Here is a 115,343-nt window from a genome sequence, read left to right as displayed (position 1 = left end):
TTCCAGTCGTCCCAACAGCGGTTACTAACGTATGCTCCGGTGATGAATACAATGGTTTTTGATTTGATCTTTTCCATAGCGGTTGATAATTTAAGGTCTACCAAAGCTACCTTAGCGCCGGAGCTGTATCAATGTAAAATCAGGTGATTCATCTGTATATTTTACCCGGGCATCCGCAGTTCATCCTTGTTGATCCCCAGCTTTCTGATCCGGTAATTCAGGGTGGAAACATTCATGGAAAGCAATTCTGCCGCTCCTCCTTTGCCAAAGATCTTCCCCCTGCAACGTCTCAGTACGTCGATGATATGTTCTCTTTCATTTTCCTGCATGGTTTTGACCCGTTCTTCCTGCGCAACAGGTACATATTCTATTTTTTCCGGCAAGGTAATCTGGGTGATCACCGGTCCCTCACACAATAATACCGACCGTTCGATCAGGTGTTCCAGTTCCCGGATATTCCCCGGCCAGGAATACAATATCAGGGAATCCATGACCCTCCGCGTCACCGTCACCAGGGGACGTCCTATATTCCGGCAGTGCATTTCCAGGAAATAATCTACCAAGGCCGGAATATCTTCCCGTCTTTCTCTCAGGGGCGGCAGGTGCAGGGGAAATACATTCAGCCGGTAATAGAAATCCATACGGAACCGGCCATCAGCTACCTCTTTTTCCAGGTTCCTGCTGGTAGCAGAGATAATCCGGACGTCCACTTTCTGTGAGTGCATCGCGCCGATACGTTCAATTTCCTTTTCCTGGAGCACCCGCAGCAGCTTGACCTGCATATCCACCGGCATCTCTCCTATTTCATCCAGGAAGATGGAACCACCACTGGCTTGTTCAAATTTACCAATGTGCCGTTCCAATGCACCGGAGAAGGCCCCTTTCTCATGCCCGAATAAGAGGGACTCAATCAGTTCTGCGGGCATGGCCGCACAGTTCACCTTAATCAGGGGTTTTGATGCTCTGCCGGATAAACGGTGTATCAGATCGGCTATCTTCTCTTTCCCGGTACCGCTTTCCCCTGTAATAAGTACCGACGTATCAGAAGGCGCTACTACTGACAAGTGTTGCATCGTCTGCTGTAAACGCTGACTTTCTCCTATAATACCATAACGGCGGAGCATGGGTTGTATTTCTCTTTCTTTTGTATCCCGGTTCCTCATTACTGCTTCCAGACTATTGGCGTGCAGGTAACGCGCTATTTCCAACGTGATCAGCACTTCCCTTTCCCGGAAGGGTTTTACCAGGAAACCATAGGGAAAAGTCGCTTTTGCTTCATCCAGGATCTGCTTGGTAGAATAGGCAGAGAGATAGATAAAAGCGATGTGTTGTTGCCGCAACTGCTTCGCCAGATCTATGCCCGTCAGTTTCCCTTTCAGATAGATATCTATTAGTACAAAATCAGGTCTGTTCTGTCCGATCATCTGCAACGCCATCTCCGCAGAAGCAGCAATGCCGCTTACCGTGTAGCCCGCGCGCTCCATGATCATCTGGAGGTTATTTGCTTCAATAAAAATATCTTCGACGATCAGTATTTTTTCTTTCATGCGTTGTTTCCTTCGTAGTGATGCTAATACAGTCTTTTGAGCCAATGCCTGTTCGTCTGTTGCGTGGCGTCGTCTTTTATGGTTTCTTCAGAAAATAGGTATGTTCTTTCTGTATGCCCAGCTTTCTGATCCGGTGATTCAGGGTAGATACATGAAGCCCCAATATTTCGGCTGCACCGCCGGGACCGAATATTTTCCCTTTACACTTGTTCAGTACACCCAGTATGTAATCACGTTCCATTTCATCCAGGGTTCGGCTGAAATCTTCTTCCTGGCGCACTTTCGCCTCTGACTTTGGTTGAGACGAAAGGTGGATCTCCCGGATGATATTACCCTGTGTCAGTAGAATACTTCTTTCCAGTACGTGTTCCAGTTCCCGTACATTTCCCGGCCAGTTGTAAGCTGTCAGCTGTTTCATGGCGGTGCTGGACAGTTTGATATTCTTGCGACCCGTGCTTCTGGCAAAGCGTTCAATAAAGTGTGCTGCCAGCAGCGATATATCTTCCTTACGGTCCCGTAAAGGCGGAAGTACGATCGGGAATACATTCAGGCGATAATACAGGTCGCTGCGGAAACGGCCTTCAGCCACTTCTTTTTGTAGATTACGATTAGTAGCAGCTATGATCCTGACGTCTGTTTTGATGGTACTTTTCCCACCGATACGCTCTATTTCTCTTTCCTGGATGGCCCGCAGAAGTTTTACCTGAAGGTCCAGCGGCATCTCCCCTATTTCATCCAGGAAGAGCGTACCATGGTTGGCCAGTTCAAATTTCCCGATCCTCCTTTCTATCGCACCAGTGAAACTCCCCCGTTCATGACCGAATAGTTCGCTTTCTATCAGGTTGGCCGGCAATGCCGCGCAGTTCACCTTTACCATCAGTTTATTTTTACGGGGAGAGCCGTTATGGATGGCCCGCGCAATCAATTCTTTACCCGTACCTGTTTCTCCCAGTATCAATACGGTACTTTGTGCAAAGGAAACCTGTGACAGCATATGGAATACGCGTTGCATTTCAGGCCCTGCACCGATGATGTCCGTATGCGTATATACACTGCTGATCTCCTGCTGCAGGTATAATTTCTCTTCTTCCAGCTTCTCCTTATACCCGTTGATCTCTTTCAGTTGCTGACCAATCTTTTCATCTGCCAGTATATTCGCTACCGCTACGGCTACCTGGTCGGAAATCCCTTTCAGGAGATGCAGATCTCTATGGCGGAAGGAATTTCTTTCTTCGGATAACATGGTAATAAAACCAATGTCTTCATTCTGATTCACCAGCTTTACGCCGGCAATTTCCTTGATCCCGCGTTCGAAGATGAACTGTATCCCGGGATGTCTTCCGGGATTTTTCATCAACAGATTTTCTATGTAAAAGAGTTCCGGTTTATCAGAATGCAACAGCATATCATGGATACCATCAGCAATCGGATATTCTGCAAAAGCGATCTCTTTGAATTCCGGATGCGAAGTACGGCGCTCTTCCACATCAGCCACCAAGACCTTGAAAGCCGTCTTTTCCGCATTAAAGATGCCCACAGTAATATCATTGAAATGAAAGATGCTTTTCAGGCGTTGCCGCATAACGGCAATTAATGCCTCCGCCCCCCTGGTCCTTGCGATGTCAGCGCTGAATGATAACAGGATCTCCTTTTCCTTTTCACGTTGCTGGATGGCTTCGTTGGCCAGCATATTAGCTACCAGTCCTGACAGATGATAAGAGAACCGTTCTATCAGCCGCATATCATCCGCAGAAAAAGAATTGATATTTTCAGCAAGTAATGTCATGCCTCCGAAGACTTCATTGTTATGCATGAGACGGACGCCCGCGATTTCATTGATACCTGCTTCTGCGAGAAAATCAAAGTGTATGCCGCCAACTTTCTGCAGTGCTGCTACGGAGAGCAATACAGCGCTATCCGAGGCCATGACACGGTTATGCAAACCATCCTGTAAAGAATATTCGCGGAAAGCAATGCCTTCAAAATCCTGGTGTTGATTGGCTTTCTCACAATCTTCCAGGATCACTTTATATAGTCCCTTTGCCACGTTGTATTGTACGATCGCAATATCAGAGAAATTCAGGCGCGTTTGCAGGATCTTTTTAATAGTAGGCACCAGTTTACTCTTATCAGAGATACTGGCAATAGAATGGCTGATAGACAACAGCATTTCATTCTCTGCTTCTCTGGCCTGGATATACTCATGGTGACTGATATTCACCATCGCCGTTGCCAGATGGAAAGACACTGCATGGATCAGGTTCTGTACATTGGCATTAAACCAGCCTTTTCCATCTGCATAAAACAGGATGATACCCATAGGGCGCTGATTATTGTCACGCAATGTGACGCCCACACATTCTCTTAGTCCGGCGTTGAATTGCATGATCATATAATCAGGCGCGTTCACCGCAGTAGCTTCTTTTTCAATATCGATCACCAGGGGTGCATTGGCTGCCAGTATATGACTGATCATGCCGTCATTCACCGGGTACCGGCGGGAGCTGATTGTTTCGTAATCAGGATGTGAGCGGCTGGTAGAGTCCGGATCCAGCAGGAACGCGGCACAAGATTGTTCGTCATCACTAAGTTTGACGACCAGACTATAGGTAAAACGGAAAAGTTTTTTCAGTTGGGTGTTAATCAGTTCCAGTAATCCTGTGCGATCTTTTAAGCGACCAATAGCATCACTGATGCTCAATAAAGCCTCTCTTTCCCTGATCTTTTGCTCTATTTCGTCCCTTGCCATGATATTGGCTACTGCCAAAGAAATATGGCTGGAAATAGCCTTTACAACCGGGAAAATAGCTAGTTGAAAATTATCCGGCGTTTTGGAGAAAAAGGACAATACCCCGATCACTTCATTTTCGAATATCAAACCACAGTTAAGTGTTTCTGCCACGCCGGCATCATATACGATCTGCATGTTATCAGTCAGTTCACCGGCAGCTTTCATTTTAGCCAGGTGACAGATAAACGGTTCTCCTTTGTCAATGGCTGCTACCATCCATTCAACACCTATGGGCCAGTCGGCAGTCACCAGTTCGTGATACTGTGTGTGTTCTTTTATCAGCGAACTTGTATCCAGCATAAAGGCTTTGTAATGCTGCGGTCTGCCGGAAGGCACAGAAATAGTACAGTGACTGAAAGAGAAAAAGCTGCTGAAGCGCTCTTTCACCAGGTTCATCAGGTCACTTTTTGCCCTTACCCTGGCAATATCCATTGCGAGGGACAATAGTAGCCGGGTCAGTTCGATGTCGTTCTCCACGGATACAGTGGATGCTACCTTTTGTATTTTCCGTGTGGCCGATTTTGATTGCTGCATGTTAAAGTTGTGGTTTCGCCGGGGTGGTAAACAGATACGGTAAACTTACAAGATATATGGTCAAGCTGTATGCCATGCCTGTAAGTAGTTGGCTATTATTCGCTTAAAGGAACAACTGATCTAGTATCATTGTTCATATATGAATAATTAACCAAAGAATTATCGAAATATGAATAAGTCTACGGACAACTTCATAGCACCCTATTTTTTGGATTGCTAATCCTGAAATACCAATAATCCGGTGGATAATTAACGATATATGAATACCAAAGAAAAGAGAAATAGCGGATAATCAACTAAAAACCAAACACTTACTACGTGGCACCAGATTAGCATATTATATCACGAACTGAAACCACTACATTATGAGCAGTAAAATCCTATACGACACAGGTACAGATGTATTGCCAGAGACCCAAAGTTCGCGAAAACTGAGCAGACCCGAGAAGACCACCCACTTTGAAATCCACAGACTGGAAACAATCAGCAATGACCATCCCTTGCTGGATGGGTTACAGGAGAGACTGCAATACTTCGAGATCGTCTGGATGCAGGAAGGAAACGGCTGTATTTCTATTGACGCCCTTCAGCATCCTTTCGGCAACAACATGATCTACTGTCTGACGCCGGGGCAGGTCAGGCATTGCTGTTTTCAGCAAAATCCTAAAGGTTATTACATCTCCTTTTCGCAGGACTTCCTCTACCGCTGGGCCACCTATACAATGGGCACAACCTGGCTGGATACCCGGATCTATGGCGTCGGACTATCTGTTATATCCCCGGATCAGGATATGCAACTGGAAATCGAAGACCTGATGACAAAGATGTCTAAAGAGTACACTAACCATTATCTTTTACGGTCGGAAGTACTGGCCGGCCTGCTGAATATTCTGGTGATCTATTTCTCGCGCCGGCAGCAGATCAGGGTCAATGAACTGGCACAATCAAAAGAAATAGAACTGGTACAACGGTTTATATCACTGGTAAAAGTGCAATTCAAAACCATGAAGTTTGTAGCTGATTATGCCAGCGAACTTTGTGTAACTGCTAATCACCTGAACCGTATTGTAAAGAAAATAACAGGTATGCCGGCAAGTTCGCACATACAGCAACACATCATCATGGAAGCGAAAAGACAAGCGTTGCATTCAAATGTCAGCATGAAAGAGATTGCTTATCTGCTGGGCTTTGACGATCATTCGCACTTCAGTAAATACTTCAAGAATAACTCCGGCATGAACTTTACCAGTTTTAAGAAAGGCCTGACCAACGAACTTGTGACAGATCCTGTTATTTAGAAAAAGGATACTGCAACCAACTATTATTTCCTGATCATTACAGACAACAACAGTTAACCTTAAATGTACAACTGAGCGCACCATTCCGCCATTGATGCCCGCATAGTCATATGATAGCTTTGTATACACCCGATATTATCTAAACATCATAAACGACAATAAATGACAAAGCAATCAATGAAGAACATACTGGCAGCGGGAGCTGTAGCAGCTGCAAGTGTGGTGAATAATGCGGATGCGCAGACCAAAGTACTGGATCCGGCAAAAGACCCGGCAATCGAAACCCGGACAAAAGCATTCCTGCAAGTATTGAACAGCGGCGGTGGTAAACCCATGGAACAGATGGCGGCTACTGATGCCCGTAAAGTACTGGAAGGTGCACAATCTTCTGTAAAAGTAGATCTCTCGGGAGTTGACATAACTGAGAGAACCATTACGGAAGACGGGCTGCAGGTAAAACTCTTTATCGTACGTCCATCCGGCGTAACAGGGATATTACCCGCATTTATGTTTTTCCATGGCGGTGGCTGGGTATTGGGTGATTTCCCTACACACCAGCGTTTTGTGAGAGACCTGGTAGTGTATTCCGGTGTGGCAGCCGTATTCGTAGAATACAGCCGTTCTCCGGAAGTAAAATACCCGGTAGCGCTCAACGAAGCCTACGCTGCTACCAAATGGGTAGCTGCACACGGCGCAGAGGTCAATCTTGATGGCAAAAGACTGGCGGTAGTAGGCAATAGTGCCGGTGGTAATCTGACGGCTGCGACCGCACTGATGGCTAAAGACAAGAAAGGTCCTGAGCTGAAATTCCAGCTTTTGTTCTGGCCGGTAGCCGATGCCAACTTTGAAACCGGATCTTATAACCAGTATGCTACGTCCCGTTTCCTGACAAAGAACATGATGATCTGGTTCTGGGACAATTACGTCCCCAAATCCCAGCGTAAAGAGATCTATGCAGCGCCTTTGCAGGCTAGTCTGGAAGAACTGAAAGGCTTACCCCCAACCCTGGTGCAGACGGCTGAAAATGACGTACTGCGTGACGAAGGAGAAGCATATGCCCGCAAGATGGATGAAGCAGGCGTACCTGTTACCCTTGTAAGAATTCAGGGCATGATACATGACTACGGGCTGCTAAATCCATTGGCTGATGTACCGGCGGTACAATCAGCGTTAAGATATGCCGCAAATGAGCTGAAAAATGCCTTAAAATAGTAAGCACCCGGCTTTCTGCTATAGTCATTCTATACTTATGCTACGTTAGTGCTACCTTCTTAACGCAGCACTAACGTAGCATAAGTATAGAATGACTATTATTACACCATTCCCGTTTGTTGCGCCTGATTGTCATGGTCCCTTGGAATTATCCTATTTTTACCAGTATCTGTACAATGATAACAGTGAAAACCTACCCGAATTATAAGTACCTTTCTGCCCAATAATCATCCTTCCATGACTAATATTACCGTTGAGTGGATGCGCTCCATTGAATCGCTTACAGGCGTGCCCGATAATCAGCTGCAATGGTTCATTGATAACTCCGAACGCAGAGAATTACCGGCAGGCTCGTATGCTTTTAATGTAGGCGATGCAATGATCGGCACACATGTGCTGTTATCTGGCAGAATTAAAATATGCCAGATGCAGAATAACGAACTGCGGGAACTGATGATCGCAGAACCCGGACGTATCCTGGGCTATCTGCCCTTCTCCCGTGGCATGACCTCGTCCGTAGCCGGTGAAGCAATAGACGATGTCGTTTTATACACCCTGCCCATGGACAAGATAGAACCTATGATCAAGCTTCATTTTGAACTGACACAGGCACTCGTACATATCATGACCAACCGGGTGCGTGATTATACTTCCTTCATCCGCCAGAGCGAAAAAATGATGGCATTGGGTAAGCTTTCCGCCGGACTGGCACACGAGCTGAATAACCCTGCGGCAGCCGTTGTACGTGGCGCCCATTCAATGAAAAAACACCTGCAGTTACAGCCGGAGTTCTTTAAAAAGATCATGGAAATACGCATGGATGAAGCGTCCATCAAGCTGGTGAAAGAAAAAATGTTTGAAATACTTTCACAACATAATACGCATAAGTCGCAGCTGACACTTGTACAACGTTCGCAACTGGAAGATGAATTGACGGACTGGCTGGATGATCTCAATGTGGAAAACAGCGCGGAACTGGCGGAGAACTTTGTAGAGTTTGGCTTTACATTAGAAGATCTCGATCAGTTCAGACAGCGACTGGTTGAAAAGGATGTCTCCCCGATATTCAACTGGATCAATAATAACCTGATCACTGAAAAGATCGTTTCCGACATTGAAGAAGCGTCCAAACGCATCGCTGACCTGGTGGGTTCTGTGAAGTCGTTTACCCACATGGACCAGGGTTACGATAAACAGCTGACCAATATTCACGATGGTATCCGTACCACCATCTCTATCCTGCAATACAAGATCCGTAAGGGGAATATTGAGCTGGTAGAAGATTATGATACCAATCTGCCACCACTGCGCGCGCTGATCGGAGAACTGAACCAGGTGTGGACCAATATCATCGACAACGCACTTGACGCGATGGAAGTGAATAAAAAGGGGAAACTATTTATCAAAACAGAGCGGGACAAGGACTGCCTGAAAGTCATTATTACAGATGATGGACCGGGTATTCCTGAGCATGTCCTGGAGCGTGTTTTTGACCCTTTCTTTACGACAAAAGAACCAGGCAAGGGTACTGGTCTGGGCCTGGATATTGTGTCTCAGATCGTACGGCAGCACAAGGGTTATCTGAAGGCGGAATCTAAGCCGGGGGAGACGAAATTTATCGTGTCGCTGCCGATCCTTGGATAGGTTTCAATTAAGAATTAAGAATTTGAATGCAGCGGAGATTGTGGGGCGGATTATAGTCGGGATTTGTGAGGACGTTTTGTGGGAAAGGGAGTTGCAGAATTTTTGTAGCATTGAATGAGAAGACGATTAATAGTATTAATATGAATCAGAACTTACCATATATTCTCTGTATTGACGATGATCCACAGGTATTACGTGCACTTGTAAGAGACCTTAAAAGTCAGTACCGTGAGCAGTACAGAATCATCAGCACAACCGTTATCAGTGAAGCACTGGAGTCTTTACTGGAACTCAGAAATAAAGGGGAAATTGTGGCCATGTTCATTTCGGATCAGCGTATGCCTGAAATGGAAGGCGTGGATTTCCTGGAAAGGGCCATGGAGTATTATCCGGATGCGCGCCGGGTGTTACTCACGGCTTACTCTGATACGGATGCAGCGATTAAAGCGATCAACTCTGTACAGCTGGATTATTACCTGGTAAAACCATGGAGTCCACCGGAAGAGCGGTTATATCCTGTACTGGATGATCTGCTGGGCAACTGGCAGAGCGTCTACAGACCGGATTTCAGGGGTATCAAGGTAGTGGGATATCAGTTCTCGCCCAAGTCTCACTCTGTGAAAGATTTCCTGGCTGGAAACCTTATTCCCTATCAATGGCTGGATGTACAGAGTTCGGAGGAAGCAGGCAAATTAATGAGTCTGAATAACCTCAGTCAGAAAGATGTACCGCTGGTATTCTTTGAAGACGGTACTTTCCTTTCCAATCCATCTATCATAGATATTGCACATAAAGTAGGGCTGAATCCGCAGGTGAAACTGGATGTATACGATGTGGTGATTATAGGTGCTGGTCCTGCGGGACTTGCAGCAGGTGTATACGGCGCATCTGAAGGTCTGAAAACGCTGCTGATCGAAAGACGAGCTCCCGGTGGACAGGCAGGTACCAGTTCCCGTATTGAGAACTACCTGGGCTTCCCGAGTGGATTGAGCGGTTCAGAACTGACCAGACGTGCTATTGCACAGGCTACACGACTGGGTACGGAGTTTATTACGCCACAGTCCGTAAAAGACATCAAACAGAAAGACGGTTATAAAAAGGTGATCCTGGAAGATGGCACGGAGATCAATACCCGTGCGGTGATCATCACCACCGGCGTTGATTACCGTCAGCTGGAAACCAAAGGCGTACCTGATTTCACCGGCGCGGGCGTTTATTACGGCGCAGCCATGACAGAGGCATCTGCCTGTACCGGCATGGAAGTTTACATTGTAGGTGGCGGTAACTCAGCCGGACAAGCCGCGATGTACCTTTCCAAATTTGCCAAAAACGTACATATCATTATCCGCCGGGAGGACCTGAGCAGTACAATGTCAGCTTACCTGATAGAGCAGATCTCCGGCGTAGCCAATATTACCCTCCATCCGAAAACGGAGATTGCCGAAGCAAAAGGCAGCGACCGCCTGGGCCAATTGATTCTCTGTAATATAGATACCAAAGAGCAGCAGGAAGTACATGCGGATGCCCTGTACATCTTTATCGGGGCCAAACCATTCACCGACTGGATCGCACTGGATATCATCAAGGATGAAAAAGGCTTTATCAAAACAGGTGGCGATCTGCATAACTGCGAGGCATTCAAGCGGATATGGAAACAGGACCGTGATCCTTACCTGCTGGAAACCAGCTGTCCCGGGATCTTTGCTGCAGGCGATGTTCGCGCACAGGCAATGAACAGGGTGGCGGCAGCAGTCGGGGAAGGATCGATGGCGATCAGCTTTGTGCATAAATACCTGTCAGAAGTTAAGTAGCTTCTTAGGTATTTATACGACATTTGCTTCCCTGTTTTAATTGACTATGAAGGTTTGTATCGCTGAAAAACCAAGTGTAGCCAGAGACATTGCCGAAGTCATTGGCGCTAAAGAACGTAAGGATGGATATTACGAAGGCAACGGATACCAGGTAACCTGGACCTTCGGGCATTTCTGTACGCTGAAAGAGCCGCATGATTATACGGAACAATGGAAGTTCTGGCGACTGGAAGATCTCCCCATGATCCCCAGCAGTTTTGGCATTAAACTCATAGACAACTCGGGCGTTCAGAAGCAGTTCAAGATCATCGAACAACTGGTACAGCATAGTGAAGAAGTGATCAACTGCGGGGATGCCGGCCAGGAAGGGGAGCTTATCCAGCGATGGGTATTGCTTAAAGCCCAATGCACCGCGCCTGTAAAAAGGCTGTGGATCTCTTCACTGACAGAACAGGCGATCCGCGAAGGATTTCAGAAACTCAAAGACGCAGACCAATATAATAACCTATATGCAGCGGGTAGTGCCAGGGCGATCGGCGACTGGTTACTGGGCATGAATGCCACCCGGCTGTTCACCAAGAAATTTGCCATGGGAAAGACTGTACTCTCCATCGGGAGGGTACAGACTCCTACCCTGGCGATGATCGTAGCCCGGCAGAAAGAGATCAACGCCTTCGTTTCCGAGGAATACTGGGAGTTGAAAACAGTATACCGGGAAGTGGAATTTACCGCTACCATTGACCGTATCAAGGTACTGGACCGGGCAGAAAAAGGGCTGGCTTATCTGAAAGAGCACCCATTCGAAGTCACTTCCTTTGAGAAAAAAGAAGGGAAAGAGGGTAATCCCAAGCTGTTTGACCTCACCGCCTTACAGGTGGAAGCCAATAAGAAATACGCTTATTCTGCTGACGATACCCTGAAATATATCCAGAACCTGTATGAAAAGAAGCTGGTGACCTACCCAAGGGTAGATACCACTTACCTCTCCGAAGACCTGCATCCGAAAATTGCAGGTATCATGCAGGACCTGACGCCTTATGCGGCATTGACAGCACCAATACTGGCCAATCCGATTCCAAAGCTCAAGACTGTTTTCGATGATAAAAAGGTGACAGATCACCATGCGATCATCCCTACGGGTATCTATCCGTCCAATCTTGGTATGGAAGAGAAACGTATTTATGACCTCGTAGCCAGACGTTTCATTGCAGCTTTCTATCCGGAGTGTAAAATATCCAATACGACCATATTGGGTAAAGTGGGTCAGGTGGAATTTAAAGTAACCGGTAAGCAGATACTGGAGCCAGGCTGGAAGGAAGTATATGCCAATGATGTGACGCCTAAAAAAGAAGGTGAAGAAGAGGAAAAGATCCTGCCGGTTTTTGAGGTTGGCGAGAGTGGCCCACATACCCCCAGGATTCACCAGGGTAGGACTACGCCACCGAAAGCCTTCACAGAAGCCACTTTACTCCGTGCCATGGAAACAGCGGGTAAACAGGTCGATGATGAAGAAATGCGTGAGTTACTGAAAGATAACGGTATCGGACGTCCATCTACCCGTGCGAATATTATCGAAACCCTCTTCCGCCGGAAATATATTGAGAAACGTAAGAAGAATATCTTCGCTACACAAACGGGTATCGATCTCATTGATACCATTCAAACAGAACTGCTGAAAAGCCCTGAGCTGACAGGTATCTGGGAAGGTAAACTGCGTCAGATAGAGAAAGGCGAATATGCCATGGAGACCTTCAAACAGGAGCTGATCCAGATGGTAATTGACCTGACGATCGAAGTAAAGACCTCTAATTATAAAGTGATCACCGTGCGGCCGGATCAACCGGAAGAAAAAGAAAAGGAAAAAGAAGAGAAACCCAAAAAAGAGGCTAAACCGAAAGAGCCGAAGAAAGCCGTCGTTATTGCGGAGCAACAATGCCCGAAATGCAAGGCACACCCACTGAAGAAAGGGAATACCGCTTATGGCTGTGCAAACTTCAACGTATGCGGCTTTAAAGTGCCATTTGAAGTCTTTGGCAAGAAACTCACTGACAAACAGATTGCCGATCTGCTGGCTAAAGGAAAGACCGGTAAGATCAAAGGCTGGAAACTGCCAGGTGCTGCAGGTGATACGGAAGGTAAACTGATCCTGAATAAAGGATTTGAGCTGGAAGTAGAGAAAGCCTGATCATCTTTCATACAGCAACTTCACCATTGTGGCAATGAGATGTGCACCGGTAGCTGCGAACAATTCCCTAAATTACGTCCTCAATTTATACCCTATATGACAAAAAGTTTTAAAGCCCGCATCTGGGGACTGGTGCGTTGGGCGACCCTGATTTTTGCTGTACTGTTTGTTTTCAGACTTATTTATGGATATGTAGCTACTGACACCCGGCAGACCAATGACTATAGCGTTGACTTCTTTGAGAATATCAGCAATCTGAGAAAAAACTATGCATCCGAAAAGGTGCAGTACAAGAGTAGCAATTCTATGTCTCAACCGGACATGTCGGCCCCCGTTGCCGCTACTCCCAGCCAGAAGTATGAAAAAACGGCGTCCATCCGTACAAAGTCGTCTCATTTTGAGGACGATGCCAGACAAATCTCCCAGCAAACGGAGTCCTTCAAAGCAATCGTACAGTACGAACAGGCTTTAGGACTGAAAGGCGGTCGCGAGCTCCACCTGATGATTGGTGTTAATCCGGAAGTGTTTGATTCCTTCTACCTGGCCATCCAGAAAATAGGCGTGATCAGATCTACCGAGATCACCAAAGTGGATAAAACCAATGAATATCGTCAGCTGAATGCACAGAAAGCCTCTCTATTGAAAACACTGGAATCACTGAATGAATTAAAATCAAAACCCGGCCCTATTACAGACCTGGTGGCCCTGCATGATAAAATCCTGGAGACAGAAGGGAAGTTGCAGGACCTGGGTGTTGAACTGGGAAATTTTGATACGGAGAATGAGTTCTGTACGGTACGTGTATCACTGTATGAGGGTGCGACCGAAAAGAAACCTATCAGTTTTATACATAGGGTGAGAGTAGCGCTGGAATGGACGATACATTACTTTACTTACCTGGTATTTGCAGCTGTAGGCATCGTGTGTGGTGCGTTCGTGTTGCTGGTGATCGTTGATAAACTGAAACTGATCAATAAGATCGCGAAAAAACTGGAAGAATGAGGATAGTGAGTATAGTAACGTTGTTGCTGACGATTGGAGTAAGTGACCTGTATGCACAAAGTGATTCCCTGTACCTGATCAGCGACCGGGGAAAATTCGGATATGTCAATAAAGAGAAAACAATAGTGATTACGCCGCGATTTTTCGCGGCGTATCCCTTTAAGGAAGGTCTTGCTCCGGTGAGAGAAGCCGGGTTTTATGGCTATATCGATACCAGCGGACATTATGTAATACAACCTCGTTTTGAACAGGCATTACCATTTCATGACGGACTGGCGAGAGTATATGAAAATGACAAGGTCTTTTATATTGACAAAAGCGGTTGTAAAGTATCTGATGAGGCAAAAGAGCTGGAAGCGATCCATACATCCGAAAGACTGATAGTAAAAATTCCACCATTCGTTTACTTCTATATGGATTCATTGGGTCATCTCACACGGAATGAACCACATATGACGCTATATAACAAAAACATAGATTACCTGGGGGATATTAGTTATTTGATTCAAGAAGGAACGTCTTCTGAGATAAGGCAGAACGAGTGGAAAAATTATCCGAATGCTGTCTCTCCTTTTGATACACTGTTTCCTACAGATACATTGCGTATTGTAGCTGTTCCGGCAGCCAGGACTGTAGTCGAGGACAGATATAACGGATATAAGGTGTTTGTGGTCAATGCAGGACAGAAAGCGGCCACATTGTTAACGACACACGGCCGTCTTCATATCTGGCTGGAAGCACTGACTGGCAATAATGAATGGAGAAACCTGGAAATTCCCCCCCGTAGTGACCATCTATTTTCATCGAATTTTTCGCGGCGGGTTTCCCTATCTGCACAAAGGTACTGGGAGCTGCATTGTCCGGTGTATGAAGGTGTATTCAAGACGAGAATGCGATATGCGATGTACTATTTCCCAAGACCAGATAAAATAGAACCGGCTGTCATTATCTACAGTAATGAGTTTGAGGGAAGTATTAATCCGGGTCAGACGTCTATTCCCATAGATGAGCCTCAACTACCATAGATTGGGAGATGATATCACAATATCAGCATTAAAGAGATCCAATATTCAAGGACAGCTGACGAGGCACTAATGAACCGCAGGATGAGAATTGTATATGCGTTGCTACTTTTTACTGACGATGTCAGGACATGAGTTGTTCGCGCAAAACAGGTAATTGTTACTGATAGGAAGGCGGCAAAATGAATTTATTGACAGGGAGGGAAAATCATAATGCTACCTAAATTCATGTAGCGCGTAATAAAACAGTGATTGATTAATGCCAGCGTATTTAATGAAGGAACTGTAGCTCCTAAAAATTAAAAAAGAATTTCCGCTTTTGATTCACCATCAACCAGCAGATCTGCGTAAATTCATATTGTCACCTTTAAAAGAGCGTCTATGTCAATAAATGAAGTACAGGATAAACTGATTGAGGATGTAATGCACCTCGAAGATGAAGAAAGCCGCCAGCAATACATAGATAATATTGCAAAATCATTGCCTTTGATGGAAGACAAGTATAAACATGAACACTACCAGGTACAGGGCTGGATCTCCGATATTTGGGTCCGTGCTGTCTATATCAAGGAAAAAGTATGGTTCACAGCAGCCAGCAGCGATAAAGCGACGAATGGTCTGCTGGCCATGTTTTCAAGGGTTCTGTCCGGCAATCATCCAAAAGATATCGCTGATGCGGATATCTATTTCATGAACGAGATCTCCGGTCTTTTTCAGCCGTTCCTGACGCTGCAATGGCCGTTGATATTAAGGAAAATGAAATCACAGGCAGTAGCGTACCAGATACAGTTATTGCAAGCCCTGTAATAAACGAAAGCAGTTATAAGAGAAAGGCCGCTCAATGTATTGAGCGGCCTTTCTGCTTAAACAATATGATAAGATTAAATCACGGGTTGGTTGACCATAATCCCGCTTCTTTTACAAAGGTACGTCTGTTTAGCTTCAGCTGCATCACGATCAGCTCGGCAAAATCTTCCGCCTGCATCACTTTTTCCGGATTGCCATCTGTCAGTTTCAGGTCTATAGCCATATCTGTCGCAATGGTGCTTGGCGTTAAAGTAGTCACCCTGATATTAGACTTACGTACTTCCTGCATTAGGGACTCAGACATACCGATCAGTCCGAATTTGGAAGCACTGTAAGCACTGGTTACCGGAGCGCCTTTCTGACCTGCTGTAGATGAGATATTAACGATATCGCCTGTCTGACGGGATAACATACCAGGCAGTACTGTACGTACAACATAATAGGCGCCGAAAAGGTTTACTTTAACGACCTGCTCCCACTCTTCCGGCTCCAGTTCCAGGAACTTTCCAAACTTCCCGATACCGGCGTTATTGATCAGAATATCGATGCTACCCAGTTCAGCCGTCATCTTTTCTATTGCAGCTTCTACTTCTTTTCTTTCAGCAACATCTGCGGTAGCATAGACTACCTTCACACCTGTGCCCTTCAGTTCTTCCGCTACTGCCTGCAGGTCTTTCTCGGTACGCGCTAACAATGCCAGGTTCACTCCTTCAGCGGCCAGTTGTTTGGCAACTGCCTTCCCGATTCCTTTTCCGGCACCTGTTACGAGGGCGTTTTTTCCTTTTATTGATTCCATATCTGATGTATTTACATTTTCAGTGCTAAATATATGCTTATCCTTTCACTCGGCCCATCGCAGGATCACTGAAGCCCGCTTTACCATTTTCCACACGACCGGCATATCTTCTTTCAAAGGATGTTTGTCCGGTAATACGTACGCTGAAATCGTACCAGGAATGGCTCTTTTGCAGATCCAGTACAAGGGCTGTTTTACTATTGGCAGCCAGTGTCTTTTTCTGTACGGATTTGCCATACGCATGATCGATAATTTCAATCGTCAGCGCCTGGGTATGGTGATTATTTAACTGCAGGGAGACGTTGCCGGTAAAGGTCTTTCCTTTCCGTTCGTAGTCGCACCATACTTCAAGTCGTGGCGCTTTATCATTGCCGGCAAATTCGCGGAAAAACCCATTTGGTCCGTAGACACACAGGTGGTATATACCGTTTTCAAATGATTGCAATGGCCAGTGATCCGCCAGTCTGTCGCCTGCTTTTACTGCATAGGCCCATGTTCTGACTGTTTCAAAAGTGGCATTATCAGCTGCCAGATATTTACCCGGTGCATATACATTAAAAGGCACACCTGCGGCTGCTTTTCCTGCCAGTTCGTTGCCTGCTTTGAAAGATATTTCAAAACCGCCTTTACTCAGCTGACCATCCACATACATTTCGTAAGGCAATGCACAGGCAGGTCGGAGACCTTCTTCCTGTTTAGCCATGTAAGGGGCGGTTGCCGGGTTTTGATTGATCGCAGCAATCTCCGCAGCCGTCAGTTTTTTGAAACCGGAAGGCGCCTCTTTGAACTGCGCTTTATGAATACTTTCGATAAATGTGTCTTTGTCACCAAAAGAAGGGAACGGTATTTTCTCCCCGTTATATGGTGTAAAGACAGAACTGAGGTCTCCGCAGATGGTACGGCGCCATTCAGTGATATTACTTTCAACGATATTTTTGCCTGTCTTATGATGCAGGAAGCGCTCCAGGAACTGTAAGGTAGACGTATGGTCAAACACTTCAGAGCAGACCATACCACCGCGGCTCCATGGAGAAGCGACAATCAGTGGTACACGGTAGCCCAGCCCGATAGGACTTTCTCTTACATCTTCTTCCTGCATACCATTTTTACGGAGCTCCTGTTCGCGGGTGACATATTCCACGCTGGTATCGATGCCTTCGGACACAAGCCCGGTACCCGGACCATGTGGAGGTACGAATGGTGGTACGTGGTCAAAATCGCCATCATTTTCATCATATGCCAGGATAAAGATGGTCTTCTTCCAGACTTCCGGGTTTTGTGTCAGGATATCCATTACTTCTGCTACATACCAGGCCCCATACCAGGGTGCGCCAGGATGATCGGAGAAGTTTTCAGGAGAGACGATCCAGGAAACAGTCGGCAACTGACCATTTTTTACATCTTCGCGGAACTGGTACAATACATCGCCTTTTGGCACCTGCATGGTACGCTCCGTAGTACCGTCGTGATACTGTAGGGTGCTCAGCTGATGGTAATCCGGATCTTTTTCGTTTGTGGTGAATGCTTTTCTGTGGATGTTCTTTTCACGTTCCGACAGCAGTTCAAATTTCTCAGGACGCCATTTTTCTTCCCGTTCCTGCAATTTGAGCAACAACTCCTTTTTCTCCTGCAGCTCTTTCTGAGCGGCGTCAGCCTGTGCACCGGAAAGTGTCTTTAATTTGTCTTCCAGGGCGGTAATAGCCGCTTTCTGTTTTTCTATGCTACGTTGTACGTGTTTATAGTGCGTAAGCGAAAATTCCGGTCTGTATTGCGCAAAGAACTCCAGTGGGTTGTCGGTGAAGTTAGCCAGCCAGGAATCTTCTTCCCCTGTAAAACCAACACCCACGCTCAGTTCATTCTGGTATACTTTCCAGCTGATACCATTTTCTTCCAGTCGCTCAGGGAAGGTGGTCCAGCTGGCAGGAACGCCATAATCCACTTCTGAGTTACGTACGTTAGGAGCAGCATCAGGGCTTTGTTTTTCACGGATGGTGCCTGTCCAGAAATAGAGTCTGTTAGGCGTTGTACCAGTGAGTGAAGAACAGAAGTTCTGGTCGCATACCGTGAATGCGTCAGCCAGTGCGTAATAGAAAGGAATGTCCTCACGGGTGAAATAACCCATGGTGAGTGGCAGGTTGGCGTATTCTTTATTACCGGACTGTTTTACATCCAGCCATTTATCGTATTTACCATTATTGCGGGCATCCACCTGGTTTTCCCATGAGTGTGGCAAAGAACTCATCCAGGTGACCTTTGAATCTTTGATATCAAGGCGGAAAGGAGCATACGTTTCTCCTTTCGCATTGGACTGCAGCCACACCAGATTTTTATCAGGCTGTCTGATAGCACGGGGATCATTGAATCCGCGTACACCGCGCAGTGTACCAAGACTATGATCGAACGAGCGATTTTCCTGCATCAGCAGTACGACATGTTCCGCATCAAGGAAGGTTGTACCGGCAGCCGGATTGATGGCCATAGCTCTCTGAATAGAGGCTGGCAATACACCTGCCAGACCTGCGCCGCCTGATAGCAATGCGGCTTTTTTGATAAAGTCTCTCCTTGTATCCATAATGCTGACAAGATACATAACCTGCTCCAAGCTGAAGCCATATATGGTCAATCTTCAATGTAATTTAATACCCCATTAATGTGAGGCCCCGGGTATTATTATTATCTTTCGTCCAATTAAACCGATACTATATGAATAAGAGACTGTTGCTTTATCCACTGATTATCGGCTTTTTCGGATGTCTTATCTGGTTTATTATCAATAAGGGCAGCCATCTTACAACCGACGGCAGTACGCCTGTGAATAAGATGGCCTCTGCTGCTTCCGCATCTGCACACACAATTCCACCCACTTCTACAGCGGAGAGTGTCTGGAATTCAATGGTCCAGAATGTACATCATCCTTTAGCGTTATTGCTGTTACAGATAATTCTGATTTTGGCCACTGCCCGATTATTTGGCTGGCTGGCAAATAAGATCGGACAACCTTCAGTAGTAGGAGAGATTGTAGCAGGTATTTGCCTGGGACCATCCCTGCTTGGGATGGTATGGCCTTCAGGAAGTACGTTTATTTTTCCTGCGGAAGGTTTTAAAAATCTGCAGTTTTTAAGTCAGATAGGTCTTGCTTTCTTCATGTTTGTAGTAGGTATGGAACTGGATACGGAGAAGATGAAGAACAAGGCGCATGATGCGGTGATGATCAGTCATGCGAGTATTGTATTTCCTTTCTTTCTGGGTGTAAGCTTAGCTTACTATATGTATGCAAGATTTGCCCCTGCGAATGTAAGTTTCCTGTCTTTTGCACTGTTTATGGGTATTGCCATGAGCATCACTGCATTCCCGGTTTTAGCGCGTATTGTACAGGAGAGAAAGCTGAGCAGTACTCCACTGGGGCTGCTGGCTATTACCTGTGCTGCGGCAGATGATGTTACTGCATGGTGCATACTGGCGGTTGTTATTGCGATCGTAAAAGCGGTTACATTATGGACGGCTGTGCTTACGCTGGTATTATCACTGATTTTCGTCGGATTCATGTTATATATTCTAAAACCCTGGTTAGCCAAAAAAATCGCACGTTTCCAGGAGCAACATAAAGAGAAATCCATTGTTGCCCTCGCATTTATGACGCTGCTATTTTCAGCATGGGCTGCAGAGGTAATTGGCATACATGCCTTGTTTGGTGCTTTTCTGGCGGGCGTGATCATGCCTTCAGAAGTATCAGTACAGAAACTGCTGACTGATAAACTGGAAGATGTGAGCGTATTGTTATTACTGCCTATCTTCTTTGTGTTTACCGGACTGCGTACACAGATCGGCTTACTGGGCCAGGGTAATCTTTGGGCGGTGTTTGGTCTGATCATGCTGGTAGCAGTAGGAGGTAAACTGGGAGGTAGTGCGCTGACAGCTAAATTGATGGGACAGTCCTGGATGGATTCTCTTGGTATAGGCGCCCTGATGAACACCAGAGGATTGATGGAGCTGGTCGTATTGAATATCGGTTACGACCTGGGTATTCTGTCACCGGAAGTGTTTGCGATGTTGGTACTAATGGCGCTGGCAACGACGTTTATGACGGGTCCGTTGCTGGATGTAGTGAAGAAAGTGGAAGAGAGCAAGTTACAGGCCAGCCAGATCGGCTAATTTCAATTAGGAATTAGGATTAGGAGTAACAATTAAGAATTGGGCTGCTGAGAATGCGCTCTATATAAATAAAACGCTGCGGAGAAGATCTTTGCAGCGTTTTGTTTTATGGCAATATGCAATGGTTCAGATTGAATCCGACAGCTTGCTATTCAATAGCCAAAGGTAGCCCCTGACGCTTATCTTATCCCTCCTTATCAAACACAAACCCATATAAAAGCAAAAGGCCTGATCGATTGATCAGGCCCTTGTATTAGTTCAGTATGATTAATGCAGCGTTGTTTTCTTCAAAGTTGGCTTCTTCGCTGTTACCGGTTTTTTAGCAGTTGTTTTCTTGGCAACTGTCTTTTTCTTCGCGGTTGGCGCTTTCGCCTTTCCTTTTGCTGTTGCTTTCGCTTTCGCAGAAGATTTTGAAGTTTTTGAGGCTTTCGCTGTTGTAGTAGTGGTCAGTGGTTTCTTTGCTTTCGCCTCAGCTGGAGCAGCTACTTTTGCCGGAGCAGGGAAGCGGGATTTATCGAAGGCGGTTGCTTTGTCATCCAGCATCATCTGTAATGATTCCTTCAGTATTTCCTCTTTCTCTGTCTGGAATTCCTTCATTTTCTCTTTCGGAATTCTCAGGTCGTAGCTATTTTCAGGTCCTGACATCATTTTAGAGAAATCAGGGTTGAGGTGTTCCAGGTCGGAAAGTTCCATATTCAGCTTTCTGGCAATAGCATCTAGGCGGTATTTGCCGGAGATATTGAATTCGACTGTGTTGAACATTTCTTCTTCTGAAAGCTCAGTTGTAGCATAAGCTGCGCCGGTAGGAGCAGGAACTGCAACAACTGTGTTGCTCATATCGTTACCTACGCCGAAGAAGTTGTTAAATCTGTCGAGGATGTAACCGGTAGCGATGAATTTGTAAACGTGGTTGCGGGATTCAGCTGGCAGGAAGTATTGCATACCCCAGAAGTCGCTGCGACCACTTGCGTTCATGGCACGTTGTACGCCACCAGGACCGCAGTTATAGGCAGCTACTACGAGTAACCAGTCACCGAACTGATTGTACAGTTCGTTCAGGAACTTGGCAGCAGCCACTGTAGACTTATAGAAGTCTTTTCTTTCGTCCACTTTTTTACCCACACTGAGACCGAAGATACGCGCAGTACCTGACATGAACTGCCAGGCTCCTACTGCACCTACGCGGGAACGAGCGTTGGTATTAAAGGAGGATTCGATGACGGCGAGATACTTCATTTCCTCGGGAATCCCGTGTTCTCTGAAGATTTTCTCCACCATTACGAAGTAAGGTTGCCCTCTGGACACCATTACCTGCAGGTGTTGGCTATACCTGCTGGCAAAGTTATTGATGTATCCAGCTACAATGTTGTTGTTGATCTGTTCATAGACCTTCGGGCTGCTGATGCTGGACGGAAGGCTTTGCGCATTTTTTCGCACAGCCTGTGACGTTGCGGAAGGCACGACAATTGTGTCCTTTGGCAGACGTACTTTGTGGTTCAGTACCGTAGTATCCGGTCCCCCATATGGAGTAACCATCTCTTTAGGTACACTATTGCCACCAATCGCTCTCATTTGCACTGCACCCAGCGATGGCAACAGCAGTAGTAAAAAGATTTTCCTCATACACATATTTATTTTAAACAGGAGTAACCTGCCTTATTTGCATGGCGTGTTCCGCAATGCTTAACAGGTTTGCTTCGCTAAATTGCTTTGTGATGATCTGTACACCGTATGGCATCCCATTTGAATGCCGCTGCAAAGGTACGGAAATTGCCGGAACCCCTGCCAGATTTGCCAGTACCGTATAAATATCGGCCAGGTACATGGCTATCGGATCATTTGTTTTTTCTCCAATTTTAAATGCTGTCGACGGTACAGTTGGCATTACGATGGCATCATATTCAGATAAAATTTCATTCAATTTATCCACCACCATTCGTCTAACTTGTTGAGCTTTAGCAAAATAGGCATCATAATAACCTGCACTAAGTACAAAAGTCCCAAGTAAGATACGCCGTTTTACTTCTTTTCCAAAACCTTCGGACCGACTTTTCTTGTAAAAGTCAGCTAATTCAAGATTATTTAATGAAGTTCTGTGTCCGTATTTAACTCCGTCGAACCGTGAAAGGTTTGAAGAAGCTTCTGCAGTGGTCAGCACATAATATGCAGGCACTACATAATCAAGGTAAGCGAAATCAGCTGCTGTAACAGTATCACCTGCAGCTTCCAACTCCTCAAAAAAGCGGGTGTAGCCTTCCTTCATTTCTTCATCCAGGCCGGGGTGAAACAACGCATCTCTTAAATACGCTATTTTCCAGGATTTATTGTGTACGATCTGGTAATCAGGTACTTCCTCATTTGAAGCCGTACTATCATACTCATCGGGCCCTGCAATAAACTGCAGCACCCTTGCCACATCTGCAATATTCCTGCCAAAAATCCCAATCTGATCAAACGAAGAGGCATATGCAATTAACCCATAGCGGGAGATCCTGCCATAAGTTGGTTTTAATCCTACAATACCACAGAAATCAGCAGGTTGTCTTACAGAACCACCTGTATCACTACCAAGGCTGACCATACAAAGATCTGCCTGCACAGCTACTGCTGACCCTCCGGAGGACCCTCCCGGTACCCGGGAATTGTCCAGTGCGTTCAACACCGGACCGTAGGCGGAGTTCTCATTTGTGGATCCCATTGCAAACTCGTCACAATTGAGATTACCAATAATAATGGCGTCTTCTGCCAGGAGTCTTTCGACTGCCGTAGCAGAATACAGGGATGTGAATCCCTCCAGTATGCGAGAAGCAGCGCTTACTTTATGTCCTTTATAACAGATAACATCCTTAATGCCTATCACAATGCCTGCAAGCGCTCCCACAGATTCCCCGTTTTTTATACGGGTATCCAGTGCATGCGCTTTCGCAAGGGCTTCCTCTTCAAAAACTTCCAGGTAAGCATTCAGGTGTTTTGTCTGCCCGATACGGTCAAGGTAATACCGTACCATCTCCGTACAGGTTGTTCTGCCGGCGTATAATGCTTCATGAAAAGCCGATATACTGCTGTATTCAGACAAAGCCAAACCAGTTAATTGCTTAAAAAATAATATAAAGTCAAACTTGAAAAACTGCTACTGAAAAGGTTTTCAGCTGGCATATGGTATATAGCAATTTCATACAGTGGTTACTGCATCTCCCTTCACAGGCATACTACTCCCTTATTCACGTCTGAATCAAATAAAACGAAAAACCTGATTCCTTTAGCAGGAACTAATTAGGCATTCTTGTGGTCAGTCGTAGCCGGCTGATCTTTCATACCATCTTCGATCTCTTTACGCACATTGTTTTTCGCATCGTTGAACTCACGGATACCTTTACCCAGGCCACGCATCAGTTCAGGGATTTTCTTACCACCAAACAGCAGTAATACAACCAGAGCGATCAAGAGTAATTCTGTCATACCTAATTCCTGAAATAATAAAAACGGTGATTTAAAAGCGGCAGTCATTTTCTCAGTTTTAAACGTTAAGCAAACAAAGATAGGTAAATATATTCGGGAATTCTCGTTGGGTGGATTGGCCGGCAAAGTTTTAATACTATTTTAAGAGCATTGCTCATTGCCGCGTCCGGTCCCTATAGACATGAAAAAAACGGGGAGCCAAACGGTCCCCGTTATCACTAATTTCCCTGTATTTATACTAAACCCTTTTCTCTTTGATACGGGCAGCTTTACCAGCACGTTCGCGCAGGTAGAACAGTCTAGCCCTTCTAACTTTACCAACCTTATTCAGCACGATTCCGTCGATGTGTGGAGACAGCAAAGGGAAAATCCTTTCTACACCTACTCCATCAGAAATCTTTCTTACTGTAAAAGTAACAGTAGCACCAGTACCCTGGATTTTCAATACATCACCTTTGAAGGACTGGATTCTTTCCTTGCTACCTTCAACAATTTTATAGTTTACAGTGACGTTATCACCGGCTTTAAACTTCGGGTATGATTTCTTACCTGACAGTTGCTCGTGAACAAAAGAAATAGCGTTCATCTTTCAAATATTTATCGGAGTGCAAAGGTAGTTTAGAAATACACAACTTCCAAATAAGAACTCCGTTATTAAATAATAATTTCCCAAACGGCTGATAATCAGCCAAAATTTATAACAGATCCGGACGACGTGCCTTTGTGCGCTCCAGCGCCTGGTCATGTCTCCAGTTATCGATCTTCTTGTGATCACCGCTCATGAGCACATCCGGTACTTTCCAGCCCCTGAATTCTTCCGGGCGGGTATATACAGGCGGCGCGAGCAGATTATCCTGAAAGGAGTCCAGCAATGCGGACGTTTCATCATTCAGTACGCCGGGTATGAGTCGGCCGATCGCATCTACCAGCACAGCGGCTGCCAGTTCCCCACCTGACAGGACATAATCTCCGATAGAGATCTCCTTTGTCACGAAGTGCGTACGGATACGTTCATCAATACCCTTATAGTGACCGCAGAGCATCAGGAGGTTCCCTTTCAGTGACAGCTGGTTAGCCATCTTCTGATTCAGGGTTTCCCCGTCAGGCGTCAGATAGATGATTTCGTCATACTGGACTTTTGCCTGTAAGGTCTCGATGGCATTTACGATGGGTTCCAGCATCATCACCATACCTGCTCCTCCGCCAAACTGGTAGTCATCTACCTGTTTATGCTTCAGATTGGAATAATCCCGCAGATTGTGAGTATGTACTTCCAGTAATTCTTTTGTCTGGGCTCTTTTCAGTATAGAATGTGAAAAAGGCCCTTCCAGTAATCCCGGTTGTACGGTAATGATATCTATTCTCATATTTAATGCTCCATCCAACCTGTCAGTACAGGTCCCGGTAAATAATAAATGTCCTGCTACTCCAGGTAAAGGTCCAGTAAGCCATCAGGAAGGTCGACGTGAACGATCTGCTGCTTTTTATCCACTTTTATGAGCGATTGCTCATTGAGTGGCAACAGAGCCTCTTTTTCCCTGTACATTACTTTAACCAGCACCTGCATGGGCATTTCAATTACTTCTTCGATAACACCCAGTTCTCCCTGCTGCTTGTCTTTCACCATAAAGCCCAACATGGAAAGCGGGGCTGATGCGGACGTCTGTTTTTTGAAATCATCCTCCAGCAGGTATACAGGCGTTTGTACTAGTCTGCGGGCGTCTTCTTTGGTATCTACCCCTTCCAGCTTGACGAACATGTGTTCATGGTCTTTCACGCTGGATTTCTGTATGAAATAAGGGATAAAACTGTTCTTACGCTCTTCCAGGAAGATAGCATCCACTCCCTGCAGGGCTGTTCTTTTTCCCAGACTATGCTTGAGAATGAATTCCCCCTGTAAACCAAATACGGATACCAGTTTTCCTATGCTGAAGTAATTATTCATAATACGATGCCCTTCCGGCTAAGAAAAAGGGAAATATTTGCGTACAAATATTTCCCTTTCAATATTTATTCAAAAGCTAGATTATGCTTCGCCACCTTCTGGCTGAGCTGGAGTATCTTCTACTCTTCTCACGATTGGAGCGGCAACTCTTGCTTTCTTGTGACTGTCACGACGTGCAGCAACTTTCTGCTCGTGTTCAGCCTGCCATTGTTCGAATTTGGTGAAAGCTGTAGGCTCATCGAACAGACCCAGTTTCACACCTCTCAGTAAGTGTTTCAGGTAGAGAACACCTTTGAAAGACAGGATTCTTCTTACTGTATCTGTAGGCTGAGCACCTTTCTGTAACCAACGCAGTGCTTTGTCTGTATCGATGTTGATAGAAGCAGGCACAGTCAGTGGATTGTAAGTACCGATTTTCTGGATAAATTTACCATCTCTTGGCGCGCGAGCATCGGCTACTACTATAAAATAAAAAGGTCTCTTCTTAGCGCCATGACGTTGCAGTCTGATTTTTACTGGCATAAATAATTCGAGTTATTTTTTTGCGAGTTATGAAAAAGTATTTATTGGGGCAGCAAAGGTATTCTTTAAAACGAATAGTTCAAAATATTTTATGTTAAAAATCCACAGGTTGTGGATTTTTTTTTGAAACTACCTGCCTAAAGCTCTTAAGCCTTTACCACCTGCTCCGAATTTGTTCATCATCTTCATCATCTGACGCATCTGGTCAAATTGCTTCATGAACTGGTTCACATCCTGGATATCTTTACCGGAGCCCTTAGCAATACGCTTACGACGACTACCATCAATACTATCCGGGTTGTTACGCTCATATGGCGTCATAGAACCGATCATTGCTTCAATGCCTTTAAATGCGTCGTCGCTGATGTCTATATCCTTAATGGCCTTACCTACCCCCGGAATCATCGCCATGAGGTCTTTCAGGTTACCCATTTTCTTGATCTGCTGCAGCTGCTCGCGGAAGTCTTCGAAATCAAACTGGTTCTGACGGATCTTCTTCTCCAGTTTTTTCGCCTGTTCTTCATCGAACTGCGCCTGTGCACGTTCCACGAGGGTAGTGATATCACCCATCCCCAGGATACGTTGTGCCATACGTTCAGGATAGAATACGTCCAGCGTGTCGAGCTTTTCGCCCATGCTCACGAACTTGATCGGCTTTTCTACCGTGTATTTGATCGTCAGCGCCGCACCACCACGTGTGTCACCGTCCAGTTTGGTCAGTACCACACCGCTGAAGTCGAGGCGTTCGTTAAACGCTTTGGCTGTATTCACAGCATCCTGACCAGTCATGGAATCCACCACGAAGAGGATCTCATTCGGCTTTACAGCTGCTTTCACATTCGCTACCTCAGTCATCATCACTTCATCTACAGCGAGACGACCGGCGGTATCTATGATAATAATATTGTTATTGTTCTGTTTAGCGTGTGCGATTGCGTTCTGTGCAATTTTCACCGCGTCTTTGTTCTCCGGCTCACTATATACTTCCACTCCGATCTGCTCACCCAGCACTTTCAGCTGGTCAATCGCCGCCGGACGGTAAATATCCGCTGCTACCAGGAGTGGTTTCTTTCCTTTTTTAGTTTTCAGGAAGTTCGCCAGTTTGCCGGAGAAGGTGGTTTTACCGGAACCCTGCAAACCTGCAATCAGGATGATAGACGGATTGGACTTAACATCCAGTTCCGCTTCGCTGCCACCCATCAGTTCAGTCAGCTCGTCTTTAACGATCTTCACCATCAGCTGTCCGGGAGAAATGGCTGTAATTACCTTTTCACCCAGGGCCTTTTCTCTTACACGGTCAGTGAAGTCTTTCGCAATTTTATAGTTTACGTCAGCATCCACCAGCGCACGGCGAATTTCTTTCACCGTAGAGGCCACATTGATTTCACTGATACGGCCTTCACCTTTCAGTTGTTTAAACGCCGAGTCGAGCCGCTCTGATAATGATTCGAACATCTGTGATCTTGTTTAATTTTTAGCTGTGAGCTATTCGCTGCTCATCCTGGTTAGGGGACTTTACAGCTGCAAGGGTTGCAAAAATAATATAAAGTAGCATGCAAACCAGTAAGCAGCTATAAATAACAAAAAAAGGTGAATATCCGGCAGATATTCACCTTTTAAATTATGTAAAACAATTAATTTCTAAGTGACTGTATTACCTGTCCGGACAATGATAATCAACTTCCCAGGTAATTTCTCAGCAGTTTGCTGCGAGAAGTAGTACGCAGTTTAGTGATTGCTTTATCCTTGATCTGGCGAACACGTTCGCGGGTCAGACCAAATTTCTCACCGATATCTTCCAGGGACATCGGATGTTCAACTGCAATACCGAAGTAAAGGATGATCACATCTTTCTGCCTGTCAGTGAGTGTAGATAAAGAACGTTCTATTTCGCGGCGCAGGGAATCGTGGTGATCCAGTTCTTCGTCTGCGTTCACAGCATTCGGATTTGCCAGTACATCCAGCAGGGAGTTGTCTTCACCATCGATAAACGGTGCATCCATAGATACGTGACGGGCGGCAACGCCTAAAGTAGCTTCTACTTCTTCCGTATTGATCTCTAGAATGGTAGCGAGTTCGTCAGGAGATGGCTCTCTTTCAAATTCCTGTTCCAGCTGAGAGTAAGCCTTGCTGATCTTGTTGCTCAGCCCCACTTTGTTAAGCGGCAGTCTTACGATACGACTCTGTTCGGCCAATGCCTGAAGAATCGATTGACGGATCCACCAAACGGCGTAAGAAATGAACTTAAAACCACGGGTCTCATCAAAACGCTGTGCTGCTTTGATCAGGCCGAGATTTCCCTCATTGATCAGATCACTGAGCGATAATCCCTGATTCTGATACTGTTTGGCAACAGACACCACAAAACGGAGGTTTGCTTTCGTCAGTTTCTCAAGAGCTCTCTGGTCGCCCTGCTTAATGCGTATAGCAAGGTTCACCTCTTCCTCCGGTGTAATTAAATCCACTTTCCCAATTTCCTGCAAGTATTTCTCCAGAGATTGGGACTCCCTATTGGTGATGGATTTCGTGATTTTGAGTTGGCGCATTGACATAAAGAATCGGAACAGTTACAGGTGAATAAAATGTTACCCTATTTGATGAATGCCAGACAAAAATAAGTTTTTTTAGATAGCCGCCAAAAAAAATAATTACTTATTAAACCATTTTCAAGCAAAAACGTTTCACCATTCATAACTTAATATCGGGACCTTTATCAGAGGGCTTCCCGGCAAAAAGCTGTGAAAACAATTAGTGTGGATTGCTAATGTATTTATATTTTTTATAATAGAATTGTTATTTATAAAGTGTAAAAGAATTTGGGCAATTATTAAAAAAAAACGCAAAATAATTTTGACAGAATAAATATTTTTCTATAATTGCAGCCAGATGCTATTGATTTACTAATTACTTGAGCGATGTCTAAGAAAGTGCAATATGAGTTGGAATATCCGGTACGGTGCTCACCCAGTATCTTATACGAATTCCTTTCCACACCAGCAGGTCTGCAGGAGTGGTTCGCAGATAAAGTAGATTACAGGGACAGTGTCTTCTCCTTTTCATGGAATGGTTCCACGGAAGAAGCAGAAGTACTGGAACAGGAGGAAGATGAATTTATCCGTTTACATTGGAAACATGCGCCTAAAGAAGAATTCTTCGAATTCCGCATACAGATTTCCGAAGTGACCAATGAAACCATCCTGATTGTCAGAGATTTTGCAGAAAAGAAAGAAATAGCTGACCAGAGCCAGCTGTGGGATTACCAGGTGAAAGACCTCTTCCACAGAATAGGCAATTAAACCAGCCAACACTGATCAACCAGTAGTACTGGTCAGCCCCCGAAGCAGAAGAGCATAATCTCTTACTATCTCCGGAACGATCTTTCCCCATTCTTCAAAACTGTAAGGTTTAGCAAGTTTAATAAAAGAACGTCGGTCAAGTAGCTGCTTAAATTCCAGTTCCGACAAAGCTGATATTAATTTGTAATTCCCATTTTCAAAATCATGCTGCCAGGGATCTTCCAGAAGATACACCTGAAACTGTTGCTCAGCCAGCTGACGCCAGGCTGATGCAATAACATGACCATATTTTTCTTTCTCCTCCCCCGCCAGGTGCAGGGTAGCAATGAAATAATGTCCCCACCAGAACATAGTGCGGAACGCAAAAATATTGTCTTTACTAAACAGACGGGGATAATCCAGGATGATATAGGGCAATTCCCTGTAGCGCTCCCCTCTTGATATCTTTGCCCCCACCCGTAAGACGCCTTCCGGGAAGGGAAACGTGCTGGTAACAGGCGCCTCCTGCAATGCCAGGTGCAACTGTCCCATCAGGGTCATCACTTTCTCTAAAATATTGTTTTTCAGATAGATCCAATCAGCATTTACAACCAATGCCTGCTCTGCCGGGGTAAGTGAAACGGTCTCCATACCGTAAATTTACCCGCTCACATTCATTACCAGAAATTTAACGGTAATTTTAATGCGTCCCTCCCTTAAACTCCATAAATCATATTAAATTTGTATGCTTTAAATTTGTTTCCGTACTTGCCGTACAGTAAGCCACTAAAACAACTTTTAAAAGTTTCGAAACAAACTACGCCGTAAGTGAAAAAACTGGATAAACTGCTCATCAAAACATTCATGGGGCCATTCGTGGCTACTTTCTTTGTAACACTATTCGTGTTGGTGATGCAGTTTCTGTGGAAATATATCGATGACCTCGTAGGTAAAGGACTGGACACACCTGTCATTATCGAGCTGATCACCTATACCAGCGCCAACCTGGTATCTCTTGCCCTGCCGCTGGCTGTACTGCTTTCCTCTATCATGACCTTCGGTAACCTGGGAGAAAGTTTTGAACTGGTCGCGCTGAAGTCCTCCGGGATTTCGCTGACACGCTTCATGCGTCCCTTACTGGCCGTGTGTACGATGATCGCAATACTGGCATTCCTGTTTAACAACTATGCGATGCCTGTTGCAAACCTGCGTGCAAAGTCCCTGCTGTATGATATTACGAATTCAAAACCCGCCTTCAACATCAAAGCCGGCGTTTTCTACACAGATATTCCTGACTACACCATCAAGGTAGCAGAAAAAGAAAAAGATAATAAAACCATCCACCAGGTAATGATCATCGATCATACTCCCGGTGGCGGCGACAAGGTAATCCTCGCTGAAAAAGGAACCATGCTGCTTTCTGCTGACAAACGCTTTCTGTATTTCGTACTGGAAAAAGGATGGCGTTACGAAGAACGTAACAACCGTAGCTCCACCACTCCCGGTGAACTGATCCGCCTGGGATTCCGCGAATACAAAAAAGCATTTGACCTCAGCTCTTTCGCTTTCAGCCGACTGGATATGGGACTCTTTGCCTCTAACCAGCAGATGCTGAACGTCAGACAGCTCGATAAAGCGATCGACTCACTGTACAAACAGGAGCAACTGTTCAGTCGTACAGTAAATGCATATGTCACCACCCGCTATGCCTTCTACAAATGGCAGGATACAGGATGGCTCGCAAAAGCCCCTGCACTGGGTGTGACCAACTTTAAAGATATCATACCTGAAAAATCACTCAGATATACACTGGAAAGAACAGAACAGAACATCCGCGACGGACAGAATAACCTAGAAGGACCTGCCCGTGAGTTCGGCGATAAACATGGTACCCTGCTGCTGCACAAAGTAGAATGGCAGCGTAAATTCACCCTGGCTTTCTCCTGTATCGTAATGTTCCTGATCGGAGCTCCCCTGGGCTCGATTATCAGAAAAGGCGGTCTTGGTACACCACTGATCTTTGCCGTTGTGTTCTTTGTGATCTTTAATATATTTTTCATGGTTGGGGAGAAGATGGCCAGAAAAGACGTAATGGCCACCTGGAGTGGAATGTGGCTCTCCAACATCGTCCTTATACCTATTGCAATGTTCCTGATCTATAAAGCGCTGAACGATTCAAATCTGTTCAACAAAGAGTTTTATTTCAGGAGCTTCAATAATATCAAAAAGCTCTTTAAAAAAAACAGTCCAAAACCTACAACTTGACAGCCTTAAGCCACTAGCTCCCAGCTTCAAGATCTTTACACCGTTAACGGGCACTCAGCAACTGCCCGGCAGGATGAACCTGTACCTGCTATAAAGGAAGAAAACAGTGTAAAGATCATTGTGCACCTGCTAAGCTTAACGGCGGGTCGCTACCTATTACTATGAAAACACTATTGACGCTGCTGGGCAAAAATGCCCCTTTCTTTTTGCCATTCCTTTTATGGATCGTCGCTGGCGCACTGCTACAGGCTTATTTCACACATGATGATCTGTTCCTTGCTATTAACCGCGCACACGCTCCATGGGCAGATGTTGTTGTATCAGGTATGACCTACATCGGAGATGGTATTACCTTTGCTGTTATGCTGGTGCTTATTCTTGTATACAGGAAATACAAGCTGTTCTTTACTGCCGGCACCGTATTATTACTGACCACCATCATCGTGCAGGTTGCCAAACATTATTACAACGAACCAAGACCTACGTTGTATTTTGCAGATGCAGGCACACTGGTACACACTGTTAAGTGGGTGACAGTACACGGTTCCTGCAGTTTTCCATCCGGACATACAACGACTGCATTCGCGCTGTTTACATTTTTAACACTGATATGCAGGAATAAATTGGCCGGATTCGCGTTCTTAACACTGGCATTGCTGGCTGCCCATTCAAGGATCTACCTGGCACAACATTTCTTCGTAGATGTTTACACAGGTAGCATCATCGGAACAACAAGCAGTCTCGTAGTGTACACACTGTTCCATCAAAGCAGAAGAAAGGCTTCGCCGGAAGCAGTCAGCGAACCGGTTGTCAGCCTTACCTGATTAGATTATTTTTATTGATTGCCTGATTATGAAGTACCTGTTGATTGCCATTGTCGCTGCTGCTCTTTTCGTACCCTTCCTGGGCGCTGTGCACTTGTTTGACTGGGACGAGATCAATTTTGCAGAAGCTGCAAGGGAGATGATTGTAAGCCATGATTATTCAAGAGTACAGATCGATTTTAAGCCCTTCTGGGAAAAGCCTCCCCTGTTCATATGGCTGCAGGCTATCAGTATGCAGCTCTTTGGGGTAAATGAGTTTGCAGCTCGTTTTCCCAATGCCATGATCGGTATTGCGACCCTGGTGACCCTGTTCGGCATTGGTAAGAAACTGGCAGACGAGAAATTAGGGCTCTGGTGGGCACTGGCTTATGCCGGTTCATGGCTGCCACACTTCTATTTCAAATCAGGTATTATTGACCCGACTTTCAATTTCTTTATATTTCTTGCGATCTATTGCGCTTATCGTACCGCATTCAGTGGTAAACCTTCCAGGTTGGCTATCCTGAGTGGTATATTCCTTGGATTGGCCGTACTTACCAAAGGGCCGGTAGCTATCCTGGTGAGTATACTGACCTTTGTCTTCTACTGGCTGTATAAAAAAGGGAAAACGGGTATTGGTCTGGCGCAATTGGGTATCATTATACTGGCATCCGTGTTGACCACCGCGCTCTGGTTCGGTTATGAGATCGTCGCACATGGTTTCTGGTTTGTACAGGAATTCATTACCTATCAGATAAGACTCTTTACAACAAAAGACGCAGGCCATGGCGGTTCGTTCTTCTATCACTGGATCGTGTTGCTGATCGGATGTTTCCCTGCCAGTCTGTTACTGTTCACCTATATCAGAGGACGTAAGGGGAAATCTATCTATACCGGGTCAAATTCAGCGGAGGTAAAAGACTTCAAAATATGGATGTGGGTATTGTTTTGGGTCGTACTGATCCTGTTTTCCATCGTGGAAACCAAGATCGTTCACTACTCTTCACTGTGTTATTTCCCGCTTAGCTTCCTTGCTGCCTGGCAACTGTATCGGATTTCCGAAAACAAACTGCAACTACATGCCTGGAATATTGTGCTAATGATGCTGATAGGTCTGTCAATCGGTCTGGCCATTACCTTATTACCATTGGCAGGCGTATATAAAGATGTGATCATTCCACATATACACGATCGTTTTGCACAGGCCAATCTGCAGGCACAGGTGCCCTGGTCAGTATGGGAAGCCGCTTACGGCGCCGGCTATATGTTGCTGATCATCATTGGTGCAGTACTCCTGTTCCAGAAAAAAGTACAGGCAGGCCTGCTGTGTATTTTCTTTAGCACCATTCTGGCCATACAAATCACGATTGTCCATTTTACACCTAAAATAGAGCGTTACTCACAGGGTGTTGCGATCGACTTTTTCAAAACATTTGAAGGGAAGGATGATTATGTGCAGGTACTAATGTATCATAGCTATGCACACCTGTTCTATACAAAGAAGCTCCCACCGGTTAATCAGAACTACTATAATACCGACTGGCTGCTGAGCGGGAAGGTAGATAAACCTACCTGGTTTGTATGCAGAACGACGGATAGTGCGCCATTCAGAACAGATCCGGATCTGGAGATTGTGGAAGAAAGGAACGGATTTGTATTCTTTAAAAGAAAATAAGCGATAGTAATAAAAAAAGGAGAGGCTAACACCTCTCCTTTTTTTATTACTATCGCTTATTACTATTTAATAGCAGCAGCGTATAATTTATCTACCTCCGTCCAGTTTACTACATTCCAGAAAGCGGTAACATAGTCGGCACGAACGTTATGATATTTCAGGTAATAAGCGTGTTCCCACACATCCAGTGCAAGGATCGGTGTACCGCGTTCTTTCACGATGTTATCCATCAACGGGTTGTCCTGGTTAGGTGTGGATATAACGGACAACTTCTTCCCAGGCGTAACGATCAGCCATGCCCAGCCGGAACCAAATACGCCTTTAGCGGCAGTATTGAAGATTTCCTGGAATTTCTCCCATGAAGTGAATGTTTCGTTAATAGCGGCTTTCAGTTTATCAGAAGGTGTTGTCTTCTGTGGAGACAGTAAGGTCCAGAAGAGAGAGTGGTTGAAGTGACCACCCGCATTGTTGCGCACTGCTTTATCTTCAGGTTTCACTTTTGCCAGGATCTGCTCAAGTGTAAGGCTTTCGAAAGCCGATCCTTTCACCGCATCGTTCAGGTTCTTAACATAGGCGCCATGGTGCTTATCGTGATGAATCTCCATTGTAGCTTTATCGATGTGCGGCTCAAGGGCATCATAACCATAAGGTAAAGGCGGTACCTCAAAAGGAGCTTTTACATTGCCGTTGAGTACGGACGCTCCTTTACGGGCTGCAGGAGCAGCTGCCATTATACCAGATGGGTTGCCGAGAGCTGCTACGCCTGCCAGGCCTGCCAGCTTAATAAATTCTCTCTTGTTCATATGTTAAGGCATTAAATTATGGTAATAAAGAACTTGAAATATATCTGCAAGGGCAGCAAATTCTGCACCAATATTAGATAAATTTATTGCATAAGTATCGCCGGCCATCAAACAGTTGGTAATAAAACGCGGATTCTCACTAAAATAACCGCAACATTTCGCAATCTTTTGAAATTAATTGTTATTTTACCATACGCTTTCATGTGAAACTTTAACTTTTTCTTTATTTGATTAACTAAACAACAATTTATCCCAGACTACATAGTGAATATGTAATATATATAGAGAACTAACGAGCTTGCCTTTGTCACCAGGGCCCTTACCATGCCACTTTACAAACAACACTAATTGACCATACTTTAACATATACCATTTATAAATTGCCATCATTGTTCATAAAATTTTATGCCAGGCAAAATGACAGAACTAGAGCATTATATCAATCAGCAACGGACCGAGCCAGATAATTACACACCAGTATTTTATCGATTGCAGCACGAAGAACAATATGTCGATTTACTGGCTTTACTGGCAAAGAATCCGCATATCCGGGTATATGACGAAATATACTCTCAGTTAAGGGAGTTGATGAAGATCCGCAATCCTACCAAACGACTCACGGAGGAAGAATCTGAACAAAAGATCAGGGAATATGTTGGTACTACACCGCTCCACGCTTTTGGCGTTTGGGTTTATTACCCCTGGTCACACCGTGTGGTACATATTGTAGATGAGAAGGATTTTATTGAACTCCGCACCAGCCGTAACAGGGAAAAGATCACCGAAGAAGAGATAGCCCTGCTCAGCAGTAAGAAAATAGGCATTATCGGCCTTTCAGTAGGCCAATCCATAGCGCTGACGCTTACCATGGAACGGGTATGTGGTGAATTGCGACTGGCCGATTTTGATAAAGTTGAGCTGACGAATATGAACAGGATCCGTACCGGTATTCACAGCATACAGACATATAAGGTGGTGATCGCTGCACGCGAAATCGCTGAACTGGACCCATTCATTAAGGTTGTCATTTATAAAGATGGCGCCACTGAAGAAAACCTGGACGACTTTTTCACCAAAGATGGGCATCTCGACATCCTCGTAGAAGAGTGTGACGGTATCGATATAAAGATATTGAGCAGGATGAAGGCCAAAGCCCTCGGTATCCCCGTAGTAATGGATACAAATGACAGAGGCCTGGTTGACGTGGAACGTTTTGACCTGGAACCCGACCGACCTTTACTTCATGGATTCATACCCGACTTAGATCTGAAAAGCCTGCGTGGATTAACGGATGCAGAGAAACTACCCATATTCCGTCCTATGGTCGCCCTGGATGATATGTCCGCAAGGATGAAACACTCTTTAGGCCAGATTGGAAAAACGATTACTACCTGGCCTCAGCTGGCATCTTCTGTGGTGCTGGGCGGCGCCGTAGTAACCGATACCTGCAGAAGGATACTGCTTGACCATTTCAAAAGCTCAGGCAGGTACTACGTAGATTTTGAACAAATTCTTGTTTAATAGTGCAGGAATGAGCGGCTGTATCTCATTTTGCAATCGAAGCCAAATGAGACGTCCGCTCATCCCCCGAACTGATCCTTATTAAAGAGTACCCACATGCAATATCATGATTACAGTAAGGGCTTTTAAGGCGCCAGATGATCCGGAAGCCTGCCTTCGCTTTTACAATGGCCATTTACGGCTGTTGGAAATCTATTTCGGCATTGCCAAAATCACTTCAGGCAGCGCCGATTGGATGCACCATGACAACAGCATTGTAATTATTGTAGAAGACGAGACCCGTACCAAAACGTACGGTGGAGCACGTGTACAGCTTGCTGACGGCGTGTTGCCCTTACCTATCGAAACTGCCATCGGTAAATACGACGCGAAAATATACGACGCTATCCGTCCAGGCAGTGCAGAGATATGCGCCATGTGGAACTCAAAAGAAGTAGCCGGTATGGGCATCGGCAGTCAGGTGCTGGCCCGTGCAGGCGTAGTACTCGCAGCCCAGCTGCCAGTCGACAATTTCCATGTATTATGCGCTCCGATCACCACCCGTATTGGCAAACGGGTCGGCTTTGTTGTTGATGAATCATTGGGAGATAAAGGCACCTTCTTCTATCCCAAAGACGACTTCATTGCTACGGCAATGCTCATTAATGACGTTAAAAAGCTGGAATATGCCGACCCCAAAGAGAGAGAACTGATATATGACCTGCGGGAAAACCTGGTACAAACGAAGACCGAAGTCGGACCCAAAGGCTCTTATGAAGTGAGTTATAACCTCGAAATTCCCAACTTACAATTTTCAGATGTGAAGAGCGAACGATGAATTTTCTATAAATTTAACGCATGTTCCGATTTATCGCTCTATGGCTACTTGCTATCTTAGGTTACCAGCAAATGCAGGCGGCAACCCCTATTGTATACCACAACAATATGCCCCTGACCCGGATCGGCAAAAACCTTGAAATATATACTGACAAGACCAATGCACTGGATATCAATGCTGTCAGCAAAAAGACATTCAGTTTTCCGGATGAAAATGTCCCAAACCTACAGATCACTCCCCACACACATTGGGTACGCTTTACCGTTACTAACGAGTCAGATCTCCGCGAGATCATGCTGGAGGTAGAATACCCTACCATAGACGATATTACCCTTTTTGAGCTACGCCCCGACGGTACTTACGACAGTACACGCCTGGGAGAGTTTACCAGTTACCATAACCGCCCGGTTGACCACCAGAACTATATTTTTCCGTTATACATCGCCACGCATACCACCCGGCAATATTACCTGCGGGTAATTGCCGGCGAACAGGTACAACTCCCCATGTCCATAGGCACACGGGACCAGGTATCCGAAAAGAACGACTACCGTGATCTGATATTCGGTTTATACATCGGAGTTATGCTGGCGATGTCGTTTTATAACCTCTTCCTGTATCTGTCTACAAAAGACAACAGTTACCTGACCTACGTGTCTTATAACGTGTTTGTCGCCCTGACACAGGCTACCTTACAGGGTTATTCGTTCCGATTCCTTTATCCGGACAGTCCCTGGATGGCCCAACATGCGACGGTACTCGTACCTATACTCAACGGACTGACCGCACTGGTCTTCATCCAGCAATTCCTGCTGACGAAACAGTTTTATAAAAAGGGGCATCGCCTGATCAACATCCTGCTGATATTATACATGGGATGTTTCATACCGGCACTCCTGAATAAGTATATCATTGCCCAGATATGGGTCCAGATGGTAGTAGGAGCTGCCGCAGTAAGCGTATTCTATATATCGCTGCGAATGAGTATGAAGGGCTATAGTTCCGCACGTTTCTTCCTGCTGGCATGGTCTATATTCCTGCTTAGCGTACTGGTATTTGTGCTGAGGAATGCCAACGTACTCCCCTATAATGAGTTCACCTATTATGCATTGCAGATCGGTTCCGGTATGGAAGCCCTCCTGCTCTCCTTTGCACTGGCCTATAAAATCAACCTTTTTAAGGCAGAAGCCCTGCATGCTTCCCAGGAAAATGAGCGCCTGGTGAAAGAACAGAATATCATCCTGGAAGAAAAGGTGACCCAGCGTACGGAAGAACTACAAACCTCCAATGAAGAACTGAACGTCGCGTTGAAGAACCTGAAAGAAGCCCAGACCCAACTCGTAGAAAGAGAGAAAATGGCCTCCCTCGGTCAGCTGACGGCCGGTATTGCCCATGAAATAAATAATCCGATCAATTTTGTCACTTCTAATATAAAGCCGCTTAAACTGGATATCCAGGATATCAGAACATTGCTGGATAAGTACGATGACTTGCCAAACACCACGGATATCCAGGGAGCATTGAAAGATATTGCCGCCTTTAAACAACAGATCGATATTGATTATATTCACGAAGAAATCTCTTCGCTGATCAAAGGGATTGAAGATGGCGCTTCCAGAACCTCGGAAATTGTCCGCGGATTACGTACCTTCAGTAGACTGGATGAAAGCGATGTTAAATCAGTGGATCTGCACGAAGGAATCGACAGTACACTGGTATTGCTGAAAAACAGTATCCCGACAAATGTCAAAGTAATAAAGGACTACGGTTCTTTACCCAAAATAGAGTGTTATGCCGGCAAGATCAACCAGGTGTTTATGAACATTCTGACCAATGCATTTAACGCTATTAAGACAAATAACCAGGACCGTGAAGAAGTGGTAACGATCACTACCCGCGAAGATAACGGCCTTGCCCTCATCAGTATAAAAGACACCGGCCCCGGAATGACAGAGCAGGTAAAAGAGAAGATCTTCGATCCTTTCTTTACCACGAAAGATGTGGGAGAAGGTACAGGCTTAGGCCTTTCCATTGTATTCAGTATTATTGAAAAGCACAACGGACGTATCGAGGTGATCACCGCTCCTGATAAAGGTGCAGAATTTATTATATATTTACCCATGAGCGTAACCGCTCAGGCGTCTTAGTATACCCACGCAGGCGAATCCATGTAATCAATGACAAAATTGAACCTGCGGCAAAACCAAAATGGATGAAAGACAACCGTATCAGGATCTTGTACATTGATGATGAAATTCATAACCTCAATGCTTTTAAAGCCGGATTCCGCAGAAGTTATGAAATTTATACCGCCAATTCCGCCCAGGAAGGCAAACAACTACTTAAAAGCATTGACGTCCATATTATCATTGCGGACCAGAAGATGCCCGTATCGACAGGGGTTGAATTCTTTAATGAAATAAAGGATACCCTGCCGGATCCTATGCGTATTCTCCTGACAGGTTATACCGATGTGGAAGATATTATAGACGCCATCAATAAAGGTCATATCTTCTCCTATATCAAAAAACCATGGGACGAGATAGAACTGCATCGTACCATCAACAACGCCTTTGAAATTTATAATACACGCCGCCAGCTGAAAGAAAAGATCCTTGAGCTGGAAAAGATCAATGACGAGTTAAACCGCTTTATCTATTCCACCTCCCATGACCTTCGCTCTCCGCTGATGTCCGTATTGGGTATTATCAATCTGAGCAGGCTGGATAACTCGGTAACAGATCCGAATGGTTATCTCAATATGATTGAGGTATGTATTCTGAAACTCGACGGATTTATCCAGAAGATCATCGAATACTACCGGAACTCACGCCTGGATGTAGAGTATGAGAAGATCAACTTCGAAAACCTGATCCATGAATGTATCGCGTCCTTCCGTCACCAGAACAACGCAATACAGTTCCAGGTGAATGTAGACCAGCAGGTAGATTTTAAAGGCGATACTTTCCGCATCAGTGTTATCCTGAATAACCTGATCTCTAACGCGGTGAAGTACCAGAAACCGGAAGAAAGTCATCCGCAGGTGAACCTGTCTGTAAAGGTAGAGCCGCATAAAGCGACCCTGTCTATTGAAGATAATGGCATCGGTATATTGAGCGAACACCTGAACAATATTTTTAAAATGTTCTTCCGCTCCAAAAACAATAACAAGCCAGGCAGTGGTATTGGATTGTATATCGTGAAAGAAGCGCTGAATAAAATTGGCGGTACTATTAACGTTGAGTCAAAGTATGGAGAAGGTACCCTATTTGAAATAAGCATTCCCAACAGAAATGATTTCGATTCCTGATTTACGTGTTATACTGATCGACGATAACGAAGTGGATCTGCTGCTGCATGAACGTTTGATAACCTTGCAGCAGATCAGCAGGACAGTGCTTGCTTTTAACAACGCAAACAAGGCGCTCGAATTCCTGTCTTCCAATATTTCGCTGCCACGCATCCCTCCCACTGTGTTGCTGCTTGACATACAGATGCCGGAAATGGATGGTTTTGAATTCCTGGACGCATTTTATAGTTATCCTGCCAAAATCAAGTCACAATGCCATGTGATCATGGTATCATCTTCTCTTGATTATGGTGACCTCAGCCGTACCTACGCCAATCCGATGGTCTTTAAACTGCTGAAAAAACCTTTACTGGCAAGCGAATTGAAAAATGCAATCGTGGATATTTTCAGAGATCAGTAAGCGCGTCATATTATACTTACAGACTAAAAAAGCTGCTATATAAATACCCTGTACCCTCGTACAGGGTATTATCATTCATATCATGCATTTCAATAAAAACTCTGCCGGAATTTTCGTTATATTTGGATGGAGAAAAAACAATAGCCATTAATTTGTCAACCGTATAAAGTAGTAGTGCACCGTCAGTCTCCTTATGCCAGCGTTTAAACCCATTACCTGTTTATTCGCATCGTTATATTGAGCAAATTATTTTCAAATTCTCAGCCTGGTATTCCCGATATACCGACTGTTAACTCACATTTCCTCATTTAAAATCTAAATCGATGAAACCCATCCGAATGGCCCTTGCATGCCTGCTCTTATTAGGCTGCTTCCTGACAAACTGTAAACAGGAAACCAAAATCACTCCTACATCTGACATTCCATCTGAAGATCTTGACAAAATCGCCCGTGCCGGTTTTAGTACTTACAATGTAATAGATGTAGACAGTGGTTATGTGGTGGAAGGTGATATCTTCCTGAAATATGATTACCTGGATACAAAACCTAATTCTCCCATCCTCCGCATCGCTGAAAGCGAACAGTATCATACATATGCACTGGTAACAGGTACACCAAGGGTGATTTCCATTTCACTGACTGCCGGATTATCCACTGTATTCACAACAGCACTTGATGAAGCGATTGCCCGTTACAATGCACTTGGATTGAAACTCTCTTTCCAACGCGTCAGCAGTGGTGGCAACATCAACATCACCACCTTCTACCAGGGTCCAAATGCTGATGGCAGTATTGTTTTAGGTAGCTCAGGATTCCCATCCGGTGGCAACCCCTATAGCTCCATCACATTGAATACGCATCCACAGGCATATGGCAGTAATCCTGACATGTTGTACCTCGCTTCCGTTATCCAGCACGAAGTGGGTCACTGTATCGGGTTCCGTCATACCGATTACTTCAACCGTAACTACAGCTGTAATTACAGTACCAATCCAAACGAAGGTGAAGCCGGCATCGGTGCGGTACACATTCCCGGTACGCCAACAGCTGAAGATCCTAATAGCTTTATGCTGGCCTGTACGGTGTTCGGACTTAACCGTTCCTTCAACACCAATGACGTCATTGCGCTGCAATCCCTCTATGGCTCCTGTGACCGTGTAGATCAGCGTTATATTAATGGCGTTTGTGAAACCGCTCAAATAGAGTTAACTAATGTGACAGAGGCTCCAAGAGGCTACGTCTGCTCTTACAGCTATGTATGGAGTGATGGCTCAGAAGTTCCTTACAAAACGGTCAGAACGGCGCAGGGTTGTCCTTCCAACCCCTGATTGACAGCACAAGACGACACTACTACCTGATAATAAAGGGGTGTATCAAAGCATTTTTGATACACCCCTTTATTATTAGCTTTTTATTTGCTGCACTATCCTGTCATGCGTTACATGATAAGCGCACTTAATGCGATAATAGCAAAACCAGCCGCGATGAAGATGCCATAGATGACACTCAGGCCAATCGCTTTTACCAGCGATAGGAAAAATGATTGCTGATAAGCATTCTTCAGGGCGATCGTCATATAGGCGATCAGCAGAAACAGCTCCAGCGAAGAAAGGAAAGTCGCAACCGCCGGTACTACCTTATTCAGTAATGCAATGATAAAAAACAGTAGAAACGCTGCAGAATGGAAATGCAGCGAAAAGATCGCGTGATCTCCATAATAGTATTTCTTTTTGTTGTAGAACAGTTTTAATATCAATGCAAACAAAGGCAGTAAAAGGAACATCAGCTTTGGAATCGCGTGTTGCGTCTTTTCGATCAGTAATTCCACCGCAGCTTCTCCGTGATGTTCAATTGTGGCAAACCAGCGGCTATACAACCATGGTTTTATTCCTTTATCTCTTCTTTCTGCCGGCAACGCCATTTGCCCTTCATGATATTCTTTCAGAAGTTGATAATCAATATTACCAACTACATTGAATTTAATTTCCTTCACATGAATAGTATCCAGCCGCAATCTGCTGATCGTGCCCGCCAATGCTGCAGATTTAATGCTATCTACAGGCGTCTTATTGCCCGTTTCCTGCAGGATCTGTAGCAGACTATCCGCTACCTCCTTTTTGGCCGCCATTATGGTCCTTTCTTGTGTTATTTCTTCAAGTTTAAAGTTGGAATGTCTAAAGGTAAAAGCGGCCAGAAAATACAGGAAGGAGATAAATACATACATCCGGATAGGATGCAGATAACTCGCCCTGCGACCGGAAAGATATTCCTTTGTAAGAAAACCCGGCTTAAATACCAGGTCCTTTATAGTTGTAAAAAACTTGGAATCGTAGTGTGTAACGTCCTCAAAAAAATGTCTGAAAAGGTGTCCAAAAGACTCTTTAACAACGATATTCTCCTGTCCGCAGTGACTGCAATACCTGTCTTCTACGGTTGCTCCACAGTTCAGACAGTTCTTTTCATGTCTCAGATGTTGTGACATAGGTAAGTTTTAAAATGGCGTTTAGATTTTGGCTACAATAGCAGTGATCGCTTGATCTTTCGGGAAAGATATTACATTTAGCACAACAATCATAACGCCCACGATAAGACGTAACAGGCAGAAAAGAACTGTTCTTATCGTGATGCTATCAGGAGCTTATCTTGAAATGCGGATTATAGATCAGTCCGACAATATTTCCCCATGGATCTTTTACAGTCGCTACCACGATGCCATCTCCAACTTCTGTCGGTGCTTCGTGTTCGGTTGCGCCTAATGCAATGAACCTGTCAAACTCAGCATGGATATCAACGACACCCCAATAGGTCAATACATTCTCCGACTTATCCTTTACCGGCGTTTCTTCCGGCTGTAAACCCAGTTCGTAGCCGCCCACTTCAAATCCTACATGAAAAGGCTGATCAAAATAAGGTTGTACTTCAAATGCTTTTGCATACCATTCTTTTGCCTGATTGACGTCAGCCACTTTGTATATGGTCGTTCTCAGTCCCAGTATTTTCTGTGCCATCTTTTATTTTTTTGCAGATGATGAATTATGCAGGTAAAGGTAGTCCGCCGACGGCAAACCTGTTTGGAAAAAAACGACAAAATCAGATTACAGAAGGGGCCGCACCAGCGTACTTTTTGATATCATTTGTCAGATGCGCATGATCGTAATAGCCACAGTTCAGGGCAATAGCTAACAGGCTGTCCTGCTGTGTATTGTACTTGATCTGCGAAAGTGCAGACCGGAAACGCACGATGTTGGTAAACTCCTTCGGACTAACACCTATATAGCGTTGGAAGTTCCGCTCCAGTTGTCTTGTCGTAATATGGTTTCTTGCTGCAAGTGCGGATATCGCTACCTGTCCTTTTGAGCGTTCTACATCCTGTATAATCGCCGCAAGTGCATGTTTTGGTGGCTGCAATCTTTGCAGAAAAAAACGATTGAGGTAAGCAAGAAAATGTTGTGCAGTTTTATGCAGATCAGGAGACAGTGCCGCATCAAATTCGATCGTCGCATCCGTTATTTCGCTGAGTGAAGCAAAGCGATAAAAAGTAGAGAACCCGGCAGGTTTAAAACGAATACCGACCAGTTTATTATCCGGACTGATAAAAGAAGTCTTATAAGTCGTCATAGTACCTACGAGATAAGCCTTGCCGGCCGCCATTGCCAGTTCACCCGTCTTTGCCCGGTAGTCGTCCTTCAGATTAAGGATCAGATCAATACAGCCGTCAGGCAATATATTCGATTGAATATACTGCGCCTGATGCCCTTCAACGACCCAATAAGCATCGATGTAAGGCAACAGATCAGGGTGAGGTTTGAATTGACAATAACTCATTGCTCAAATATAGCTTTTCCGTATTTATAATACATTAGTTACCCATTGATACCGGAGTCACGTGGACTTGATACCGACTTAATACAGCGTACTGCCTCCCAAGCTGCCTATTATTTAATGATAATCAATAAGATAATCCATATGTCAAAGAGCGCATGTTTATCCCCTCACCTTTTCCGTACACACAGCATGGCCATCAGTAGCCTGTTGTTACCAAAACACTAAAGAAATAAACAATTATATATATCAGATAATGTGTGTCTGAATACAGTTGCTTCATACACACAAACTATACAATAAGATAAAGACAAATACACTTGACATGCCCGATAGCTAATCGCGAAAAAAGGTTGTCGGCCCGATCATCTCTCTCAAACCAATAGCGGCATATTATTGCCGTCAGAAAGAACAAATCTTCTTCTATTTGCATTGCTACAATGCATTACTCAATGATGTGAAACAAGCTGAAAAGAGACTGGTAAGAATGCTTACCGAAGAACCGGATTAACTACTGATTACAGTACAAATTTACAAAGAAAAGCAGGGAAATGGTGTGCGGGAAATACTGATTTTGTGACCTCTTCTATGGAAAGTTTCCGCTTAAATGGGATCTGTGTTTTACTATCCTTCGTTGCTCCTTCGTTCAGGGAACGAAGGAGCAACGAAGGATAGTAAATATCTAAACAGTATCTGTGCAGATACATTCAACATCTTCCAGGCAAAATAACATAAAGCAGCTGACTTCTTCTCCATAAAATAATCACCGATTTAACTTAAGTGAAAAAAAAAGGTGGTATTTCCCCAGACCTTTGACACAAAGCTATTACGCCGGATACTGACATTATCCGGCGGTGAATGAATGTTCTCTCCTCAGTACTATATATGTTATCATGGAAACGACCGAAAACTCGCTTGTTGAATATGGATCCAGGCGGATCATTATTACCGTCGTGGCAGTGGTATGTGCCATGCTTGAGCTGATCGACACTACCATCGTCAATGTAGCGCTCAATGACCTTCGCGGAAACTTAGGCGCAACTGTCAACGAAATTGGATGGGTTATCACTGCTTATTCATTAGCAAATGTGATTATCGTCCCTATGACCAGCTGGCTTTCCCAGCAATTTGGGAGACGCAATTACTTCGCAGTATCTATTCTCGTTTTTACCATTTGTTCCGTCCTGTGCGGCAGTGCCACTAATATATGGCAAATCATGCTATACCGTTTCGTACAGGGACTTGGTGGCGGCGCCTTACTGGTGACCTCACAAACGATCATCGCTGAAAGCTGGCCATCTGAGAAAAGAGCCGTTGCACAAGGGATCTATACATTGGGACTCATCATCGGACCAACGATCGGACCAACACTGGGTGGCTACCTGATCGATCATTATTCATGGCCCGTGATCTTTTACATCAATGTTCCGATTGGTATTGTCGCCACGGTTTTATCTCTTCAATATGTCAGGAGTCCGCGGTACGAACAAAAGCGACCTGCCAATGAAGTTGACTGGCTGGGTATTATATTACTGACCGTTGGTGTATCCTCGCTGCAATACGTACTTGAAAAGGGACAGGAAGACGACTGGTTTAGCAGTAAACTCATTATCATATTGACCGTAATGGCCGTATTTGGTATTATCTGCTTCATCTGGCGGCAATTAAATTACCGTTATCCGATTGTTGAATTAAGGGTACTAAGAAATACCAATCTAAGGATTGGAACGATACTTACCTTTTTAATAGGTTTTGGCTTGTTTGGTACGACCTTCGTGCTTCCCTTGTATACCCAGAGCCTGCTCGGATGGAGCGCTTTCCAGTCAGGCATATTACTTCTGCCGGGCACTCTTTTTGTGGCCGTCGTAGTAGTAATCGTATCACGGCTGATTCAGCGGGGTGTTTCCTCTAAATACCTGATCGTGTTAGGAATGCTTACCTTCTTTGTCTACGGATACTGGTCTTATCATCTGCTGACCCTGCAAACGGGAAGTGCGAATTTATATGCCGTGTTATTCGTCAGGGGATTAGGTCTTGGTCTGCTGTATGTACCGGTAACGACCATGTCTCTTTCCACCCTGGAAGGAAAAGAGATCGCCCAGGGCGCAGCGCTGACCGGCATGTTCCGTCAACTCGGTGGCGCATTTGGCGTCGCACTGATCTCGACGTTTATCGCACGGGAATCTCAACAACATCGCGTTACACTGGTCAGCCATCTAAATCAGGATGATCCGACCGTACAACAAAGACTCTCGCAATTAATTGCCGGTTTTCAACAACGGGGTTTTGACTTTTTAACGGCTAAACAAAGCGCTTATGCCGTTTTAGAAAGTTCCGTACAGCGACAATCCACCCTGCTTTCTTATATGGATGTATTTTTATGGGTAGGCTATTTATTTTTAGTGAGTGTGCCTTTGGTGCTGATTTTTGTAAAAGAATCGCAACGGAAAACGCGTGTGATCGAAACTGCAGGGCATTGATTTCAAAGAAGCAACCCGGGTAAATGGCGGCAGTCAATTCAATAGCCCGTATAGTGAAGGGGCATATTGAATTGACTGCAAATTGATTGAATTAATATTGGATAAAGAATTCGTCGGCCCGGCGACGAACTTTGGCCAGTTGAACATAACCGTCATCTTCAGAGCGGTATCCTAGGTTACATTCATTGAATTTTACCTGCCGTCAACCGGCTGTATGAATTCCTTTCGGCTATCATTGAAAATCATATAAACAACTTTGATATCAATATAACAATAGCATAAGTTTGGAAGGATATTTGCCCCGGAGAAATTTCATAAATACGATAATAAGTGACTGCTTTCTGCCGTGATAACGATTGTCAATAGCTAATCTGCGCACTTAAAATCGAACATACTACTGCGATCATGAAAGAAAATATTAGTGACCCTCGCCGATGGCTGGCGCTGATCGTGCTGTTAACCGGTACATTACTACCGCCGCTCGATTTTTTTATCGTCAATGTGGCGCTGCCTGCGATCCGCACGGACCTGCATGCGTCTCAGGCTGATTCACAGCTGGTCGTATCAGTGTATGCTGCTGCGTATGCTGTTACATTGATATTAGGAGGCCGTTTGGGCGACATTTATGGTCGAAAACGGGTGTTAATAAGTGGTATGCTTGGCTTTGGTCTGGCATCCGCAATTTGCGGCCTGGCACCGTCTCCTGCTGTACTGATAGCAGGGCGGCTGTTGCAGGGTGTAACAGCAGCCATCATGGGCCCGCAATCGCTGGCTTCTATCCATGCTATTTTCCCTTCTGATGAAAAGAACCGGGCACTTAGCCTTTATGGTGCTACTTTTGGTCTGGCCTCTGTATGTGGGCAGTTGCTGGGAGGGGTGCTCGTATCTGCCGATTTGTTTGGCATGGGATGGCGAAGTGTGTTCCTCATCAACTTACCTGTTATTGTGCTTGCCATACCTGCTGCTTTGCTGTTGCTACACGAGAACCGTGCGGAACGATCGGATAAACTGGATATTCCCGGCGCATTACTTCTTGCCGCAGGGTTATTGTCGTTTGTGTTCCCGCTTATCGAAGGGCGTGAAAATCACTGGCCATGGTGGTGCGTAGTATTATTAATACTTAGCTTGCCTTTGTTGTTCCTATTCTGGCAGTACGAAAAAAAGAAGGAATCAACAGGTCATTCGCCACTGGTATATACTTCTTTACTGATGTCGCCTGGGTTGCGTCGCAGTCTGGCTGCCGCATTCTTCTTTTATGCCCTTGCATCTTTCTTTCTCATTTTTGCTGTCTACGAGCAGGGCGCGCTGGCGCACGATACACTGGCTACAGGGCTGGCTATATTGCCCCTGGGCATAGGTTTCTTCCTTGGTCCCTGGTGTAGTCCATCCGTTGCTAAATGGCTTGGTTCACGCACGGCTGCATTTGGTATGATACTGGAAGTTGTCGGTTTAATGCTTGCTGCCGTACTAGCTGTAGCAGATCATCCGTCCTGGCTTCCTGTACCACTGTTTATTATTGGTCTGGGGCAGGGAATGGCTATTCCCGCGCTGGTGCGATTAAATGTTGATCAGGTTGATGCACGTTTCTCAGGACTTGCAGCGGGCTTGGTAAGCGCCACATTACAGATCAGTGCTGCTGTATTCGTTGCACTGGTTGGTGGTCTGTTCTTTACACTTGCGCCAGAAGGTGCAAGCGCAGAGGAAATTCAACTCAGCTTTGCTATATCTACGTCTGCAATTGGAGTATCTCTGGGATTGGCAGCGATACTATGTTGGAAGCGTTAGTTACTACTGACTATTGCAGATTATGACAAAGTGATAGATATCAATGTTAAAGCGGTGTTCGTAGCTGTATTGGAGGTTGTTAAACATCTTAAAGCGGGAGGCCGCATCATTACTATCGGAAGTAACATGGGTGATACTTGTTCAAGTGCAGGCCCTATCTCATATCAAAAAAACAGGCTTTTAGATATTCATCTAAAAGCCTGATAATCTTGTGGAGAATACCGGAGTCGAACCGGTGACCTCTTGCATGCCATGCAAGCGCTCTAGCCAACTGAGCTAATTCCCCTGCTGAATGGTGTGCAAATGTATAATTTTTCCTGAAATCAGCAAATATTCCCTTTAATAATTCCAATTTCTGCCTCAAAACCTATTTTTGTCGCCAATACGACTCTATATGCCCGAAAAAACAGCGCACACAGAAAAGAATAAACTGGGTTTATTAACCAGCACCTCCCTGATTGTCGGGAATATGATCGGCGCTGGTATATTCCTGGCGCCAGCCGCCTTATCTTCCTTTGGCAGTGTCAGTCTGCTGGGATGGGTGATTTCTGCAACAGGCTGTTTTTTCCTGGTAAAGGTCTTTAGTAATCTGAGCCGGATCGTCCCTAATGTTACCGGCGGACCATACGCTTATACCCGCCGGGGCTTCGGTGATTATATGGGTTTTTCGATTGCCTGGGGGTACTACATTGCGGTAGCCTGTGCAAATGCGGCTATTACGGTAGGCTTTGTGAGCGCACTGAGTACCTTTATTCCTTTGTTATCTACCAGCACACTGGCGGCGGCATCAACAGGACTGGCTTCCATCTGGCTGCTCACCTGGATCAACAATGCCGGCGTAAGAGTATCGGGACGGGTACAATTGATCACGACCATCCTGAAACTGATTCCGCTGATCGCGGTTGCTTTCTGCGGATTATTCTTCATCCGGTTTGACAACTTCCCTCCTTTCAATAACAGCAATATGTCATTGTTTGAAGTCATTTCACAGACGGTGACCTTCACCATGTTTGCATTTGTAGGGATAGAGTCGGCCACTGTACCGGCAGATAAAGTAGCCGATCCACAGCGGACCATCCCCCGTGCTACAATGCTTGGACTGATCATCGTTACAATTGTATATGTATTGGGAACAGTGAGTGTAATGGGTATCATTCCACCCGCTCAGTTACAAAATAGTCTGACACCCTTCGCAGATGCAGCTGTCATCATGTGGGGCCCTCATGCCCGTTTCCTGGTGAGCGCCGGTGTAGCGATTGCGGCATTTGGCGCCCTGAATGGCTGGATCCTGATCCAGGGACAGTTACCTTATGCGATCGCAAAAGACAAGCTCTTTCCGCGTGTATTTGGCAAAGAGAATAAGAAAGGTGTACCTTATGTAGGTATGTTTTTCAGCAGTATATTGATCTCCATATTTATGATCATGAACTACAACAAGGGACTGGTAGACCAGTTTAAATTCCTCGTATTACTGTCTACGCTCTCTGTACTGATACCTTACCTGTTTTCAACAGCCTCCTACTTTGTATTACGTACGAGCAAACAACTGACGAAAAGCGAATGGGCGCAATGCATCCTACTCTTCACTATTTCCTTCGGATATGTATTCTGGGCAATTGCCAGCGCCGGACAAAAAACCATCTTCTATGGATTCCTTTTACAGATGACAGGCATTCCTTTATATCTCTGGATGAAGGCAAAAAATGAAAATACCGCCCAGGGAGATCTATAAAATACATACGCTCCTGTTACGGGAAACACGAACAAACATCCGACCTTAAAATCAGCTTAAATCAGGCTTAAAAACGACTTAAAAGAAATCGTCCGAAAGCCTTACCCCAACTACGTTACAGACAGTCGTACCCGCCGCTGAAATGAGTGCCTTTCAAAAATCCGTCGGCTAATAATACCCGTTTCAGCGACAGACTTCCTGCTTCGGCAGATTATTTACCGGGAACGTTACCGGTCAACTTACCTTCCGCGCTTATTTACTTCAGGGAGCATTTCGTAATCGTAAATCTGTCAATCAAAATCTAAATAATTTGTTAACATAACTACTGCCGTTATGTGATTTTTTTTTGAGTATTTCGAACTTTAAATCCAATTAGTACATGCTATTAAAAAAATGCCTGTCAGCCATCCTCGGGCTGATCAGCTTACCTATGCTACTACTTGCCCAGGAGACTACCTCCGAAATCCACGGGCAGGTGAAAGATGGGCAAACGGGAGTTCCCGGAGCTATCATTATCGCACTACACAATCCCACCGGAACAAAGTACATGACGACCACCCGTAAGGATGGACGTTATAACGTACCAAACGTCCGTGTCGGAGGACCGTACACCATTTCTGTATCCTACATCGGATACAAAGATCAAAAGATTGAGAACGTAACCCTCTCCCTGGGACAGGAGTATGCCGGTGACTTCAACATCGTACCTGACACTAAACAACTGAGTGAAGTTGTGATCAAATCAGGTAAACAAGACAAAACATTTAATAACGGCCGTACAGGTGCACAGGAGATCATCAGTCGTGACCAGCTGGAAAAGCTGCCTACCATTAACAGGTCAGCACAGGACTTCACCAAACTGGAACCTACTTCAGCCAGCACTGCCGGCGGACAAAGTTTTGGCGGTCGCAGCAACCAGTATAACAACTTTACTGTGGATGGTGCGAACTTCAACAACTCATTCGGTCTGTCAGGTACGCTTGGCGGTCAGGCAGGTGCACAGCCAATCTCTCTGGATGCGATCGATCAGATCCAGGTGAATGTTGCACCTTATGACGTACGTCAGGGTGGGTTCTCCGGCGCTGGTGTTAATACCGTGACCAAAAGCGGTTCTAACACATTCAGAGGATCAGTGTACACTTACTTCAAAAATGAAGGTACACAGGGTTATAAAGTAGAGAATGCAGTTGTTCCAAAAACTGACCTCTCTTTCAACATCCGTGGTGCTTCCCTGGGAGGTTATCTCGTTAAGAACAAAGTATTCTTCTTTGTGAATGGCGAATCCTCCCGTCAAACAGCGCCTGCTACCAGCTGGATCGCATCTGATGCTTCAAATACGCCGAACAGCGGAGCCGGTATCTCCAACGCGAATGCTGACACACTGGCTGCACTGTCTAATTTCCTGAAAACGAATTTTGGTTATGATCCAGGTGCATACGCTGGTTATTCCTTCAAAACAAACAGTGACAAGATCACTGCTAAAATTGACTGGAACATCAATAATAATCACACGCTGACACTGAAATATAACTACCTGAAATCATCTTCTGATCAGTTTGCAAGTACCAGCAGACCAGCAGGTGTTACAGGTGGACAGCCTGGTTTCAATTCTATGCCATTCTATGGAAGTGGTTATGTAATCAACAATAACTTCAACATCTTTATTGCGGAGCTGAACAGCCGTTTCGGTAACTCAGCATCCAATAAATTCCAGATCGGTTACACTGCCCTGCGTGATTTCCGCTCTTCTCATTCCAATTCCAGCACGTTCCCACTGGTCGATATCCTGAATAACGGTAACATCTATACTTCCTTTGGTTACGAGCCCTACACTTACAACAACGTCCTGAACACAGACGTATTCCAGATCTCAGATATCTTCACCTTTTATAAAGGTGCACATGAGATCACCGTAGGTACACAGGATTATTATAGAAAATACAAAAACGCATTTGCTCCCGGTTACCAGGGCGCTTACCAGTTTGCAAGTCTGACTGATTTCTACAATAGCGTTAAAAATAACAATGTGCCTGCAAAAAGCTATTACCTGCAGTATTCCGCATTGCCTGATGGTTCTTTCCCATGGGCTTATGCTGGATCAACTGAATTAGGTTTGTTTGCACAGGATAAATGGCGCGTGACTGACAAGTTCACACTGACCTACGGTCTGCGTCTTGATATGACCATTTACAAACAGGATTTCCAGGACAACCCGAACTTCAATGCCCTCAAATTTAAAGATGGCAAAAGCTACGACATCGGAAAGGCGCCGGGCAATGCATTGCTGATCTCTCCACGTATCGGTTTCAACTGGGACGTACTGGATGATAAGACCTTACAGGTACGAGGTGGTTTAGGGATCTTCTCCGGTCCTCCTCCATTTGTATGGATCAGCAACCAGGCTAGTAACAACGGTGTACAGTGGGGTTCATTTACTGCGAATGACAAAACGTTCAGTGCAGATCCTACCAAGTATATTCCAGGTGAGCTGAGTGCTAATAAAAACTACGCAGTAGCGCTGACCGACAAGAATTTCAAATACCCTTCCGTATTGAAATCAAGTATAGCAGTTGATAAGAAACTGCCAGGTGACTGGGTATTTACAGTAGAAGGTACCTATTCTAAAGACATCAACGCTGTATACTTCCAGAACATTAACCTGAATGAAACAAACGGTTTTGCACTGAGCAACGGTGGCGATCACAGAGACCGTTATCTCACTGTTGCTAACAGTAACAAGTATTATTACGCAGGTACAGGTCTGGATAATCCTAACATTGGTAACGCCATCCTGATGAGCAACACTAACAAAGGTTACTCTTACAACGTTACTGGTCGTATCCAGAAAACTTACAAAAACCTGTATGTAAGCGTTGCTTATACACATGGTGATGCACGTAACGCTGCTGAAACAGGTAGCACCGCTTCTTCCCTGTGGAGCGCACGTGCAGTAAGCACTGACCCGAATGGTGAAAACCTGGCGTATGCTTCTTACAGACTGCCTAACCGTATTATCGCAATGGCGTCTTATAAAGTATCTTACGCTAAATACTTCTCTACTTCATTTGGTCTGATCTATGAAGCTGCACCTGCCGGTGTTACTTCTTATACCTACAATGGCGACCTGAATGGTGATGGTTTCAACAATGATCTGATGTACATCCCTAAAAACGATAAAGACATCAACCTGATCAATGTCGGCTCTTACAATGCTACCACACACACAGGTTCTACTACCGGTACAGCAGCTGACCCAAGAACGGCGGCTCAGACCTGGACACAGCTGAACAACTTCATTAACCAGAGCGGTTACCTGTCTTCTCACCGTGGAGAGGTTGCAAAAGCAAACGCAGTAACACTACCTTTCTTCAAGAAAGCGGACGTAAACGTTACTGAAGATATCTCCATGAAGACTGGTAAAACCCGTCACACACTGCGCTTATCCCTGGATATCATTAACGTGGGCAACCTGTTAAACAAAAACTGGGGTATCGTAAAAGCAACAACAGTGACCAACCCGCTGAAGTATGAAGGCCTGGCGGCAGATGGTACAACACCACTGTTCTCCTTCCCTTATGCAGACCCAAACAACCAGGTACACCTGACCAACAGCTTTGCAAACAACACAGCGATCATTTCCCGCTGGCAGATGCAGTTCGGTATCAGATACCTGTTTAACTAATATTTGCTTACTATGCTATGAGAGAAGGGCAGTCCGCCAATAGCGGGACTGCCCTTTTCCTTTATAAGTGACGACTGTATTACCAGCCGATACCATAATCTTCTCCATGATTACTGCTACCACCCCATAAAGAGCCATGTGCCGTATCCAGGAATATGGCATTCACAGGTCCACTGGTACGCTCACTGAAACTTTCTGTATAACCCATCTTCTTCAATATCGTCCTGGTGGCCTCCGGTGTATTGCTGTTCAGCAGAATACTGCCCGGATGTGGCATACGTTCTTTAATGGAGGTACCACCCAGGGAAAGCCAGAGCTGGTTCGTATTGATATTTGCCGCTTCCGTCGCCTGCTGTACCGTCATACCAAATTCCACCATATTCAGGAAAAACTGCAGCAGGTTCTGATCCTGTGTATCACCACCCTGTACCGCGAAAGAAAGATAGGGTTTACCGTCTTTCAGCGCCATAGAAGGCGTTAAAGTCACACGTGGACGTTTACCAGGCGCAATAACGTTAAAAGGACACAAGGCACTGTCAAGCACAAAGCTCTGCAAACGCTGGCTCATACCCACACCGGTATGTCCGGCAATACACGCAGGCGTCCATCCGCCACTTGGTGTGATTGATACTACCCAGCCATCTTTATCAGCAGCTTCCACACTGGTCGTACCTCTCCATAACCGGTCCATATAAGCGCTGTCTATCTCATTTGCCGCATACATTTCTTCAGAAGCAGGCGTATTGAGGATGCTGGCAGCATCATGCTTCGGTACAAAACGTGCCGGTTTTGTCTGTGAAGAAGTATCAGTTAGCGATTGATGTTCCTTCATCAGTTGCAGATAAGGATTGCTTTTACCTTCAAAAGGATAAGGATCACCCGGTAATAGATCCGGATCATTGCGGTCAGGGTTGATCATTTTTGCCCGTTCTTTTGCATAGGCTTTACTTAATAATCCGTTGATCGGTGTTTTAGGCGTAAAATAAGGATCGCCATAATAGAAGTCTCTGTCTGCAAAGGTCAGGTTCATTGTCTGATACAGGGTATGGATATACTGCGGAGAATTATAGCCCATTCCTTTCAGATCAAAGTTCTCCAGGATATTCAGACTTTGCAGCAGCATTGGTCCCTGTGTCCAGGATTGGAGTTTGTATACCTCGATCCCTTTATAATTAACATGCAGTGGTTCCTCTTCAATTGGTTTCCAACGGGCCAGGTCCTGTTCAGTGATCAGACCACCCTGTTCCTGACAACCACGTACAAATTCCTTCGCGATATCTCCTTTATAGAATCTGTCATAAGCAGCCATGATTGCTTCCTTACGGGATTTCTTCTTTTTCAGGGCTTCCTGTTCTGCTTCCACCATTTTGGTCAGTGTCGCCAATAGCTCCTTTTGTACAAAGATCTCCCCTGCTTCCGGCGCTTCCCTTTTTTCACCCGGATGGGTCAGGAAAACGGCCTTGCTGTAAGGCCATTGCTTCAGGCGGTCTTTTGCCCGCTCCATACTGTTGGCCGTCTGGGCTTCAATCGGGTAACCGGCAGCCATTTCCATGGCAGGCGCCAGTACTTCCTTCAGACTGAGGGTGCCGTATTCTGCCAGCATATAGCAAAGACCACCCGGCGTACCAGGTGTTACAGCTGCCAGGGGACCATATTCCGGCGGGAAATTATATCCCTTGTCCTTGAAGAATTCAGGTGTTGCACCTGTAGGAGCAACGCCCAGGGCGTTAATAGCAATGACTTTCTTTGTTTTCGGATTGAAAATAAGCGCCTGTGTCTCTCCGCCCCAGCTCAATACGTCCCACATGGTACAGGTAGCGGCCAGCATTGCACAGGCGGCGTCTACGGCATTTCCACCTTTCTGGAAGATCATGGAACCGGCGGTGGCAGCCAGCGGTTTACCCGTCACAGCCATCCAGTGACGTCCGTGTAATGGCGGTTTCTGGGTTTGCTGCGCCTGCATGGTCGACCCGAGGGAAAGCAGGGCAACGAGAAAAAATAGATGTTTCATAAAATAATATGCTGTTTAGAGGTGTTATTATCCAGGAGCTGACAAATTAGCAAAATCACAGGGATACTTCTAAATTATGGGATGAACTTTGCACCCCTTTACGTGTTATAGTAAGGGTGCCTTCACAAATGTACATTAGTTCTAACCCGGCACTTATTCCACGACATACAAAATCTGTCTTTTATGAACGCAACAAGATTCTGGGAAATCATTGAAACGGCGTGGACAACAGATAGAGATTTATATAATTTGAGAAAAACAGCGCTTACGACCAATGATCCCAACTTAATCAGGTATCTCGGAAACATTGTTTCCACAGAGATCACAGACCATATCCAGCAACAGCTTATTTATCTGGATGAGCGGGAATTAACCAAATTTAATCACGTCATGGAAGAAAAGCTCTTCCATATAGACCGTGAAGAAATCCATGAACGCATTGGCGGTACAGATGACGGCTTCCTGCACCGAAGATGCTTCATCGTCGGCATGGGAGAACAATATTATGATATGGTGGATGAAAATCCGGCTGTCGCCACTATGAACGTCTCTTCTGGTGAGATCGGTTTTATTGGCTATAGTGTGTACCAGGACAAATTCGGGGAAGAATTTGAAAGATATTGTCTTCATTGTATTGAGTCCGGCTCCAATTCAAGGGGCTGGTAACAGAAAAGGGGCTACATAGATATGCAGCCCCTTTTTAGTTGCAATGTCTACTAATCCTCCGCAGCAGCAGTTCCTTCTGGAGCTGCCTCCAGACTGGTCACCAGATTCAGGTGCTGAATATTCTTCTCCTTAAAAGTTTCCATTACACGTTTCACCTTAGGATAAGGTGTTGCATTATCTGCCTTGACGCAATACTTCAATGCTTTAAGTCCCGCTCCCTGAGCAGATTGCGCATATTCTATCCATACAGCCAGTTCATTATTCGCAGTATCAACAGGGATACCGGTCTCACCGGCATATTTACGTCTGTCGGACGTTTTCAGACCAAGGTATTCTTTCAGGTGATGCAGATCAGTGCCCACACTTGCCCCCAATATGTAGGCATTAATCTCCTTTTCAGACAAGCCCAGCTTAAACTGTGTATTAATATCTTCTATTAATTGCTTTCTTTTTGGTTGTCCATCTATTTCAAAAAACACACGTCCGGCCTTATCTATACTTACCAATATGACATCAGAATCCGGGAGGAGTTTTGTATTGATAGAACACGGGGTGACAATTGCCACTGGCTCATCCGGCTTGAAACTAGTGGTCATAATAAAGAAGTTAAGCAACAAAAAAACGACATCACACATGGCAGTCATATCAACGGCAGTGGACTTCCGGGCCATTTTTATCTTTGGCATAGCAGCTAAATTTTGACAACAAAATTCAGCTTTACAGCAGGCGCCGGAAAGGCGTATTTGCTCCTTTTTGCTATCTATTTCTTCCTAGATGGATTGCTGTTGCCGGAAACTGGCGGGACTAAGACCGGTGTGTTTGGTGAAGTATTTGATAAAATGCGTAGTCTGCGAAAAGCCCAGTTCAAACCCGATTTCCTTTACAGTCATTATTGTAAAAGAAAGCAGGCGTTTGGCAGCGACCAATACATGATCATCTATGAATTGTTTAGGAGATTTGCCAGTCACACTCGTAGTTGCCTGATTCAACCGCTTCTCTGTAATACGCAGTAGTGCTGCATATCCGGCCACGGTTTTCATGGTCTTATAATGTTTTTCTATCAGCACAGTATATCGTTGTACATACTGCATATCGGGTCCTTTCACATGATTGAAAGCATGTGTGGCGGTATACTCTCTTCCGGAAAAGATCAGAAAATTCTGTAACAGGTTTCTAAGCAACATTCTGCTGAATTCATCTTTGGGTTTCCGCAATTCAGCCGTCATTGTTTCTATCAACCCTTTATAGGTGGCAATATCCTGCAGGTCTATTTGTCCGCTGCCACTGAATAAGGGATGCTGATGCAGTAGTGCAAGATCATGTTCATCCCGGCAAACGAAATCTTCCGTAAAGTTAATCACGATGCCCTCATACCGGGCGTTGGGATCGAAGGTATGTACGCTGCCCTTAGCTATAAAAAAAGTAGTATATGGGCGGATAGTAACAGGAGAGAAATCTATCGCATGATGTGCAATGGCGGTAAAAAAAATCAGCACCTGGTAATTGTTTGTTCTCAGCGGTTGTGACAACAACGCATAGTGCTGTTCGTGGAGTTGCTCCATAGTGAATATTTCCAGCCCGATGCTGTCTTCCTGCAAAAACGTGTTATTGATCGTCTGATGTTTTTTCGGCCCTTTCATTATCTGCTGATAGTTCTCTCCCGAAAAGATAGCACATCTTCGTCACATGTAGAATTGCTCGGAAATGATCTTTCCATCCTTCACCTCGTATACACACAATTCTTCCATGTTCATTCTATCTTGTCCTTTCATCGTCATATCCATTTTGAGAACAACGGCGAAGGAGGAGCCGGCGATCAATGGTGCAGAGAGTTCAATACCATGCATCTCCTCGGTCATAGACATAAACTTTTGTCCTTTCTCAAAGATCTTATCAAGACCTTTGGTATCCTTTTCGAATTCAGGCGTTGCATAAGGCTCTATACTTACAGCATCTTTAGCAAACAGTTCTTTTTGTGCTGTTTCAAATTCGCCTTTTTTACAAAGCTCAACAAGGCGGTTAGCGATTTCTTGTGTAGTCATGACAATGGTGGATTTTTTGGAGTGTCCTCTAATTTAAACCAAATTCAGGAAAGTTATTGCTGTGCTGCCCAAACATCGCTATATTCACAATAGTATCAACCATACCTGTAAATAACGTAGCATATGCAGTCATCCACTCCCCGTATTGCATCTATAGATATTCTGCGTGGCATTGTAATGATCATTATGGCCCTTGATCATACCCGCGATTTCTTTCACAATACAGCCATGACTGCTGATCCCCTGGATGTTGACACGACGACGCCCTGGTTATTTTTCACACGCTGGATCACACATTATTGCGCACCGACATTTGTATTTCTCTCGGGGATGTCGGCATACCTTGCATCTCAACGAAAAACACCCGCTGAAGCAAGCACGTTCCTTTTAAAAAGAGGCTTATGGCTGATCATTGCAGAACTGGTGATTGTAACACTGGGACTCACTTTTAATCCGCTTTACAATGTCTTTATCTTACAGGTGATCTGGGCGATAGGTTTCAGTATGGTGATACTCGGCTTATTGATGCGGACTTCTTTTAAAGTGATACTGATAACAGGACTGATACTTTTCTTCGGACATAATATCCTTGATTATTTTAATCTGCCAGGCAATTTCTGGAAGCTCTTTTTTACTTCATTTGGTACCGTAATTCCTATCGGTGGTAATCGTTTCATATTCGCGTTCTATGCAGTATTACCATGGACCAGCGCAATGCTGCTGGGTTACTGTGCCGGTTACTATTTTAAAAGCAATATATCCGCCGAAACACGCAGGCGTTTTCTGCTGATGGCAGGCAGTGCTGCTATCCTGTTGTTCATTGTACTGAGAGCCATTAACAGGTACGGTAATCCTACACCATGGGAAGCACAGCAAAACGGCTTTGATACTTTGCTGGAGTTTATCGACGTCAGTAAATATCCGCCTTCACTGGACTTTCATTGTATGACACTGGGACCAGCCTTACTGGCGCTGGCGGCACTTGAGCAAGTGAAAGGACGCTGGCAGGAAATTGCACGGGTATATGGCAGTGTGCCTTTCTTTTATTATGTACTTCATTTCTATCTGTTACATCTTCTGCTGGTGGCTGCATTCTTCCTGAGCGGCTATACTACAAAAGATATTGTTGATCCGAATATTCCATTCTTATTCCGTCCGGCAAATTTCGGTTATCCATTACCGGTAGTATATCTGTTATGGATAGCAGTTGTTGCAGTACTATATAAGCCGTGTAAATGGTTTTGGGAATACCGGAAAACGCACAACCAGTGGTGGCTGAAGTATATTTAGCAGCCAATTCATCTGAAGTTTCATCGCAGTACCGGGACATACATTTGGGAAGTAGCCAGAATTATTACAACCAGAATTTATTACAGTCACCGGTTAAATGCCTGAACATGACCTCCAGCTTATATCCCCCGGCACTGCATTTCGGCATTCCCGAAGCGATGCAGCCACATGTCCGGACATCAGAGAGCCTGCCGGAAAGATATCAGCAATACCGGATCGCACAAGCCACTGAAACAACGTATGCAGAAGCACCCTTTGGCAGTTACATCACACAACAGATCAGCGAACCCGACTGGGTTATCAGCTGGCAGCACTGTTTCGTGAAAGAAAAAGTAAGATTGCGCCCCTCCGTTGCACAACCCATGCTTGCAATGTATTGCATCCTGCAGGGCAATATCTCGTGCCGCCTGCAGGGAAAGGGAAAACTCATGCTGATAGAAAAGGAATTTGGTATCTATTACATTCCTGATCATTCTGACAACACAGCGGATCTGCGACCCGGTTATTATGAGATGATATGTATCTCTTTCTCTCCCGCATTCCTACGGCAATTCATTGCCCATCATCCTTCTTTCGAAGAGATCTTTCAGCTGCAACAGCGGCAGGCCCGCCGCGCGTCTATGTTGCCCGCTATCCGTATGGAAGTTGCTGACCTGAAAGTGTTGCTGGAAATGCGGCAATCGCCAGCTGCCGCAGAAGCACTGAAGCCATATATTGATACAAGGCTCCATGACCTGCTCACCCTTTATTTCAACGCTCTGACACCCAAATACCTGCAGAACAGCGATCAGGCACAAAAGCTGCGGCAGACCTGTCAGTATATCCAGGAGCATTATCACCATCATCTCAGCATTGCTGAACTGAGCAAGCAGGCCGGCATGCACATCAATACTTTTGAAAGAGCTTTCAAAGAACTGCTCAGCGTATCGCCCAGAGGATATATAGAGCACTTACGCATGAAAAAAGCAGCTTCTCTGCTTGCGCAAACATCCCTCAGCATTAAAGAAATCAGTATCAGCAGTGGGTATCGGGGCGCTAACTACTTCACTGCTGTATTCCGCAAGCGTTATCGTTGTTCTCCGAGAGAATTTCGGAAAAACCACTTAACTTGACGGAAAATGCTGCATAGATGGACGCACAACTAACGGACAGGCTTATTCAGATCAGGAGACAGATTCACACACAACCTGAATTAGGGTACGAAGAAGAAAACACATCCCGCCTTGTACAACAGGAATTAGACAGACTGGGAATAGATTATATTTCAAATGTTGCCGGCACAGGCGTTATCGCCACACTGACACGCGGACAAGGTCCCTGTGTAGCTATCCGTGCAGATATGGACGCTCTTCCTATGCAAGAAGAGACGGGTTTGCCATTCTCCTCTGCGATAAGCGGGAAAATGCATGCCTGCGGCCATGACATTCATACTACCATGCTGATTGGTGCTGCAGCTTTGCTGAAGGACATGGATTTCCGTGGTTCCATTAAATTCCTTTTTCAGCCCTCTGAAGAAGGTCCGGCTAATGATCCGGAGAAGAAAAGTGGCGCAAGGAAATTTGTGGAGGCCGGTCACCTGGATAATGTACAGGCGGCGCTGGGATTACATGTAGATCCGTCCTTACCGGTCGGACAAATATCTTATGCACTTGGTCCCGCCCTGGCATGTACCGGATTCTTTACCATTGAAGTAAGAGGAAAAGCGGCCCATGCCGGCGCTTCACCACAGCTGGGCATAGATGCGGTATTGATTGCGTCGCAACTGGTACAGTCAGCCCAGGCGATTGTATCCAGGCAAACGCCTCCGATGGAGACCGCCGTATTGTCATTTACCAAGATCAACGGTGGCGTAGCCCCCAATGTGATTGCAGACAAGGTCATACTGGAAGGTACCATCCGTGCCCTGAACCTGGATATTTATGAAGGCGTGGTGGCACACCTGCAACAGATCATTGACGGTTTAAAGCTGATCCATCGGACAGAGATTATATTTGACCTCTACTTCACCATCCCTAGTGTACTCAACAATAAGCAAGTGCATCGTCAGTTGCAGGTCAGTCTGACCGATGTATTCGGAGAAACCAACACCCTGGAGAAAGTACCTTTACTTGCCGGAGAGGATTTCTGTTATTACTCCCGTAAGGTACCTTCCATGTTTTATCTGCTGGGGGCGCAGGATCCGGCTTCTCCGGAATACTACCTCCACCATCCGAAAGTCATCTTCAATGAGGCTTGTATTCCTTTCGGCTCCTCTTTTCTGGCAAAAGGAGCTGTTGCTCTTCTGGAGGGCTTCCGGTAATTGTCGTAACTTTGCGCCTTTATCAGAATTCTCAGGGAATGGAACAGAAACACTTAGGAAAGGGAGATACAGCATTCATGGCGGCCTGCGCGGGACTAATCGTCGCCAACATCTACTATTGCCAGCCGCTGATCGTATTAATGGCCAAAGAATGGGGGTTACATGAAAGTATAGCAGGAAGGGTAACCTATCTGACACAGATCGGTTATGCCATGGGACTGCTGCTCTTGGTACCCCTGGGAGATATTCTCGAACGCCGTAAACAGATACTTTTCGGTACAGGCGCTGCTATCGTAGCCCTGCTGATGGCGGCCACGGCACAAAACTTTATCATTTTACAGATAGCCAGCGTCCTGATCGGGATCTGTAGTATTATACCGCAGCTGATCCTGCCATTAGGTGCAACCCTGGCAGCAGATCATAAACGTGGCAGTACGATCGGCGCCATTATGGCCGGTCTGCTGGTAGGCATACTGGCTTCCCGTAGTCTTAGCGGCGCCATAGGTTCATTATACGGCTGGCGAGCCATGTATTATATTGCAGCAGGCGTCTGCGCTGTATTGATGGTACTGATGCGACTCCGTTTTCCGTTGAGCCAGCCTTCCTTTAATGGCAATTATGGGCAGTTAATGAAGTCAGTAGCCCATTATGCTATGACACAACCACTGTTAAGACAGGCGGCCGTGACCAATGCACTCTCTTTTGCTGTGCTAAGCGCTTTCTGGGTAACGATGGTATTATTCCTCTCCGCAGCTCCTTTTGGATACAAGAGTTTTGAAATAGGGCTGTTCGGACTGGCAGGAGCTGCAGGCGCACTGGCTGCTCCGCTGGTAGGAAAGATCAGTGACGGACGCGATCCCCGTAACAATATTATTATAGGACTGGTATGTGAGTTATTGAGCTTTATCGGCTTTTACTTCACCGGCAGTGGTATTTTCCTGCTCCTGGCGGGCATCATCATTCTTGACGTAGGCCATCAGGCGGTACAGGTCACCAACCAGACCATTATATATTCTATTCTCCCGGAAGCGAGGAATCGTTTCAATACGGTATTTATGACTTCCACTTTTATTGGGGGGGCAACAGGTTCCGCTATGGGACTGTTCCTCTGGAAAGTTGGTCACTGGCCGGCAGTATGCCTGGGTTGCTGTGTCATAATTACTGTCAACATCCTGCTATTCTTCAGAAATAAGGCGAAAGCAGCACGTAATGCAGCAATAGAAATGGCACTGCAGAAAATTTAAAGCAGCCACTGCGTCCAGGCTTTGCGTGAAAGCACTTACCTTCGGTACACAACTGTTCTGTCACGTTAAACGACACTAAACCGTATACCGATGCGTAATTTCATGATCATTGAGGCCCCATCCAACCTGGGTTTGAAAGAACCGCGTCCAGGTGTGGAACCCGGTGTACGTTTTCTTCCGGAAGCACTACGCCGGAACGGCTTTTCCAGAGAAGCCGGCATCACTCAAGTTATCAATGTTCCTGCACCTCCATATACGATGGATATAGACCCGGACAGCCAGATCCGGAATGCCGATGCCATTTGTGCTTATAGTCAGCTACTGGCAGAAAGGGTTTGTGAGGCCGTTCAGAAGGATATTATCCCGATCGTTATAGGCGGCGACTGTAGCATCCTGATAGGTACTGCCCTGGGACTGAAGAGTACCGGTGGCAGCTACGGATTGTTTTCTATGGATGGACACCATGATTATATGTTACCCTTCCATTCCGGCACTGCCGGGGCGGCAGGTATGGGCTTAGCGATCGTATCCGGCAACGGACATCCTAAATTGTGCGATATCCACTCTTTGCGACCATATATAATGGAGCAGCACATCTATGCTTATGGGAACCGTGAGCTGGATGAGGAATATGTACAGATTATCCGGGACAGCCAGGTCCATTATTATGACCTGCCGTCTATCCGGGCGAGAGGGATACAAGCCATAACGACGGAGTTCCTGACGATGATGGGGCATTCGGGACTGGACGGATTCTGGATCCACCTGGATGTAGATGTACTGGACAATGATGTCATGCCTTGTGTGGACAGTCCGGAAGAGGGTGGCCTCTCCTACCTGGAACTGGAAGAAACCCTGATACCATTAGTTAACTCCGGATATTTCAAGGGGATGCATATTACGATCCTTGATCCTACACTGGACCCTGACAACCGATATACACGGACTTTTTCCGAGCGGCTGGCCCATCTGTTGAGACCCGTTGTGGAAGGACTGACAGTGAGTTAAAAATTCTGTTGGGTCTGATTTTTTTTATTCATAAAAAAACATACCTTCGCAGTCCTTTTCCCAGTATTTCTGTACTGGGAAAATAGTTCTTACAAATATTAAATGCGGGTGTGGTGAAATTGGTAGACACGCCAGACTTAGGATCTGGTGCTTCACGGCATGTAGGTTCGAGTCCTATCACCCGCACTTTTTTTGACGCTTAATGCAAGATGCTGACCGCTTAACGCAGAGACTGCCTCAGCATTAAGCGTTTTTTTTATCCGGCAACCGGCTTCTGAAAATTGCCATTAAGGCGCTAAGTCACCAAGTAACTCCCACATAGCTGCCATTCCTTCGTGCCTTTGTGACTTCATGGCAGAAAATACAAACAAGGAATTATTATTGCTTCATACAAGAACATTTAAACTATTATGGCAACCGTTACCAGAGAAAACATCGGTTTATTGAATGATAAGATCACTGTGAAAGTGAGCCAGGAAGATTATCTTCCCAATTTTGACAAAGCAGTAAAGCAACTCAGCAAAACCGCCAATATACCAGGATTCCGTAAAGGAATGGTACCTGTAGGCATGGTAAAAAAGATGCATGGTCAGGCCATTTTCGCGGATGAAGTATTGAAAACAGTGGAAAAAGAGTTGATGGGATATATCCAGAACGAGAAGGTGGAAATATTTGCACAGCCACTGTCCCTGGACAAAGAAGCGAGAAATTTCGATATCAATAGCCCGTCTGAATACAACTTCGATTTCGAAATCGGTCTGAAACCAGCTTTCGAAGTGACTCCACTTGAGTCCGGAAAGACTACCCTGACACGTTACAAGATCAAGGCTACTCCGGAAATGCTGAACGAAGAGATTGAGCGCCTGCAGTTAAGAGGTGGTAAATCTGAAGAAGTTGAAGCGATTTCTTCTGAAAATAATGTACTCGGCCTGAATGTTGTTGAAACAGACGCTCAGGGTACGCCTGTAGAGGGTGGTCTGCAGAAAGAAGTTTCTTTCCTCGTAAAGAATTTCTCTGCGGCTACACAGAAAGAACTGCAGGGTAAGAAAAAAGAAGATAGCATTGTAGTGCTGGCTTCTGCTGCGATCGATGCAGATAAACTGGTGTGGTTCCAGCACGACGTACTGGGTCTGCACGAAGATATCTCTGCGAAATACTATAAACTGACTATTACCAAGGTAGAATTAATAGAGAAAAGAGAACTGAACGAAGAGTTTTTCAAAGAAGTATTCAATGCTGAAGAAATCACTACTGAAGCAGCCTTCCGCGAAAAACTGCAATCAGAAATAGAAAAATCCTGGGATGCCGAAAGCCGCAACCGCCTGCACAACGACCTGTTCGAAGTGCTGGTTCACGAGACGCCTATTGAGCTGCCTAAGGATTTTCTGAAACGTTGGCTGCAGACCGGTGGCGAAAAGCCAAAAACCGCTGAAGAAGCTGACAAAGAATATCCAGGTTTTGATCATCAGTTACGCTGGACACTCATCAGCGATAAACTGATCCGCGAAAATCAGCTGGACGTTTCTTTCGACGAGGTGAAAGAAGCTGCTAAACAGAAAGTTATGGGCTATTTTGGTGGTGCTGCTGCTACCGATGGCGCTGACTGGCTGGACAGCTACCTGGAGCGTCTGCTGCAGGATGAGAAATTCGTGGACCAGACCTACCGCGAAATGGTGACCCAGAAATTGTTTGATTGGGCAGAAAATAAGGTAAATGTGAAGGAAGAGGAAGTAACAGCCGAAGAATTTGCTAAATTACCTAATAAACATCACCATCATGAACATTAATAACGAATTCAGGAAATATGCCATCCAGCATAGAGGGATCAGCAGCCTGGTAGTAGATAGCTATACCCGTCATCAGATCAATGCCCTGACGCCAAACATCATCGAGGAACGCCCGATGAACATGGCAATCATGGACGTGTTTTCTCGTTTGATGATGGATCGTATCATTTTCATGGGAGACCCTGTAAATGACTATGTAGCGAATATCATTACTGCTCAGTTACTGTTCCTGGAATCTACAGACCGTACCCGTGATATACAGATGTATATCAACAGTCCAGGTGGTAGCGTTTATGCAGGTTTAGGTATATATGACACAATGCAGATCATCGCTCCTGATGTAGCAACTATCTGTACTGGTATGGCCGCCTCTTTCGGCGCTGTACTGCTGGTAGCTGGTACAAAAGGTAAGCGTACCGCGCTGAAACACGCAAGGGTGATGATTCACCAGCCTCATGGTGGTGCAGAAGGTCAGACTTCCGACATCGAAATCACTGCACGTGAGTTCGTTAAGCTGAAAAAAGAGCTGAACGAAATCATCGCTACCCATTGCGGTCAGCCAGTGAAGAAAGTCGAGAAAGACTCAGATCGTGACTATTGGATGACTGCTGATGAAGCAAAAGAATACGGCATCATTGATGACGTACTCACCAGAAATCCAAGAAAACAGCAGGAAAACAACACTCCGCAATAATAGATTACGGAAAAAGTTAAATGAAAAAGGGTGCGAAAATGACTTTTCAGCACCCTTTTTTTATCTAATTCCATTCCCCCTTTTAATGTACCTTTGTAAGCTATGAAAGAGTCCAAAATCCGTTGCTCATTTTGCAACCGTTCAAAAGATGAAGTGCAGATACTGATTGCTGGTGCTGAAGGTCATATCTGTGAGAACTGTGTCGCAAACGCGCAGGAAATCATAGAACAGGAGCTGTTTCAGCAACAAGGCAAGAAAGCGCCTTCCCACTTCGTTCCTAAGGTGGCGAAGCCGGTAGAGATTAAGAAATTCCTGGATGAATATGTAATTGGACAGGACGACGCGAAAAAAATACTGGCCGTTGCCGTTTATAACCACTACAAACGTCTGAATCAACAAGTTGGTGATGACGATGTGGAAATCGAGAAATCCAATATCATCATGGTAGGAGAAACCGGTACGGGTAAAACCCTGCTGGCTAAATCTATCGCACGTCTGCTGAATGTACCGTTTACCATCGTAGATGCGACCGTATTTACGGAAGCAGGTTACGTAGGTGAAGACGTAGAAAGCATCCTGACCCGCCTGTTACAGGTATGTAACTACGATGTAGAGGCTGCTGAACGTGGTATTGTATATATCGATGAGATCGATAAGATCGCACGTAAAAGCGATAACCCTTCCATCACCCGCGACGTAAGCGGTGAAGGTGTACAACAGGGTCTGCTCAAACTGCTGGAAGGTACCGAAGCACTCGTACCACCACAGGGCGGTCGTAAACACCCTGAGCAGAAACTTATCAAAGTAAATACACAGAATATCCTGTTTATATGCGGTGGCGCATTCGACGGCGTTGATAAAATCATCAGCCGCAGGGTGCAGACACACAGTATCGGCTTCACCGTTAACACTGACAGAGAAGAAGAGAACAAAAAGCACATTCTTCGCTACATCAATTCCCAGGATCTCAAGGCTTTCGGTCTGATCCCTGAATTGCTGGGTCGTCTGCCGGTAGTGACTTACCTGAACTCACTCGATCATGAAGCGCTGAAAGCTATTCTGACCGAGCCGAAAAATGCACTGGTAAAACAATACAAGAAACTGTTCAAAGTGGAAGGTATTGAGCTGGTAATCGAAGACGATGCAGTAGATTATATCGTTGAGAAAGCAATGGAATATAAACTCGGCGCACGTGGTCTCCGCTCCATCTGTGAAGTGGTACTGAGCGACGCAATGTTTAACCTGCCTTCTTCTAGTGAAAGTACCTTTGTACTGACAAGGGCTTATGCAGAAGAAAGACTGGACAAATCGACTCTCGTACAGCTGAAAGTCGCTTAATAAACGCACTATACTAATACTACAGGGAAATAAAAAAGGCGTCCGCTATTCACGGACGCCTTTTCTTTTTTACAGACTATCCCGCGTGATCACCGCCTGCTCTTCATCACTTCTCACAGCAACCGTATAATAGGAATAACGTCCTTTCATATCTTTCAGGGTCACCTTAAATCTGGCAGTACTATCTTTTTTATGAATATGGTACTTCAATGAGAACAACGAGGGTAATGCATAGGGAGCGCTCATGGTTTTATCAGCTGGCTCGATCTTCCCTTCCAGGCTTTTTATAGCAGTCATGCTGATGTCCTTTCCTGTATGCTCCATGACCAGCTCATCCTGCTCACCATAACTGTTTACTTTCCTTACATCAAAGATCCGCTTGTCTTCTATATGCCCAACTTGCTTCAGCGATAGGTTTTTAACCCCAAATAGGGCCATATTACGGTTCTTTAAGGTAATTCCCCTAAGCGCATCAATGCGGACCCATTCGGGCTGAATAGTGGGTATATGATCATCAAATAGCTCAGCCAGGTTTTCCGCACGATAAAACTGGCCACTTAGCGTATCTGCCACCTGCAACAGCAAAGCGGAATCTTTCACAGATAATACTTTCGCATATATCGGCCGCTCCCGCTCACCAAAGACTTTCTTACCAAACCTGAGATAGTCATTCTCAACAGCATGATTGAGCTGTTCCCTGATACCGGCGGTATTGTTCCAGTCAGCCCGCTCACTGTTACCACTAAAGCTCTCCACTTCTGTCCTTATTATATTGACGCCAAAGAAGACCAGCAATCCAATTAACAGCACGCCTGGAAGTAGAAAACTTATCAGCGGAGCGCCAGGGTCATACAACTTCCAGAGCGCTTCTTCATGCAGCTCATTGACCTTATACGATTTACGCTTGTTTTCCTTACTACGGGCAATCCATTCCGCGTCTACCGGCATAACAGGAAGATAAAAGAGATGCATATAGTGTTGTACATACTCAAAGCGGCTGATATCAGCCGGTACTTCCATTTTTAACTCGGAAGGATAGATCGTTTTCCTGACATAGGAATTAGTGCCAAAAATGAATAACATAGGTATAGTCTTATAAGGCAGGGAATAATGTCATAGCAGTATTACTATTGATGGGCATAAGCCGTTGCCCGATGTATATCTTCAGCACAAACCGGCCATAGCAAAGACGGTTATGCCGGACTAACATATACGATTAAGTTAGCAGCAGCAATCTTCTTTCTAATAATGCGGCTTATACCTGATGCGTTTTTTATCATGCTTCATAGGATATGCTTTTCCGTGTAGTACGCAGCCAGTCCTTTTACAAGGAAGGCCAGCGCCACGACAGTGATCAGCATCAATGGTCCCAGACAGGCCCAGAGAGAAACACGGGGATGATAGATAGCATTGAGTTGCGCAGCTATGTCCTCCGGCAATTTTTCAATCACATTCTCTTTATTACGTGCATACCAGCCGGCTTTCGTCGGTAACACCGGGATCTGACAGATGTGAAAGTAATACTGGACATATTCGAGTTGCAACGCGCCAGGCATTGCGTCAATGCATCCTGCCTCTTCTTTGGATAGGGCTCGCCTGGTAAAATGGCGGATTCCAACAGGTATTCTGCTCATAGGTATAGGGGATTGCTCCGGCAAAAATAGAATATAATTCATACTTACTGCATTTTCTCCTACCTTTAAACTCAAAGTAATACGATATGGACCTCTTAAAAGAACTTCAAGAAAAAGCCGGACTCTCCAATGAGCAGGCAGTGAAAACTTTCGAAATACTGAAAGAGTATGTAAGGGGAAAAGTGCCCGTATTTCTGTCAGGTACTGTAGAAAAATGGTTTGCAGATATTGAAAAAAGAGCAGGCACTAGTGGCACAACCGATGAAAGTAAAGAAAATGATTTCCTGGAGCACTAAACCAGGAGTAAAGGATAATAAAAGGCCGATCTGTCTGAGACAGATCGGCCTTTTTCCTTTTCGTCCGGTAGTCGATCACATACCTGGGACTTACTAACAGTTAGAGCGATCGTTTATACACTCTCCGCAGGACAAAAAAACATCCGCTTTGTGGAAGCGGATGCTTTTCTTGTGGGTTGCGTAAAAATGTTTCGATTGTCTTTCTTTTTGTTGAAGGTTGATAAATGGTAAAGAGTGATGAATTAACCCAAATTTAACGTTCTTAATCCACAATTCCATCACCCTAAGCCACTAACAGTCATTTTTTTGCAAAAAAAGATAATAATAATCTTCACATTATAATTTTAAAATATAGTTAAACAACTATATCATAGTGTTGTAACAATTATTTTACCCTCGAATAATATTTTGATCAGAATATATATTTTGTTGATAAAAAGTTTGAAGTCTGATCATTTACGATTCGATTGAGCAAATTTTTGTTCATTTCCGATTGTTTTGTGGCAACCATTGAACGAATCGAAAATGCACGCAATGCATCTGGTACACTTAATGTACCTTCTGCAGAATCCTTACGTCCTGTGAACGGATATACGTCGGGACCACGCTGACACTGGCAATTGATATTAACGCGGCTTACCTGGTTCACCAGCGGATCTATCAGCGAAGCCAGTTCGTCAGCATCATTGGAGAACAGGCTTACCTGCTGACCATGATCTGATTCAATCAGGTATTCGATCGGCGTTTCGATATCATCAAATGGGATGACTGGAATTACCGGACCAAATTGCTCCTCTCTGTATAATTTCATCTTATCGTTTACCGGATATAACACCGCCGGGTACACGAATGATTCATAGGCAGCACCGCCGTTTTCATTGATGATCTTTGCGCCGTTGGCAATGGCGTCATCAATACACTCCTTCAGGTAAGCCGGTTTCTGCGGTTCTGGTAATGGGGTCAGGAACACGCCTTTTTCCCATGGCATACCGATTTTCAGCTGGCTGATAGCGGCACTGAGTTTCTGCAGGAATACATCTGCCACTTTGCTGTGCACAAATATGATCTTCAGGGCAGTACAACGCTGTCCGTTAAATGACAATGAACCCAGTACCGTTTCCTGTACCGCAAGGTCAAGATCCGCCTTATCAGAGATAATAGCAGCATTTTTAGCATCCAGTCCGAGGATGGCTCTCAGACGGTTTACTTTCGGGTGCATTTTCTTCAGCTGATTAGCCACCCTACTGCTACCTATCAGTGTCAGGACATTGATCTTACCCGTTTCCATCAACGGACCGATAATTACGTTACCACGACCGTAGATGGTATTTACAACACCTTTCGGGAAACAGCTGGCAAAAGCTTCCAGCAGTGGATAGTGTAATAAAGTACCGTGTTTCGGTGGTTTGAACAGTATTGTATTCCCCATGATCAGCGCAGGGATCAGCGTGGTAAAGGTTTCATTCAGCGGGTAGTTGAATGGTCCCATACAAAGCACTACGCCCAATGGAGAACGCCTGATCTGGGCGATAATACCCTGTTCAATTTCAAAGCGGCTGGAGTTGCGGTCCAGATCTTTAAGTGCGTCTATGGTCGTGTTGATATATTCGATAGTACGGTCAAACTCTTTAACGGAATCGGCATAAGATTTACCGATCTCCCACATAATGAGTTGAACGATCTCCGGTTTCTTTTCGATCATCTTACCCGTGAATTTCTCCATACAGGCAATACGTTCAGGAACCGGCATTGTAGGCCATTCTCCGCGACCGTCATTGTAGGCGAGTACTGCTGCATCCAGCGCGGCCATCGCCTCTTCCGGGCCACATAAAGGATAGGAACCAATCACTTTTCTCTCCAGTCCGTTGGCTGTCTGAATACAGATCGGAGATAACACTGTATGCACATCGCCATTCCATGGTTTCATCTCACCACCTGAAAGGTATTCCCGCTGATGTACTTCCTTCTCCAGCCTGTATTCGGCTGGAATTGCGTCAGCTGTAGGGAACATTTGGTGTAATTGTTCTTCAAAGCTCATGACATAGTTAATTTAGTCAGATGAAGATAAGAAAAGGTGTGAAGAGAGTATAGCCCACATGCCTCAGTCTTTGAAATTGATAACTATTTCTGTCTTTCATACAAGTAATAGCGGAAAACGGCAGCCAATATGGTCCTTAAAACAAATAAAAAACCGCCGGGCAACGCCCGACGGTGTGACCACTTATAACAATCTGTTCCTATTATTTTAACGCTTCGCGGGCGATCACCAGCTTCTGTATTTCAGAAGTACCCTCTCCTATTGTACACAATTTGGCGTCACGGTAGAATTTCTCCACCGGGAAGTCTTTTGTATAGCCATAACCACCAAAGATCTGTACAGCTTCATTAGCTGCTTTTACCGCCACCTCTGAGGCATAGTATTTCGCCATAGCGGCGTGTTGCGTCACCTTCGCCCCTCTTGTTTTACCATCTGCGGCCTGCATGGTCAGTAATTCTGCCGCCATGATCTCTGTGGCCATATCCGCCAGTTTAAATGAGATACCCTGAAAACTGGCAATTGGCTTGTCAAACTGGTGTCTTTCCTGTGCATATTTCAACGCAGCTTCATAAGCGCCTTTTGCGATACCAAGCGAAAGTGCGGCGATAGAAATACGTCCGCCATCCAATACTTTCATCGACTGAATAAAACCATCTCCTTCATTACCCAGCATGTTGGCTACCGGTATACGACAATTGTCAAATATCATTTCTGCGGTCTCAGAAGCCCGCATACCCAATTTATTTTCCTTTTTACCACCACTGAAACCCGGCGTTCCTCTTTCCACCACAAAAGCGCTCATACCATGGCTATCCCTGACATCTCCCGTTCTCGCGATCACAACGGCCACATCGCCGCTTTTACCATGTGTAATCCAGCATTTGGTACCATTGAGTACCCATTCATCTCCTTCCCTGCGTGCTACGCATTTCATATTCATGGCATCAGAACCTGTATTCGGCTCTGTTAGTCCCCAGGCGCCAATCCATTCAGCACTGGCGAGTTTTGGCAGATAACGCTGTTTCTGCTCTTCTGATCCGAATTGCAGAATATGACCGGTACAGAGTGAATTATGTGCTGCCACGCTCAATCCGATAGCGCCACAGATCTTTGCTATTTCACTGATCACGGTGACATACTCCAGGTATCCCAGGCCGCTGCCGCCATATTTTTCGGGTACGAGTACGCCCATAAGCCCCAGTTCTCCCAACTGTTTGAATAACTGAACAGGAAAAGATTGATTCTCATCCCATTCAAGGATATAGGGTTGCATATGTATCTTTCCGAAATCGCGAATCACCTGTGTAATCTGTTGCTGCATTTCAGTGGGCTCAAAGTTCATAAAGGGGAATTTTCTGTTTTGATGTAATGTTCAATTTTACGATAAATACTATCATCTACCAATGGTATGCCAAGAAGGTCATCCAGTCGCCTGAAAGCCCCGTGGTTACTACGATACAGTATGATTAACCGCGCCAGTTTATAGCGGATATATGGATGTTGTGCCAAAGATTTTTCATCCGTCTGATTGAGGTCCAGTTTTTTTAGTGAAACTGTAGACAATCTGAGGTACGGTTGAATTTTATTAAATGTACTGTCCGGCAATCCGAAAGTCTCGCCTATCTGTGCGACTGTATAGAATCCGCCCAGCCTATCCCTGAATTTCACAATGCGCGCTGCCAGCACCGGTCCGATACCCGGGAGTGCTTCCCATTGCATTGAATCAGCGGTGTTGATATCCAGTTGCGGGATGCGCTTTCCCACCTTATAAGGTTGTCTGGCAGCAAAGGCAGTCCCTGACGGATAACCGGTATCTTTTTTCGCTACCGGGGCGGAAATACGCACGTATGGTAACAGTTCACAGGCAAGTACAGGCGATAGTCCATAGATCCGCAACAGATCTTCTTTACGGCGGAATTGCCCTCCCTTATCCCGATAGCGTGCTATCATCCGGATAGTACGCTCCGGTAGCCCGAGCGCGCTCCATCCTTCAGCATCAATTGTATTCGGATCAAAGTAAAATCGCTGGTGATGTTTTACGTCATCACTTCCTTTAACAGCTGTCGCAGACAAAGACGAACGGAATGCCCTGACCTCAGCCAGCAAAGTACTGTCCGTCTTCAGGGCTGCCGGTGGCATACAATACTCCCACAAAGCAGGTGTTGCTGCACAGACAACTGTTACTAATAACAGTAATAAAATTCCCTGCCGTTCTTTGACTGAAAAGCTGCAATAAGCCTTCCATAATGCCTGCTTCATGGGTTAACGATTTTAAAGCAGGGCAAATTATCGCATAAATAGCCGGATTTGGTTAATACGAAGTTAAACTCACCGGAGAATAACAGTGGCTGTCAGTGAAGGCGTACAGTCCATTACCTTGCAGTGTGCAAATGATTCTCCGGGCGCCAGTTCAAACCTGATTTTGTCACCTGGATGCAGCCCATCTCCCAGATGGCCTGTACCGGAAACGTGTGCTTCAAAAACATGTTCATAACGTGCTCCGTTGTGACAGTTGGTCCAGGCTACACCATAATCCCGGTTAGTGACTGCCACAACGGTTGTTGTGCAGGACTGATATACAACGATGCCTACATAATATTGATCCTCGTCTTTACGGCAGCCAGTGAAGAGCAGCCATAAAAGAATGCTACAGAATAACAAAGAGGTTGATCGTATATAGATAAAATTTTGAGGTTAATTGCCGGTAATCACAATCGTCTCATAGTTGATAGGGCCACAATCCCCCATATCGCATTTCATTTCTGGTTCTTTCTGAACGATATTGAAGTTAAATGCTGCTTCTGCCGCTATGCCATTCCGGTTAATGATATTGACACCGATCACATGTTGGAAAGTCTGCTGATTGTGGCAGTTGGTCCATTCCGCACCAATATCTTTATTCAGCACCTGTACAACGGTCGTTGCGCAGGAAGAATAGATGATCTTGCCTCTCAATCCTTTCTGAAGGATGTTATTATCCTTCGCGTCATCTTTGCTACAGCCGGCTGATGCCATCAACAGGCCGCTTAACAGTATCATCGCAGATAAAGGTTTCATGTAAGGGATATTTTAGTCAGTTGTCGGTAATACGTATCGTTGCTGATCCGAAAGAAGCACACGCCATCACTCAATGTAGTATTGAGTACATGTTCATAGGTTTGCTGATCATGACAATTGGTCCATCCGGAGCCTGTATTGCTATAAAGTACCACTCTTCCTTCGGATCCTTTTTCTGATGCGGATTGATCGTCATTCTTATCACAGGCAGGGAGAAACAGGAACAGCCCTGTTAATGACAGTGAAACAGCTACAAATCGCATAGAAGGGGATTTCCAGTAAAACGGGTATTACAGGCTAAAAGTTACAGTATCACTTCCAGGCCGTCATAGGCGAGCGCCATACCATGCGGCAGCTCTGCAGATACTTCTTCATGTAATCCCAGCTGATGACTGATATGTGTAAAATAAACCTGGGGAACGCCCAGTTCTCTGGCAAGTTCGATGCCTTCGCCAAGCGTAAAGTGAGAGATATGTTTTTCTTTTCTGAGGGTATTCAATACCAGCACTTTGGAACCGATGATCTTCTTTTTTTCTTCTTCGGCGATAAAGTTGGCGTCGGTGATATAAGTAAAATCGTTAAAGCGGAATCCCATCACCGGCATACGGTGATGCATTACATTGATAGGGGCGATATCCAGTCCGTTAACATTGAAAGACGCATTGGTCAGTGTACGCAGGTTTAGCTCCGGAATACCGGGATATTTCTGTTCTGCGAAAGCATAGGAGAACTCATTACGGATCACCTGCTGACTGAATTCCGTCGCATAGATATCAATGGCCCGCTGCTGGAAATAGTTGAAAGCGCGGATATCGTCCATACCCGCGATATGGTCTTTATGTGAATGGGTGATCAGCACTGCTTCCAGGTGTTTTACACCGGCTCTGAGCATCTGATAACGGAAATCCGGTGTGGTATCTACCACAATATTACCGGCGGGCGTATCACTGATCAGGATGCTGCTGCGAAGACGCTTGTCCTTTGAGTTGGAGGAAACACAGACCTGACAGCCACAGGCGATTACAGGTACGCCCTGTGATGTACCTGTGCCTAAAAAGGTTACTTTCAATTTTCTGAAGGTTGTTCGGGTGAAGGTGATTTTTCTTCGGTGTTGTCTTCTGCGTCCGGCGCATTCCTGTTTTCCAGTACCTGTTTGTAAAGTTTCAGGGACTCCGGCGACAGCATAGTTTCATCCAGATCCATACCGCCAAGGATATCAAGGAGGGTATTGATACGGCCTTCCAGGTTCAGGAATTTGTTAACTACAACCACCTTCTTGTGCTCAAGTACACAATAGCCTGAGTTGAACGTTCCTTTTTCAAAACGCAACTCATACTTAGCCTCTCCAAATATTTTTTCGAGGCGGGTGAGGTTATTGGGCGTGACTTTAAAATTCATTCGGCAAAAATAAGGAAAAAGCCGGGAGCTCCTATTTACTCACCAGTCTGGCCACAGGTACGATCACTTCTTCCAGTGATATACCGCCATGCTGAAAAGTATTCCGGTAGAAATTAACAAAGTAATTATAATTATTAGGATAGCAGAGATAGCCGTCTTCTTTCGCAAATATATAAGAGGAATTCACGTTCGGCCTGGGCAGTCCGGCTTCTTTCGGATCTCTGAACGCCAGTACTTCCTTTGCCTCGTAATTAAGGTTACGGCCATGCTTATAGCGCAGATTGGTAGTGGTCTGCTTATCTCCGATCACTTTGATCGGCGTTTTGACGCGCACGTTACCATGGTCGGTCGCTATGATCAGGTTTATCTTTTTTTCCGAGATTTTTTTCAGTGCCTGGTGCAGCGGAGAGTGTTCAAACCAACTGGCGGTAATGGAGCGATAAGACATTTCATCTGCGGCCAGTTCCTTCAGCACTTCCATTTCGGTACGTGCGTGACTGAGCATATCCACGAAATTGTAGACAATGACATTCAGGGGATAGGCCATCAGGTTGTGAATATTGTTAACCAGGTGCTGTCCGTCATTATGGGTGGTTACCTTGGTGTAGGAAAACCGTGTATCCATTTTCAGGCGGCGCAGCTGGTCGGCAAAGAAATGTTCTTCATGCAGGTTTTTCCCACCTTCCTCATCGTCATTTTTCCATTCCTGCGGAAAACGGCTTTCAATATCTACCGGCAGCATACCCGCGAAAATCGCGTTACGGCTGTACTGGGTAGAGGTAGGCAGGATACTATAAAAAGTATCTTCCTGCACCAGACGGAACGATTCCAGGAAGATCGGCAAAATGGCCTTCCACTGGTCCAGGCGCAGGTTATCTATTATAATGACAAAATTGGCGACTTCGCTGTCCAGGGAGGGTACGATCTTATCCCGGAACAGGGTATGCGACATTACAGGTGCCTCCTTGGCCTTGGGACTTACCCAGCTGGCGTAGTTACGGCTGATAAATTTGGCAAACTCCGTATTGGCTTCCGCCTTTTGGGTATTCAGTACTTCCAGCAATTCCGGACTGTTGGTTTTACCCATTTCCATCTCCCAGTATACCAGTTTCTTGTAAATATCCATCCATTCATTGTAGTCAGGGTTGGAGTTGAGCGCCATAAACAGGCTGCGGAACTCCTGTTGGTAAGCGATGGTGGTCTTTTCAGCCACAAGACGCTTGTTGTCAATGATCTTTTTCAGGGACAGGAGTACCTGGTTAGGATTCACGGGTTTGATCAGGTAATCCGTGATCTGTGAACCGATAGCTTCATCCATCACATTCTCTGCCTCATTCTTGGTGATCATCACTACCGGGATCTGCTGATCGATCTCTTTGATCTTACCCAGCGTTTCCAACCCGGTTATACCCGGCATAGATTCATCCAGGAGCACCACATCGACCACCTGCTCCTTCAGGAACTCAAGCGCGTCATACCCATTGGTGAGTGCTGACACTTTGTAGCCCTTTGTTTCCAGGAACATAATCTGTGATTTCAGTGATTCTATCTCGTCATCTACCCAAAGTATATTTATTTGACTCATTCAAGTAAGGTGTTTATAGTAAGGTAAAGAATAGTTGGCGCTAACAACTATCGTACTCAAGTTAAGATATCATTTGGTCAAAAACCGTTCCTCCGCCTTCCGGGGGACACAATAAATTGTTAAAAAACAACATGTTCCGTAAGCTATCGTCAAATATTAATAATTTCGATCATAAAAATAGTTAAAATAGCGGGTAAGATAGGGGAAAGACTTCCTTCGTGCGTCTATACATTAGAAAAAGTTACAGATAATAATTCCTTAACGTAGCTTTGTCTAGCTAAAGGAGAACGGTCAATGGCAGAACGCAAGCGTAAAATTGTAAACGATCCGGTATATGGTTTCATCACGATTGACCATCCGTTGATCTTTACATTGATTTCCCATCCTTATTATCAGCGCCTGCGCAGGATCCATCAGATGGCGCTGGCGCACCTTGTTTATCCGGGCGCAATGCATACCCGTTTCCATCATAGCATGGGAGCCTATCACCTGATGTGCTGTGCGCTCTCGGAACTGAAGGGGAAGGGAGTGGATATCACAGAAGAGGAAGAGGTTGCTGCAAAGATGGCCATACTTTTGCATGATATAGGTCATGGGCCGTATTCACATGCACTGGAGAATGGCATTATTGAAGGTGTATCGCATGAAGAGATCAGTCAGTGGCTGATGGAGGAACTGAACAAGGAAATGGATGGAGCACTGACGCTGACGATAGAGATATTCAACGGCCGGTACCATAAGACGTTCCTGCACCAGCTGGTATCCAGTCAGTTGGATGTAGACAGAATGGACTACCTGAACAGGGACAGCTTCTATACGGGCGTTTCTGAGGGGGTGATCAGCTACGACAGGATCATTAAGATGCTGACTGTACACCGTGGGGAACTCATGGTGGAAGAGAAAGGAATTTATTCAATAGAGAAGTTCATTATAGCGAGGAGGCTGATGTACTGGCAGGTATACCTGCATAAAACGGTACTGAGTGCGGAGAATCTGCTGGTTAAAATATTGCGCAGGGCCAAAGAACTGGCTTTACAGGGCGTTACGCTTTTTGCCTCACCGGCCTTGCAGTATTTTCTATACCATACTATTACCGCGGCCAACTTTGAGCAGGAACCGTCCTGTCTGCAGCAGTTCTGTCTGCTGGATGACTATGACATTATGGGCGCCATTAAAGTCTGGGCGCAACATCCGGACAAAGTGCTCTCCTTATTATGTAAATGGCTCATTGACAGAAACTTATTCAAATGCGTCCTGAATAGTGAGGCATTTGACATAGAAAGTATCCAGCTGCTGAAACAAAAGGTACAACGGGAATATGGCATTAGCGGCGCCGACCTGGATTATTTTGTTTTTACCGGAACTGCCTGCCTCAGTACATATAATATGAACAACGAGAAGATTAACATTCTTTTCAAAGACGGCACTGTAAAAGACATTTCCTCCATTGATAATGCCCTGATTAGTCATACTCTGGCTATACCCGTAAAAAAATTCTACATTTGTCATCCAAAAATCTGATGAATGGCTAATTATCAATTAAGAATAAAAAAAATACGATAGGCAAAATTGAGCGTTTTGATAGCTGGTCAGATTCGGATAACATATATTAATTAATAACTATGCAGTTTAGCGCATTACAATTGGCTACCATGTTGGATGGTAAGCTGGAAGGCAACCCGGACGTAAAAGTGAGCAACATCGCCAAGATCGAAGAGGCGGGTGAAGGGATGCTCAGCTTTATCGCCAATCCTAAGTACGAAGAGTTTATCTATACGACCAATGCCTCCATACTGATAGTGAATGAGAGCCTTGTAACGGAAAAACCTGTAAAATCGACGCTTATCAGGGTAAAAGACGCCTACAGCGCCTTCGCCCTTTTACTTGAAAAATATAAGCAGATCATGAGTAATAAGACGGGTATTCAACAACCGTCTCATATTCCTGCATCTGTAAAGACCGGACAGAATGTTTTCATCGGTGCTTTCGCCTATCTGGGTGAGAATGTCGTGATCGGTAACAACGTAAAGATCTACCCTGGAGTTTATCTGGGTGATAACGTGATCGTACAGGACGATACAACTATCTTCCCTGGCGTAAAGGTGTACGAGAATTGTGTACTGGGTAGCCGTGTGATATTACACGCAGGTTGTGTGATCGGAGGAGATGGCTTTGGTTTTGCACCTCAGCCTGACGGTACCTATAAAAAAGTACCGCAGATCGGTAATGTGATCATTCATGATGATGTTGAGATCGGCGCCAATACCACTATTGACCGTGCAACTATGGGTTCTACGATCATCCGCCAGGGCGTAAAGCTGGACAACCTGATCCAAATCGCGCACAACGTAGATGTAGACACCAATACAGTTATAGCAGCACAGACGGGTATTTCCGGCAGTACTAAAATTGGTAAGAACTGTGTGATTGGTGGTCAGGTTGGCTTGGTTGGACACATCCAGCTGGCTGATGGCACCAAAATCAATGCACAGAGCGGCCTGTCTAAATCTATTGCAGAACCGAATTCAGCCCTAATGGGATCTCCTGCTTTTGATTATAAAAGCTCCTTAAAAAGTCAGGCAATTTTTAGAAATTTGCCCGATCTGGAAAAACGTGTGAAGGAATTGGAAGACATGGTAAAACAACTGCTTTCCGTGCGGGAAGGTGTTTGATGATTAAGTAGGACAAACAGTTATAGCAAAATATGGATAATCAACAGTCGTCTAATCAACACACGATTAAAGACCCAGTTACAATATCGGGTGTTGGTTTACACACAGGAGCCCATGTAAATATGACTCTGAAGCCGGCTACCCCCGGTTATGGTATTAAATTTCAGCGTGTGGATCTGCCAGGACAACCTGTAGTGAAAGCCGATGTAGATTATGTTGTGGATACATCCCGCAGCACAACGCTTGAACACAATGGCGCCCGCGTTAGTACGATAGAGCACATCATGGCTGCCCTGGTTGGTACCGGCGTAGACAATGTGCACATTGAAATCGATGGTCCTGAAATCCCTATCATGGATGGTAGTTCCTACCCTTTTATCCAGAAAATAGAGGAAGCAGGTATTGCAGAACAGGATGCGAAAAAAATATGGTATACGATTGATACCAACATCAGCTTCTACGACGATAAAAAGAACGTAGAAATGGTAGCATTACCAGCTGTTGACTATCGCATCACCTGCATGATCGATTTCAACTCTCCGATATTAGGTACACAGCACGCTAATCTTAACAGCCTGCAGGATTTCAAACAGGAAGTAGCGCCATGCCGCACCTTCGTGTTTCTGCACGAACTCGAATACCTGATATCCAACAACCTGATCAAAGGCGGCGATATTAATAACGCTATTGTGATCGTAGATAAAGCGGTAAGTGAAGAACAACTGGGCCATCTGGCAAAAGTGTTCAACCGTGAACATATCAGCGTAGCACAGCGGGAAGGTATCCTCAATAATATTCAGCTTCACTTCCCGAATGAACCGGCACGTCACAAACTGCTGGACATCGTGGGAGACCTCGCACTGGTAGGTGTGCCTATTAAGGCGCATATCATTGCAAACCGTCCCGGACATGCTTCCAACGTGGAGTTTGCCCGTAAGATCAAGCAATATATCAAGAAGAACAAGCATATCAAGGATATGCCTGTATACGATCCTAGTAAACCAGCTGTCTTCGACGTACCACGTATTGAAAGAACATTGCCGCATCGTTTTCCGATGCTGCTGGTGGACAAGATCATCGATCTCACCGATACGCAAGTAGTAGGTATCAAGAACGTTACCTTCAACGAACCATTTTTCCAGGGGCACTTCCCAAGTAATCCGGTGATGCCGGGTGTACTCCAGGTGGAAGCACTGGCACAATGTGGTGGCATTCTTGCACTCAGCACTGTTCCGGATCCTCATAATTACGATACCTACTTTATCAAGATAGACAACTGTAAGTTCAAGCAGAAAGTGGTTCCCGGAGATACCATGATCCTGAAAATGGAATTACTTAGCCCTATCAGGAGAGGTATAGTGGAAATGAGAGGAACCGTATTTGTAGGTAACAAGGTAGTTACTGAAGGTGACCTGACCGCTCAAATCATTAAAACAAGAGAAAGCTAAACCATAGCAATGATCCATCCGCTTACTTACATTCACCCGGACGCGAAGGTTGCGCCAAACGTGAAAATCGATCCGTTTACCGTTATTCACAAAAATGTTGAAATCGGTGAAGGCACCTGGATCGGTTCAAACGTCACTATTATGGAAGGCGCAAGGATCGGCAAGAACTGCCGTATCTTCCCCGGGTCTGTAATTTCCGCTATCCCGCAAGACCTCAAATTTGCTGGCGAAGACACTACAACCGAAATCGGAGACAACACCACCATCAGAGAGTATGTAACCATTAACCGAGGAACCAAGGACAAATGGAAAACCGTTATCGGCAAGAATTGCCTGATCATGGCCTATAGCCATATTGCTCACGACTGCGAAGTTGGTAACAGCTGCGTATTCTCCAACAGCACTACACTGGCAGGTCATATCACCGTGGGCGACTACGTGGTACTTGCAGGTATGGTGGCTGTACAACAATTCTGTAAAATTGGCGATCATGCCTTTGTTACAGGTGGCTCCCTGGTAAGAAAAGACGTGCCGCCTTTCGTAAAAGCAGCCCGTGAACCGCTGTCTTACGTAGGTGTAAACTCTATCGGTCTCAAAAGAAGAGGTTTCTCACTCGAAAAGATCAATCACATACTTGACATATACCGTGTGATATTCGTGAAAGGATACAAGCTCTCCAAAGCAATCAGTATCATCGAAGCGGAATATCCCGCCACCGACGAAAGAGATGAAATACTCTCCTTCATCCGTGAATCCGGCCGGGGCATTATGAAAGGTTATACGTCACTAGCCGGCGACGAATGAAAATAACGCTCGACCAGACAGGCAAACGCTTTAACTACGACTGGATCTTCCGTCGTGTTTCCGCTACCTTCGAACAGGGCGGACGATATGCCATACTGGGTCCCAATGGCTCGGGAAAATCTACTCTATTACAGGTTATAAGCGGGCACCTTCACCAGAACGAAGGTACCGTTACCTATAGCACTCCGGAAGAACTGCTCAGTCATGATCAGTTTTTCCGGCATTGTGCCATCGCTGCTCCCTATCTTGAACTGGTGGAAGAATTCACTCTCGCAGAAAGCCTGCAATTCCACCTGCAGTTCAAAAACTTAATTCCCGATATTACTCCTGCTGATGCTGTAGCCATCGTTGGCCTGGAGAAATCCATGCATAAACAGGTCCGCAACTTCTCCTCCGGCATGAAACAACGCCTGAAACTGGCACTGACCATTTTCTCCGATGTTCCGGTATTACTGCTGGATGAACCCTGTACCAACCTGGATGCCGCAGGCATCCGGCTTTATCAGCAACTTATTACTGACTATAGTGGCGACCGCATGATCATCGTCAGTTCCAATGACGAACAGGAATATTTCATGTGTCCCAACCACATCAGGATACAGGATTATAAATAAGCTCCCCCTCCGATAGTAGCCCCGACAGCTGCTGCCAATGTCTTGTTTCTTATATTTGATCATTAACTTACTTTACTCAATATGCAAACTGCCAGTAAAAAAGTAATCAATGGCTGGGCGATGTATGACTGGGCGAACTCCGTGTACAACCTGGTAATTACCACCACTTTTTTCCCTATTTACTTTACCTCAGCAACCCATTCCGCTGAAACAGGCGACAATGTCTCCTTCTTTGGTAAATACTTCGTTAACTCCGCACTTTATGACTATGCAATGGCGGCCGCATTTATACTCGCCGCATTGCTGTCTCCTATCCTCTCCTCTATCGCCGATACGAGAGGTAATAAGAAAAGATATCTCATGCTGTTCACCTGGCTGGGTGGATTAAGCTGTATCGCCCTGTATAACTTTCGTGGTGGAAATGTAGAATATGGCATCATATTCTTTATCCTCGCCACCCTTGGCTATTGTGGCGGCCTGGTATTCTATAACTCCTACCTGCCTGAACTGGCAGCGGTAGAAGACCGTGACCGTATCAGTGCCAAAGGTTTCGCTATGGGGTATATCGGTAGTGTAATATTACAGCTGATCGGCTTTGTGCTGGTGGCAGTAAAACCATTTGGTCTCAGTGACGGAGATGCCGTACGGCTGACTTTCCTGCTCACCGGCATATGGTGGATCGGCTTTGCCCAGATCACCTTCCTGCGTCTGCCGGCCTCTAAGGGTACTATACAGGAACATAAGGCGGGTGCGCTGACTGAAGGGTTTCATGAACTCAAGAAAGTATATGCACAGGTAAAAACCATGCCTGTACTGAAAAACTTCCTGCGTGGCTTCTTCTTTTACAGCATGGGCGTCCAGACCGTAATGATGGCAGCTACGATCTTCGGTAGCCAGGAATTACACCTGCCTTCCACTAACCTGATCGTAGCCGTTGTTGCCATTCAGGTGGTAGCAATACTGGGGGCATGGGGTATGGCTAAGCTCTCCGGCAAATTTGGCAACCTGCCCGTACTGATGGTTGTGATCGTATTGTGGATCGGTATCTGTCTGGCGGGTTACCGTATGCAGACCGCTAATGATTTCTATATGCTGGCTGTTGCCGTAGGTCTGGTAATGGGCGGTGTACAATCCCTCAGCCGTTCTACTTACGCCAAACTGATGCCGGAAACAGAAGATACCACCTCCTTCTTCAGCTACTATGATGTTGTAGAGAAATTGTCCATCACTGTCGGCCTGACCACATTCGGTTACATCCACGAACTGACCGGCAGTATGCGTAATTCCGTACTGGCACTTATTGTTTTCTTTGTGATAGGATTGATCTGGCTCTTATCAGCACAGAAAAAACAAAAAAGCCTCGCTGCACAAAGCTGAAATTCACGAACTTCAGCAGGCAATCAACTGACAAGACCATGAAGTTATATACAATAGAGACGGGCAATTTTAAACTGGACGGTGGCGCTATGTTTGGCGTTGTACCTAAAAGTATCTGGAATAAACTGAATCCGGCGGATGAAAATAACATGTGCTCCTGGGCCATGCGTAGTCTGCTGATAGAGGATGGCGACCGCCTGATACTGATAGACACCGGCATTGGTAATAAACAGGACGAAAAGTTCTTCAGCCATTATTACCTGCATGGTAACGATTCGACCGATCAGTCACTGGCAAAACATGGCTTCAGCCGCAATGACATTACAGACGTATTTCTGACACATCTGCATTTTGATCATTGTGGAGGTTGTATAGAAAGACAGGGCGATAAACTGGTACCTGCATTTAAAAATGCGGCCTATTGGAGCAATGAGGAACACTGGCAATGGGCAACTAAACCCAATGAGCGTGAAAAAGCCTCCTTCCTGAAAGAGAACATCCTCCCTATCCAGGAAAGCGGTCAGCTGAAATTTATTCCCAGAGAAGAAGGCATTCCTTTCAGCAACGATTTCAACGTCCGTTTTGTACTTGGTCACACTGATTCCATGATGCTGCCACAGATCCAGTATAAGGATAAAACACTCCTGTATATGGCCGATCTGTTGCCAAGCAAGGGGCATATTCCCATCCCTTATATCATGTCTTACGATATGTTCCCGATGACAACCCTTCAGGAGAAAAAAAATTTCCTCCAGGAGGCCGTTGAGAATAAATATATTCTGTTTTTTGAACACGATCCTGTGACAGAGTGTTGCACGGTGCAGATGACCGACAAAGGCATCCGGGTAGCAGATACATTCAGACTGTCTGATGTATAAGCAGTGCCATATTGGCACCACGAGCCCCTGCTGCACACATTTTGCAATACCCTTAGCGGAGGATATATTACCATGGCTATACATTTGACTCAAGACAATAAATTGAAGAAGCTAATTGTTGTAGGAGACCGGGTGCTGATCAAACTGACCACTCAGAATGAACGCACCGACAGCGGCTTATACCTTCCTCCAGGCATGCAGGAAAAGGAAAAGGTACAACAGGGATATGTGATCAAAACAGGTCCCGGATATGCCCTTCCACTGCCTTCTGAAGAGGATGAAGCGTGGAAGCCGGAAGATGAGAAAGTGAAATATATTCCGCTGCAGGCAAAAGAAGGCGACCTCGCCATCTTCCTGTTAAGTGGTTCTACCGAGGTATCTTACCAGGGTGAAAAATATTATATCGTTCCACAAGGCGCTATCCTGCTCCTGGAACGCGAAGAAGATCTGTAACGGCCATTATGCCCGTTAGTTATTACGAATGTCAGGTGCGGATAAAGATTCCTCACCAGGCATTCGTAATTTTTTTGCGCATAACTATTGTCCGAAATCGCTTTTCTTTATCTTCAGTAAAAAATTCCACACCATGGCAACGAAAGAAGCATTTCTGGAATATATCCGCAATGGTTATTCCTTTAAGGGTGAACACGTTAAGCTTGGATGCGCCATGCTGGATGGCGAAGTTGTAACCGGCGCTGATGTATTTATACCCCTGAAAACACTCAACAGACACGGTCTCATTGCCGGCGCCACCGGTACCGGTAAAACAAAAACCCTGCAGGTCATCGCAGAAGCACTCAGCGACGCAAGCGTTCCTGTCCTGCTGATGGACATCAAAGGCGACCTGAGTGGTGTGGCCGCTGCCGGTACAAGCAATGCAAAAATTGAAGAGCGTTATCAGAAAATAGGCGGCAGCTGGTCTGCATCTGCCTACCCCGTGGAACTGCTCTCCCTCAGTAATGAAAAAGGCGCACGCCTACGTGCGACCGTCAGTGAATTCGGTCCCATATTACTCTCTAAGATCCTCGAACTGAACGATACCCAGGAAGGACTGGTATCCATGATCTTCAAATATTGCGATGACAGTAAACTCCCGCTGCTCGACCTGAAAGACTTTAAGAAAGTACTACAATATGTCAGCGACAAGGGTAAAGCGGATATGGAGAAGGATTATGGTAAAATCTCCACCACTTCTGCCGGCACCATCCTCCGGAAGGTAATCGGACTGGAACAACAAGGTGCCGACCGTTTCTTTGGAGAAGCCTCCTTTGAAGTGGACGACCTGATGCATATCAGTGATGATGGCCGTGGTGTGATATCTATTGTGAGAGTCGCCGACATCCAGGACCGTCCGAAGCTGTTCTCGACGTTCATGTTAAGTCTCCTGGCGGAACTCTATGCCTCCCTGCCGGAAGAAGGCGATCTGGAAAAACCAAAACTGGTAATGTTCATCGATGAAGCACACCTCATATTCCAGGAAGCCAGCACAGCCCTCCTGCAACAGATAGAAACCATCATTAAACTGATCCGCTCAAAAGGCGTAGGTATATTCTTCTGTACACAGAACCCGATGGACGTACCACCTTCCGTACTGGGACAACTGGGAATGAAAGTACAACATGCGCTACGCGCGTTTACTGCGAATGATAGAAAAGCGATCAAACAAACCGCAGAAAACTATCCACTCTCGGAATTCTATAAAACGGATGATCTGCTCACGCAGATCGGTATAGGAGAAGCACTCTTTACCTGTCTGAATGAAAAAGGCCAGCCTACACCACTTGCCGCCACCATGCTCGTATCTCCCCGTTCCCGTATGGACGTGCTGACCGATACTGAAGCTGATACACTAGTGAATGGATCCAAGCTGGTGAAGAAATATAACCGCGAAATAGACAGCGAAAGTGCGTACGAGATACTAACTGCCAAACTTCAGGAAGCAGCCGAAAAAACGGCAGAAGAAAAGCAGGAAAAGCCTGCTGCAAAAGGTGGCAGACAGAAAGAAGAAAAGAGTGTGTTGGAAACTGTACTGACCAGTTCTGCGGCCAGACAGGTAGGTCGTACTGCCGCTAATATCATTACCCGCAGTCTGCTGGGCGCCCTTGGCCTCGGTGGCAAAAGCAGCAAAAAAAGCAGCAGCTGGTTCTGATCAGTATTAAAAATATTCAGACAGGCCGGCCATGTGCCGGCCTTTTTTATATCCGGTCTTTCCAATACAGGAATAAGCATATCCCCGCAGCCAGAAACATCAGGATCAACAGGTTACCATAACGCAGTAACCAATGAGGTTTGTCCTTCTGTACTTCAAGTACAAAATCACCTTTCTCAGGCACCTCGTCGATTGCTTTATATCGCTTTATCATTTTCCCAGTTCCAGTTGATTCTTTACAAGTTTGAAGTAATGTTGCTTCAGCGCCACCAGCTCCGTATGATCACCTTCTTCTATGATCTCTCCTTTATCCAGAACGATGATCTTATCCGCATGTTTTACGGTACTTAAACGGTGTGCAATAATCACAACTGTCCTCCCTTTAAAAAACTCCTGCAGATTCTCCATGATCACTTTTTCATTATTAGCGTCCAGCGAACTGGTTGCCTCGTCAAAGAACAGGAAGGCCGGACCTTTATAGACCGCCCGCGCGATCAATACACGCTGGTATTCCCCACCACTTAAAGCAATGCCCCCGTGACTCAGATTCGTATGATAACCGGAAGGTAATTGCTCGATCATATCTTCAATGTTGGCAACATGCACCGCCTGCTGCAACCTTTCTTTATCAATCGTATAATCGTTATCCGACTCTGTAATATTGCGTAGTACAGTATCCGCAAAAATGAACCCGTCCTGCATCACCACACCACAGTTGCTACGCCAGTGACGGCTGTCCAGACCTTCCAGTGATTTGTCACCAAGATTAATGCTACCGGAAGTAGGGTCATAAAACTTCAGCAATAGTTTCATCAGGGTTGTTTTTCCGCTACCACTGGTTCCCACTATAGCCGTTACTTTTCCCCGGGGAATGGTCAGACTGATATTCTTTAGTACCAGCCGCGAACTGGCGCTTCCATAACGGAAGGAGACATTATCCAGCACCAGATCATTTTCTTCGTCAGATACATCGAAAGTATGCTTCTGTTTATCTTCCTCTTCCACATTCAGTACCTCTCCTATGCGCTCTATACTGATACGGGCTTCTGCGGCGCCATGGATGAATGCCACAAAACTATTCAGCGGCGTAGCCAGTTGTCCGATGATGTATTGTGTGGCCAGCATCACACCTAGGGTAATTCTACCTTCTATTACTGACCAGGCAGCCACAAAAGTGATAATGATATTCATCAGCTGCAGGAGGAAATTACCACCTACTACCTGTAACTGCTCCAGGCGCAATTCCTTCACCGCTGTGTTATACACCCTGTTCTGAACAGACTCCCACTCCCATCTGCGTCGGCGCTCACTATTATTCAGTTTCACTTCCTGGATACCATGCATGATCTCAAGAATACTACTCCTGTTTTCTACTGACTCGTCCCTTCTTTTATAACTCAGGACAGCCCGCTTTTTTACAAACAACATGATCCAGGTAAAGTACAACGTACTCCCCGCCAGGAAAATCAGGAATAAAGGAAAGCTGAATACACACAGTACTGTGCCGAACAACAATATGTTGATCAGGGAAAACAATACACTAAGTGAGGTATTGGATAAGAAGGTATCTATCTGCTTCTGATCTTCTATACGCTGAATAAGATCAGTGATCATTTTGGAATCAAAAAACGCGATCGGCAGTTTCATCATCTTCACCAGGAAGTCGGAAACGATGGCGATATTTACACGCTTACTCATGTACAGCAACAGCCAGCGGCGCACTATTTCGGCCCCCGTCTGTGACAGAAATAACACCAGTTGCCCGGCTAGAATCAGGTATACAAAATTGAGATTATTAAACCGGATACCTTTATCGACCAGCGCCTTTGTCAGAAAAGGGAAAACGACCTGTATAAAAGAAAGAATCAGTACTCCGATCATCACCTGATAGAGTATCTGCTTATGTGAGCGCAAATAAGGCAGCAAAAATCGCAGATCAAGAGGTCGCCCTGCTACTTGGTCCTCTCTATTATAAAACTCCGCAGAAGGTTCTAAAAACAGGGCAAATCCTTCCTGTTCCTCCTCTTTCTTAGTCTTCTTGTTGTATAACCAGCCTTCCAGAAACTTTGCGTGGGTATATTTTACCTTACCGAAAGCAGGATCTGCCACCCAGATATGCTGATCATCTGTCTTATAGACCACCACAAAATGTCGCTGCCGCCAGTGTACGATACAAGGCAGCGGTACGTCGTTCACCAGCGACTCAAAACTGATATTGAGCGCCAGTGTTTTCATCCCGATCTGTTCCGCGGCGTCGCAAAGCCCCAGTACAGAAACGCCCTGTCTGGTGATACCCGACATTTCCCTGAGCTGCTGAATGGAATAATTCTTTTTGTAAAAAGCACAGATCATCTTCAGACAGGCTGCTCCGCAGTCCATCTGGTCCAGCTGCCTGAAGAACGGAAATGAGGAAAATCTGATCAACTGATAACGGTTTAAGATAATTAGATTCTGTTGATCACTTTCAGTGATTCAAGGTGCAGTAATACATCTGCTATCATAGAAGGTGCTTCGATCTCATAGCAACTATCCAGGTGCGTGATCAATGCTTCGAATGTCTGTGGCGCAGCCAGAAAGCGCAATATGTCAAAAGCCAGTTCGGCAATGATAACCGCCTCTCCTTCTGCCGTACGGATCATAATCTGATCCATCGGAATATCTTCTTCCAGCCGGCCTCTCACTTCATATTTTATGCCTTCAGCAACACCGAATATGGTGGTATCCTCTATCGGCCGCTGTACATATTCTTTCTTACGAAACACGACCAGCCAGTTCTTCAGGGAAACCGTCTGCATAGACAATTCCGATTCCAGGTGGTTGCATGTGATCACTTCCTCCCGCACCACTTCAAAGCCAGCCCTTATAAAAGCAGCCCTAATCTCGTTGGCAGCCAGCTTCTCGCTGACGTCTTCAAACCCATATCCCAGTGGTCCGAGATGAATAAACACACCGCCCGGTTTCAACAATCTTTTTACTTCAGGCAATAAGAGCTTCAGGGCCAGTACGTCCGTAAAATAGGCAGAACAAAAAGCAGAGATACTGCCGTCTTTATGCGGAGAATGCAGGATATCCGAAATGTAACAGAAAAGCTTATCACTCACCTCGGGTAACGTATACCCGCTGAAAGGAGCATGATAGCTGGCGGTCAGTTCTCTGGCTACATAAGTATCCTGTAATATATTAGCGTAGTTGATTTCATGAAAATTGATACTCGCGCCTTTTAGCAACTGCTGAAAGAACCAGAGCATAGAAAAGGACAGATCTGTTGCATATACCTTTTCAAAATATCCGCAGAGTTCCACAGCGATACGCCCAACTCCTGCCCCTGCCACAAGAATATTCTCCCGGTCGCTGATGGCGTCACTGATTACTTCTTCCAGTGGGCCCAGTATTTCAGACAATTGCAATTCTCCTTCTTCCAGCCAGCACCAGTCCCGTTTCAGGTATTGAAAATCTTTCAGGACGGCGGCTGATGCGGAAGAAGACCTGGTCCTGAGCAGTGCAGCAGGACTCACACGCTCACATAGCATGTTGACCAGTGTGCCTATTAGCTCATTATTGCCGGACAATGCTTTTCTTAATTGCTGCCAGTATACCTGTCTGTAGGGTCTGTTCTCAAAAGCCTGTTCCAGTTCACCCAATTCAGTTTCCTTCTGGCGGGCAAAATCTGCGTATTGTTTTGCCATACCGGCAATATATTCCTCTTCGTCGCTCATAAACAATGGCACCCCATGCAGGTGCTGATAGTCTTTATGGCATACAGCACAACTGTATGTCTCCTCTTTTATAAGAGGCGCTCCGCATTGCAGGCAGATCATCTGATCGGCAGCAATGTCAGTATATGTAATCATCTGATTTATTTTATAGCAAGAAAACCCTCAAAACAAACATATTTCATCACAGACAGGATATCTACAAAACCGGCCCTTGTCAGCAGGTCTTTATTTCCGGTAGTAGAAAAAGGTTCCAGTACACCTTTCAGACTTCTGCTCTTAGCCAGAATCTCTCCGGCAGTAAAACCCTGCGCCAGTTTAAACTCCGTATAGAGGCTGGTAGCAATATCCTGAAAACGCGCATCATTCGCCCGTACTTTTTCAAACATGATTAACGCACCGCCCCAGTTGAGCGCATTGTATATTTTGTCCACCACCAGTTGCCGCACTTTCGGCTTTATGAATTGAAGGGTGTAATACAGGATGATCAGGTCACTTTTCTTCAGGTCGATATCAAGTATATCATCACATATAAAAGAAACCTGCGGATATGCACTGCATTTTTCCTTTGCAGCACTGATCATATCGGCTTCTCTGTCTACGCCTATTATTTCAACATCTTTTTCTTTACAGTTAATGGCTAACTGTTTGGTGAGTTCGGCTGTTGAGCAACCTATTTCATAACATACTGAATCGTCCGACAAAAAGAAATCCGATAACTTTACAATAAGGTCATGTCCTTCATGATATAAGGGAATCGACTTGGGAGCGTGTGTATCAAAGGCGGCCACAGTTTTACCGGAGAAGGTCCATCCTGCATTGGCGGCAACGATCGTATCACCGGCATGGAACGTTGTTAATTCGTTATCCATATTGCGGGGTTATTAGTGAAGGGAAAAAGACAAGAGCAGTATTGCTACTGCCCTTGTTTACACTCTTACGTAGTTTCGATTACAGCGCAGATGCTGTTTCCAGCGTAGTGTGGCAAGATGCGAGTGTACCACCTACGATTTTTGCCAGCGCATCTTCTGCTTTCACTGACTGTGCTGCTGCTTTCAGCTCTTCGATGGTCAGTTTTTTCTTTGTTTCGTTAGCTTTGGAGCTGTTTTTACCCATTTTCATACAATGAACGTTTATTTGGTTAACGCCTACTCTGTCGCAGATTTTCGGCTTCCTCTGTAAAACCCTTGTGTATTGTAAATAACAATTATCTCATTCTATCCCTTTCGCTGCCGATACCGATGGTATGTCTCTTGGCAGTTCTCAGTTTACTGTTGCCAAACTTATAACTGAGGTTCAGTTTAACAACCCTTGAATCGGTATAGGTTTTGTATCCGGAGTGCTGGTCCAGGTAGTTGATGTCCCACTGCCACCTGTTGGTATAGAAGATATCCGTTACACTTAACACGGCTGCAAACTTTGCAGAGAATGTTTTACGGATAGCTGCATCCACAAAGAAACGTGTACCTACTTCATACAAACCATTCAGCGATGGCGTTCTGTAATAAGCTGTCATCTCTGCCGTCACACTCTTAGATATAGGAAATGTATTATTCGCGTTGATATAAAATACCGGTTTCGTGATGTTATAAGTACCATTCAGATAAGGCGTCTTATACTGTATCAGGTAATTATTCCAGGTGATATTACTCTGCCACCATTTCGTGATTGTGACAGGAATAATAAAGTAAATACGGTAGTAATAGCAGTGATCAATATTTGCAATGATATTCTGCAATGACTGTGTATCATAATGCTGCTGTACTGACTGTTCAATCCTGTCGCTGATATTATCTATCTCGATCGCTACGCGATATTTCTTCCTGAATATATAAGCCAGTTCCAGCGTATTGGTATAAGAAGGCTTCAGGAAAGGATTACCCGTTGAATAAGCATTGGGATCTCTCCGGATGGCCAGCGGACTGAGATAATTATAATTCGGCCGCTCAAAGCTCGTGGTGTAAGAAAAATTAAATTCATGGTTCTTATTGACCACATACTGTGCGAACACAGACGGGAATACCCTGAAATAATTCCTGTCAACGATATCGTTCTGCCTTAACACACTACCTTTTGCAATGGTCTGTTCCACACGTGTACCTGCCTTTACCGTCCATTTCTTAAATGCCTTTTCCAGGTTAAAATAGGCGGCATTGACATTTTCTGTATAGTCAAACTTATTCAGTTGTGCAGTATCTACCCTGTATTTATCCCCTTCCAATTCCGCGTAAACGAGGTCGCTGTTATTCTCCATCCAGGTGCTTTTGGCGCCCAGTTCCAGGGTATAATCGTTCTTCAGCTTTCTTATAAAATCGACGGTAATGCCTTTTACATTCAGCTTTACAGGCGCTTCGTTCCTGAAGTAAGCAGAGGGTTTTCGTTCCTCCATATTTGGATTGAAGTAGGAAAAGAAATAGTCCTGTCCATTGTCCGCGTTGTAATGTGCATAGTCTGCATTTACACTCAGGGATCCTTTCGCACCCATTGTCAGATTATAGTACACATTATACAACTGCACACCTGACGGATATCTGATGGCGCTGTTAGTATGTACAATAGAATCTATATTGCCTTTGCTCCAGATATAAGTATCATTATCATACTGGCTTTTCCTGCGTACCCGCTGGGCATTGACCTGAAAACCTATTGTATGCTTGGCGTTGATGGTATAATCCAGTCCGCCGATCAGCGTATGCGATCTGTTGATTGTACGCGCATATTGTTGTTGATCGAAATACACCGGAACTGTCTGATCAGCATAATTAACATAAGATGGTTGCCGCTGATAATCTTTAATGCTCATGAAAGAATAGTTCGCATAAGCATTCAGCTTTCCTACTTTATAGTTCAGGTTTACCGCGGGACTGTATTTATCATATTTTCCCTGTCCGTATGTAAAAGACGCGGTTCCATTCATACCTTCCGCCTGGTTCCTTACTGTTCTGATATTCACCACACCAACACCTTGTCCTGCTTCATAGCGGGCAGAAGGATGTTTAATGATCTCTATCTGACTTACCTGATCGGCTGCCATACCTCTCAGCATGTTGCTCAGTTGTTCTCCGCGCAGATAAGTTGATTTACCATTTATCAATACTACAGCGCCTGTAGTACCGAGTATAGATACTGCACTGCCACTGGTTTCCACACCGGGTGATTTACCCAGGAGATTCCATACAGAGTTCCCGTTTGTCAGGATACTCTTCTCTACGTTCAGTACTATTTTATCGATCTTATATTCTATCAGTGGCTTTCGCGATGCGACAGTCACTTCTTTTAACAGACGAGGGTCTCTTTTCAATACCAGCGACTGTTCTGCAATATTGTTATCAGTGGTGGTAAGATTCAACGGAACAGATACTTCCCTGTAGCCGATTAACACTGCTTTCAGTGCGTAGTTTCCTTTCTTCAGGTGTCTGATTTCATAGCCACCTGCAGCATCGCTTTCGGCATTGGCAACTATTGTCGAATCGGGCAGATTCAACACAGTAATTTTAGCATATGCGATAGGTAACTGCGTACTATCCTCCTTCACTGTTCCTCTAATCTGTAACTGGGCTGACACCTGTAGGTGAATGAGTACAGACAATAGTAACAGTGACGCTGTCTTTTTACAAGCGCTCATCATAGGTTTTCATTTAAAAGCAAATCGGAACAGGATCTATTGGTTATTCGCTGGTTATTGAGTAATCATTTAAGAGACAAAAATTAGGATAACTAAACCTGGAAACCTGATTGGAGAAGTCCGCACGATCCAGTATATGTCTGATGTTTTCCAGTGTATGCTCAATACCTTCATGCAGGGATGTATAGAGATTTTCTCCTGCATCGGTATAGACTTCTGAAAAAACAACTGTTTGCATACCGGTCTTATATCTGCGGCTCTGGTCACAGTACCGGGCTATCAGTTCATGACGTTCTTCCCGGGAGAATGCATCCTTTAACCTGAACAACACATCAAAACATTTCACACGTTGCGCCACGGTAAATATTCCATGGAAAGCGTCGTAGATATTTCTTTTGTCAGCTGTTATCCCTGAATAATCTGATAATAATTTCAGTTCAGGATTGATCACAAAATACTCGTCCATATTGAACATGTAAGCATTGAGCATATTGTGTGACCACTGGTGTATCAGATCGTCCAGAAAGAAAGCGATGTTGCTGTTCGCATTTGCATTCAGGAACACAGTCCCCTGTAATTCTTTTGTAGCAAAGCTGTTAACGGGTTCGCTGTTAAAGATCACTATCTTGCGGTTTGTCATACAGGACATCCTGTAAAAAGCAGGACAGTGTGCTTCAATGAGCTTCAGTGCACGTTCCAGGTTATCGCGCTGTAACACGCTGATGTTGTAGGTATCAATCGCTGATGCATCCACGACAGCGTCTTCACGTACAGGGACAAAATACTTATAAAACAGGGGGTGATTGAATGGCAGCAATTCAAAACCACCAACCATCTGCAGCGGCACAAAAGTATGTGGCAGCAGTGTATCCCCATGTCTTACTTCGAAGGTTGTTCCTCCTCTGTAGCGCACCTGCGCTGTTTCTACATGGGTTGCACCGGTAAGGCAAATGCTTCCCATTTTAGGCAGATAAGCTATACCATGCGGATCAAATGTCGCTGTAAACGAATTTGGGCGCTGTTCTTCAGAAATGTATCCAAACAGGATCTGTTCCAGTGAAGGACGGTTGGGAGCTGTTGCGTTATTAAACCAGGCAAATAACAGTGGTTCCAGAAAGATATCATCATCATTGATGTCCAGTAGGGATATGATATTTTCGTCCTCCTTATATACCAGTATTTTTATTGTTTGCGCAAGTTCTTCCAGCTTATCCTGCAGTCTGAGATCATCAATAAAATCTGTTGATTGATCCGGTCTCCGCGTGATATTGAGGGGTAACATAGTGTTGTGGATGTTATGTTATGGGTCTTACTTTATTGGGCAACACTTCTTACTTCCTTTCTTTAATCTTCAAAACGAATTTAGCAACATTTTCGAATCCTCCAAAAAAATTTAGTCACGCATTGAGAACAAACGCTCAATCGACTTTACATAACTTTTCTTTGTCATTCCTACCAAAACGTGATCCACACCGGCTTTCAGACAATATTCACAAGCTAGCTCTGAAATTTCTCGTTTATCATTCGCAGGCAAAAAGCCATTTTGGACAAATTTATCTCTCCATGCAGCAGCTTTCAACGTGAGTTCTTTTCGCGAGTAATCTTTACATAACTGCTTCAGTTTTTCGTATATGCGTTTATGCGTAACCGGAATATTGTTATCATATAAAGTTCTGAGCAGAGGATACAAATGTGTCTGAAACACTTGCTCCACGGCGTCCGGAGTACCCATATTCATCCATCTCTCATGAATGATCTTTACAACCGGCAATGACAAGACATCTTCTTCAAGATCATTTTTAATCATCCGTTGTTGTATCAATGCCATCACTTTTTCTACCAGCAACACATCCTTCTCCATCTGCAATTTGGCCGTTTCTTTCTCATAGGAGGCAAACCTGATTATCTCATTCCCCTGTTGACTACTCAGTGGTCTGTTTGCAATGGTGATGATATCATTCTCTTTTGCAGCTGTTATAATGCTACGCCCATTATGATGTGGTATAAGCGCCTGCTGCTCAATCAGATTAAAAGGGAACTGTATGAACTTAAAATGATGCGCAGAACGAATGCTACGTGCGATCTCCAGCAGTTTATCAAGGTTTGTCGTATCATCGGCTGCCGTATCTAAAGGGAAGGTATTTGAACTAATACCATAGTACCTTATCAGACCTTTATCAACCTGTGCTTCCAGCCATTCAAACGCTTTGCGGATACGATGGTAATACTCAATTCTACTCACTGGCACGTTTGTTTGCCGGAAGTAATGTTCAGGGTTATGCAACAGGAAGGTGTCCACATAATCAACCTGCATACGTTGTAAGGAAAGCGTCAGCTGTAGTTCCAGGTATACCGGATGAATCGAATACTTCATCCTTTCAGAGAAAGTAATCACTTCATCTTCCAAGAGCTGACTATCTACAGTGTCTAACAGGGGCAAACTTTCACCCTGTATATAACCTGCTTTCGTTACAATAAAAACCTTCTCTCTCAGCTGATGCGCTGACAGCACCTCGCCGAGCAATCGTTCGGAAGCGCCATTCAGATAGTTACTGGCTGTATCCAGCAGATTACATCCGGCGTATATAGCAGCAAGAAGGGCTTCATGGTGTTCCTGCTGGTTAACTGATGTACGGTAAGCGCCAAATCCGGCGGCAGTAAGTTGTTGTATCGGTAACATATTTCAGGGTTTAAAAAGGGCTTCGGATCACTAAAATAAATCCTTTATAGCGTTTACCACATTTTCTTTAAATTTACTTTATCTATAACCCTCAAAAGTATAACATGAAGAAATTAGCTTTAACCCTTTTTGTCAGCCTCTTTTTCTTATGTACCCAAGCCCAGACAAATACCTCTACCGCTACGGAACACCCTGCAGACAGCAAAGTAAAATTCAAAAAGGAAAATGTTGACTTCGGTACCACTGCTTTTAACAAACCTGTTACTGTCAATTTTGAGTTTACCAACGTGGAAAAACAACCGGTGCTGATTGAAAATGTAAGGACCAGCTGCGGATGCACCGCTCCTACATGGACGAAAGAACCCGTGCTGCCAGGTAAATCTGGAAAAGTAACCACTACTTATTCTGCCAACTCTGTTGGACAACAAAACAAAACGATCTGGGTAAAGATCAAAGGCATTGACCAGGAAAAAGAATTACATCTGACCGGAACTGTACAGAACTAAGCCTTGCTACAATCACCTTATTGCCTGGCAGCAGCGTCACAAACGCCTTTCTGCCAGGCTTTTTTATTGGTTTCCCCCTTCCTGTTCCTGCCTGTCATACATTTTATTGATAATCATTTCGCAAGATTTATTATCTTATTGCCTCAATAGATCAAACTAAAGATTACATGGAAAAAATCATCAAAACCGGCATATGCGCCTATGGCATGTCAGGCCACGTTTTTCACGCACCTTTTATTCATGTACATCCCGGATTTGCATTCACGGCTGTGGTGGAAAGAAGTAAACACATGGCTCAGGAAAGATATCCTGATGTAAAGGTGTACAAAAGTGTAGAAGAAATGCTCCAGGATGACAGCCTGGAACTGATCGTTGTAAACACGCCCAACTATACACACTACGAATACACCAAAGCTGCGCTGAATGCGGGCAAACATGTGATCGTAGAAAAACCGTTCACCGTTGCATCCGAAGAAGGACAGGAACTGGTGGAACTGGCCAAAAGCAAAGGTCTTTTACTGAGCGTATACCATAACAGACGTTTTGATAGCGATTTCAAGATCGTACAACAGGTGATCAGCAGTGGTGACCTGGGTGATATCCTGGAAGCAGAAATTCATTATGACCGCTACCGCGAAGAACTCAGTTACAAGAAACATAAAGAAGCGGCATTGCCAGGAACCGGCGGACTGTATGACCTCGGATCTCACCTGGTAGATCAGGCACTGCAACTGTTCGGCATGCCTGACGGGATCTGGGCTGATATCCGTATCATCCGGAAAGAATCCCTGGTGGACGATTATTTCGAACTGGTATTCTTCTACGATAAACTGCGTGTTCGTTTAAAATGCAGCTACATCACCAGAGAGCCTATTCCTTCTTATCAGTTCCATGGCCGTAAAGGTTCTTTCATTAAAACAAAGGCTGATACACAGGAAACAATGCTGCAACAGGGACTCATGCCTGGCGCTCCTGGATGGGGTATAGAAGGCATTCATGAATGGGGTCTGATACACACAGAGAAAGACGGAGAAGTAATCAGAAAATACCTGCCATCACCAAAAGGTAATTACCTGGAATACTTTGACGGTATGTATGCCGCTATTGCAAACGGCGCACCTGTACCGGTTCAGCCTACTGATGCAGTCAATGTGATCCGTGTTATTGAAGCCGCATTTGAAAGCAGCAAAACCGGCAGTATCGTTAAACTGTAAAACAATCATTTTATATAAAGCGAAAGCCGTCCGCCAAAGGCGCGACGGCTTTCGCTTTATATAAAAATCATATTATCTGAGATATACTTTTCCATCGGCGTCCCGACCTGCTTTTTCCTCCAGGATCAGGAACTGCATCACTTCCAGCAGTGCGTCTTCCTCAATAGCTAAAAGCCGGTTTCTCACTACATGCCACTCCTCCGGTTCATTCCCTAACTGCGCTATTAACTGACTGGCAATTGTTGCACCTGCCTTCGCTTCCAGGGGCTTTTTTCTTTTCTCTATACACACATCACAGGTACCACATTCTGCTGTATTTTTCTCACCAAAATACCTTACCAGCAATTGTGTACGACAGACCTCTCTGTTCTCCACATAATTCATCATGGCATCCAACCGCGCTTTATAAGCCTGCATACGCTCTTTTATCTTCCCCGCATCTATCTGCAGACGTTGCGCTGATACCCGCTCCTGCGAAAAGCACAATTGCGGTTCTTCTTTACGCTGATTATACTTAATGATTCCCCGTTGATGTAATTGCTGTAACCATTGTACAATCTGTGGTTCAGGCTTTCTTAAAATACGTGCAAGTTGTTTTTCATACACCGGCACCGGCGTATCAAAAACACCTTCATACGTGCGCAGTAATGTCTGGGTGATTGGTTCGAAGTCCGCTTGCATATCAGTAAAATCATACAACGTCTGCTTACTGATCACAAACTCTACTCTTGAAGGCATGAACACACTTTCACTCAGTTGCAGTATACCTTCCTGTTCCAATATGCGTAACGCACTATAGGTAATCGTGATATTGAGATTAAATTTTCTTACAAAATCATTGATATCAAAATCGTAATATACTCCTTCTGCGCTGCCCACAGCCACCTGCAGATAGTTAACCAGACTTTGATACACTTCACGGATCTCGGGTATTTCGGGGAACTGTAATTGCATTGCCTGAACCATTTCATTCAGTTCCTGCTGTTGGTATAAGAGTACGGCATATGCCTTCTTTTCATCTCTTCCTGCGCGGCCCGCTTCCTGATAGTAAGCCTCCAGCGCATCCGTAGCATCATAATGTACTACCAGCCGTACATCCGGTTTGTCGATCCCCATACCGAATGCATTGGTACAGGCAATCACCCGTATACGGCTGTTGATCCACAATTCCTGCCGTGCAGTACGTTCATCTCCGGTCAGTCCCGCGTGATAATAGGTAGCAGAAATCCCCTCCTGTTCCAGCATATCGGCAATCTCCCGCGTACGTTTCCGGTTACGGCAATAGACGATCGCACTGCCGGGTACTCTTTGCAGGATGTGCTTCAGTTTTTCAGGTTTATTATCTTCTTCGATAACACTATAGGAAAGATTAGAACGGGCAAAGCTTTTGGTAAATATAGCCGCCCGTTTCATCAGCAGCTTTTCACAGATATCCTGCTGTACTTCAGGAGTAGCAGATGCGGTGAGCGCCAGTACAGGCACTCCCGGGAAATATCCCCTGATAGCTGCTATATCCAGATAAGCAGGACGAAAATCATATCCCCACTGTGAAATACAGTGTGCTTCATCAATAGCCAGCAGATTCACCGGCATACCATCGCAATATTCCAGGAAACGTTTACTCTGCAAACGCTCCGGAGAAACATACAGGAATTTATACTTTCCTCTGCGGGCATCTTCCAGCAGCCGTTCCACATCCTGATAATACATACCGGCATAGATGGCGGCAGCGGGTATATTCCGCTTCTGCAGGTTTGCTACCTGGTCTTTCATCAACGCGATCAACGGCGTGACGACCAGGCATAATCCTGGTTTCATCAATGCCGGCACCTGGAAACAAATAGACTTACCACCACCCGTAGGCAGCAATGCAAGGGTATCTTTTCCGTTGATGATCGACTGTATGATATCTTCCTGTAAAGGACGGAATTGTTCGTATCCCCAGAACTTCTTGAGTATGTCGGATGGATTGAGCATATCTGAGCAGGTGTAAAAATAAAGAATCTGCACCTACAGGATGCAATACTCAGACCACCTTTTTATAGCGTAATCTGACTGAGTTCACTGCCAGAACAATATCTGACAAGGCCATCACGCCGGCGCCTGAAATGGGGCTTAATACGCCAAATGCAGCGAAAGGAATAGCAATGATATTATAAATAAATGCCCAGAAGAGGTTCTGTTTGATTGTCAGGTAGGTATGTCGTCCTAATCCCAGTGCCAGCGGCAGTGAAGATAGACGGTTATTCAGCAGGATCACATTGGCGCTCTGCATGGCCACATGTGTAGCATCACTCAGAGAGATACCTATGCTGGCCCTTGCCAGCGCAGGCGCGTCATTGATGCCATCGCCTACCATTGCCACAGCGGCTTCTTTCATCAGTGCATCGATCTTCTGTAGCTTCTGTTCAGGTGTTTGTCCGGCAAATACCTCGGTAATACCTACCTGTGCGGCCAGTTCCCGGCATTTTCTTTCTGTATCTCCACTCAGCAGTACCGGCTTGATCCCCCTGTGTTTTAACAGCTGCACCATCTGGGCGGCATCAGGTCTGATTTCGTCGGTAAAGTCGATCCAGCCGGCCAGTTGCCCGTTTTTCAGCAGGTAGATGTTATGACTGTCATCTTTGGTAGCGTTTTCCGCCATTGTATAGGAGCCCAGCTGCCATTCATTGCCCTGTGTGTCTTTTGCCTGCATACCGCGGCCTTTGATCTCTCTGACCTGCAATAATCCGGCTTCTCCCTCTCCCTTCCATTGAGCAGAAAGAGAACGGGCAATCGGATGGGAGGAATATTTTTCCAGGCTATATACCGTGGCTTTGAACGCCTGTTCGCTTATGCCTTCAAAATGATAATTACCTATCTGTAATTTACCAGTGGTGAGGGTACCGGTTTTATCCAGCACCACATATTTAATATCCTTAAAGGCTTCCAGTGTGTTGGCTCCCTTTATCAGGATACCATTATTAGCAGCGCGTCCCAATCCGACCATAACGGCTGCCGGTGTAGCCAGTCCCATCGCACAGGGACAGGCAATCACCAGTACGGCAATACTCTTCATAATGGCTTCTCCGGTCGTTACCTGGCTGAAAAGCAGCCATCCGAGGAAAGTGGCAATGGAAATACCCAGTACCAGGGGTACAAAAATACCACTGATCCTGTCCGCCAGTCTTTGCATATCGGGTTTGCTGCCCTGGGCCTGTTTGACCAGTTCTATGATATAGGACAATACAGTATCCTTTCCTGTAGCGGTAATGAACATCTTGATACTACCATCTTCCATGATGGTGCCACCGATTACCTTATCTTTCTCTTTTTTTGATATGGGTGTGCTTTCACCGGTGATCATGGACTCGTTGATATATCCGTTACCCCAGTAAATAGTGCCATCCATCGGGATTTTGTCACCCGTATTGACTAATACTTTATCTCCTGGTTTCAGTGTCCGATTATCGACAGCATGGATATGTTCGTGATTTCCGTGGTCGGTGATCAGCCGTGCCGTGGTGACCTGCATACGTGCAAGATCCGCAATCGCGGTAGTTGTTTGTTTAACAGAACGCTCCTCCAGCAGATTACCCAGGAAAACGAGGGTAATGATCGCGGCAGCCGTTTCATAGAACATATACTCACCGCCAAGATGCAGTAAAGTACCTGTAAGGCTGTAACCATAGGCAGCGGTAGCACCCAATGTGATCAGTACGTCCATATTGGCCAGTCTGTTGACCAGGGAGCGCCATGCGCTACGCCCAAAGTGCCATAATCCCACCAGGTATACCGGTGTAGACAGGGCCAGCTGTACATATGGGTTGTGCAACCACCCCCAGTTTACCCACATATGCAGTAACAATGGAGCGGTAAATATGGCGCAGAAAATGAATTTAAAACTAAGGGTATTGAGAAATGCGGCTTTAGGCAGAGGCTGGTCAGGCAATAGTATCTGATAGCCCATCTGGTTAATGCCATTCAGTACTTCAGTAGCGGATGTAACGCCTTCCGGCAGGGTAAAACTCAACTCTTCTGTGGCAAAGCTCACATTTACGTCCTGCATACCTTTATGTTCAAGGTACCTGGACACCGATTGCGCGCAATTGGTGCAATGCATACCCCTTACTTTACAACTGATCGTTTCCATGTTCTACTGAATAAATATTAATATCAAAATACCACTACAAAGGTACCATGCCCCGTTTTACGCGAATAAAATATTAATGCAACGAAGTATCGGCATACGGGCTTATCATACAGATTATCAATCCGTTCCGGGTACCGGGATTTTTAATGCAACTGGGTAGCAACCAATGACATAGTAATTAGCTAAATTTACTGCATGGAATGGACATTTTCTCAGGAAGATCTGCCTGCCACGGCTGAAAGCTTCTGGCAACATTACAAGGGGCAACATATATTTACCCTGGAAGGCCCGATGGGAGCAGGTAAAACCACGTTTATAAAAGCTTTATGCGCCGCCAGAGGTGTAGAAGATGCGACTGCCAGTCCCACTTTTTCCATTATCAATGAATATGCTTTCAGGGAAAATGGCCAGCAGTATAGCATTTATCACCTCGATCTCTATCGTCTCAAAGACGAAGAAGAGGCCATCGCTGCCGGCGTAGAAGATACCATATACCGCGATCATGCAATCAGTTTCGTAGAATGGCCTGACATCATTAACGATCTGCTGCCTCCGGATACCATCCGGCTGCAGTTATCAGTGTTACCGGATAAAAAAAGGCTTTTACGCGCCGGATAATGCTTTCAACAAATGACGTATCTTTGGATACTCGGAAAAAATCACCCGGACCAATCTTGATAATCATATGGAGCAAAGGCAAAAACCTGTTGTGAGTGCTGGCTTTACATATTCACCACTGGAAGAAACGCTGGATATTCCTCAGAAAAATTCCCGTTTATTTATAGGTATACCAAAAGAAAATTCCTTCCAGGAAAACCGTATTGCATTAACACCAGATGCAGTAAGTATACTGGCCAACAATGGTCATCATATAGTGGTTGAACATAAAGCAGGCGACGGTTCTCATTTTTATGATACCGATTACTCAGAAGCTGGCGCTGAAATCCTATATGACAAAAAAGAAGTCTTTAAGGCAGAGATCATCGTAAAATCTGCTCCCCTCAATGACGAGGAAATAGAACTGCTACGTCCCCACCAGATCGTTATTTCTCCTATTCATCTTGCCGCACTCAAAATTGAGCAGGTACAGAAGATGATGGAAAAAAGGATTACCCTGCTTTCTTTTGAGAACCTGAAAGACGATGCAGGTACCTATCCGATTGTAAGGGCAATGAGTGAAATTGCCGGTGGCGCAGTCATGCTGCTGGCCGGTCAGTACCTCAGTAACAGCAATAAAGGAAAGGGTATCTTATTGGGTGGCGTAACAGGGATCCCGCCTACCAAGGTAGTCATCATCGGGGCTGGTATCGTAGGCGAATTTGCCGCCAGGACTGCGATGGCCCTGGGCGCTTCCGTAAAAGTATTCGACAATAATATCTATAAGCTGAAACGCCTGCAGAATAACATCGGCGTGCGTATATTCACTTCTGTTATGCAACCTAAGGTGCTGGCAGAACAACTCCGTAATGCCGACGTAGCGGTAGGTGCACTCTCCTCTCAGAATGGCCGTACCCCTATTGTTGTAACAGAAGCAATGGTCAGCAATATGAAGGCCGGCTCTGTAATCGTTGACGTAAGTATAGACCGTGGTGGCTGTTTCGAAACTTCTGAGATCACCAGCCACGAGAATCCGGTATTTAAGAAATACGACGTCGTACACTATTGCGTACCTAATATCCCATCCGGATTTGCCCGTACAGCATCAGAAGCGATCAGCAATGTGCTGATGCCGCTGCTGCTGGAAGCCGCCGATGACGGAGGCTTTGAAAACCTGGTATGGATCAAACGCGGTGTACGTAATGGTATCTATCTGTACAAAGGCGCGCTGACCAACTATCACCTCAGCGAAAAATTCAAATTAAAGTATACAGATCTGGAGCTGCTGCTGGCAGTGAAGGGCTAAAAAGTGAATCTTGCCAATAGCTGAAAGCTGTTTACCGCAGATTTACCACTCACATAGTTAGAGAATCCGTTACTGGTATTATACCTGGCTTCAATTCCGAACCTGTAAATATCAACACCGATGCCTCCTACAAGTGACTGCTCGTATTTACGGAGCTTTTCGATTGCTTGTATCCACTCTTCAGGTCTATAGTAATATCTGCGCGCATTATCCGTCTCTTTTATCATAAATCCATGCCCGATCCCGATGTTCGCATAGGGTCTGATAGCAGATTTAGTAGGATAGGTGTAACGAACCAATGTATTCACCTGTAAATAACTGAAGTCAAATTTGTAGTCATCTCCGATCTCCACTTTTGTAGCCGTTTTGATCCTTTTATAGAAAGCTTCAAATGCGATCGAAAAATTACGGCCAGCCCTTCCTAAAGGAACATTTGCCCATATGCCTCCTATCGGACTGTTATAGGAAGGGTATTTCCCTTTCGTGAAAAGCGCCGAACCATAGAAATTAAAGCTGTTAAAGGACATTCCTCCCATCAATCCGAATGTTACCGGGTAACGCACATTTCCCTTTTCGCTCAGGGGAGTAGCAACCGTCGCGGGATTTTTTTCTTTATTATAAGCCATAAAAAGCCGGGAGAGGCTTTTCTCTGAATAATTAGCAGTCAAGCTCTTACGAGAAATTCCTGGCGCATCTGCAAATAATTCAGATAACTGTTGTTTATAACGTTCGTCAGTAAATACTCCCTCTCTGTTGGTACCATACACATACGCTTTAATCAACTCCAGTTCGGTCACGGGAACATGCGCTGCGTCGTAGATATAATGCGCTCTTGAATGCTTGTCTATATACTCATACAGGTTATAGTGACCAGTAACCAGCTTATGCAGGAACACAAGTGTATCCCGTATTTCACGGGCGCCCATTTCGCTTTGTGCAGAAAAGTCTTCATAGGTGACATCAATTTTTACTTTACGGGATACATACTCATCCATAGCGTCTCCTATCCGGAAACCACTGATATCACCAGGACCAAAATGCTGGTCTGACGCATCGGATAAGCTTTGCTTAAAAGTGATGGAAGTAGGGGCCTGATACCAGTCACGGAAGTCTACAAAACCTTTCAGGGAATCATTTTTCAGGGTAATGATTGTTGCAGGAACATAATTTCGCTGTGCGATAGCAACACAGGCCACCGCCATACAGTACAGATACAGGATAAACGTTCTCATAAATATAAACAGGAAAAAAAAGCCCTGCCATGTTATGACAGGGCTTATATGTGAAGCTTCGATTACACAGATAATTTATATCCCAGGCCGATCGCCACCAGGATAGCAATACCTACCACGATACGGTAGTAGCCCCATACTCTGAAGCCGTATTTTTTCAGAGCATTGATAAAAAACTTGATCGCCACCATTGCCACTACAAACGCTACGACATTACCGATCAGAAGAAGCTTCAGGTTCTCTGTATTGGACATGAGCAATTCACGTCCTTTCAGCAGTTTGTAACCTGTAGCAGCTGCCATGGTTGGTACCGCGAGGAAGAAGGAAAATTCAGCCGCTACGTTGCGGGTGAGCTTTTGCTGCATACCGCCGATGATAGTCGCTGCGCTGCGACTTACACCGGGTATCATGGCCACACATTGCCAGAAACCGATACGTAAAGCCTTAAACAGGCTCATATCTTCATCCCTTTCGATGGTTTGTTTGGTAAACCAGTTGTCTACAAACAGCAGCACAACACCGCCTACGAGTAATGTAATCCCAACGACCAGCGGACTTTCCAGCAGGGCGTCAATTTTATCGGCAAACAGGTAACCTACAATCAATGCAGGTAATACTGCCACTACCAGTTTAATATAAAAGTTGACCCGGTTCTTATCAAATACCAGGAATTTCTTCCAGTAAAGTACCACTACCGCCAGGATAGCGCCTAACTGGATACATACTTCGAACAGCTTGGTAAATTCGTCTTTGTTGAGCTTTAACAATGCACTGGTGATTACCATATGTCCTGTAGATGATACAGGTAAAAATTCGGTTAATCCTTCCACAATTGCAATAATGATGGCCTGCCAGAGTTCCATGACAATTAACGGGTTTTAATTTCTGAGGTTGCTTGTTTATCAAAAAAAAGGCGATGAACTGGTCATCGCCATATGAAAATCATATCTTTTTACTGCTTATTTAGGTCTGCGCATGATCGCGTAGATCTCTACCACCAGGCCCAGTAAGATAACGATCGGAGCCAGTGTTATACGGCGGAAGCTATATACTTCTTCAGGTTTGAAGGTATTAGGATCATCGCTGTTGCCACCCATCATTAACAGGAAGCCCACTACTACCACTGCCAGTCCGGCAATCATGATCTTGTAGTTTTCTTTTGGAAAAACAGCACGGACGTCTACGCCTGTTTTCTCGACATTGATTGTCTTAGTTGCTTTACTCATATCTGTAGTATGGTGTAATTATCAGTTTAATAAAGGTCATCCAGCTTCAGACGCAGGTACTTCATTACTGAGCGGTGTGTACTCACCAGGGAGATAAAGATACCTATAATGATCATCCCGATGAAAAGCACAGCCATCATGAAATAGTCCCTCATACCTGCCAATTCAGGCAGCAGCTGGTCTGCAAAATAAACAATACCGATCAATCCAGCGATTGCCATCAGTGCACTGATAGCACCATTGATAATACTGCGGATATCGAACGGTTTGGCAATGAACCAGCGGGTCGCTCCTACCATCTGCATGGTTTTGATCAGGAAACGGTTGCTGAACATCGCCAGGCGGATTGTATTGTCAATCAGTACGATCACTACCAGTGCCAGCAGCACACAAATGCCGAGTATCACCAGTCCGATCTTACGAACATTTTCATTCAGCTTGCTTACCAGCCCGCGCTGATAAGAAATTTCTCTTACAATGCTCTGCTGTGACAGATTTGCCTCGATAATACGGAGGCTGTCAGGGTTCACGTAGGGAGCATTACCTTTAATATTGATACTTGCGTACAAAGGGTTATATTGTAAGAGGGTGATGAAATCCTCACCGAATTCTTTCTTGAAACGGTCTGCAGCCATCTCCTTGGAAACGTATTCAATAGACTTCACGTAGGGACGGGAAGCAATAGAATCACGCAGTGCAATGGCCTGGTCCTCTTTCACGTTATCCCTTAGAATCACCTGTATCTCAATACTTTCCTTAAAGAACTCACTCAGTTTATTGGCATGAATGACAATAAGTCCCAATGTTCCCAGCAGGAACAGGACAAGAGCCACTCCAATAATAGAGTACAGATAGGAAGGTTTAGATTTTTTTGATGATGATTTGCCGGGTTGCTGCGCCATTAATCTACCGTTTATTGGCGAAAATAATAAAAATTAGGAGTTATGTTTACTTTTGTCATCCTTTAACGTTATTTTATGCTGATACATGAGCAGCTTGAATCGACTCATGGACAGAACAGACAGATTATTATTTAATTATATGGAATACAATTTCAGGGCGATTGAGAAAAAGTGGCAGGCACGCTGGGTAGAAACGAAAGCCTATCAGGTCAGCAACAATAGCCCCAAACCCAAATGTTACGTACTGGACATGTTCCCCTACCCTTCGGGAGCGGGACTCCATGTGGGCCATCCACTTGGATATATTTCATCGGATATATATGCGCGTTATAAAAGACTAAAAGGCTTTAACGTGCTCCACCCAATGGGTTGGGACGCCTTTGGTCTGCCGGCAGAGCAATATGCACTGGAAACCGGTCAGCATCCGGCAGTGACCACTGCCAATAACCTGGCTTCCTTCCGCAGGCAGCTGGATAACATCGGATTCTCCTTTGACTGGGAACGAGAGATAAAAACCAGCGACCCGGACTATTATAAATGGACACAGTGGATCTTCCTCCAACTGTTCGACAGCTGGTTTAACCGCTCTCTTCAGAAAGCAGAAAGGATCTCCACACTGATCAGCATCTTTGAACAGTCAGGTAATGCTGCCCATGAATGTCCTGGTGATCGCTATATTAAATTCACCGCTGAGGAATGGAAAGAGTTCTCCGAAGTACGTCAGCGTGAAATACTCATGCACTACCGCCTGGCTTTCCTGGCCTTCGCAGAAGTAAACTGGTGCGCAGCACTGGGTACCGTACTGGCGAATGACGAGGTGATCAACGGCGTCAGCGAGCGTGGTGGATTCCCCGTTGTCAAAAAGAAAATGAGACAGTGGTTCCTGCGTATTACCGAGTATGCTAACCGCCTGCTGGAAGGACTGGAAACAGTTTCCTTCAGCGACGCAATGAAGGAAATGCAGCGTAACTGGATCGGTAAGAGCCAGGGTGCTGAGATCACCTTCCAGATCGATGGCGTTGAAAATGCAGGAGTTACCGTATATACCACCCGTCCTGACACCATCTTCGGTGTGGACTTTATGGTACTGGCCCCTGAGCATGATCTCGTATCACTCATTACCACCGCTGATAAAAAAGAAGACGTAGAGAAATACCTGGATTATGTACAGAGCCGCTCCGAAAGAGAGCGTATGGCAGAAGTAAAACAGATTACCGGTTGCTTCACCGGCGCTTATGTGCTCAATCCGTTCAACGGCCAGCGCATCCCGGTGTGGATCTCTGAATACGTACTGGCAGGCTACGGTACCGGTGCTATCATGGCCGTACCGTGTGGCGACCAGCGTGATTTCAACTTTGCCAAACACTTCGATATCCACATTACCAATATCATCGGCGACGCCTTCAACGGTGAAGACGCCAATGCTACCAAAGATGCTACTCTCCAGAACAGTGATTTCCTGGATGGTATGAACATGCGGGATGCCATGGATGTAGTGATCGATAAAGTGGAAGCAATGGGTATAGGCAAACGCCAGATCAATTACAAGATGAGGGATTCCGGCTTCAGTCGCCAGCGTTACTGGGGTGAGCCATTCCCTATCGTGTATAAAGACGGTACGCCTTACGCGCTGGATGAAAAAGAATTACCGGTTACCCTGCCTCACGTAGAAAACTATAAACCAGGGGAAGAAGGTGAAGGTCCGCTGGCAAATATCACCGACTGGGTAAACATAGACGCAAACACCAGAAGAGAAACCAACACCATGCCTGGTTATGCAGGTAGCAGCTGGTACTTCCTGCGTTATACAGATCCTAAAAACGCGGAAGTATTTGCTGACCGTGCTGCGACTGATTACTGGAATCAGGTGGATGTATACGTTGGTGGTACCGAACACGCAGTTGGTCACCTGCTGTACTCCCGTATGTGGACCAAAGCCCTGTATGACCTCGGTTATATAGGTTTCCAGGAACCTTATAAAAAGCTGATCAATCAGGGTATGATCGGTGGTAGTTCCCGTATGGTATACCGCCTGCGTGGCACAAATACCTATGTTTCTCATGGTCTGAAAGATCAGTACGAAACAGACGAACTGCATACTGATGTGAATATCGTAGACGGCCTGGAACTGGATATACAAGCGTTTAAGAACTGGCGTCCGGCCAATAAAGACGCAGAATTTATCCTGGAAGACGGTAAATATATCTGTGGTGTAGTCCTTGAAAAAATGAGTAAAGGAAAGTACAACACCGTAAACCCGGATGATGTCGTAGAGAAATTCGGTGCGGATACCTTCCGTATGTACGAAATGTTCCTCGGTCCGGTAGAGCAGTCTAAACCATGGGATACCAAAGGTATCGAGGGTGTGCACCGCTTCCTGAAGAAACTGTGGCGTCTCTTCGCTGACGAGCAGAAAGGCATTATCGTCAACAATGATGCGGCTACCCCTGAAGAACTGAAAGCGCTGCACAAGACTATTCAGAAGATTGATGCAGATACTGAAAACTTCTCTTACAATACCGCTGTCAGCCAGTTCATGATCTGTGTCAATGAGCTGAGCAGCCTGAAATGTAACAAGCGTAGCGTACTGGAACCGGTACTCATATTACTGGCGCCTTATGCACCACACATTGCAGAGGAACTGTGGCACCTGCTGGGTAATACAACCAGTATCCTGGATACACCATATCCGGTATTCGACGAGAAATACACAAAAGAAAGCGCATTTACTTATCCGATAGCTGTGAACGGTAAAACACGTACCGAACTGAGCTTCCCGCTGGATGCTGATAATGCTGCTATCGAAAAAGAAGTACTGGAAAACGAAGCTGTCCAGAAATGGATTGATGGTAAACCAGTTAAGAAAATCGTGATCGTAAAAGGCAGAATGATCAACCTGGTTGTCTAATACTGTCTGAAATAAAAAAGGAGCGCTCCATCACAAGATGGAGCGCTCCTTTTTTTTATGCCTCTAAGTTTCTTATCGGTTTGTCTATACTTTGACTATGGTTATCCTTCGTTAGTGCTCCCTTTTTATCGCAGCATCAGCGAGGGATAACTATAGTCAAAGTACCGGATGACCCTTTATTTACTGGGAATTTACGTATTTTTCCCGTCTCAACCTTTTTGAATGTTAGAACAGATATTAGCGCATTATCAGCCTTTTCAGCCCGTCGTTCTGCTCGATCCGGAAATCGACAGGTTACTGCTGATGGACTTCACCGACCGGAATACTTCTATTACACCTGAAATACTTGATAATACAGATCGGTTCACTGCTTATGTCAATCAACTGCTGGAAGACCACGACTGTACGTTTGGTATCGGCGGTTATGCAGAACACCGTACGATCTATGCCCGCAGCGAACATTTCTCTACCGGTGAAGAACCCCGCCGCCTGCACCTGGGCATCGATATCTGGGGACCGGTTAACACCTATGTCTTCGCTCCCCTGGACGGCACTGTCCACAGCTTCCGTTTTAACGATGTACACGGCGACTATGGCGCGACCATCATCCTGCAGCATCAGCTGGAAGGACACACCTTTCACACGCTGTATGGTCATCTTTCGCTCAAAGACCTGGAAGGTTTGCAGGAAGGGATGCGAGTAGCTGCCGGACAACTGATCGCTCATTTCGGAGATATTCCGGAAAACGGTCACTGGCCTCCTCACCTGCATTTCCAGATCATCACTGATATGGAAGGGAATAAAGGTGATTATCCCGGTGTATGCCGCTACAGTGAAAAAGCACAATATCTCGCTAACTGTCCTGATCCAGACCTGATCCTCCAATTCATGCCATAAGCACTATCTGCGGTTGCTGACAGTCGCCTTGTCAATACGGGAAGGGGTATCCTTACCCTCTACGATGGAGGTTGCGCTGGTGGCAATTGCCTGTATGATGCTGGTGATATTGTCCAGATCCATGCTTTCCATTTCATCATTTACACTGTGATAGAGCGTGTCTTTATCAATCTGTGTTGTAGAAATTGTATGTGCAGGAACGCCCAGTCTTGCCAGTGTGGCATTGTCTGAACGATAGAACAGCTGCTGTTCCGGATAAGGATCAGGATGGAAACGGAATTTGGAAGAAGCCAGGTTTTTAGCCAGTATCTCGCCAAAACTGGAACGCTCATATCCTGTGATAAAAGCACTGTTTTTACCGAATTTAGACTCCTTACCGATCATTTCGATGTTGAACATGGCAACAACCTTTTCAGGGTCCAGTTGACGGGAAAAATAGCGGGAACCATATCCTCCGATCTCTTCTCCTGTAAACGCAACAAACAGAATGCTGCGTACCGGCGGATGTGCTTTGAAGTATTTTGCCAGTAACAATACGGCTGTTACACCGCTTGCATCATCATCCGCGCCATTAGCAATACTGTCCTGTTCTACCGGCGGCAGGATACCGATATGATCATAGTGACCAGAGAATATTACATATTCATCAGGTTTACCACTTCCCTTGATCATGCCTGCAATATTGCAGAGTGGTAAACGGGTTACTTCCTGTTTTGCGTCCAGTGACCAGCTGTCAATATCGCTGTCAGTCGCGTTTTTCAATATAAACGCTACGGTCACTGAACTGTCCGTTTTAGGAGCGCCGTGTTCCTGTAAGCCTTTGTAATACAGTCCGAATTTCTCACTGTGTGAATTATCTACCCATACGATTGTCGGCTGTGTGCTGTTACGTCTCAGTTCTCTTACTTTGCTGTCAAAATTATCAGCAGCGCCAATTGTAGCTACCTCCAGTTTAGTATCCTGCGTCCATTTGATACTG

General features: G+C 45.3%; 98 protein-coding genes and 2 tRNA genes (2 of these 100 running past the window's edge). 50 read left to right on the top strand and 50 right to left on the bottom strand.

Annotated features, from left to right (window positions below; translation table 11 throughout):
- From CPIN_RS06685 to CPIN_RS39315, 3 genes are all read right to left on the bottom strand, one after another.
- Window positions 1–77 carry the start of an alpha/beta hydrolase gene (locus CPIN_RS06685; protein WP_012789023.1) on the bottom strand. The gene continues 700 nt to the left of window position 1, outside the view, so 77 of the gene's 777 nt are visible here — the first part of the coding sequence; the start codon lies at window positions 75–77; the stop codon falls past the left edge of the window.
- Between the two features lie 84 nt (window positions 78–161).
- On the bottom strand, window positions 162–1,547 hold the full coding sequence (locus CPIN_RS06680; protein ID WP_012789022.1) for a sigma-54-dependent transcriptional regulator: 1,386 nt from the start codon (window positions 1,545–1,547) through the stop codon (window positions 162–164).
- A 76-nt stretch (window positions 1,548–1,623) separates the two neighbouring features.
- Window positions 1,624–4,872 (bottom strand): sigma 54-interacting transcriptional regulator, encoded by a 3,249-nt coding sequence (locus CPIN_RS39315; RefSeq protein WP_012789021.1) that lies wholly within the window; start codon window positions 4,870–4,872, stop codon window positions 1,624–1,626.
- Window positions 4,873–5,237: 365 nt separating this feature from the next.
- Between CPIN_RS39315 and CPIN_RS06670 the strand changes: the two genes are divergently transcribed.
- The 8 genes from CPIN_RS06670 to CPIN_RS06635 all read left to right on the top strand — a co-directional run bounded on the left by CPIN_RS06670 (window position 5,238) and on the right by CPIN_RS06635 (window position 15,853).
- Entirely contained in the window at window positions 5,238–6,170 is a 933-nt protein-coding gene (locus CPIN_RS06670; RefSeq protein WP_012789020.1) for a helix-turn-helix domain-containing protein, read from the top strand.
- 162 nt (window positions 6,171–6,332) lie between these two features.
- Window positions 6,333–7,382, top strand: coding sequence for an alpha/beta hydrolase (locus CPIN_RS06665; RefSeq protein WP_012789019.1), 1,050 nt, complete (start codon window positions 6,333–6,335; stop codon window positions 7,380–7,382).
- Window positions 7,383–7,619: 237 nt separating this feature from the next.
- On the top strand, window positions 7,620–9,026 hold the full coding sequence (locus CPIN_RS06660; RefSeq protein ID WP_012789017.1) for an ATP-binding protein: 1,407 nt from the start codon (window positions 7,620–7,622) through the stop codon (window positions 9,024–9,026).
- 140 nt (window positions 9,027–9,166) lie between these two features.
- On the top strand, window positions 9,167–10,837 hold the full coding sequence (locus tag CPIN_RS06655; protein WP_012789016.1) for an FAD-dependent oxidoreductase: 1,671 nt from the start codon (window positions 9,167–9,169) through the stop codon (window positions 10,835–10,837).
- Window positions 10,838–10,883: 46 nt separating this feature from the next.
- Complete coding sequence (locus CPIN_RS06650; RefSeq protein ID WP_012789015.1) at window positions 10,884–13,022, top strand: type IA DNA topoisomerase; 2,139 nt, start codon at window positions 10,884–10,886, stop codon at window positions 13,020–13,022.
- A gap of 96 nt (window positions 13,023–13,118) precedes the next feature.
- Complete coding sequence (locus CPIN_RS06645; RefSeq protein ID WP_044218020.1) at window positions 13,119–14,024, top strand: DUF4349 domain-containing protein; 906 nt, start codon at window positions 13,119–13,121, stop codon at window positions 14,022–14,024.
- Window positions 14,021–15,049, top strand: coding sequence for a WG repeat-containing protein (locus CPIN_RS36415; RefSeq protein WP_012789013.1), 1,029 nt, complete (start codon window positions 14,021–14,023; stop codon window positions 15,047–15,049). Before CPIN_RS06645 ends, CPIN_RS36415 begins: the two co-directional genes overlap by 4 nt.
- A 378-nt stretch (window positions 15,050–15,427) precedes the next feature.
- Window positions 15,428–15,853 (top strand): SufE family protein, encoded by a 426-nt coding sequence (locus CPIN_RS06635; RefSeq protein WP_012789012.1) that lies wholly within the window; start codon window positions 15,428–15,430, stop codon window positions 15,851–15,853.
- Window positions 15,854–15,932: 79 nt separating this feature from the next.
- Here the strand turns inward: CPIN_RS06635 and CPIN_RS06630 are convergent, their stop codons facing one another.
- Window positions 15,933–16,649 (bottom strand): 3-ketoacyl-ACP reductase, encoded by a 717-nt coding sequence (locus tag CPIN_RS06630; RefSeq protein ID WP_012789011.1) that lies wholly within the window; start codon window positions 16,647–16,649, stop codon window positions 15,933–15,935.
- Between the two features lie 37 nt (window positions 16,650–16,686).
- Window positions 16,687–19,221 carry a phosphocholine-specific phospholipase C gene (locus CPIN_RS06625; protein WP_012789010.1) on the bottom strand — a complete coding sequence of 845 codons (2,535 nt, stop codon included), beginning with the start codon at window positions 19,219–19,221 and terminating at the stop codon, window positions 16,687–16,689.
- Window positions 19,222–19,352: 131 nt separating this feature from the next.
- On the opposite strand from CPIN_RS06625, the gene CPIN_RS06620 reads away from it, so the two are divergent.
- The gene (locus tag CPIN_RS06620) at window positions 19,353–20,801 is read left to right on the top strand and encodes a cation:proton antiporter (protein ID WP_012789009.1); all 1,449 of its coding nucleotides are present in this window, start codon (window positions 19,353–19,355) and stop codon (window positions 20,799–20,801) included.
- 267 nt (window positions 20,802–21,068) lie between these two features.
- Here the strand turns inward: CPIN_RS06620 and CPIN_RS06615 are convergent, their stop codons facing one another.
- The 9 genes from CPIN_RS06615 to CPIN_RS06575 all read right to left on the bottom strand — a co-directional run bounded on the left by CPIN_RS06615 (window position 21,069) and on the right by CPIN_RS06575 (window position 29,273).
- On the bottom strand, window positions 21,069–22,424 hold the full coding sequence (locus CPIN_RS06615) for a lytic transglycosylase domain-containing protein (protein WP_012789008.1): 1,356 nt from the start codon (window positions 22,422–22,424) through the stop codon (window positions 21,069–21,071).
- Between the two features lie 13 nt (window positions 22,425–22,437).
- A complete protein-coding gene (gatA, locus tag CPIN_RS06610; protein WP_012789007.1) occupies window positions 22,438–23,877 on the bottom strand; it encodes an Asp-tRNA(Asn)/Glu-tRNA(Gln) amidotransferase subunit GatA in 1,440 nt (479 codons plus the stop codon).
- A gap of 197 nt (window positions 23,878–24,074) precedes the next feature.
- Window positions 24,075–24,260 carry a Sec-independent protein translocase subunit TatA/TatB gene (locus tag CPIN_RS06605; protein ID WP_044220993.1) on the bottom strand — a complete coding sequence of 62 codons (186 nt, stop codon included), beginning with the start codon at window positions 24,258–24,260 and terminating at the stop codon, window positions 24,075–24,077.
- Between the two features lie 238 nt (window positions 24,261–24,498).
- On the bottom strand, window positions 24,499–24,846 hold the full coding sequence (gene rplS, locus CPIN_RS06600) for a 50S ribosomal protein L19 (RefSeq protein ID WP_012789005.1): 348 nt from the start codon (window positions 24,844–24,846) through the stop codon (window positions 24,499–24,501).
- A 109-nt stretch (window positions 24,847–24,955) separates the two neighbouring features.
- The gene (trmD, locus tag CPIN_RS06595) at window positions 24,956–25,627 is read right to left on the bottom strand and encodes a tRNA (guanosine(37)-N1)-methyltransferase TrmD (RefSeq protein WP_012789004.1); all 672 of its coding nucleotides are present in this window, start codon (window positions 25,625–25,627) and stop codon (window positions 24,956–24,958) included.
- A gap of 56 nt (window positions 25,628–25,683) precedes the next feature.
- Window positions 25,684–26,205 carry a ribosome maturation factor RimM gene (rimM, locus tag CPIN_RS06590; RefSeq protein ID WP_012789003.1) on the bottom strand — a complete coding sequence of 174 codons (522 nt, stop codon included), beginning with the start codon at window positions 26,203–26,205 and terminating at the stop codon, window positions 25,684–25,686.
- 81 nt (window positions 26,206–26,286) lie between these two features.
- Complete coding sequence (gene rpsP / locus CPIN_RS39800) at window positions 26,287–26,727, bottom strand: 30S ribosomal protein S16 (RefSeq protein ID WP_012789002.1); 441 nt, start codon at window positions 26,725–26,727, stop codon at window positions 26,287–26,289.
- Window positions 26,728–26,856: 129 nt separating this feature from the next.
- Entirely contained in the window at window positions 26,857–28,182 is a 1,326-nt protein-coding gene (gene ffh / locus CPIN_RS06580; RefSeq protein WP_012789001.1) for a signal recognition particle protein, read from the bottom strand.
- Between the two features lie 221 nt (window positions 28,183–28,403).
- The gene (locus CPIN_RS06575) at window positions 28,404–29,273 is read right to left on the bottom strand and encodes a sigma-70 family RNA polymerase sigma factor (protein ID WP_044218015.1); all 870 of its coding nucleotides are present in this window, start codon (window positions 29,271–29,273) and stop codon (window positions 28,404–28,406) included.
- 369 nt (window positions 29,274–29,642) lie between these two features.
- On the opposite strand from CPIN_RS06575, the gene CPIN_RS06570 reads away from it, so the two are divergent.
- Window positions 29,643–30,023, top strand: coding sequence for an START-like domain-containing protein (locus CPIN_RS06570; RefSeq protein WP_012788999.1), 381 nt, complete (start codon window positions 29,643–29,645; stop codon window positions 30,021–30,023).
- A gap of 15 nt (window positions 30,024–30,038) precedes the next feature.
- Here CPIN_RS06570 and CPIN_RS06565 read toward each other — a convergent pair whose 3' ends face one another.
- Entirely contained in the window at window positions 30,039–30,653 is a 615-nt protein-coding gene (locus CPIN_RS06565) for a hypothetical protein (RefSeq protein ID WP_012788998.1), read from the bottom strand.
- 177 nt (window positions 30,654–30,830) lie between these two features.
- Between CPIN_RS06565 and CPIN_RS06560 the strand changes: the two genes are divergently transcribed.
- From CPIN_RS06560 to CPIN_RS06550, 3 genes are all read left to right on the top strand, one after another.
- Window positions 30,831–32,267 (top strand): LptF/LptG family permease, encoded by a 1,437-nt coding sequence (locus CPIN_RS06560; RefSeq protein ID WP_012788997.1) that lies wholly within the window; start codon window positions 30,831–30,833, stop codon window positions 32,265–32,267.
- 161 nt (window positions 32,268–32,428) lie between these two features.
- Window positions 32,429–33,091 carry a phosphatase PAP2 family protein gene (locus CPIN_RS36410; RefSeq protein ID WP_012788996.1) on the top strand — a complete coding sequence of 221 codons (663 nt, stop codon included), beginning with the start codon at window positions 32,429–32,431 and terminating at the stop codon, window positions 33,089–33,091.
- Between the two features lie 28 nt (window positions 33,092–33,119).
- Window positions 33,120–34,745, top strand: coding sequence for an ArnT family glycosyltransferase (locus CPIN_RS06550; RefSeq protein ID WP_012788995.1), 1,626 nt, complete (start codon window positions 33,120–33,122; stop codon window positions 34,743–34,745).
- Window positions 34,746–34,807: 62 nt separating this feature from the next.
- Here CPIN_RS06550 and CPIN_RS06545 read toward each other — a convergent pair whose 3' ends face one another.
- Complete coding sequence (locus CPIN_RS06545) at window positions 34,808–35,548, bottom strand: superoxide dismutase (RefSeq protein WP_012788994.1); 741 nt, start codon at window positions 35,546–35,548, stop codon at window positions 34,808–34,810.
- Window positions 35,549–35,965: 417 nt separating this feature from the next.
- On the opposite strand from CPIN_RS06545, the gene CPIN_RS06540 reads away from it, so the two are divergent.
- The 6 genes from CPIN_RS06540 to CPIN_RS06515 all read left to right on the top strand — a co-directional run bounded on the left by CPIN_RS06540 (window position 35,966) and on the right by CPIN_RS06515 (window position 42,924).
- Window positions 35,966–37,069, top strand: coding sequence for a ThiF family adenylyltransferase (locus CPIN_RS06540; RefSeq protein WP_148230515.1), 1,104 nt, complete (start codon window positions 35,966–35,968; stop codon window positions 37,067–37,069).
- Window positions 37,070–37,175: 106 nt separating this feature from the next.
- Window positions 37,176–37,886 (top strand): hypothetical protein, encoded by a 711-nt coding sequence (locus tag CPIN_RS06535; protein WP_012788991.1) that lies wholly within the window; start codon window positions 37,176–37,178, stop codon window positions 37,884–37,886.
- Window positions 37,887–37,906: 20 nt separating this feature from the next.
- The gene (locus CPIN_RS06530; protein WP_012788990.1) at window positions 37,907–40,033 is read left to right on the top strand and encodes a sensor histidine kinase; all 2,127 of its coding nucleotides are present in this window, start codon (window positions 37,907–37,909) and stop codon (window positions 40,031–40,033) included.
- A 65-nt stretch (window positions 40,034–40,098) separates the two neighbouring features.
- On the top strand, window positions 40,099–41,196 hold the full coding sequence (locus CPIN_RS06525; protein ID WP_012788989.1) for a sensor histidine kinase: 1,098 nt from the start codon (window positions 40,099–40,101) through the stop codon (window positions 41,194–41,196).
- Window positions 41,180–41,596 carry a response regulator gene (locus tag CPIN_RS06520; protein ID WP_012788988.1) on the top strand — a complete coding sequence of 139 codons (417 nt, stop codon included), beginning with the start codon at window positions 41,180–41,182 and terminating at the stop codon, window positions 41,594–41,596. The genes CPIN_RS06525 and CPIN_RS06520 overlap by 17 nt, the downstream gene beginning before the upstream one ends.
- A gap of 323 nt (window positions 41,597–41,919) precedes the next feature.
- On the top strand, window positions 41,920–42,924 hold the full coding sequence (locus CPIN_RS06515) for a M57 family metalloprotease (protein ID WP_012788987.1): 1,005 nt from the start codon (window positions 41,920–41,922) through the stop codon (window positions 42,922–42,924).
- Between the two features lie 110 nt (window positions 42,925–43,034).
- On the opposite strand, the gene CPIN_RS36405 is transcribed toward CPIN_RS06515, so the two are convergent.
- The 3 genes from CPIN_RS36405 to CPIN_RS06500 form a co-directional block, all read right to left on the bottom strand.
- Window positions 43,035–44,078: a DUF3667 domain-containing protein gene (locus tag CPIN_RS36405; protein WP_012788986.1), complete on the bottom strand. Its 1,044-nt coding sequence runs from the start codon at window positions 44,076–44,078 to the stop codon at window positions 43,035–43,037.
- Window positions 44,079–44,226: 148 nt separating this feature from the next.
- Window positions 44,227–44,604, bottom strand: coding sequence for a VOC family protein (locus tag CPIN_RS06505; protein WP_012788985.1), 378 nt, complete (start codon window positions 44,602–44,604; stop codon window positions 44,227–44,229).
- An 82-nt stretch (window positions 44,605–44,686) separates the two neighbouring features.
- Window positions 44,687–45,421 (bottom strand): AraC family transcriptional regulator, encoded by a 735-nt coding sequence (locus tag CPIN_RS06500; protein ID WP_012788984.1) that lies wholly within the window; start codon window positions 45,419–45,421, stop codon window positions 44,687–44,689.
- Window positions 45,422–46,311: 890 nt separating this feature from the next.
- Between CPIN_RS06500 and CPIN_RS06495 the strand changes: the two genes are divergently transcribed.
- The 3 genes from CPIN_RS06495 to CPIN_RS38595 all read left to right on the top strand — a co-directional run bounded on the left by CPIN_RS06495 (window position 46,312) and on the right by CPIN_RS38595 (window position 49,887).
- Entirely contained in the window at window positions 46,312–47,898 is a 1,587-nt protein-coding gene (locus tag CPIN_RS06495; RefSeq protein ID WP_012788983.1) for a DHA2 family efflux MFS transporter permease subunit, read from the top strand.
- A 405-nt stretch (window positions 47,899–48,303) separates the two neighbouring features.
- On the top strand, window positions 48,304–49,683 hold the full coding sequence (locus CPIN_RS06490; protein ID WP_012788982.1) for an MFS transporter: 1,380 nt from the start codon (window positions 48,304–48,306) through the stop codon (window positions 49,681–49,683).
- A 6-nt stretch (window positions 49,684–49,689) separates the two neighbouring features.
- Window positions 49,690–49,887, top strand: coding sequence for an SDR family NAD(P)-dependent oxidoreductase (locus CPIN_RS38595; RefSeq protein WP_148230728.1), 198 nt, complete (start codon window positions 49,690–49,692; stop codon window positions 49,885–49,887).
- A gap of 8 nt (window positions 49,888–49,895) precedes the next feature.
- Here CPIN_RS38595 and CPIN_RS06485 read toward each other — a convergent pair.
- Window positions 49,896–49,969, bottom strand: a tRNA-Ala gene (locus CPIN_RS06485).
- Window positions 49,970–50,077: 108 nt separating this feature from the next.
- Here CPIN_RS06485 and CPIN_RS06480 point away from each other — a divergent pair.
- Both CPIN_RS06480 and CPIN_RS06475 read left to right on the top strand, forming a co-directional pair.
- Window positions 50,078–51,415 (top strand): amino acid permease, encoded by a 1,338-nt coding sequence (locus CPIN_RS06480; RefSeq protein WP_012788981.1) that lies wholly within the window; start codon window positions 50,078–50,080, stop codon window positions 51,413–51,415.
- A 379-nt stretch (window positions 51,416–51,794) separates the two neighbouring features.
- Window positions 51,795–55,097, top strand: coding sequence for a TonB-dependent receptor (locus tag CPIN_RS06475; protein ID WP_012788980.1), 3,303 nt, complete (start codon window positions 51,795–51,797; stop codon window positions 55,095–55,097).
- A 79-nt stretch (window positions 55,098–55,176) separates the two neighbouring features.
- Here the strand turns inward: CPIN_RS06475 and CPIN_RS06470 are convergent, their stop codons facing one another.
- On the bottom strand, window positions 55,177–57,108 hold the full coding sequence (locus tag CPIN_RS06470; RefSeq protein WP_012788979.1) for a gamma-glutamyltransferase family protein: 1,932 nt from the start codon (window positions 57,106–57,108) through the stop codon (window positions 55,177–55,179).
- Window positions 57,109–57,291: 183 nt separating this feature from the next.
- Here CPIN_RS06470 and CPIN_RS36400 point away from each other — a divergent pair, with 183 nt between their 5' ends.
- The gene (locus CPIN_RS36400; protein ID WP_012788978.1) at window positions 57,292–57,774 is read left to right on the top strand and encodes a DUF4240 domain-containing protein; all 483 of its coding nucleotides are present in this window, start codon (window positions 57,292–57,294) and stop codon (window positions 57,772–57,774) included.
- 50 nt (window positions 57,775–57,824) lie between these two features.
- Here CPIN_RS36400 and CPIN_RS06460 read toward each other — a convergent pair whose 3' ends face one another.
- The 3 genes from CPIN_RS06460 to CPIN_RS06450 all read right to left on the bottom strand — a co-directional run bounded on the left by CPIN_RS06460 (window position 57,825) and on the right by CPIN_RS06450 (window position 59,816).
- Entirely contained in the window at window positions 57,825–58,460 is a 636-nt protein-coding gene (locus tag CPIN_RS06460) for an ExbD/TolR family protein (RefSeq protein ID WP_012788977.1), read from the bottom strand.
- 84 nt (window positions 58,461–58,544) lie between these two features.
- Window positions 58,545–59,414 carry an AraC family transcriptional regulator gene (locus CPIN_RS36395; protein ID WP_012788976.1) on the bottom strand — a complete coding sequence of 290 codons (870 nt, stop codon included), beginning with the start codon at window positions 59,412–59,414 and terminating at the stop codon, window positions 58,545–58,547.
- Window positions 59,415–59,456: 42 nt separating this feature from the next.
- Window positions 59,457–59,816: a SnoaL-like domain-containing protein gene (locus tag CPIN_RS06450; protein ID WP_012788975.1), complete on the bottom strand. Its 360-nt coding sequence runs from the start codon at window positions 59,814–59,816 to the stop codon at window positions 59,457–59,459.
- A gap of 123 nt (window positions 59,817–59,939) precedes the next feature.
- Between CPIN_RS06450 and CPIN_RS06445 the strand changes: the two genes are divergently transcribed.
- The 9 genes from CPIN_RS06445 (at window position 59,940) to clpX (ending at window position 69,476) form a co-directional block, all read left to right on the top strand.
- Entirely contained in the window at window positions 59,940–61,106 is a 1,167-nt protein-coding gene (locus CPIN_RS06445) for an acetyltransferase domain-containing protein (RefSeq protein ID WP_012788974.1), read from the top strand.
- Between the two features lie 107 nt (window positions 61,107–61,213).
- On the top strand, window positions 61,214–62,218 hold the full coding sequence (locus CPIN_RS36390; RefSeq protein WP_012788973.1) for an AraC family transcriptional regulator: 1,005 nt from the start codon (window positions 61,214–61,216) through the stop codon (window positions 62,216–62,218).
- A gap of 17 nt (window positions 62,219–62,235) precedes the next feature.
- Complete coding sequence (locus CPIN_RS06435; protein ID WP_012788972.1) at window positions 62,236–63,405, top strand: M20 metallopeptidase family protein; 1,170 nt, start codon at window positions 62,236–62,238, stop codon at window positions 63,403–63,405.
- 38 nt (window positions 63,406–63,443) lie between these two features.
- Window positions 63,444–64,649, top strand: a complete 1,206-nt coding sequence (locus CPIN_RS06430) for an MFS transporter (RefSeq protein WP_222838184.1) — start codon at window positions 63,444–63,446, stop codon at window positions 64,647–64,649.
- A gap of 90 nt (window positions 64,650–64,739) precedes the next feature.
- Window positions 64,740–65,657, top strand: a complete 918-nt coding sequence (locus tag CPIN_RS06425; protein WP_012788970.1) for an arginase family protein — start codon at window positions 64,740–64,742, stop codon at window positions 65,655–65,657.
- A gap of 104 nt (window positions 65,658–65,761) precedes the next feature.
- Window positions 65,762–65,843, top strand: a tRNA-Leu gene (locus CPIN_RS06420).
- A 224-nt stretch (window positions 65,844–66,067) separates the two neighbouring features.
- The gene (locus CPIN_RS06415; RefSeq protein ID WP_012788969.1) at window positions 66,068–67,444 is read left to right on the top strand and encodes a trigger factor; all 1,377 of its coding nucleotides are present in this window, start codon (window positions 66,068–66,070) and stop codon (window positions 67,442–67,444) included.
- Window positions 67,434–68,138, top strand: coding sequence for an ATP-dependent Clp endopeptidase proteolytic subunit ClpP (gene clpP, locus CPIN_RS06410; RefSeq protein WP_012788968.1), 705 nt, complete (start codon window positions 67,434–67,436; stop codon window positions 68,136–68,138). The genes CPIN_RS06415 and clpP overlap by 11 nt, the downstream gene beginning before the upstream one ends.
- A 102-nt stretch (window positions 68,139–68,240) precedes the next feature.
- The gene (clpX, locus tag CPIN_RS06405; RefSeq protein WP_012788967.1) at window positions 68,241–69,476 is read left to right on the top strand and encodes an ATP-dependent Clp protease ATP-binding subunit ClpX; all 1,236 of its coding nucleotides are present in this window, start codon (window positions 68,241–68,243) and stop codon (window positions 69,474–69,476) included.
- A gap of 69 nt (window positions 69,477–69,545) precedes the next feature.
- Here the strand turns inward: clpX and CPIN_RS06400 are convergent, their stop codons facing one another.
- Entirely contained in the window at window positions 69,546–70,559 is a 1,014-nt protein-coding gene (locus CPIN_RS06400; RefSeq protein ID WP_012788966.1) for a hypothetical protein, read from the bottom strand.
- 200 nt (window positions 70,560–70,759) lie between these two features.
- A complete protein-coding gene (locus CPIN_RS06395; protein WP_148230514.1) occupies window positions 70,760–71,110 on the bottom strand; it encodes a hypothetical protein in 351 nt (116 codons plus the stop codon).
- A gap of 86 nt (window positions 71,111–71,196) precedes the next feature.
- On the opposite strand from CPIN_RS06395, the gene CPIN_RS06390 reads away from it, so the two are divergent.
- Window positions 71,197–71,406 carry a hypothetical protein gene (locus CPIN_RS06390; RefSeq protein ID WP_012788964.1) on the top strand — a complete coding sequence of 70 codons (210 nt, stop codon included), beginning with the start codon at window positions 71,197–71,199 and terminating at the stop codon, window positions 71,404–71,406.
- Between the two features lie 412 nt (window positions 71,407–71,818).
- Here CPIN_RS06390 and CPIN_RS06385 read toward each other — a convergent pair whose 3' ends face one another.
- The 9 genes from CPIN_RS06385 to porX all read right to left on the bottom strand — a co-directional run bounded on the left by CPIN_RS06385 (window position 71,819) and on the right by porX (window position 79,484).
- Complete coding sequence (locus CPIN_RS06385) at window positions 71,819–73,444, bottom strand: NADP-dependent glyceraldehyde-3-phosphate dehydrogenase (RefSeq protein WP_012788963.1); 1,626 nt, start codon at window positions 73,442–73,444, stop codon at window positions 71,819–71,821.
- A gap of 202 nt (window positions 73,445–73,646) precedes the next feature.
- A complete protein-coding gene (locus CPIN_RS06380; RefSeq protein WP_012788962.1) occupies window positions 73,647–74,786 on the bottom strand; it encodes an acyl-CoA dehydrogenase family protein in 1,140 nt (379 codons plus the stop codon).
- On the bottom strand, window positions 74,783–75,703 hold the full coding sequence (locus CPIN_RS06375; protein WP_012788961.1) for a ComEA family DNA-binding protein: 921 nt from the start codon (window positions 75,701–75,703) through the stop codon (window positions 74,783–74,785). Before CPIN_RS06375 ends, CPIN_RS06380 begins: the two co-directional genes overlap by 4 nt.
- A 69-nt stretch (window positions 75,704–75,772) precedes the next feature.
- On the bottom strand, window positions 75,773–76,105 hold the full coding sequence (locus CPIN_RS06370; protein WP_044217998.1) for a hypothetical protein: 333 nt from the start codon (window positions 76,103–76,105) through the stop codon (window positions 75,773–75,775).
- Between the two features lie 33 nt (window positions 76,106–76,138).
- Window positions 76,139–76,501: a hypothetical protein gene (locus tag CPIN_RS06365; protein ID WP_012788960.1), complete on the bottom strand. Its 363-nt coding sequence runs from the start codon at window positions 76,499–76,501 to the stop codon at window positions 76,139–76,141.
- The gene (locus CPIN_RS06360) at window positions 76,498–76,764 is read right to left on the bottom strand and encodes a hypothetical protein (RefSeq protein WP_012788959.1); all 267 of its coding nucleotides are present in this window, start codon (window positions 76,762–76,764) and stop codon (window positions 76,498–76,500) included. The genes CPIN_RS06365 and CPIN_RS06360 overlap by 4 nt, the downstream gene beginning before the upstream one ends.
- Window positions 76,765–76,805: 41 nt before the next feature.
- The gene (locus CPIN_RS06355; RefSeq protein ID WP_012788958.1) at window positions 76,806–77,570 is read right to left on the bottom strand and encodes an MBL fold metallo-hydrolase; all 765 of its coding nucleotides are present in this window, start codon (window positions 77,568–77,570) and stop codon (window positions 76,806–76,808) included.
- Entirely contained in the window at window positions 77,567–77,899 is a 333-nt protein-coding gene (locus tag CPIN_RS06350) for a hypothetical protein (RefSeq protein WP_012788957.1), read from the bottom strand. The genes CPIN_RS06355 and CPIN_RS06350 overlap by 4 nt, the downstream gene beginning before the upstream one ends.
- 31 nt (window positions 77,900–77,930) lie before the next feature.
- Window positions 77,931–79,484 carry a T9SS response regulator signal transducer PorX gene (porX, locus tag CPIN_RS06345; RefSeq protein ID WP_012788956.1) on the bottom strand — a complete coding sequence of 518 codons (1,554 nt, stop codon included), beginning with the start codon at window positions 79,482–79,484 and terminating at the stop codon, window positions 77,931–77,933.
- Window positions 79,485–79,778: 294 nt separating this feature from the next.
- Between porX and CPIN_RS06340 the strand changes: the two genes are divergently transcribed.
- The 9 genes from CPIN_RS06340 (at window position 79,779) to CPIN_RS06300 (ending at window position 89,426) form a co-directional block, all read left to right on the top strand.
- Window positions 79,779–81,005 (top strand): HD domain-containing protein, encoded by a 1,227-nt coding sequence (locus CPIN_RS06340; RefSeq protein ID WP_012788955.1) that lies wholly within the window; start codon window positions 79,779–79,781, stop codon window positions 81,003–81,005.
- Between the two features lie 101 nt (window positions 81,006–81,106).
- Window positions 81,107–82,156, top strand: a complete 1,050-nt coding sequence (lpxD, locus tag CPIN_RS06335; RefSeq protein WP_012788954.1) for a UDP-3-O-(3-hydroxymyristoyl)glucosamine N-acyltransferase — start codon at window positions 81,107–81,109, stop codon at window positions 82,154–82,156.
- Between the two features lie 32 nt (window positions 82,157–82,188).
- Window positions 82,189–83,604 carry a bifunctional UDP-3-O-[3-hydroxymyristoyl] N-acetylglucosamine deacetylase/3-hydroxyacyl-ACP dehydratase gene (locus CPIN_RS06330; protein WP_012788953.1) on the top strand — a complete coding sequence of 472 codons (1,416 nt, stop codon included), beginning with the start codon at window positions 82,189–82,191 and terminating at the stop codon, window positions 83,602–83,604.
- A 9-nt stretch (window positions 83,605–83,613) separates the two neighbouring features.
- A complete protein-coding gene (gene lpxA / locus CPIN_RS06325; protein WP_012788952.1) occupies window positions 83,614–84,408 on the top strand; it encodes an acyl-ACP--UDP-N-acetylglucosamine O-acyltransferase in 795 nt (264 codons plus the stop codon).
- Window positions 84,405–85,022 (top strand): ABC transporter ATP-binding protein, encoded by a 618-nt coding sequence (locus tag CPIN_RS06320; RefSeq protein WP_012788951.1) that lies wholly within the window; start codon window positions 84,405–84,407, stop codon window positions 85,020–85,022. The genes lpxA and CPIN_RS06320 overlap by 4 nt, the downstream gene beginning before the upstream one ends.
- A gap of 81 nt (window positions 85,023–85,103) precedes the next feature.
- On the top strand, window positions 85,104–86,399 hold the full coding sequence (locus CPIN_RS06315) for an MFS transporter (protein ID WP_012788950.1): 1,296 nt from the start codon (window positions 85,104–85,106) through the stop codon (window positions 86,397–86,399).
- Between the two features lie 38 nt (window positions 86,400–86,437).
- Window positions 86,438–87,277 carry an MBL fold metallo-hydrolase gene (locus CPIN_RS06310; RefSeq protein ID WP_012788949.1) on the top strand — a complete coding sequence of 280 codons (840 nt, stop codon included), beginning with the start codon at window positions 86,438–86,440 and terminating at the stop codon, window positions 87,275–87,277.
- Between the two features lie 102 nt (window positions 87,278–87,379).
- Window positions 87,380–87,730 carry a co-chaperone GroES gene (locus CPIN_RS06305; RefSeq protein ID WP_245552090.1) on the top strand — a complete coding sequence of 117 codons (351 nt, stop codon included), beginning with the start codon at window positions 87,380–87,382 and terminating at the stop codon, window positions 87,728–87,730.
- 133 nt (window positions 87,731–87,863) lie between these two features.
- Window positions 87,864–89,426 carry a helicase HerA-like domain-containing protein gene (locus CPIN_RS06300; RefSeq protein WP_012788947.1) on the top strand — a complete coding sequence of 521 codons (1,563 nt, stop codon included), beginning with the start codon at window positions 87,864–87,866 and terminating at the stop codon, window positions 89,424–89,426.
- Between the two features lie 46 nt (window positions 89,427–89,472).
- Here the strand turns inward: CPIN_RS06300 and CPIN_RS38910 are convergent, their stop codons facing one another.
- The 8 genes from CPIN_RS38910 to CPIN_RS06270 all read right to left on the bottom strand — a co-directional run bounded on the left by CPIN_RS38910 (window position 89,473) and on the right by CPIN_RS06270 (window position 99,444).
- Window positions 89,473–89,640, bottom strand: coding sequence for a hypothetical protein (locus tag CPIN_RS38910; RefSeq protein ID WP_012788946.1), 168 nt, complete (start codon window positions 89,638–89,640; stop codon window positions 89,473–89,475).
- Window positions 89,637–91,850, bottom strand: coding sequence for a peptidase domain-containing ABC transporter (locus tag CPIN_RS06295; protein ID WP_012788945.1), 2,214 nt, complete (start codon window positions 91,848–91,850; stop codon window positions 89,637–89,639). The genes CPIN_RS38910 and CPIN_RS06295 overlap by 4 nt, the downstream gene beginning before the upstream one ends.
- Window positions 91,851–91,870: 20 nt before the next feature.
- Complete coding sequence (locus CPIN_RS06290) at window positions 91,871–93,277, bottom strand: methyltransferase domain-containing protein (RefSeq protein ID WP_012788944.1); 1,407 nt, start codon at window positions 93,275–93,277, stop codon at window positions 91,871–91,873.
- A gap of 5 nt (window positions 93,278–93,282) precedes the next feature.
- On the bottom strand, window positions 93,283–94,011 hold the full coding sequence (locus CPIN_RS06285; RefSeq protein WP_012788943.1) for a methyltransferase domain-containing protein: 729 nt from the start codon (window positions 94,009–94,011) through the stop codon (window positions 93,283–93,285).
- A 79-nt stretch (window positions 94,012–94,090) separates the two neighbouring features.
- On the bottom strand, window positions 94,091–94,261 hold the full coding sequence (locus CPIN_RS38905) for a hypothetical protein (RefSeq protein WP_012788942.1): 171 nt from the start codon (window positions 94,259–94,261) through the stop codon (window positions 94,091–94,093).
- Between the two features lie 85 nt (window positions 94,262–94,346).
- Entirely contained in the window at window positions 94,347–96,767 is a 2,421-nt protein-coding gene (locus CPIN_RS06280; RefSeq protein ID WP_083781071.1) for a TonB-dependent receptor, read from the bottom strand.
- A 40-nt stretch (window positions 96,768–96,807) separates the two neighbouring features.
- Window positions 96,808–98,046: an HEXXH motif-containing putative peptide modification protein gene (locus CPIN_RS06275; protein WP_012788940.1), complete on the bottom strand. Its 1,239-nt coding sequence runs from the start codon at window positions 98,044–98,046 to the stop codon at window positions 96,808–96,810.
- Between the two features lie 111 nt (window positions 98,047–98,157).
- On the bottom strand, window positions 98,158–99,444 hold the full coding sequence (locus CPIN_RS06270; RefSeq protein ID WP_012788939.1) for an aldo/keto reductase: 1,287 nt from the start codon (window positions 99,442–99,444) through the stop codon (window positions 98,158–98,160).
- A 104-nt stretch (window positions 99,445–99,548) separates the two neighbouring features.
- Between CPIN_RS06270 and CPIN_RS06265 the strand changes: the two genes are divergently transcribed.
- The gene (locus CPIN_RS06265) at window positions 99,549–99,950 is read left to right on the top strand and encodes a DUF1573 domain-containing protein (protein WP_012788938.1); all 402 of its coding nucleotides are present in this window, start codon (window positions 99,549–99,551) and stop codon (window positions 99,948–99,950) included.
- Window positions 99,951–100,117: 167 nt separating this feature from the next.
- Window positions 100,118–101,164, top strand: a complete 1,047-nt coding sequence (locus CPIN_RS06260; RefSeq protein WP_012788937.1) for a Gfo/Idh/MocA family oxidoreductase — start codon at window positions 100,118–100,120, stop codon at window positions 101,162–101,164.
- 72 nt (window positions 101,165–101,236) lie between these two features.
- On the opposite strand, the gene CPIN_RS06255 is transcribed toward CPIN_RS06260, so the two are convergent.
- Both CPIN_RS06255 and CPIN_RS06250 read right to left on the bottom strand, forming a co-directional pair.
- Entirely contained in the window at window positions 101,237–103,141 is a 1,905-nt protein-coding gene (locus tag CPIN_RS06255; protein ID WP_012788936.1) for a RecQ family ATP-dependent DNA helicase, read from the bottom strand.
- A 49-nt stretch (window positions 103,142–103,190) separates the two neighbouring features.
- Window positions 103,191–105,296, bottom strand: coding sequence for a heavy metal translocating P-type ATPase (locus tag CPIN_RS06250; protein ID WP_012788935.1), 2,106 nt, complete (start codon window positions 105,294–105,296; stop codon window positions 103,191–103,193).
- A gap of 195 nt (window positions 105,297–105,491) precedes the next feature.
- Here CPIN_RS06250 and tsaE point away from each other — a divergent pair, with 195 nt between their 5' ends.
- Both tsaE and CPIN_RS06240 read left to right on the top strand, forming a co-directional pair.
- Window positions 105,492–105,914 (top strand): tRNA (adenosine(37)-N6)-threonylcarbamoyltransferase complex ATPase subunit type 1 TsaE, encoded by a 423-nt coding sequence (gene tsaE / locus CPIN_RS06245; protein WP_012788934.1) that lies wholly within the window; start codon window positions 105,492–105,494, stop codon window positions 105,912–105,914.
- Between the two features lie 67 nt (window positions 105,915–105,981).
- The gene (locus tag CPIN_RS06240; RefSeq protein ID WP_012788933.1) at window positions 105,982–107,199 is read left to right on the top strand and encodes an alanine dehydrogenase; all 1,218 of its coding nucleotides are present in this window, start codon (window positions 105,982–105,984) and stop codon (window positions 107,197–107,199) included.
- Here the strand turns inward: CPIN_RS06240 and CPIN_RS06235 are convergent.
- The 4 genes from CPIN_RS06235 to CPIN_RS06220 all read right to left on the bottom strand — a co-directional run bounded on the left by CPIN_RS06235 (window position 107,196) and on the right by CPIN_RS06220 (window position 110,559).
- Window positions 107,196–108,431: an outer membrane beta-barrel protein gene (locus CPIN_RS06235; RefSeq protein ID WP_012788932.1), complete on the bottom strand. Its 1,236-nt coding sequence runs from the start codon at window positions 108,429–108,431 to the stop codon at window positions 107,196–107,198. The genes CPIN_RS06240 and CPIN_RS06235 overlap by 4 nt on opposite strands.
- A gap of 62 nt (window positions 108,432–108,493) precedes the next feature.
- A complete protein-coding gene (locus CPIN_RS06230) occupies window positions 108,494–109,294 on the bottom strand; it encodes an undecaprenyl-diphosphate phosphatase (protein ID WP_012788931.1) in 801 nt (266 codons plus the stop codon).
- Window positions 109,295–109,390: 96 nt separating this feature from the next.
- Window positions 109,391–109,657: a DUF3098 domain-containing protein gene (locus tag CPIN_RS06225; protein ID WP_012788930.1), complete on the bottom strand. Its 267-nt coding sequence runs from the start codon at window positions 109,655–109,657 to the stop codon at window positions 109,391–109,393.
- Between the two features lie 26 nt (window positions 109,658–109,683).
- Window positions 109,684–110,559: a cell division protein FtsX gene (locus CPIN_RS06220; RefSeq protein ID WP_012788929.1), complete on the bottom strand. Its 876-nt coding sequence runs from the start codon at window positions 110,557–110,559 to the stop codon at window positions 109,684–109,686.
- Window positions 110,560–110,644: 85 nt separating this feature from the next.
- On the opposite strand from CPIN_RS06220, the gene leuS reads away from it, so the two are divergent.
- Together leuS and CPIN_RS06210 are read left to right on the top strand one after the other, a co-directional pair.
- On the top strand, window positions 110,645–113,467 hold the full coding sequence (leuS, locus tag CPIN_RS06215) for a leucine--tRNA ligase (RefSeq protein ID WP_459348741.1): 2,823 nt from the start codon (window positions 110,645–110,647) through the stop codon (window positions 113,465–113,467).
- A 222-nt stretch (window positions 113,468–113,689) separates the two neighbouring features.
- Window positions 113,690–114,364 carry a peptidoglycan DD-metalloendopeptidase family protein gene (locus tag CPIN_RS06210; protein WP_012788927.1) on the top strand — a complete coding sequence of 225 codons (675 nt, stop codon included), beginning with the start codon at window positions 113,690–113,692 and terminating at the stop codon, window positions 114,362–114,364.
- A 3-nt stretch (window positions 114,365–114,367) separates the two neighbouring features.
- Here CPIN_RS06210 and CPIN_RS06205 read toward each other — a convergent pair whose 3' ends face one another.
- Window positions 114,368–115,343, bottom strand: the 3' portion of a protein-coding gene (locus CPIN_RS06205) for a M28 family metallopeptidase (RefSeq protein WP_012788926.1). Its footprint extends 329 nt past the window's final position; 976 of the gene's 1,305 nt are visible here — the last part of the coding sequence; its start codon lies off the right edge, out of view; the stop codon is at window positions 114,368–114,370.

It is taken from the genome of Chitinophaga pinensis DSM 2588, assembly GCF_000024005.1.
In the GTDB taxonomy this organism is placed as follows: domain Bacteria; phylum Bacteroidota; class Bacteroidia; order Chitinophagales; family Chitinophagaceae; genus Chitinophaga; species Chitinophaga pinensis.
The sequence above is the reverse complement of the archived record's forward strand: the minus strand, read 5'-3'. Positions and strand labels throughout refer to the sequence as shown.

What these genes read in the sequence shown, in the direction of transcription:
- CPIN_RS06255 (WP_012788936.1), bottom strand. Translation starts at nt 103,141, where the DNA reads ATGCTCAATCCATCCGACATACTCAAGAAGTTCTGGGGATACGAACAA.
- CPIN_RS38905 (WP_012788942.1), bottom strand. Translation starts at nt 94,261, where the DNA reads ATGAAAATGGGTAAAAACAGCTCCAAAGCTAACGAAACAAAGAAAAAA.
- CPIN_RS06615 (WP_012789008.1), bottom strand. Translation starts at nt 22,424, where the DNA reads ATGAGGAAAATCTTTTTACTACTGCTGTTGCCATCGCTGGGTGCAGTG.
- rpsP (WP_012789002.1), bottom strand. Translation starts at nt 26,727, where the DNA reads ATGCCAGTAAAAATCAGACTGCAACGTCATGGCGCTAAGAAGAGACCT.
- CPIN_RS06300 (WP_012788947.1), top strand. Translation starts at nt 87,864, where the DNA reads ATGGCAACGAAAGAAGCATTTCTGGAATATATCCGCAATGGTTATTCC.
- CPIN_RS06240 (WP_012788933.1), top strand. Translation starts at nt 105,982, where the DNA reads ATGGAGCAAAGGCAAAAACCTGTTGTGAGTGCTGGCTTTACATATTCA.
- CPIN_RS06500 (WP_012788984.1), bottom strand. Translation starts at nt 45,421, where the DNA reads ATGAGTTATTGTCAATTCAAACCTCACCCTGATCTGTTGCCTTACATC.
- CPIN_RS06545 (WP_012788994.1), bottom strand. Translation starts at nt 35,548, where the DNA reads ATGAACAAGAGAGAATTTATTAAGCTGGCAGGCCTGGCAGGCGTAGCA.
- CPIN_RS06670 (WP_012789020.1), top strand. Translation starts at nt 5,238, where the DNA reads ATGAGCAGTAAAATCCTATACGACACAGGTACAGATGTATTGCCAGAG.
- CPIN_RS06360 (WP_012788959.1), bottom strand. Translation starts at nt 76,764, where the DNA reads ATGCGATTTGTAGCTGTTTCACTGTCATTAACAGGGCTGTTCCTGTTT.
- CPIN_RS06310 (WP_012788949.1), top strand. Translation starts at nt 86,438, where the DNA reads ATGAAGTTATATACAATAGAGACGGGCAATTTTAAACTGGACGGTGGC.
- CPIN_RS06630 (WP_012789011.1), bottom strand. Translation starts at nt 16,649, where the DNA reads ATGGAATCAATAAAAGGAAAAAACGCCCTCGTAACAGGTGCCGGAAAA.
- CPIN_RS06565 (WP_012788998.1), bottom strand. Translation starts at nt 30,653, where the DNA reads ATGGAGACCGTTTCACTTACCCCGGCAGAGCAGGCATTGGTTGTAAAT.
- CPIN_RS06315 (WP_012788950.1), top strand. Translation starts at nt 85,104, where the DNA reads ATGCAAACTGCCAGTAAAAAAGTAATCAATGGCTGGGCGATGTATGAC.
- CPIN_RS06285 (WP_012788943.1), bottom strand. Translation starts at nt 94,011, where the DNA reads ATGGATAACGAATTAACAACGTTCCATGCCGGTGATACGATCGTTGCC.
- CPIN_RS06210 (WP_012788927.1), top strand. Translation starts at nt 113,690, where the DNA reads ATGTTAGAACAGATATTAGCGCATTATCAGCCTTTTCAGCCCGTCGTT.
- CPIN_RS06415 (WP_012788969.1), top strand. Translation starts at nt 66,068, where the DNA reads ATGGCAACCGTTACCAGAGAAAACATCGGTTTATTGAATGATAAGATC.
- CPIN_RS06635 (WP_012789012.1), top strand. Translation starts at nt 15,428, where the DNA reads ATGTCAATAAATGAAGTACAGGATAAACTGATTGAGGATGTAATGCAC.
- CPIN_RS06680 (WP_012789022.1), bottom strand. Translation starts at nt 1,547, where the DNA reads ATGAAAGAAAAAATACTGATCGTCGAAGATATTTTTATTGAAGCAAAT.
- CPIN_RS06230 (WP_012788931.1), bottom strand. Translation starts at nt 109,294, where the DNA reads ATGGAACTCTGGCAGGCCATCATTATTGCAATTGTGGAAGGATTAACC.
- CPIN_RS06430 (WP_222838184.1), top strand. Translation starts at nt 63,444, where the DNA reads ATGGAACAGAAACACTTAGGAAAGGGAGATACAGCATTCATGGCGGCC.
- CPIN_RS36390 (WP_012788973.1), top strand. Translation starts at nt 61,214, where the DNA reads ATGACCTCCAGCTTATATCCCCCGGCACTGCATTTCGGCATTCCCGAA.
- CPIN_RS06395 (WP_148230514.1), bottom strand. Translation starts at nt 71,110, where the DNA reads ATGAGCAGAATACCTGTTGGAATCCGCCATTTTACCAGGCGAGCCCTA.
- CPIN_RS06390 (WP_012788964.1), top strand. Translation starts at nt 71,197, where the DNA reads ATGGACCTCTTAAAAGAACTTCAAGAAAAAGCCGGACTCTCCAATGAG.
- CPIN_RS06225 (WP_012788930.1), bottom strand. Translation starts at nt 109,657, where the DNA reads ATGAGTAAAGCAACTAAGACAATCAATGTCGAGAAAACAGGCGTAGAC.
- CPIN_RS06400 (WP_012788966.1), bottom strand. Translation starts at nt 70,559, where the DNA reads ATGTTATTCATTTTTGGCACTAATTCCTATGTCAGGAAAACGATCTAT.
- leuS (WP_459348741.1), top strand. Translation starts at nt 110,645, where the DNA reads ATGAGCAGCTTGAATCGACTCATGGACAGAACAGACAGATTATTATTT.
- CPIN_RS06380 (WP_012788962.1), bottom strand. Translation starts at nt 74,786, where the DNA reads ATGAACTTTGAGCCCACTGAAATGCAGCAACAGATTACACAGGTGATT.
- CPIN_RS06375 (WP_012788961.1), bottom strand. Translation starts at nt 75,703, where the DNA reads ATGAAGCAGGCATTATGGAAGGCTTATTGCAGCTTTTCAGTCAAAGAA.
- clpP (WP_012788968.1), top strand. Translation starts at nt 67,434, where the DNA reads ATGAACATTAATAACGAATTCAGGAAATATGCCATCCAGCATAGAGGG.
- CPIN_RS06660 (WP_012789017.1), top strand. Translation starts at nt 7,620, where the DNA reads ATGACTAATATTACCGTTGAGTGGATGCGCTCCATTGAATCGCTTACA.
- CPIN_RS06625 (WP_012789010.1), bottom strand. Translation starts at nt 19,221, where the DNA reads ATGGATACAAGGAGAGACTTTATCAAAAAAGCCGCATTGCTATCAGGC.
- CPIN_RS06605 (WP_044220993.1), bottom strand. Translation starts at nt 24,260, where the DNA reads ATGACAGAATTACTCTTGATCGCTCTGGTTGTATTACTGCTGTTTGGT.
- CPIN_RS06460 (WP_012788977.1), bottom strand. Translation starts at nt 58,460, where the DNA reads ATGCCAAAGATAAAAATGGCCCGGAAGTCCACTGCCGTTGATATGACT.
- trmD (WP_012789004.1), bottom strand. Translation starts at nt 25,627, where the DNA reads ATGAGAATAGATATCATTACCGTACAACCGGGATTACTGGAAGGGCCT.
- lpxD (WP_012788954.1), top strand. Translation starts at nt 81,107, where the DNA reads ATGCAGTTTAGCGCATTACAATTGGCTACCATGTTGGATGGTAAGCTG.
- ffh (WP_012789001.1), bottom strand. Translation starts at nt 28,182, where the DNA reads ATGTTCGAATCATTATCAGAGCGGCTCGACTCGGCGTTTAAACAACTG.
- CPIN_RS06475 (WP_012788980.1), top strand. Translation starts at nt 51,795, where the DNA reads ATGCTATTAAAAAAATGCCTGTCAGCCATCCTCGGGCTGATCAGCTTA.
- CPIN_RS06340 (WP_012788955.1), top strand. Translation starts at nt 79,779, where the DNA reads ATGGCAGAACGCAAGCGTAAAATTGTAAACGATCCGGTATATGGTTTC.
- CPIN_RS06535 (WP_012788991.1), top strand. Translation starts at nt 37,176, where the DNA reads ATGATTACAGTAAGGGCTTTTAAGGCGCCAGATGATCCGGAAGCCTGC.
- CPIN_RS06620 (WP_012789009.1), top strand. Translation starts at nt 19,353, where the DNA reads ATGAATAAGAGACTGTTGCTTTATCCACTGATTATCGGCTTTTTCGGA.
- CPIN_RS06645 (WP_044218020.1), top strand. Translation starts at nt 13,119, where the DNA reads ATGACAAAAAGTTTTAAAGCCCGCATCTGGGGACTGGTGCGTTGGGCG.
- CPIN_RS06570 (WP_012788999.1), top strand. Translation starts at nt 29,643, where the DNA reads ATGTCTAAGAAAGTGCAATATGAGTTGGAATATCCGGTACGGTGCTCA.
- lpxA (WP_012788952.1), top strand. Translation starts at nt 83,614, where the DNA reads ATGATCCATCCGCTTACTTACATTCACCCGGACGCGAAGGTTGCGCCA.
- CPIN_RS36410 (WP_012788996.1), top strand. Translation starts at nt 32,429, where the DNA reads ATGAAAACACTATTGACGCTGCTGGGCAAAAATGCCCCTTTCTTTTTG.
- CPIN_RS06235 (WP_012788932.1), bottom strand. Translation starts at nt 108,431, where the DNA reads ATGAGAACGTTTATCCTGTATCTGTACTGTATGGCGGTGGCCTGTGTT.
- CPIN_RS39315 (WP_012789021.1), bottom strand. Translation starts at nt 4,872, where the DNA reads ATGCAGCAATCAAAATCGGCCACACGGAAAATACAAAAGGTAGCATCC.
- CPIN_RS06540 (WP_148230515.1), top strand. Translation starts at nt 35,966, where the DNA reads ATGACAGAACTAGAGCATTATATCAATCAGCAACGGACCGAGCCAGAT.
- CPIN_RS06270 (WP_012788939.1), bottom strand. Translation starts at nt 99,444, where the DNA reads ATGTTACCGATACAACAACTTACTGCCGCCGGATTTGGCGCTTACCGT.
- clpX (WP_012788967.1), top strand. Translation starts at nt 68,241, where the DNA reads ATGAAAGAGTCCAAAATCCGTTGCTCATTTTGCAACCGTTCAAAAGAT.
- CPIN_RS06250 (WP_012788935.1), bottom strand. Translation starts at nt 105,296, where the DNA reads ATGGAAACGATCAGTTGTAAAGTAAGGGGTATGCATTGCACCAATTGC.
- CPIN_RS06650 (WP_012789015.1), top strand. Translation starts at nt 10,884, where the DNA reads ATGAAGGTTTGTATCGCTGAAAAACCAAGTGTAGCCAGAGACATTGCC.
- CPIN_RS06265 (WP_012788938.1), top strand. Translation starts at nt 99,549, where the DNA reads ATGAAGAAATTAGCTTTAACCCTTTTTGTCAGCCTCTTTTTCTTATGT.
- CPIN_RS06480 (WP_012788981.1), top strand. Translation starts at nt 50,078, where the DNA reads ATGCCCGAAAAAACAGCGCACACAGAAAAGAATAAACTGGGTTTATTA.
- CPIN_RS06290 (WP_012788944.1), bottom strand. Translation starts at nt 93,277, where the DNA reads ATGATTACATATACTGACATTGCTGCCGATCAGATGATCTGCCTGCAA.
- CPIN_RS06385 (WP_012788963.1), bottom strand. Translation starts at nt 73,444, where the DNA reads ATGAGCTTTGAAGAACAATTACACCAAATGTTCCCTACAGCTGACGCA.
- CPIN_RS06260 (WP_012788937.1), top strand. Translation starts at nt 100,118, where the DNA reads ATGGAAAAAATCATCAAAACCGGCATATGCGCCTATGGCATGTCAGGC.
- CPIN_RS06655 (WP_012789016.1), top strand. Translation starts at nt 9,167, where the DNA reads ATGAATCAGAACTTACCATATATTCTCTGTATTGACGATGATCCACAG.
- CPIN_RS06550 (WP_012788995.1), top strand. Translation starts at nt 33,120, where the DNA reads ATGAAGTACCTGTTGATTGCCATTGTCGCTGCTGCTCTTTTCGTACCC.
- CPIN_RS06505 (WP_012788985.1), bottom strand. Translation starts at nt 44,604, where the DNA reads ATGGCACAGAAAATACTGGGACTGAGAACGACCATATACAAAGTGGCT.
- CPIN_RS36395 (WP_012788976.1), bottom strand. Translation starts at nt 59,414, where the DNA reads ATGAAAGGGCCGAAAAAACATCAGACGATCAATAACACGTTTTTGCAG.
- CPIN_RS06275 (WP_012788940.1), bottom strand. Translation starts at nt 98,046, where the DNA reads ATGTTACCCCTCAATATCACGCGGAGACCGGATCAATCAACAGATTTT.
- CPIN_RS06490 (WP_012788982.1), top strand. Translation starts at nt 48,304, where the DNA reads ATGAAAGAAAATATTAGTGACCCTCGCCGATGGCTGGCGCTGATCGTG.
- CPIN_RS06220 (WP_012788929.1), bottom strand. Translation starts at nt 110,559, where the DNA reads ATGGCGCAGCAACCCGGCAAATCATCATCAAAAAAATCTAAACCTTCC.
- tsaE (WP_012788934.1), top strand. Translation starts at nt 105,492, where the DNA reads ATGGAATGGACATTTTCTCAGGAAGATCTGCCTGCCACGGCTGAAAGC.
- CPIN_RS06495 (WP_012788983.1), top strand. Translation starts at nt 46,312, where the DNA reads ATGGAAACGACCGAAAACTCGCTTGTTGAATATGGATCCAGGCGGATC.
- CPIN_RS06435 (WP_012788972.1), top strand. Translation starts at nt 62,236, where the DNA reads ATGGACGCACAACTAACGGACAGGCTTATTCAGATCAGGAGACAGATT.
- CPIN_RS06350 (WP_012788957.1), bottom strand. Translation starts at nt 77,899, where the DNA reads ATGAATTTTAAAGTCACGCCCAATAACCTCACCCGCCTCGAAAAAATA.
- CPIN_RS06575 (WP_044218015.1), bottom strand. Translation starts at nt 29,273, where the DNA reads ATGCGCCAACTCAAAATCACGAAATCCATCACCAATAGGGAGTCCCAA.
- rimM (WP_012789003.1), bottom strand. Translation starts at nt 26,205, where the DNA reads ATGAATAATTACTTCAGCATAGGAAAACTGGTATCCGTATTTGGTTTA.
- CPIN_RS06330 (WP_012788953.1), top strand. Translation starts at nt 82,189, where the DNA reads ATGGATAATCAACAGTCGTCTAATCAACACACGATTAAAGACCCAGTT.
- CPIN_RS06520 (WP_012788988.1), top strand. Translation starts at nt 41,180, where the DNA reads ATGATTTCGATTCCTGATTTACGTGTTATACTGATCGACGATAACGAA.
- CPIN_RS38910 (WP_012788946.1), bottom strand. Translation starts at nt 89,640, where the DNA reads ATGATAAAGCGATATAAAGCAATCGACGAGGTGCCTGAGAAAGGTGAT.
- CPIN_RS06665 (WP_012789019.1), top strand. Translation starts at nt 6,333, where the DNA reads ATGACAAAGCAATCAATGAAGAACATACTGGCAGCGGGAGCTGTAGCA.
- CPIN_RS06280 (WP_083781071.1), bottom strand. Translation starts at nt 96,767, where the DNA reads ATGATGAGCGCTTGTAAAAAGACAGCGTCACTGTTACTATTGTCTGTA.
- CPIN_RS06470 (WP_012788979.1), bottom strand. Translation starts at nt 57,108, where the DNA reads ATGAAACATCTATTTTTTCTCGTTGCCCTGCTTTCCCTCGGGTCGACC.
- CPIN_RS06525 (WP_012788989.1), top strand. Translation starts at nt 40,099, where the DNA reads ATGAAAGACAACCGTATCAGGATCTTGTACATTGATGATGAAATTCAT.
- CPIN_RS06515 (WP_012788987.1), top strand. Translation starts at nt 41,920, where the DNA reads ATGAAACCCATCCGAATGGCCCTTGCATGCCTGCTCTTATTAGGCTGC.
- CPIN_RS06445 (WP_012788974.1), top strand. Translation starts at nt 59,940, where the DNA reads ATGCAGTCATCCACTCCCCGTATTGCATCTATAGATATTCTGCGTGGC.
- porX (WP_012788956.1), bottom strand. Translation starts at nt 79,484, where the DNA reads ATGAGTCAAATAAATATACTTTGGGTAGATGACGAGATAGAATCACTG.
- CPIN_RS06450 (WP_012788975.1), bottom strand. Translation starts at nt 59,816, where the DNA reads ATGACTACACAAGAAATCGCTAACCGCCTTGTTGAGCTTTGTAAAAAA.
- CPIN_RS36400 (WP_012788978.1), top strand. Translation starts at nt 57,292, where the DNA reads ATGAACGCAACAAGATTCTGGGAAATCATTGAAACGGCGTGGACAACA.
- CPIN_RS06425 (WP_012788970.1), top strand. Translation starts at nt 64,740, where the DNA reads ATGCGTAATTTCATGATCATTGAGGCCCCATCCAACCTGGGTTTGAAA.
- CPIN_RS06365 (WP_012788960.1), bottom strand. Translation starts at nt 76,501, where the DNA reads ATGAAACCTTTATCTGCGATGATACTGTTAAGCGGCCTGTTGATGGCA.
- CPIN_RS06530 (WP_012788990.1), top strand. Translation starts at nt 37,907, where the DNA reads ATGTTCCGATTTATCGCTCTATGGCTACTTGCTATCTTAGGTTACCAG.
- rplS (WP_012789005.1), bottom strand. Translation starts at nt 24,846, where the DNA reads ATGAACGCTATTTCTTTTGTTCACGAGCAACTGTCAGGTAAGAAATCA.
- CPIN_RS36405 (WP_012788986.1), bottom strand. Translation starts at nt 44,078, where the DNA reads ATGTCACAACATCTGAGACATGAAAAGAACTGTCTGAACTGTGGAGCA.
- CPIN_RS06320 (WP_012788951.1), top strand. Translation starts at nt 84,405, where the DNA reads ATGAAAATAACGCTCGACCAGACAGGCAAACGCTTTAACTACGACTGG.
- CPIN_RS36415 (WP_012789013.1), top strand. Translation starts at nt 14,021, where the DNA reads ATGAGGATAGTGAGTATAGTAACGTTGTTGCTGACGATTGGAGTAAGT.